Below are 108,653 nucleotides of genomic sequence, written 5' to 3' on the forward strand. Positions count from 1 at the left end.
CCGCTCCAGGCTGGACCCCCAGCCGGAGATAAGGTCCCAGGAAGATCACCTGGTTGATAGACCGGAGGTGGACACCTGGTAACAGGTGCAGCTGACCGGCCCTAATGACCGAACGGCTTGTGCCTTCCTATCCATTTCATGGCGCTGCGTTCTTGGCCGAATGTCGCTGACTGGCTTGTAGCTGCTGTCTGCTCTCTCTCGGCAAAATTGAGGCAAGTGTCTCGCGATCAGTTGTCTCTCACCGCTTATTGAGTGGGCAGTCGGTAACTGCTTCTCCACGTGAGAAAAGGCGTAATCAGCGCCTTTTTTTCTTTCCTTAATTCTTGCCGTCCAGCATGGTCAGTGCCTGCAGGATCTCTTGACGAACCTCTGGATCTTCTTCCTGTTCAAGCCGCTCTCTGAGCGCCCGCCGAGCCTCCTCTCCCCCGATGCACCCTAGTGCCCAGGCTGCATGCCCGCGCACAAGGGCCTCTGCGTCACAGAGGGCTTGAATCAGCGCCGGTACGGCCCGCCTGTCGCCAAGATTTCCTAGCGCTACACAGACATTACGCAGCAGACCACGTCGCTTGGCCCGCCAGATAGGTGTATGACGAAAGCGGGCGCGGAACTCCTCTTCGCTGAGGGCCAGCAGCGGGATTAGCTCGGGTACGCCGCCAACCTGGGGCCGCGGGCGGAACTCATCGCGCCTCCTCAGCCACATCTGCGGTCGCTGTCTGGATCTCACCGCTGCTGCTTCCGTCTTCCCATCTCCGGCCTGCTCCGCTGTTCGTCCGGCCTGGCGCAGCCCGAGGCGCTTCTCCACAACCTGATTGACGGGACAGACCTCCTGACAGATGTCGCAGCCGAAGATCAGGTTCCCCATGAGGGGACGTAGCTCTAGCGGGATGCTACCGCGTAGCTCGATCGTGAGATAGGAGATGCAACGCCGGTTGTCCAGCACATAGGGAGCAGGTAGCGCTCCCGTAGGACAGGCGTATAGACAGCGTTCGCACTTACCACAGTTGGCTTGCAGTGGCTCGTCTGCAGGAAGTGGCAGATTTGTCACAATCTCGGCAAGAAAGACCCAGGAACCCCAGCCGCGTGTGAGAATGGTCGTGTTTTTGCCATACCAGCCGATGCCTGCACGCTGGGCGACGGCGCGGTCAACCATGCGCCCGGTGTCGACGAACAGTCGTGCTTCTAGCTCTTGCCCGGCCTCACGACGCGCATATTCCCGCAGCCAGTCGGCAAACTGCTTCAGCTTGGGCTTGATGATCTCATGGTAGTCCTCACCCCAGGCGTAGCGCGAGATACGGCCCCGTGGCTGGTCATCCTCTGGCTCCTCCGGCGGCTCGCTGAGGTAAGACATGGCCAGGGCAATGATCGAACGGGCCTCCGGCAGGAGGGCGTCGGGATGGCAAGAGACTTCCGCTCGCTCGCTGGTGAACCAGGGGAGGCCGTCCATGAGTCCCGCCGCAATACGCTCCTTGATGACGCGCTCTGTCTCGGGGAATGCTTCTGCCCCTGTGATCCGCACGAGGTCAAAGCCCAATTCATAGCCATATGCTTTGATCGGGGCGGCATCGAGCATCTTCATGGCTGGGCCTCGCTCGATTCTGTTTCAGTCAAGGTCAGTTGGTGATGTCTCGCCTATGGTTCAGCCAGCCAGCAATGCTCAGGAGGAGCACGATGTAGGCGAGCAGCACTGTAAGAGCTTCCGCATCGGGCAGTGTAGAGATACTACTACTCCCAAAGATATAATACCCCTGATGAGCCATCAAGGTAGCGAGATTGTTACCGATCAGGTAGTCGGGAACAGCGCGCAGGAAGGCGCTGACTGGGCCTTGTACCAGCTCGCTGCTCAGCTGGCAGATTTGCCCTATGATCGGCTCTAGCAGATACCAGACGATGCCTCCTCCAATACCCGCAGCACTGGAGCGACCCAGGATGCCGAAGAAAAGGGCAATGACAGCGAAGATGAACCAATTGAACATAGCCAGAAGCAGAAAAAGGCCAGTATGAAGTAACCAGCTCGTCGTGAGAAAAGGGGCTGGACTCGGCGCCTGTCTGAGAAGACTGAGCAGGTAGCCAATCACCAGGCCGCTGATGCTCAGACCGCTGATGCCCACGATAGAGCAGATGAGCATGGCCCCAACCTTGGCAAGCAGAAACTGCGTGCGTGTGGGCCCTCGGGTGAAGAGCAGGCGAATCGTTCCCTGAGTGTACTCGCCTCCAGCTGTGCTTCCCGCGATAATAATAATTAAAATGGTGAAAGGTGTCAGGGCTGTTTGCACGGCAATATTGAGAGAGGTGGGAGGCAGGAGCAACCTGACTACCTGGCCACTCCCGTCTCCTGTTGAGAAGAGGAAGAGGGCAAAAAAAACGAGCAGGGTGGTTAGCAAGGTGATCAGGACCGAGATTCGCGTAAGCGGACGGCGGCGAAGCTTGTAGAGTTCCATCGCGGTCAGACGCAGCAGAACGCTCAGGTAGTCGCGCCGACCCAGGAGAACCGGCGCGCTGGCAAACTGCTCGGCTAGCGGCTGGCCCTCTCTAGCTGACGTAGAAAGACCGGTGTCTATGGGATGCATAGGCTCTGTTTCTCCTCGCTCCTTTCGCTTACTGACGTTTCCCTTCTCCCGGCACGATTCTGCCATATGGCGCAGGGGCTGGAAGGCCACCGAAGGCAGAGGCCGCTGCCCCGTGGGATTGCGCAGCCGCCGTGAGTTCAAGGAAGGCTTCTTCCAGGCTACCCTCCTGGGGATGGATTTCTGCCGCGAAAAGGTTCCGCTGAGCCAGTAAGGCATTAATCTCTGCAGAGCGCTCCGCGGGCGCCTCGACACGCAGTGTTGTTGCGACCTCCCCTCTGGCCTCGCTCGCCTTTCCAGGCTGCTCGCTGGGGCCGACTCCCGCCGCTACAATGGCTTTGATCCAGCTGGCTCCGCGCTCACGTGCCTCCTGCAAGACCTGCAGGGCCGCCCGGGCCTCGGCAGCGCTGTTCATACGAATCAGAATGTGCTCGCTCTGGCGCAGGAGAGCGCTGACGTCACCTTGCTTGATCAGGTTGCCCCGGTGCAGAATGGCTACGCGATTACAGACCTGCTGAACTTCGTGTAAAATGTGGCTGGAGAGAAAGATGGTCTTTCCTTGCTGGGCCAGACGCACGATTAGCTGGCGAATCTCAACCATGCCGACCGGGTCCAGGCCGTTGGTTGGTTCATCCAGGAGGATCAGCTCAGGATCGGTCAGGAGAGCCGCGGCGATGCCGAGCCGCTGCTTCATACCGAGCGAGTATTTGTGATAGGCTAACCCGGCCTGGGAGCGCAATTCGACCAGTTCAAGGATCTCTTCGATGCGCTTGTCGGTGAGAGGATGCCGCGCCATGTCTGAGGCCGCGGCGATGATGCGCAGATTGTCTCGCCCGGAGAGGTAGGGATAGAAGACGGGCGTTTCAACGACAGCACCGATGCGCCGCAGGATGCGCGGAAGCTGATATTGGGTGTCCATGCCAAAGATAAAGGCGCGCCCCGCTGTGGGACGGATCAGCCCCAACAGCATCCGAATGGTGGTGGTTTTGCCCGAGCCGTTGGGGCCGAGAAAGCCGAAGACGTCGCCTCGCATCACGCGCAGATTCAGATCGTTGACTGCCACGAGGTTGCCAAAGGCCTTTGTGAGTCTGGTGGTGCTGATAATGATGTCATCTTCTTCGGTGAGCATGATGTCGTTCACGCTTTGCTCCTTGTGACGTGCTCGCCCCTGAAGGCCAGTTGTGTCAGCTTTGCTGCATACTTCAGCCTGCGGCGCGCGCCGGGAGTGAAAGGTCGGCGCCGATCTCGCGCCGGAGCCAGTCACTGGCTAGCTTTGGTTCCTCTGCTGCTGTGGCGCTCTTGCTGTCTCTTTAGTATGCCCTGTTTGCCCTATGCTGGCAAGTAGCTGGCCAGTAGCCTGTATGGCTCTATTGCCGTCCTGCCTGCCCTGTTGCTCAACGCAAGGGAAGGTTGCTCTGTTGGCTCTCGCCTTTGACATCCTGGTCGGTGGCTGGCTGAGAGGCAGGGTAAGAAGCGAGGAAAGGATGTTACTTTGCCTGATGGGGGGGACGGAAGGGTGGAGGGACGGAAGGAAGAGAGGCGCCGATGTGGTCTATTGATCCTGATAATGGGCGTTTGCCAGATCTGCATGCCGGTTCCAACGGTCATGCCAGTGGTCAGATAGCGTATGGCGGTCCTGAGCCGCCGTGGGCTGTGACGGCTGGCAAGTCGAGCTGGTCACCGCCAGCGCCACCAGCCAGCGGAGGGCGTCGGCGCGCGAGTCGACGGCTACTCCTGGTCGTTCTGGCTGCAACTCTGCTGCTGGCGCTGATTGCTGGGGCGGCCTTCTACTACAGGTCTGCACTCCGTTCAACTCCAGAACAGTCATTAGCCGCTTTTTGTTCTGCTCTGAGCCAGGGTGATCCTGACTCGGCCTATCACTATCTGGACTCAGCTTTGCAGCGTCAGGCTTCTTTTCTGGTCTTCGCTGGCGTGTTGGGCAAGACCGAGCGCTGTAGCTATGAGGCCTTGCATGTGCAGGGGACAACGGCGACAGCAGTGCTACGACTCACCAGTGCTGGTCAGCTGCAGACCCAGCAGGTCGGCCTGAACGAGCAGGGCGGAACCTGGCTGATTAGCGAGGACGAGACGCTCACAGCGCTGCCGCGCTCGCTCAGTGCCTTGTGTTCAGGATTGGAAAGAGGAAAAGCTGAAGCCGCTTACGCAAAGTTGACTCCGCTTTTTCAGCATCATGTCTCTCTGGGGCTTTTCCGCTTACTCGTGGATGGTATCACCTCCTGCTCCTCACAGCTTGAGACGGTAGCCCCCAGCCAGGCCAAGGCCCTGGTCGTGGTACGCTACCAGACGGAGGCCCAGCCGGAGCAGGGCACGGCCCTGCTGGTACCTGCGACGGACGACTGGTTGATCGATGCTCTGTCGTCTTTGTCGACGCCGGAGCGCTCCCTCTTGAGTTTCTGCAAGGCGTTGCAGCAGGGCACTTATGACATCGCCTATGAACTACTCAGCCTGGACTTCCAGGCCCACTTTGGCGGCCTGCGTCAGTTTGTCAACGTGGTTAATCCGGTAATCAAGAGCAATGGGGGGATCAAGAGCTGCTCCGTGGGAGCGGTGCAGAAAAAAGCTGATCGGTTCATTGTGAATGGAGTCATTACCTATGCCAATGGCAAAACGGAAACGGATGAGGATGAGCTGGTGCTGGAGGCTGACCTCTGGCGCCTTAATTCTCTCTCCTGAGTACCCTTGACAGGGGCATGGTCCAGCCCTGGGCATAGCTCTCCTTGAAAAAAGTACGCTTGCTGCGTTTTTTGGAAAGGGATAAGCAAGGGTGAACTGTGCCAGGCAAGACGGGAGTTTCCTCTGGAGTATGGCGAAGATTGGGCTGCCAGAACACCTCAAGCCGATTGTTTGTCACTCTAAATGTTCCAACCACTTCTTGTTTGAAGTGAGCGAGCGAGGCCAGCCAAGAAGAAAAAGGCTTCTAGCCGTGAGGCAATCGCAGACCGGCCAGGGGCAGGCTCAAGTCAGTGAATGACGTGTCGAAGCCACATCAGCTTTGCTTGCGTAGTAATCAGTGGTGCAGTCACAGGGCGGAGCAGTCTGGTCCACTGTGACCAAGGTGTTCTGGTCGGGTGAATGGCTCTAAGCAGACAAGCGGGAAGGACGTAGACCTCGATAAGGAAGAAGGAGTTCTCTAGTGGAAGCCAGCTTGAACGGCCCACAGGGGCGTATCACCCTGGGGCCGGGCGTGACGACTGTGGGGCGTGCGCCCGATAATCAGATTCGTTTGAATGATCAACAGGTTTCTTCACACCATGCGGAATTTCGGGCTGAAGATGGAGGGTACAGCCTGGTTGATCGGGGCAGTACCAATGGCACTTTTGTCAATGATCAGCGCCTGACCAGTCAGGTTCCCTGGCGACTGAACTCGGGCGATCGCATTCGTTTTGGCGAGACAGTCTTTACCTATGAGGTTGCTGGAGCTGGGAGCGAGGCCGAGGAGCGTACGGTGGTGGCTGGTTCACCCGATCAGTTCCAGCCCTCTCCGGCAGCGCCCTCCTATCCTCAGCCAGCATATCAGTCGCCTCCTGCTGCTGCCTCTCCCCTCCAGGGGCAAGGCTATGCACAGCAAGGAGGCTGGCAGGCTCAGCCTTATGGAGGGCCATCTCCCCAGGGCTATGGCCAGCAGCCGCCGGCAGGCCCGCCAGGCTATCCCGCGCAGTCGCCACCCTATGGGCCGCCTCCCCAGGGAACCCCAGCCTTCCCCAGCCAGGCAGCTGGTTATCCCCAATTTCCACCGCAGCCGCAACCACAACCACGACGCAGGGGATGCACAGGTTGTCTGATAGCCGGCCTCCTGGTATTGGTGCTTTTGGTGCTTGCTCTGGTGGTGGTACTCTTTAATCCACTCAATTTCCCTGGGCCTCTCGGCTTGCTTGCTTCTTCGCCTCAGAAGACAGTTGATACCTTCTGCAGCGCTCTGAAGAAGAGTGACTATCATACGGCCTATGGGCAATTCTCATCCACGCTGCAGGCTAGTGAGAGCGAGCAGCAGTTTACTCAAGCTTTTCTGACTATAACGACTCTTGTGGGACCAGTTACCAGTTGCTCGGCCACCAATTTCCAGCAGAATGGGGACCATGCCACTGCTCAGTTATCGTTGACCTTCCAGCGAAGTCCGCGCGTAGTGACGGGCACAATGAACTTTGTGCGTGAAAACGGAACCTGGAAGATCGATCGGGCCCCGCAGACGCAGAGTCAATTGCAGAGCACCTAGCTCAGTGGTGTGAAGCGTCAGCCTGGCGGACCTGCTAAGGGAGAGAAAGCTGGCCGGTCACGCAGTGTGCAAAATTGCCAGTCTGAGAACACTGCGTTGCCGGCCAGTGCTTTTTTTGCGGCAGGAGCGTGGTCAGCTCGGAGAGAGGTTACTGTTGAGGGGGCGACCCTCTGGCTTACTCCCCTGGAGACATGGGCATCTTGAGACCCCACTGGCGAGCGCAGGCCAGAGCTTCGTCATAACCGGCATCGACGTGGCGAACAACCCCAATACCAGGATCGTTAGTGAGCACGCGCTCCAGACGGCGGGCCGCTTCGGGGTTGCCATCAGCGACGATAACCTGACCGGCGTGTAGCGAGTAGCCGATGCCGACACCGCCGCCGTGGTGGAAGGAGACCCAGGTAGCGCCCGAGGCCGTATTGAGGAGGGCGTTGAGAATGGGCCAGTCGGCGATGGCGTCGCTGCCGTCCTTCATGCCCTCGGTCTCGCGATAGGGAGAGGCGACGGAGCCGCTGTCCAGGTGGTCGCGTCCGATGACGATGGGGGCCTTGACGATACCGCGCGCAACTAGCTCATTGAAGGCCAGGCCGGCTTTAGCGCGTTCGCCATAGCCGAGCCAGCAGATACGGGCTGGCAGCCCCTGGAAGTGGATCTTCTCGTGGGCGAGGGTGATCCAGCGGCGCAGGGCCTGATCATCGGGAAAGAGTTCAAGGATGGCCTCATCGGTGCGATAGATGTCCTCGGGATCACCTGAGAGGGCAACCCAGCGAAAAGGTCCCTTGCCCCGGCAGAAGAGAGGGCGAATGAAGGCAGAGACGAAGCCGGGAAAGTCCATAGCGTGCGGCTCGCCTGCTGCCAGGGCCTGGCCACGCAGGTTGTTGCCGTAGTCGAAGACGACAGCGCCACGTCGCTGCATTTCAAGCATGGCGCGTACCTGGCTGACGAGCGATTGGCGAGCGCGCTCGATATAGCTCTGGGGATCGCGCCGGCGCAGGTCGTTGGCCTCGTCCAGGGAGAGGCCAGCGGGAATATAGCCGTTCAGGAGGTCATGGGCGGCGGTCTGGTCGGTGACCAGATCGGGAATGATGTTGCGACGGACCAGCTCGCTGTAGACCTCGGCTGCGTTGCCAATGAGGCCGATCGAGAGCGGTTGGCCGTTATCCTTGGCCTCGCGGATCTGAGCCAGAGCCTCGTCGAGGGTGCTAGCCATCTCGTCGCAGTAGCCGGTCTGCAGCCGGCGCTGGATGCGTTGCGGGTCAACCTCGACGGCCAGGCAGATTCCTTCGTTCATGGTGATGGCCAGCGGCTGGGCGCCGCCCATGCCGCCAAGACCGGCGGTGAGGACGAATCGCCCCCGGAGTGTGCCGCCGAAGTGCTGACGCGCGGCCTCGGCGAAGGTCTCGTAGGTGCCCTGGACGATGCCTTGAGAGCCGATATAGATCCAGGAGCCGGCGGTCATCTGCCCGTACATGGTCAGTCCCAGGGCTTCGAGGCGGCGAAATTCGTCCCAGGTGGCCCAGTGGGGGACGAGGTTGGCATTGGCGATGAGGACACGCGGCGCGTCGCGCTGGGTGCGGAAGATGCCGACTGGCTTGCCCGACTGGACAAGCAAGGTTTCGTCATCTTCCAGCTCTTTGAGGGCGCGGACGATGGCGTCGAAGGCTTCCCAGGAGCGGGCGGCACGTCCTGAGCCGCCGTAGACGACCAGGTCGTCGGGCCGCTCGGCTACCTCGGGATCGAGGTTATTCATGAGCATGCGCATGGCTGCCTCTTGCTGCCAGCCTTTGCAGGAGAGCTGCGTGCCTCGCGGGGCGCGGACGGTGCGCGGTCCACTGGTGCCCGGCTGCCTTGCCGGGCCTGAATGCTCGTGCTGCGACATGCTGTACTTCTTCCTTTCCAGGTTGAGTTGATTAGTTTCTGTGGGTGTTGAGTTAGGGCAAGGTTGTCTACTGCTTGCGGGCGGATTGTTGCCTGCTTATGTTATACAATCTCCCCCTGGCCGGTGGAAGGTGGGGGAGTGCCGGGGATGTCCTGCTGCCTGTCAGGGGGATGGGCATGGGAAACTGCCGGACAGATCGAGGCAGCGAACGAGCATAACGAGCAGAGCTGCTGCGATGCGCCTGTGATAGAGAGAAAGACTTGTCGGCTTTCACTAAGCAACCCTCCAGTGGTCTTGATCAAGACACAGGATATGGGCGGTCTTCCTCATCCTGCAGGTAGTTGGTGTTGCAGGTAGCAGAACAGGGGCAGAGGGTGAGCAACCTTCCGAGAAGGGAAGTGCCTCCTCGACTGCCCCAAAGGTTCTTCTGACAAGGAGGGGGCAAGTTGATAAAGGAAATCCCGAAGAGTGCTGCTCGAGGGAGCAGCCGAGTCCTGTCCTGGCTCCCTGCGCCAGACTGTCCGCCCTCAGCGGGTGGCTGTCCCTGGCCCGAACCCTCTCTGCGTCAGGAGAAGGTAGCTGCAAAGGGTCTGATTTCCTTATTCCCAGACTGCCCGGCCTTAGAGAGACTCAAGGTATGCCCATGATAGAGCGATGTACCACAGATGAAAGACAAATGTCCTCCAAACCCTTGACAAGAGGTCACATCTCATCTATCCTCTCGTTCAATTACAAGAAACAAGCCCTGGCTCGTGGGGAGGCAGTCATGGATTTGCACACACTTGTCCTAAGCGTTGAAGACTATGTCCGCCAACGATTGGCGCGCTATATTGATGAGCTGAGCACCCTCTGCGCTTTTGAAACCTTCACCTTTCATAAAGCTGGCATTGATCAAGCAACGAACTGGCTTGCTGCCCGTCTGCAAGCCCTTGGCATGGAAGTCACCATTGTCGAGCGCCAGGAGTGGGGGAATGATCTGCTAGCCAGGTTACGCGGTCAGAGCGATCGCGACGATGTGGTGGTCCTCCTGGCTCACAGCGACACCGTCTATCCCGTGGGCACTGCTGCCGCACGTCCCCTGCGCCGAGAAGGCAACCGCCTCTACGCCCCCGGCGTCTGCGACATGAAAGGCTGCATCCTGGCGGCGCTCTACGCCCTCGAAGCCTTGCAAGCTCTCAACTGCCGGCCCTTTGGCGAGCTGCGCTTCCTCTGCGTCTCCGACGAAGAAATCAACGTCCGCCACTGCGACGATCTCATGGAGCAGGTTCTCCATGACGCCCACCGTGCTCTGGTCCTGGAGGCTGCCCGTGCCAATGGAGCCATCGTCAGTGCGCGCAAAGGCAACGCTGGCTACACCTTGCGCGCCTACGGCAGAGCCGCCCACGCCGGCGTCGAACCCGAAAAAGGCCGCAACGCCATCATCGAACTGGCTCATCAGCTGCTCCAATTTGCCAGCCTCTCAGGCTGGCGCGAGGGCCTCACCATCACGCCGGGCCTCATTAGCGGCGGCAGTGCCACCAACGTCGTCCCGGACTACGCCGAAGCTCGCTTTGACCTGCGCTTCCTGCACCTTGAGGATAAAGAGGCTACCGAAGAGCGCTGGCTGAGACTACTTCAGCAGCAACGCGTCCCCGGCGTGCGCCTGGAGCTAGAAGAAGATCCTCATCTCAAGCATCCCCTGGTCTGCACCCCTGCTGCGCGTTGCATGGCAGAGCAGGCCCAGGCTATTGCCGCACTCCTGGGCTTTCCCCTGGAGCATGTCCTGACTGGCGGCGCCTCTGATGCCAGCTACGCCGCCCTCTATGGAGTACCAGCCCTCGACGGTCTTGGTCCCATTGGGGGCAACGATCACAGCCCCGATGAATACCTGGTGCTGGACAGCGTTGCCCCGCGTGCTGCGCTCCTGGCCGGCCTCATTGCCGCGCCGCTGCCTGCCGAGGCCGGAGCCGAAGAGGCCGCTGCCATCCATCACACGCACTAAATGTGGCCCAACAGCAAATGGGAAGCCGACAGGCGACAGCGTCAGGCTCAGAGTCAGGGCGACCTGGCAGCAGCGTCAGCAGCGTAACCGCTCAATCCAGGCAATTTCAGGCAGCCTGATAGCCAGGCTCTGGCCTCTTTGCGCCTTGTTCCTCTCCATGCGCTATGCTATAATCTGACGGACGGAAGAAATACACCGCCCCGCAAAGCGGTCCAGTCTCGTCAATAGCCAACGCTAGCAAAGCGAGCAAACCAAAGCAAAGCAAGCTGAACCTGTGCATTGACCGGAAAACCGGAGAGGGAAGGGGAAGCCTGGCGGGGTCGCCGAGAGCCTCAGCCGCTCGGCAGGCAGAAGGAAAGGCCGCAAGCAAGCGAGTGAAGCGAAGCGAAGCAGTCCGGTAAGCGGATACCCAGAGAGAGGGCAAGAAGGATAGGATAAAGAGAGGCGAGTGCCCCGCGGCCCGCGTTGGCTTCCATTCGTTCAGGCAGAGCCGAAAGGTGACTCCGGGCAACTAGAGCAAGTAACCGGATGCTCAGGAAAGGATTCTCCCGCTATGATTGATCCTGATCGCGAACTGGAACCCCGATACCAGTCCTTCCTGGCCAGCCCTGACTGGTATCAAACCAATATACCGTGCCAGGTAGGCTGTCCAGCGCATACCGACGTCTCAACCTACATCGGCCTCATCTCGCAGGCGCGCTTTGACGAGGCCTACCTGCTCAACCGCAAAGCCAACGTCGTGCCGGGCGTCCTGGGGCGCACCTGTGCGCGCCCCTGTGAGCCGGTCTGCCGGCGTAACAAGATCGACGGCAAGCCCATTGCCATTTGCTGGCTCAAGCGTGCCGCCGCCGATCATCGCCAATTCCGCCATCGCGCCGAGCGGCCCCCGATCACCAAAGACAAGAAAGTCGCCGTCGTTGGGGCTGGGGCCGCCGGTATCGCCTGTGCTCGTGATCTGCGCGAGATGGGCTATCCAGTGACCATCTACGAAGCCGATCCCGTGGCTGGTGGCGTCATGGTCAATGGCATCCCGATCTGGCGCCTGCCGCGCAGCGTCACCTACGAGGAGTGCAACGAGTACATGGAGGACCTCGGAGTCGAGGTCGTCTATAACACACGCGTCGGGCGCGACATCCAGCTCACCGACCTCCTCAAGCAGTATGATGCCGTCTTTCTGGCCGCCGGCTGTTATATCTCCAACCCGATTACCGGACCAGACGGGAAGGTCGTCCCCGGCGCCGATCTTGTCGGCGTCATGAACGGCATTGAGTTTCTGGCCAAGACCAACTATGGTGAACCGGTCTTTGTCGGCAAGCGCGTCGTCGTCCTCGGCTCCGGTTTCACCGCGATGGACTGTTGCCGTACCGCCATCCGCTTCGGCGCTGAGAAAGTCTACGTCATGTACCGCCGCTCCAAAGAGGAGCAACCAGCCGACGAGTACGAAGTTGATGAAGCGATTCGCGAAAACGTTGAGTTCCAGTATCTGGTCACGCAGACCGAAATTCTGAGCAAGGATGGCGTCCACGTCAGCGGCATCAAGTTTGTGCGCAACAAGCTCGGCGATCCTGACTCCAGCGGACGCCGCCGTCCGATTCCCATCCCAGGCAGCGAGTTTGTCCTCGACGATATCGACATGGTGATCGCCGCCTTCGGTCAGTATAGTGATTCCTCCTGGATTCCGGCCAAGGAGCTGAATCTGGAGGTCAATCGCCGCACCGGCGTGCCGCTGATCGACCGCGAGACCTGGATGACCAGCTACCCCGGCCTCTTCGCTGGCGGTGACTTCACCGAAGGCTCGCGTAACCTGATCTCGGCCATCGCTGACGGACGCGATGCCGCCATTGCCATCAACCGCTATCTCGGCGGGCAGGATAAGCCGGCGGAGCCACCTGAAGAGATCGAGCTGCCCGACTACCGCCGCGGCATGGTCGATGACTACGAGTCGATCCCGCATGAAAATATTCCGTCGCTGCCTGTCAAGGAGCGCTATAGCTATACCCGCGAGACCGAGACCGGCTATACTCCCGAGCAAGCAGTCATTCAGGCCCGGCGCTGCCTGCAGTGCCAGCTCAACATCATGATCGATCCCTCGATCTGTATCCTCTGCTCGGGCTGTGTCGACATCTGTCCGTACGACTGCATCAGCATGGAAGGTCTCTCGCGCGTGGTCAAAGGTGATCCGCTCCATCAGCTGGCCGAGACCTGGCAGGGCGGCGCCGACATGATCATCGACGAGGAGAAGTGCATCCGCTGCGGCCTGTGCATCGTGCGCTGTCCGACCGACGCCATCTCGATGGTGCAGTTCGAGGTCGCCAGCCCCAACGACCGCTGGACCGTCTCCAAGATCCCGGTGCTCAACCGCGGCCAGGCCAACGCCAGACGCTGATGCAGCGCTCAGCTCAGCCCAACTGAGCCTGATAGCGCTGCCAGACGCAGAAGAGCAAGTAAGCAGGGGGAGCTGCCTGCTTTCTGGGCAGCTCCCCCCTCACTCAGTAGCGCACTGGGAGGGAGCGGGCCGCCCGCTTTTCGCCATCCAGCGGGCACCCGCTCCCTTCTCAGGCGGAACCGCTGCCGTGACGCTAACTACCCAGACGCTCGCGCATAAAGGTCAGCACCACGCGATCGATGCGCTTCCCTTCCAGCCAGCGCTCTTCCAGATTCTCGCGCCCACAGAAGTGCCAGAAAGCCTCACGTGTCTGCTCGTCAAAGACACCCGAGAGCGGGCCGTGGTAGTCACCGCTGCGCGTCAGTAGTTCCTGCAGCTCGCGTGCGATGGCCCCATCGATCGGCAGGATATCCTGGGGATCAGGGGGAAAGAGATAGAGTTTGTGCAATTGCAAGAGGCGAGCCAATTCCTCAATCGGACGAGCATGATCATCGACGCGCAGGTCAATGAAGCGATCGTTGAAACCCCCGTAGCCACCCTTCTCGCGGACCACCAGCAGAGCCGCGGACTGCTGGCCACGACTGTCGCCGCCAGCTTCCTGGCCTGCGGCTAAGGCTGCCAGCAGGCGATCGCAGAGCTGGCCCGACGTCTCTTCAAAAGTGCGCGCCATCGCGTTTACCGTTTCCTCGCTCACCAAAATATTGCCCTGGCAGGCATAATGCTCGCCGACGCGCCCACCGGCCCAGGGGAAGCATTCGCTACCAGTATAGGTGACCGGCGCGCCGCTGACGGGCACAATGCCAACCTGGCGCTTGGCGCGCTCGGCGTCGTCCGCCAGCAGCTGCTCCAGGGTCCCAGCTGCCGAAAGACCACGGGCCAGCAGCTCTAAACCGCGTGGGCCATAGGTGGTGTTGGCCCAGGATTGGGTGGCGATGGCACCGACGCCGGCTTTGGCCCAGGGAACGACGGCTCCCACGGCCAAAAACTTCGACTGGACGGCAACGCCTAGCTCACCCGTCTGCGGATCACGGGCAACGATGGAGAAGGTCATCTTCAGGCACCCCTTACGTGAAGCTGGTTGGGTTGGTTGAAGCTCTGGTGTTGAGGTATTATAACATGCCCAGCCGCTGGAAGTAAGCGAGCGCTGATACAGAATCGCGAAGAAAAGCGATGGGTGGGGGAGGGCGATGAACGAGGGAGGAGGAGAGTCGGGAGAGGAATCTTCACCACTGGCTTCCGGGGCACTGGCGGCCTTGACTTTCAGCAAGCTTTCCGTCACAATGGAAAAAACGCCATCACTGGCAACAGCAAGCAACAAGCGGTAGTACTCACGCGCGGGAGAGGGGAGTAAGTAGCCCACACGCCGGAGAAAATGCAAGGAAGCAGTATGGGTCTAAGAGAAAGAAGGAAGCAAGCGCCGGATTCGCCTACGAAACCTGATAGGTGAGCAGGCCAGAGAAGGTGAAGAGGAGGGGAGGACGGGCGAGGTCCGCAGCGGCTGAGTATGTGAGAAGCCCCGCAAGGCGGGGCGTAGTATGTTGTTGGATGATGGCGCAGCACCACCACTCGGTATATCCCCCGGCCAGGGGCGCTGCCGCGGTGCGCGGTGACGCCGCACGACTTGCTGAAGAGGTGGTCGGCAAGCAGGTCCTGTTTTTGGGAGGATATACCTGATATCCCAAGGAGCGAGCATGGTGCGACAGGACTGGTCGGATGAAGACCTCGTTCAGCAGTTGAAGGAGCGCAATCCCGATGCCCTGGAAACCCTCATTGCGCGTTACTCGCGCGAGATTTATTATTTTATTCGGCTGATTCTCAATGGCGTGGGGGTGGTCCAGGATGCGGAGGAATGCGTCAACGATCTCTTTGTGGCTGCCTGGCAGGAGATCGAGACCTTCGATGCCAGTCGTGGTACGCTCCGTACCTGGCTGACGATGCGCGCGAAGTACATTGCGCTGGACCGACGCCGTCAGCTCTGTCGACGACAGGTGCACGCTGTCCAGCCGGCGGAGGAAAATGGCCAGTGGGCTGCTGCCGATGGCAGCGGTGGGCGAAAAGGGAATCGATGGGGTGGCCAGGAACCAGAGAATCGCGTTCCTTTGCCTCCTCATCCTGATACCAGCATGGAGCTGCTGCTGGAACAGAATGAAAGGCGCGAAGAGTTGCGCCTGGCCTTGGCGACGTTGCCTGAGCTTGACCGCTACCTGATCTATCAACGCTATTTTCGGTTCGCCAGCACGGAAGAACTGGCGGCCAGAACAGGTCTCACTCGCCACGCGATCGATACCCGCCTGTGGCGAGCGCGGAAGAGCTTGCGCGAGGCGCTCAAGGAGTATGCACATGAGTATGAGCGAATTTGAGGAGCAGGCAGAGAACAGGGAATGTCGCGATGCTCTCTCTTTCTCATTCGGTGGCCGCAGGGTGACGCTTCCTCCCGATTTCAGTGAGGAGGAAGTGGCCTTCGCCCAAGAGCTAGATACGCTCTTCTCCCTCCCCGAGGAGGAGATTCCGCCATACTTTGTGCATACCTTACTTGAGTCTGAAGATCCACGTTTTGCACCGGTCGATTCTGGTTTTGAGCAAAGAATACGTGCCCGCGTCTTTCAGCGTCTGAAGCTGCAGCGTCGTCTTTTTGCTCTGGAGGAGAGACGTCTCTGGAAAGAGCTGGTGCGCGGGGTGGGCCTGAGCCGACGCTTCCTGCTGGCCAGTGCCTCGCTCCTGCTCTTCATGATTCTGACGATGGTCATTACTGCCCCATCGTTCGCCTCTGGGCTGGTGATTCTGCTGCAGGGGGTCCAGAGCGGCGTCTATCCGGTGCATGGTCCGTTGACGCGACCTGTGGTCAGCTCGCCTCTCAATGCGACCACAGGCCACAACGATCAGGTGAGCTTACTGGCCGTTCAACGCGAGCTGCATTTCCCTCTCTATTGGCCAGCAGAGGTCCCTGATCACTATGTGTTACGCAACATTTATCTCTACAGCGACCACGTGCGCGACTGGCCCGTGTGGACTGACGGGCCGATGGTGGAGTTCCGCTACTCCTTAATGGCGCCTGGTACCCCCTGGCATGATGCGAGCGAGTTGGCGATCCGCGAGTTTAAGCCCCAAGGCCAGGTTTATCAGGTGGTGGAGGCCGATGCCATTCACCCTCTCCAGGTCGATAGCCAGGGACGCGCGGCGGCCATCTATATTGAAGGTCAGTGGGTGACCATTAATACCTACGCACGTCGCTGGATCTACAACGGTCATTGCGAGCTGCTTACTCAGCGCAATGGCGTCGTTTTCTGGATTGCTGGCCAGTGCTCGCCGCAGACGGGCCTCAATGTGGAGACCTTGCTCTCTGTCGCAAATTCCTTGCAGGAGCTGCAGATACAGCATCTGCTGCATACCGGCGTCTCGCTGGTCTCGGCGACAGCCCTGAATCGCTATCTGCCTGGTCCCTTCGATGGCGTGATCCTCTCGCTCTCGCTCGATAGCAGCCTCGATAGCCCTTATCTCCGTCTGGTTGGCCCGGATCAGCCTGCCGATAGCTTGGGCCAGGCCAAGATCTCGTCATCTCATGGCTCACCGGTCCAGAGTCATCAGAGTGCCAGCGGCCATACGACGGCTGTTTCTTCCCAGACGGGCCAGCATCATTCCTAGCTAGAGGAGCGCCGGGCGGGCGGGCCAGCCTCTCCTGTTCTGTCCTGTCTATCTCGCGGCTCTGCGCGGGTCTTCTCTGAACTGGTTTTCTGGCGTGGTTCCTCTCTGGACAAGGACCGGGCTGATCTGGTATCCTCTAAGAAGAGAAGCACGATTGTGGCGCTGCTCATTTCGCGCGCTAGCTTGCTCGCGAGGGAAGAGCAGCAGCGCGATCTTGCTCAAGATGGTGCTTCGCTCTGCAACGACGCTGAGCGGCGCCAGGAGGAAGGAGCTTATCCTCAAAGGAGAGGGTCTATGAAGGCACAGGCTACGCAAAGGAAGGCCCAGTCTCGACGGCGCGGTCTCCCCAACCTCCGTCTCTGGCGACAGCGTCGTGGTCTCAGCATCGGTCAATTGGCTGATATGACTGGGCTGCGTCGGACGACGATCGCTCACCTGGAGGACGGGCGCGAGGAGCCTCAGCCTTATCACGTTCGTCTCTTAGCGCGTGTTCTGGAGATCTCTCAGCTGGAGCTGGTCTCTTAGCCAGTCTGGCTGGCAGGCCAGGGCGGACGGGTTGGCTGGCGCTGAGGAGCCTGCCGTTATTTCACGGTTCTGTACTCTTTTGAGAAGCGTCACATGGCTTTGTTCTTGCTTGCATGGCCCTGTGGGCAGCTGACAGCTCAGTGCAGGCCCTGACCAGAACGAGAATGTTATGTCGAACGAAGAGGAACACCTGCCGGTCACAAGTGGTCAGCCGGTACAGCCGACGCGTCGCCGCGGACGGCGGCGCCTGGTGATGGTTCTCTCGCTCCTGGTGGCCGTGCTGGTGATCCTGGCCGCTCTGCTCTATAGTCAGCGGGCGCTGGTGCGTAGCTTGTTGACTGGCTCGCATTTCGTGGGCGGCAATGCCTCCGTCGCCTCTCTGCACCTTCCCCCGGGCTTCAGCGCCACGGTCTTTGCCCAGGGTCTGTCTGCTCCTCGCTTTATTACCTTCAGCCCTGATGGCACACTCTTTGTGGCCGAGCGCGGCACCGGGAGCATTGTGGCCTTGCCCGATCCAACGCACAGCGGGAAGGCCGCCCGCCGCGTGGTCGTGGTCTCGGGCCTCAACGATCCAACCAGTCTGGTTTTCTATCGGGGCGCCCTCTACGTGGGTGAGGCTTCACGCGTGACGCGCTTTACACTAGATGCCTCTTTCCATGTGACGAGCCGCAAGGTGATTGTCCCCAACCTGCCCACTGGCGGCAACCATGTGACGCGCACGGTCTTGATCGGCCCCGATGGTCGCCTCTATGTCTCGATTGGCTCCTCTTGCAATGTGTGTATCGAGTCGGACCCCCGCCGTGCTACAGTCATGGTCTTTAACCTCGATGGCAGCGGCGGCAGGATCTACGCTCGCGGCCTACGCAATGCCGTCGGCATGGCTATCAATCCGTGGAATAACCAGATCTGGGTGACCAATAATGGCCGCGATCTGATGGGCGATAATACGCCGCCGGAGACAATCTATGCCCTGCAGGACGGCGGTAACTATGGCTGGCCGCGCTGCCAGGCCGGCGATATCATCGATCCCGACTATGGTCACCCCGGCGATTGTCGCGGCGTGGTGCAGCCGCTGGTGAAGATGCAGGCCCACTCGGCTCCGCTGGGCCTGGTCTTCTATACGGCTAATCAGTTTCCCGCTCACTACCACGGTCTCTTTGTGGCCTTCCACGGCTCGTGGAACCGCACAGTGCCAACGGGCTATAAGGTGGTCTTTATCCCGCTCGATGCCCACGGCGCGGTCGCTGGCCCAGTCGAGGATTTCGCTACCGGCTGGCTGCTGAATAATAACGATGCTACGGGGCGCCCCGTGGGCCTGGCCGTTGATCCTCAAGGCTCCCTCTATGTGAGCGACGATAAGGGCGGCTATATCTATCGCATCAGCTATACGGCTTCCCCGACCGTCGATCCCTGATCCTGCCAGCCTCTCCGCTCGCCCATGCTGGTAGACTTGACAATCCCTCTTCCCTGGTATATCATATTAATTAATCAGTCAGTTAAATCGTGGGATAGAGAGAGATGGCACGTCGGCCCAAGACGGAAGGAACAGAGGATCGCCGCGAGCAGATTATCGATGCCGCGCTGCGGGTCTTTGCGCGCAAGGGCTTCGCTCGGGCGACCAATAAGGACATCGCTCGCGAGGCGGGGATTACGCCAGGGCTGATCTACTACTATTTTGCCGATAAGGAGGCCCTCTTGCAGGCAGTGATTGAGAGCCGCTCGCCGCTGCGCCTCTTTGAGCAGCTGGAGCCGGCTCAGTGGGATGCACCCCCTCCCGAGTTTCTGCGCTCAATCCTGCTCCAGGCCCTGGACGTTATCGAGAGCGAGCAGGTCATTAGCCTGATCCGTACAGTCCTCTCGGAGCTGCTCCACGGCGAGGAGATCCCGCTCCTACCAGGGCTGTTCCTGCCACGCATCATCGATGTTCTGCAGCGCTACCTGCGGCTGCAGCAGGCGAAAGGCGCTTTACGCCCGGAGATGTCGATCGAAGAGACGGCCCAGGTGCTGCTGAGCGCGATGATGGGGCTGGTGATGCGCCGCCAGGTATTGCGCGACGCCAGTGTGCTGCGTTATTCGCACGAGGAGCTGGTGTCACTCGTCTTGAAAGCCCTCCTGCCGGGCCTGCTGCCGTCGGACGGCTAAGCTCTTTTTTTTGCCTCGTTTATTAATTAGTCGGTCAGTTAGTAGAAGGAGGAGAGCAACATGGCTGAGAGCAGCCAGACCGGGGCGCACTCGCTGGCAACGGGCGCTAGTGAGCCGCTGGTTGTCTGCGAGGAAGTAGTCAAGGTCTTTGGCAAGCTGTGCGTACTCGATGGCCTCAACCTGACCATTGGAACGGGCGAGACCTTCGGGCTGGTGGGACCCAATGGCTCCGGCAAGACAACGCTGATGCGCATTCTGGCAGGTCTGGTGCGTCCGACGGCGGGCAGCGTGCGCGTACTTGGGCGGCGTATGCCTGAGCCGGCGGTTGCTGCCTCGATCGGCTACATGACCCAGCTCAGCGCGCTCTACCTCGATCTGACGGCCCGCGAGAACCTGCGCTTCTTTTGCAGTATCTATGGCCTGCGCGGTCAGGAGCGCGAGCGGCGCATCAATGAGATCCTGGAACGGGTCGAGTTGAGCGCCAGTGCTGATCGGGTGGTGGCGACCTTCAGCGGCGGCATGCGCCAGCGCCTCTCACTGGCCTGCGCACTCGTGCATCGTCCGCGGCTGGCCCTGTTGGATGAGCCGACGGTCGGGGTTGATCCCGAACTGCGGCGCTCCTTCTGGGACTACTTCGCCCAGCTCAATGGCGAGGGCACGACCATTGTGGTCTCAACGCATCACCTCGATGAGGCGGCACGGTGCAGCCGGCTGGGATTGCTGCGCTTCGGCAAGCTGCTGGCCTGCGGTACACCACAAGCGCTGCTGGCAGAAGCTGGCACCAACGATATGGAGGCGGCCTTTCTCCACTATGCTGCTCGTGAACGGCGTAAGGAGGTCACAGCATGAGTGGGGCGCGTATTCTAGCCTTGACGACGCGCATTATGCGGCAGATCGTGCGCGATCGCCGAACGCTGGCCCTGGTCTTTCTCGTGCCCTTGCTTGTGATGAGCGTGTTGTATGTCGTGCTCACGGGGAGCAGCGGCAGTGTCCCCACGCTGGCCCTGGTGCGTCCCACGGGGGCGGGCAGCGAGACGCTGAATGCCCTGATCGATCGCCTGCTACCGCCGGCCTCGCGCCTGAAGACGATAACGATCGCAGCCGGTGAGGTGGAGAGTGTCCTCAACAAGGGCGAGGCCGACGCGGCGCTGATTTTCCCGGCGGATCTGGCGACCCAACTGGCGCGCGGCGAGCATCCCAGGCTGCAGCTTGTGCTTGAAGGGTCTGATCCTTCTGTGGCCTCGGCCATGCGAGAGAACGTCACGGCTCTGGTGCGTCAGCTCGATGTGGCCCTGGCGCAGGCCCAGAGTCAGAGAGGTCAGGGGCAGCAGGGAGCGGTGCCTCCCGTCAATGTGCTGGCGACCTCAGTGCTGACCTTGGCGACGCCACGCTACCTGCATGGTGGCCCGGACTATACCTTTAACGACGCTCTGGCTCCGGTTTTTATCGGTGTCTTCTCTTTCTTCTTCGTCTTTCTGCTCACCTCGGTAGCTTTCCTGCGCGAGCGTTCTCAGGGGACGATTGAGCGGGTGTTGGCCTCGCCCCTGAGCCGCGGCGAGCTGGTCATGGGCTACGTCTGTGGGTTCACCCTCTTCGCCCTGGTGCAGGCCGTCGTCGTCCTGCTCTTCGTGATCTTTGTGCTGCGAGTGCACTATCAGGGGAATCTCGGTCTGGTCTTTCTAGTGGCGATCCTGCTGACGGTGAGCGGCGTGAACCTGGGCATTTTTCTCTCGACGTTTGCCCAGAACGAGTTTCAGATCATCCAGTTTATCCCTTTGGTCTTTGGGCTGCAGGTCCTGCTCTCGGGGATCTTCTGGCCTGTAGCGCAACTTCCTGCCTGGCTGCAGCCCGTTTCCTATCTCCTCCCTTTGACCTATGCCAATGAGGCCCTGCGCGATGTGATGCTCAAAGGAAGCGACTTCGCTCAGATTGCTCCGCAGCTGGCAGCGTTGCTGGTCTTCATGTTGCTGATGATTGGGCTGAGCGCGGTGACCGTGAGGCGTCAGGTAGCCTGATGAGCAAAGAAAAGCTGTGTCAGGTCACAGATCAGAAAGGAGGGTCTGCCCATGTTAGAAGAGACTGGTGTCCCGCGACTGGCAGCTCCTGAAGGAGAGGAGAAGGCCGGATCGCCGGCGGGGCAGGAAGTGGCCTGCTGCATTATCGGGGGAGGCCCCGCCGGATTGATGCTTGGCTTGCTGCTGGCGCGTCAGGGTATCTCTGTGCGAGTGCTGGAAGCGCATGGGGATTTCGACCGCGATTTTCGGGGGGATACCGTGCATCCCACGGTCCTGGAGATCATTGATCAGCTGGGCCTGAGCGAGGGCCTGCTAGCGCTGCCCCATAGCCGCGTGCAGCAGTTTGGTCTGCAGACCGAGGATGAGTGGCTCGTGCTGAGCGATTTTGGCCTCCTCCCGACGCGCTATCCCTACATTATGCTGGTGCCCCAGGTCGACTTTCTGACGTTTCTGGCAGGCGAGGCCCAGCGCTGGCCAGCCTTCCAGTTGGAGATGGGGGCGCGTGTCGAAGAGCTGCTAGAGCGGGAGGGGCGTGTCGTTGGTGTGCGCTATCGGACGCGTGAGGGCTGGCGCGAGGTGCGAGCGCTGCTGACGGTCGCCGCCGATGGTCGCTTTTCACGGATACGACAGCTTGCCGGTTTTCAGCCAGTGAAGACTTCGCCACCGATGGACGTCCTCTGGTTCCGGCTCCCGCGCCAGCCGGAGGACCAGCTCAGCTCGGGCGATCGCTTCCTGCGCGGGAGGGCCGTCATCGTGCTTGAGCGCGGCACCTATTACCAGCTCGGCTACCTTATTCCCAAAGGAGGATATCAGCAGATCCGTCAGGCAGGATTGGCGGCCCTGCGCCGAGAGCTGGCGAGCTTTCTCCCTCCAGAACTGGCAGCTCGCCTGGAAACCCTCCAGGAATGGAGGCAGATCGCAGTCCTCACGGTTGAGTCCAGCTATCTCAGGCGCTGGTACCGCCCGGGGCTGCTGCTCATTGGCGATGCGGCGCATGTCATGTCGCCGGTGGCCGGCGTGGGCATTAACTATGCCATTCAGGATGCCGTAGTAGCGGCCAATATTCTCAGCAGTGCTCTGAAGCAGGGGACCGTGAACACGAAGGATTTGGCGCGTGTGCAGCGGGCGCGCCTCTGGCCGACACGGCTGATGCAGCGTGTCCAGGAGCAGATCCAGAGACGGATCATTGCCTCTAGCCTGGCGAAGGAGGGGGAGCGCTTTCGCCTGCCGGCTTGGTTCCGCTGGCTGGTGCGACGACGGCTTGCTCGGCTGCTGCTGGCGTACTTTATCGGGCTGGGGATACCTCGGGTCAGGGTGGCGGCCTGAACGTGGCTTGAGGTGATTGAACGTGATGCAGGGATATGCTCCCTGCGTAGCGCCTCAAGAAGGCTGACAGGCGCTGCGCAGGGAGCAAGTGGATGGGAGTTGTTTTTTCGGACGCGTGCGCACTCAGTCAGGCCGTGATGGCGCCGACCTGCTTCTCGAAGTTCTTGAAGAACTGGTCGAGGGCCAGCTTGAGCGTATTTTTCATCACGATCTCGGGAGTGGCGGCGATCTTGCCTTCGAGGGTAGCCTCGGCGGCGTAGCTCAGGTTGGTGGTGGCGGCGCCGTCCTCGGCGAGCGTGATAGTGCAGCTGGCCTTGATGCGGCCCAGGGCATTATATGGCTCGCTCAGCAGCACGACGCGCTCGGGAGCCACGACCTCGCCGGTGCGCACGTAAACGGTATAAGGCCCCTTCAGACCGGGGACGTTGGGAGAAATAACCAGCTTCAGCTCACGCCCCGTGCGCCCATCCGGGTTCTCAACGTACTCGGCGCTCTCGCAGCCGGGAATGCTCTCTTTGAGCACCTGTGGATCAAACAGGGCGTCAAAGACGCGCTGGCGCGGGGCCTTGATCTGCTGACTGCCCGTGATTTCCATCGCGGTCTCGAAACCTTCCTCGCAAGAAAGTCTGGCCCTGCTCAGCCCAGACGGCGTGATAGAGGCACTGGGGGCTGGCAGGGAGGTGTCAGGAATCTTCCTCAACACGATCAGTATATCCCCTGTATGAAGTCGCTTCAATCCAGAGGCTAGGAAGTACCACGAGAGGACCGGGACACGAGTGGATGATTCTGGTCGCTCAGGCTGACCAGCTGCAAGCTGGCCGCCTCGCGAGGCGTGGCAACGTAGCTTGCGGATGGTTAGAGATTGGAGCAAGCCGAGCGGGGAGATACAACTTCCCTCCAGCAGCGCTTACACCCTGGCCTTCCTCCTGCTACCTGGTGGGACTGATCATCAGCATCCCGGCGGTGCTCTTCCCCCTCTGGTGTCTTGCCTGCTCGCCCTCGCGACCTGCGCTGCGGACTTCCTTTTCCTGTGGCTCGATCTAGCCGTCTGACCTACATGAATTATGCTCTCTAATGAGCCATTATTATGGACATAACTGCGCAGTGTTTTGCTTCTCCTAGAGAGCTGGATCTTCCAACGGTGCCAGGCTCAAAGGCGCCTCTCCTGGAGAGCAGAACTGGATCTGTCGTCTCACTCAAGGCCGGGTGGGGCCTGGGGAAGGGCGACAAAACAAAGGCGGCCAAGCCAACCAGGCCCCAGAGCCTGACCAGAGCGATTCTGCGCTTACCTCGTTTCCCCAGCTGATGGACGAGACTGAGCAGCTGGCAGCTAGGAAGAGCCAGTGACGCGCCAGAGAATGATGGTGTGATCTGTTGAAGCGGAGGCCAGCCCCTGCTGGCTCCAGGCCACAGCGGTAACGCTGCCGTGATGGCCGCTATAGACCGTCGCGCGGGCCGGTGCGCCATTGCTGGCGAGTGTCCAGATGCGCACTCGCTCATCGCTACAAGCGGTGGCCAGGCGGCCTGGCGTTGTCGGGTCCCAGGCCAGCCCATTGACCGCCGCTGGATGGCTCAGACGCTCTTGCACGACGCCCGAGGCGCTGTCCCAGATCACCACCTGGTGATCTGCTCCGCCCGAGGCCAGCTGCATCCCGTCAGGGGACCAGGCCACGCTCAAGGCGGCGCCACGGTGACGATAGTAGCTTTGCAACAGGCGTCGGCTGCTCAGGCTCAGCGTTGTCACCAGGCCGCTATCGAGCGCCACAGCCAGCGTCTCGCCGCCGGGAGCCAGGGCCAAAGCCCGAATGCGGGCCTTCAGCAAGCTGCGCGTCGTCTGGCCGCTCAAAAGCAGCTCATGGCCGCCATTGCCGAGCGTGCCAGCCAGCAGCACATCTCGCCTCTCCGTCCAGGCCAGGGCGCTAACAGGGGCCCCCAGATCACTGAACGTCTGCTGCAAGGCCCCGCTGGTTGTCCAGACCTGCACTGAGTGATTCTCTCCCCCCGAAGCCAGGAGGGTTCCGTCGGTGCTCCAGGCCACTGCCAGAATAGGGGTGGCTTGCAGGTTGTAGGTCAGCAGGGCGCGGGCCTCGCTGGCCAGCCAGAGGCGCGCCGTCTGATCGCGTGAGCCTGAGACCAGGTGCGTCCCATCGGGAGACCAGGCCAGGCTGGTGACGCTATCTTGATGCCCTTGCAGCACGGCCAGGGCCTGGGCCGGGCGCCTATTCAGGAAGAAGTAGAGGCCGGTGCCCACAGCGCCCACTCCGACAACTCCCGCTGCTATCAAGGCCAGGGCGCTTCGCCGGCTCATCTTCCCTCCACGGCCTGGCTCTGGCCGGGCCGGTGGCTGTGGGGGGCGCAGAGGGGGCTGGACCCTCTGACCTGGAGCTGTCCCTGGCAACGGCTGGGGCTGTGCTGGAGGGGGCGGACTGAGCTGCCCGAAGTCTGGGGAAGTGGCTGGCAAAGCTGAAGGAGCGAAAACGGTTGGGGCAGAGGCCGCTTCCTGACGTTGCTGCAGGCTCAGAGATGGAGGTGCTGCTCCTGGCGAGCCAGCGAGAGCCAGCGGCTGGCCACCGCGCGGCAACTTCAACTGCTCAATCTTCTCCGCTGCGGGCCTGGTGGCGGGCAGCGCGGAATCTGGCGGCTCCCGCAGCAGCATGGTGCTCGCTGTCGCGGTGTCGCCTGCTGGCTCCCCCTTCGTCGGCAGTCCAAAGAGTGGCTGCAGTGGCGACGGGCGACTATGAGCAGCATGGGCGAAGGCCGCGGCAAAAGCTCCAACCGAAGGGTAGCGCTCCTGTGGACTTTTAGCCAGAGCGCGGGCAAAGACTGGCTCCAACTCTGCCGGCAGCGCCGGGTTGAAGGAGCGCAGCGGAGGCGGCTCCCGATGCAGATGCTGATGCATCAACTGTGCGGGATCGCCTTCGAAGGGGGTGCGCCCGGTCAGCAGCAAATAGAGCATGACCGCCAGCGCGTACTGATCGCTTTCGGGGCGCGCCTCACCGCCGAACTGCTCAGGTGCCATATAGAGAGGCGTCCCAAAAATGTGGCTGGTAGCTGAGCTAAAAGAAAAAAACTTGGCCAGGCCGAAATCTGAGAGCAGCAGATGCACGCGCGGCCCGGCCTCAATGCGCAGCAAGAAATTGGCTGGTTTGATATCGCGGTGGACAATGCCGCGATCGTGAGCGTACTGCAGGGCGGAAGCCGCTTGCTGAAGGTAATCTTCGGCCTCGCTCAGAGCGAGAGGCCAGGCCGAGGGCAGACCTGGGGGCAAAGGAGGAACCTGGCTGAGCGACTGCTGGGAGGCCATACCCGCGCGGCGGCGCAGCCAGTCCCAGAGCGAGCCTTCCGGACGATACTGCATGACCATATAGGCGCGCCGACCCAGCTCGGTCTCTTCCTCTCCATAGCGATAGAGCGGCAGAATATGCAAATGATCCAGGCTTGCCACGGCGCGCGCTTCCTGTTTAAAGCGCTCCAGTGCTTTCTCGGCCTCGGGGAAGTCGCCGGCCTCAGCGCGTACCACCTTAATGGCGACCTGCTGGCCAATCATGGGGTCCTCGGCCAGGTAAACGGTGCCCATACCGCCGCTGCCGATAAACTGCTTAATGGTGTATCCCCCGATCACTGAGCCGATCAGTGTATCCACTGCCTTTGTCTCTCCTGCTCGTCAAGCGTTCGCTTAGCGGGACTGCATCTCATCCAGAGAGCGGGCAGAGCGCGCGTAGCAGATCAGCCGGGAGACGGCTCACCCGTGAGGGAACCCATCTCTGCCTTGCTCACTTGCCTCTATGCTGGCTCTGCCCACAGCAGAACAGCCCATCCTGACATGATAGCATGAGCCGGTGCTGCCTGTCGACCGCTGCTGGCCCTATCAGGGACCTGGCCTACCGATCTTGAGCGATTCTAGAGAAACGATCTGGTTATGCTCGTCACTCTCCCCTCCTCTCCGGCTGGTCTTCCTGCCTGTCACTGAGTTAGTAGCTGGGGTTCAATGAGGCGGCAATTATGGCGGCCAGGATGGTGACGCCGCAGCAGGCCAGCAGCAAGAGACCGCCAGTAGGGATCAGCACCGCGGCGCTCGCCGGGCCTCCCTGCAGGCGCTGGCTGCCCATGGTGGCAAAGACGAGCAGAACAAGGGCATAAATGAGGGCGATGATCTCCACAATCAAGCCGAGGATGCTCACGAAGGGGATGATCCCAATGATGCTGCAGATAATGAGGAGGGTCAGCAACGGCCCGTAGATGAGCATGCTGCTGTAGCATTGCTGCAGGAAACTGCCCTGCCCCTTGAAGGCCCTGGCCAGCAGATAGATCAGCCCTTGAAGAATGAAGAAGCTGCCGACCAGCAAGACGAGGGAAATCAGCGAAAAAAGAAGAGAGCCAGCGACGCTGGCCGTACCCGCCAGTGCTCTGTAGGTACTGGGTAAGATGCTCACTAGCAAGGCACTGGAGGCCAGCCTGGTAAAGAAGGAAATGATGGCATACAGCACTGAGAGTCCCAGCAACTGTACCCAAATGATATCCCAGGAGGCCTTCCCCAGCTCTTGGGCGAAGGTCTCCGCCGACGGATGCGAGATCACGCGCATGTACTGACGTGGTAGCTCGCGCAGGGCCTGCTCCAACGATAGCGGCGTGGCCATGACCGGTGGATAGGGGCCGGGCTGCCCGCCATAGTAGGTCGGTGGCATATAGGGGTTCGCCGGCGGTTGCCCATAGCCATATGGATTCGTCGAGGGTTGTGGCCCGTAGGGATTGACTGGCGGCCCATAGGGATTAGCGGGTGGCGGTGTGGGTGAGGCAGATGTCTCATAGGGGTTAGGGGGCGGTGTAGGCTGCTGTGGCACTTGCCCACCCTGGTTGGGGTCCCAGCTCATCGATGTAAGCTCCTTTCCAGCTTCTCACAAGAGATCAATCAATCCATCAGATGAATGGATACAGGCTTCTCAATGATAACATAACGTTATAGGTTGCGTCTACTACAATTGCTCATCCCTCTGCTTGCCAGAGCAGTCGTATCATGCCTATAATCAAGGAGAAAAACTTGCTCAGCGGCGCGTCTGTCTCTTCGTCTCCTCTTCTCATGTGCGCCCCTGTCGTTTCGCTCAGCGCGGGGCTATTCCCGTGACTGGTGGCTGCCTGTGAGGCGGCCCTGCCTTGCCGGAGCGCGTTAGGGGTGGCTCTCATCCTTGTTTAGACAGAAAGGGGAACAGCTCTCTATGGCCTGGGCGATTCTGACTGCCGCCTTCCTGGCCTCGGCGGTCGAATTTGTCGAAGCCTTCACCATTGTGCTCGTTGTGGGATTGACTATCAACTGGCGCAGCTCGCTGGTCGGAACTGTCGCCGCCGCTGCCACGCTGGCCCTGCTGGTGGGTGCCCTGGGTTTGGCCCTCGTCTACTGGATTCCGCTGGCCCTGTTGCGTCTCGTGATCGGCATCCTGCTTATTCTCTTTGGCCTCAAATGGCTCAAGAAGGCTATTCTACGCTATAGTGGCCTCAAGCCGCTGCACGACGAGGAGGCCATCTTTGAGGAACAGATGGCGGCCCTGCGGGCGCGCGGCGAGCAGCCACGCCCGCGTCTAGAGCCGTTTGGCGTAGCTCTCTCCTACAAGACCGTCTTGCTAGAGGGACTGGAGGTGGCTTTTATCGTGATCTCCTTTGGCAGTAGCGCCATAACCCCCAGCTGCAGCGCCGGCTGCGCCCTCGGCACGGCGGCCCTCGGTGCCAGCGCTGCCGGGCTATTGGTGGTGCTCGTTGGGCTGCTGCTGCAGGCCCCGCTCAAGCGTGTCCCGGAAAATACGCTCAAGTTCCTGGTCGGCATCATGCTGACGACCTTCGGCACCTTCTGGAGCGGCGAGGGTTTGGGTATCAACTGGCCGCTAGAGGATGCTTTCCTACTGGTGCTGGCCGCCTTCTATTTGCTTTGCTCCGCCCTGCTGGTGCTCTGGCTCAAGGCCCAGGCCCGTCGGCGTGTCGCTCCGGGCTTCAGCTCCGCCAGTCTGCCTGAGAGAGGAGGCCGCTGATGCTGCCGCGACTGCTCAGGCCGCTGCGGGCCTTGTACCAATTTCTCGTGGGCGATCCACTCATTCTCAGTGGGGTGGTTCTGCTCTTTGCTCTGCTTTTGCTGCTGCCGGTGGGCCTGGCGCCACTCCATGCGGTGCTCCTGGTAGTGGCTCTACCCGTGATTCTGGCCGCCTCGCTCTGGCGTGAGCTGCACTAGTGCCCTGAGAGAGGCGTAGCAGAGTCTGGCGAGGCGGATCTGCGTGGAGTGGAGTACCTTGTCCCACCCAGGTCCGCCTCGTGGCAGAGAAAGGGAGTATTGCCAGGACAGTGACCGCCTTGGGCGAGCTAGATCCAGATGTCTGAGGTGCAGTCGCCACCGGGATAGCGCATCTCATGGGCGCGCGCTGGCCCCGCTGGCTCCTGACCGAAGTCGACGTAGAAGTTCTCGTTGATCTTCATGCCGCCATGCTCGGGATCACAGTCGATCTGCAGCAGATAGGAGCCGCGCCTGGCCAACTCGGGGTAGAACTGGTTATCCCAGCTGCTGTAGAGCGAGTTTGTCACGTAGAGCCGCCGTCCGTCCAGGCTCAGCTGCAGCATCTGCGGTCCGCCGACCAGCTCGTGGCCTTTGACCGGCTGGGCCTTGCCGAGCAGACCGCCGCACCAGACCTGGCCGGTCAGACGTGGATGGGCCGGATCGCTGATATCGTACTGGCGGATGTCGCCGTGCAGCCAGTTCGAGAAATACAGGTAGCGGTCGTCCATTGAGACCAGCAGGTCGGTGATGAGCGAAGGGACCGGGAAGGGCCAGCCCTCCAGTTCGACCGAGGGGACCTCGATCACCGGCTGCACGTGCCAGCTCCCATTGGCGCGCTCCCAGTGCCAGATGACGCTGCTGAGGGCGGCGCCGACGAAGCCATGCGTGCTGCCGGGATTGTGGTGAAAGCGCACTTCCAACGGGATCAGCCCTTTGTCGCCCAGGTCGACGCTCTGGACGATCTCATGGCGCTGCCAGTCCCAGAAATGGATCTGGCGCCCGTATTTCCCAGCCTGGACATCCTCTAAATTGAAGCCGTCGAAGTATGTCTTGGGGGCCCCCCACTCGCTGCTGACCATGACGTTGTGGCGCGGCTGATACCAGAAGTCGTAGTTGTAGCGCATACCGTCGGCCTTCTGCTCCCAGCGCCCGGCGATGCGAAACTCCTCGTCGAGCAGCAGGAAGCCACCTGGTCCATTGCCCTCGCCGTCGCCCAGCATCGAAATCATGACGTGCCCGTCGGGCAAACAGTGCACAGTATGAGGGGCGCTCAGGTTGGTCTTGGCCTTGATCTCCTCCGGCTCTATGACATTGTGCAGCCGGGGGGCCCGCTCGTCCTGGGTGTCAACGATGTAGATGCGGCTGGAGCGGTTGCCCGGGATGACCAGAAAGCGCCGCGATTTGTGAGCGTCGCCGTGGCAGGAGCTGCAGGCGTTCCAGCCAAAGTGGTGCAGCTCGTCGCCGACATAGGGCATCACTGTGCGGTGGATGACCTGCGAGTAGGTGGGCGAGCCGGGGTCAACATCGATGGTGGCCAGGTAGTCAGGAGCCTCGACGCCAGTGCCAACGTGCAGAGCAATGGTATAGAGCACCTTCTCGCGCGGCGCTCGGGTGGCCTCTTCAGGCGAGGCGTAGCCCGGGCCGCAGGCCGCGCCGTTGTGCTCGTGATGCTCATGCTCTGCTGGTTGATGGACGTGCTCGTGATGTTCTCCGGCGCTCATGATTCTCTCCTCTGGCTTGGCGTATAGCCTCTGGCAGGCCGGCGGGCTGGGCGCCCTGGCTGGCTGCTGGCTGATCAAGCTCAGGCCCGTCGGCGTTCGTTCCTACAACCCATTACATGATTTAGTTTATCCAGAAAATCAACAATATGCAAGAGGAGAAAAGCGCCGCCAGGACAGGCGGCGCGGCAGGACAGGACAGGACTACTTCATAGCGGTCTCAGCGATATAGCGCAGGTCCAGCTCCTCCAGTTCGCGCTTCTTCCCGAGCAGCAGCTTGGCCATCTCGAAGGCGCGATTGAGCTGCTCCTGTTCGAGGGTATAGCCCAGCTCGCGCATCTGGGCGGCGAGAGCGGCGCGGCCCGAGAGCTTCCCCATGCGGATGCGACGCTCGGTGGGGCTCAGGCCGATCGACTCAGGGGTCATGATCTCGTAGGTGCGGGCATCCTTGAGCACCCCATCCTGATGGATGCCGCCGCCGTGGCTGAAGGCGTTCTGACCCACGATGGCCTTGGTCCACTGGGGCTGCATGCCCGAGTATTTAGCGATCAGACGGCTGGTAGGAATGATCTTGGTGGTATCGACGCGCACATCCAGGCCCAGGTCTGCCGAGCGTGTGCGGATGGCCATCACCACCTCCTCGGTGGCGGCATTGCCGGCACGCTCTCCCAGGCCGTTGAAAGAGGTATCGACGCGCTCCGCGCCGTTGCGCAGGCCCTCCAGGGCGTTGGCCACGGCCAGACCGAGATCGTTGTGGCAGTGGGCTGAGATGCGGATCGTCGGAAACTCGCGCTTGAGATCGGCGATCAGCTGGCCGAACTCCCAGGGCAGGGCGTAGCCCACGGTGTCGCAGATAGTGACGAAGCGCACGCCCTCCTTGAGGATGGCTTCGCAGACTTCCAGAATGAAATCGTGCTCGGTGCGCGTCGTATCTTCGAGGGCGAAATCGACGGTGTCGGTCAAGGTGCGGGCGTAGGCCACGGCGGTGCGGGCCATCTCCAGCACTTCCTGGCGGCTCTTGCCCAGCTTGACCTGGCGATGGATGGGGGAGACGCTGATGAACGGCTCGATCACCGGATGGGAGGCCACTTTGACGGCCTCCCAGGCGGCCTCAATGTCGCCCCTGACGGCGCGGGCAATGGCGCAGATCTCAGCGTTCTCGACCTGCGAGGCGATCAGGCGCACGGCCTCGAATTCGCTCGGTGAGGAGACCGGAAAGCCGACATCCAGGGTATCGAAGCCCATGTCGGCCAAAGCCCGGGCGATCTCCAGCTTCTCTTCGGGGAAGTAATTGACGCCGGGGGTCTGTTCCCCATCGCGCAGGGTGGTTTCATAGAATTTGACGATGCGTGGTTGCGGTCGCTGTGGCTGGGTCGTCATTGTTCTCTCCTTACTGCAATGTAACACACTGCCTGCGCGCCCTTGCGCAGAGCAGCGAGTGAACGCATGAGAAGCAAGACAGGAAGCGCTCGCTCAATGCCGCCTGCGCCCATGTAGACCCACTCTCGCCCCCACTTCCTCGTTCTTCCTCAGCTTCTGCTATTTGCCGGTCTCCCTGTCATCTGTAGACATTATATGCCTCTCGCTGAAGGGGACGCAAGCGCCGCCCTGTCCAACGGGAACCGGGTTGGACAGGGCGGCGGCGTCCTGCCTCACCCCATACCCATAGATACCTGAGAAGCGGCTGCCGGTCTCTTTCTGCCTGTCTGCCTGCTCCGCTCAGCGGTGCTGCGAGAAGAGCCAGGGAAAGAAGTCGCTGACGCGCAGGGGGCTATTTTCCAGCGAGTAGACGTAGCCCCAGACGCCGTGTCCGGCTCCGGCGAACTCGGTATAGCGTGGATGGCCGCCAACGGCGCGCAGGGCGGCGATCATGTCGCGCGAGCCGCTGACGGGCACCACTGGATCGGCAGAGCCGTGGAAGGCCCAGATCGGCAGGTCCTTGATGCGCGCGGCCAGCGAGGGATCGCCAGCGCCGGCGATGGGGGCGGCGGCGGCAAAGAGGTCAGGCCAGCGCTCAATGGCGTCCCAGGTGCCGTAGCCGCCGTTCGAGAGGCCCGTGACATAGAGGCGCGTGCGATCGATGTTGTTAGCGTACGCCTCGAGTACTCGATCGAGCAGGGCCTTGGTGAGCTGGAGCGGGATACTTGGCTGAGCTGGCTGATGATAGGAGCCGCCGTTGATGGGGACGTTGACCCATTGCTGCCCCTGTTTCATTTGTGGGACCAGGACGAAGCAGGGCCAGCGCTGCTGGATGTGTGGGTTGGCCGGCCCCTGGTAGTCGCTGCTCCAGACGCGCACGTAGGACTGGTTGAGCAGAAGTTGCTCATTCTGAGCAGCGGTATAGTTGGGTAGACTGCGCTCACCTCCGCCGTGGAGGAGCAGGACCAGCGGGTACCGTTGCTTGAGATTGAGCGGCTGGGGGACATAGAGGTAGTAGACGAGGCTGTTGCCCCCTTGCGAGAAGATGTGCGCAGTGAAGCCCAGATAGTTGAGGCCAGGCAGAGCTGGCGAGAGCAGGGAGGCGCTCGCCGTAGGAGCCGGCGTCAGGCGCCGACTCGTCAGCGGCTCCTGCTGCTCATTGCGATGAGACTGGATTGCCAACGGTGAGGCGACGCTGCGGCGCAGGCCGAGGGGGCCGCGCAGGCTATAGAGCGTGGCGCCCATCAGACAGGCCAGGACCAGCACTATCAAGACTATGGTTTTTGTACGCTTGCTCATAGCGGGCCAGTGCTCCAGACCGGAGATCTTGAGGCGCGGAAACGCCAGCGGTATCTGTGGGGCCGGTCTGCGAGACTGCCGGCACGAGGGCGATGGTGACTTTTGCTGCTGGAGCCGGCTGCCTTCTGCCGGCGTCGGGCAGGGCCTCGGCTTTGCTCTCCTTTCTCTGACTCTGATGGCCGCCAGCGGCGCGAAGCCGCGGCCCCGCACGTCCTACCAGACGGCTGAGCCAGGGCGTGTACATCAGCGCACTGCTGACCGCCAGCGAGAGCGCGGCAACGGCACACCAGAGTAGGACCACACGCAGGGCAACAGGCCAGCTGCCTGGTAGCAATGGTAGTAAGCGGCCAAGCAGTTGGTTGAGGATCAAGACATGGATCAGGTAAACACCAAAGGAGGCGTCCGAGCAGAGGCTCCAGAGGCGCACGCTCAGGCGCTTGTTGATCTCCTGACTGGGCAGACCTGCCAGTCCTCTTGCCCAACGGGCGCAAAGCCAAAGGGCCAGGCCGATAACCGCTACACTATAGAATACCATACTCGGCTGCAAGACAGAAGTAGCGTAGCCCATTGACTCGTGATAGACGCTGATCTGCTGAGCAAAGTGGACCCAGAGGGCCAGCAAAGTCAGGGCGAAGAGGCCCATGATCAGGCGCGCGTGCCGCAGGACAAAGCTGCGTACCTGCTCGAAATGAAGGGCTGCCAGTCCACCCAGCACAAAGTAGAACTGATACATCAGGACGAAACGGTCTTGATAGACGGCCACCGTGTGCCAGAAAGCGTTGCCGCTGCGCTGCACGGTATGGTAGTCGACGTAGAAGAGCAGGACCTGCAGCACGAAGCTGCCGAGGAGCAGGAGCCAGGGATGGCGATCCCAGCGTTTGAGCAGGCCCATGAAGAGCGGGAAGATCAGGTAGAACTGGATGGTGAGCAGAATATAGTAGAGCTGATAGGAGGCGTTGCCCGTCGCCACATCGAAGAGGGCCGTCTTGAGAAAGGTACTCCAGGAGCTGGGGTGCGTGTTGACGACGACATAGACCAGACTCCAGAAGACATAAGGAAAGATGACCCCCAGGCTGCGCTTCTTCCAAAACTGTCCAACTGGAAAGCGGCGCCCGTTGTAGACGTAGACGAGGGCGAAGGCCGTGACGAACATGAAGATCTCGCGCGTGAAGTGGAACGAGACCAGCAGGGCGTTCTGGATGGCGTAACCCACGCCGCTCCCGTTAAGGAAGGCTGTGGCCGCCAGGACATGCACCGCGATGACGCTGAGGGCGGTGCAGGCGCGCAAGGGATCAAGCTCATAGACATGCGGTCGCTTGCCGCTACCGGCTGGCGAGCTGGAGCTGTGACCGTCGCTGGAACGACGAGCGCTGCTGCTACTGCTGAGGCTGATACTGGTCTGACTCAAAGCTAACTCCTGACCTCCTCCCTGGCAATCTGCTGTAGCTCGCGCCGCGCTTGCTCACGGGTGCGCAGCAGGCGGCGGTCGATCTTGCCGGTGGCGTTGCGCGGCAACTCGGGCAGGATCAGGTAGTCGACGGGGACGCGCGGCGGACTGAGGCGCTGGCGGGCATAGCTGCGCAGCTCCTCGACGCTGAGCTGGCGGCCCTCTTGCAGGCTCAGGTATGCTACGACGACCTCTCCGTAGAGCGGGTCAGGTCGTCCAACCACGGCGACCTCCCGCACCGCCGGGTGTTCCTGCAGGGTCTCCTCGATCTCGCGTGGCGCGATGTTCTCGCCGCCACGGTTGATGACCTCGCGCAGCCGCCCCTTGATGAAGAGATAGCCGTCCTCGTCGAAGTAGCCCAGATCACCGGTGCGGAACCAGCCGTTCTGGAAAGAGGAAGCACCGGCGCCATCTTGGTAGGCGCGGATAACGTTGGGGCCAGCGATGCAGATCTCGCCCACCTCGCCGGGCGGCAGATCCTGCAGCTCTTCGTCTCCCTGACTCTGGCTACGAGCGTCGCCGCGCGGCAGGCAGATGCGCATGGCCACGCCGGTCGGACGGCCCACCGAGCCGGCCTTGTGCGGCGCGGGCGGCAAGGGGTTGGCCGCGACCTGGCTGCCGGCCTCCGACAGTCCATAGGTCTCGATCAGAGGAATGCCAAAGCGCTCTTCGAAGGCGCGCAGGTTGGCCGGCGGTAGCGGAGCCGAGGCGCTGCGCGCGAAGCGCAGCCGGCCTGGCAGAAAGGCCGGGCACCCCTCGCTTTCGAGCAGCAGGGCCACAATGGTGGGCACAACGCTGATCCAGGTAGCCTCGTAGCGCTCCACCCAGGACCAGAAGCGTCGCCGGCTGAAGCGTGGGGCCACGATAAGCGAGGCGCCGGCCAGCAGCGAGGCACAGAGGCTGACAACGGGCGCGTTGATATGGAAGAATGGCAGCGTGGTCAGGCCGCGATCGGCGTCAGTCAGGGCGTGACTGCTGCGCACCTGCTCGGCGGTCCAGGCGATCTGGCGCTCGCTGAGGGCCAGCCACTTCGGCTCTCCTGTGCTGCCGGAGGTGCTCAGATAGACGCGCCCCTCGCGTATCGCCAGAGGCCGAGCTGGCTCTGGGGCGTGGCTGATGAGGGCCGTTAGTTGGGAAGCCGTGAAGAGACGTACGGTAGAGGGCAGGAGCTGGGCACTCCAGGCACTCTCTCCTTCATCGGCGGCACAGAGCAGGCTCGGACGCTGACGCGCCAGCAGACGCCGGGCCTCATCAGCGCTGGCCTCCGGTGGTACGGGGATCAGGTCATAGCCGCTGCTGAGAGCCGTCAGCCAGATCAAACCGCTGAGCAGGCTGCCCGGCAGGGCAAGCATGATGCGCTGAGGCGGCGGACCGAAGAGCTGACGCAGAAGGGCCAGTCCTGCCAGCGCCTGGCTGTAGCTCAGCTCTTTGCCGCTCTCGGCCTCGATGAGTAGGGCCTTGTTCGGCATCTGACGGGCGCCGTGCTGCAGGCTGGCCAGGAGACGACCAGGCGTGAGTACAATCCGCGACGGGTGCGTTAGCCCGACATTTCTCGTTGGTGGTAGGCTGATAGTAGTCATAGACGTATCCGTTCCTAAGAGAGATCATCTCTGCCTTTCTGCAATCAGACAGACAACCTGCAAGCGAATCGTGTTGCTTTGCTTTGCCTGAGATAGGGCAGCTGGATTGACACTGTAGTGAGTACAGCTTTTGAGTAGCCCAAGCATTCTCTTTTGAAACTGCCATTCATCTTGCCACCTGGGGCTGAAAAAAGGCCGCAGCGAGCCTGAAAATTCGCTGAAATGGCGTCGCTGGCGGCTCTACAAGCGCTCTCGTCGCTGAGGATGGCCGTAAGAAAAATGGGCTGCGCACCCGCTGCAGGGGGGATTCAGCGAATTTTCAGCCGGGCTTGCTATATACCATGCAGGTATTGTTCACTATCCCTGGGGGCTGGCAGGTTTGCCACTTCAGGTCCCCCTGAGCGTATACACAGAAGAGAAGAGAGCGTCTGCTTTGGCACTTGTATGAGATAGGGCACAGGTTTTGAACATGCTGGCGAGCAATAAGGAGCATAACGGTAGCAAAGGCAAGCAACCATCGGTCCTAATTGTTGATGACGAGCCGCAGATCATAGACTTTCTCCAGATGGGTTTTATCTACGAAGGCTTTCAGGTGCTGGTGGCCACCAGTGGGCCGGAGGCGGTGCGCATGGCCACGCAGCATCAGCCGGATATCATCATTCTGGATATCATGCTGCCCGGCTGCGATGGCCTGGAGGTCACGCGCCAGCTACGGCGCAGTCACGATATCCCGATTATCATGCTCACGGCCCGCGACGAGGTTGACGACCGCGTGGCCGGCCTGGACTGCGGCGCCGACGACTACCTGACCAAGCCCTTCGCCTTTCGCGAGCTGATGGCGCGCACGCGGGCCGTGCTGCGCCGTCACGGCAACAATGTCGCCGACATACTCTCGTTCCAGGACATTACTCTTGACCGGGGAACTCACACCGTCACCCTGCGCGGCGAGCCAATCGAGCTGACGCCGCGCGAGTTCAGCCTGCTGGAGCTGTTCCTGATGCATCCGCGTCAGGTCCTCTCGCGCGACACCATTCTCTCGCGCGTCTGGGGCTATGACTACGTCGGCGACGACAACATTGTCGAGGTCTACGTCCGCCATCTGCGCGAGAAGCTGCACGACAATCCGCCACGCTTGCTGCAAACGGTGCGGGGTATTGGCTATACCCTGCGAGGCTAAAGCATGAAGAAGCGCGCCAATCTTCTGCAGCGACTCTTACGCCACGTGCCGATCCGCTGGCGCCTGGTGCTGGTCTCCCTTGGCCTCTTGACTCTCCTGCTCGGCTCGCTCGGGGTGATCATCTCCCTGATTGCCGAGCAAGACCTGCTCTCCAATCAGGTCGACGTCCTCTGCAACGAGGCCCAGGTGGCCATCAAGGGCATCATGAAAGGCAATCAGGATCACCCTTTCCGCCTCTCGTACACTTTCCTACCGCCGGAGAAGCCTTCGGCGGACTTTCTCTATACCGCCTCGACCCTGGCTTTCCGCCTCGTGAGTCCCAGCACCAATGCCGCCATTCTGGCCAGCGACGGGAGCGTACTGGTGCCGGGCAGCAGCTCCCCCTTTGCCTTGCAACCTATCAATGTGCCGCCCGCTCAGGTGCAGCAGGCCCTGCAGCGCAACGACCAGCGCCCCCCCTATCTGGTGCTCAGGGGTACCAATGGGCAGCCGCAGCTGGTGGTCTTCCTGCCCCTGGTCGATACCTTCCGCGATCACACGCTGGGCATTCTGCAGATCAGCACCTCGACGACGCCGATCGATGACTTTTTGACGACGCTGCATCTGACGCTCTTCATGGGCGTGGTGGTGCTGCTGGGCCTGGCCACGGCCCTGATCTATCCGCTGGTCAGCGTGGCCCTGCATCCGCTGGTCGAGATCGAGCGCACCAGTCAGCGCATTGCTCAGGGCGAGCTGTCGATGCGCATCGAGCCACCGCCAACGGATGATGAGATCGGGCGTCTGGCTCACTCCTTTAATCGCATGGTGGCGCGACTGGAGGAGGCTTTCCAGCGCCAGAAGCGCTTTGTTTCGGATGTCTCCCATGAGCTGCGCACGCCGCTGACGGCGCTCGGCGGGAGTCTGGAGATGTTGCTGCTGGGGGCCGATCGTGGTGACCTGGAGGCGGCGCGGCGCCTGGCGCGTGGCATGTATACTGAGGTGCAGCGTCTACAGCGCATGGTGGAAGATTTGCTGGTGCTGACGCGCCTCGATGCGGGTCGCCTGGAGATGCGGCGTGAGTTGATCAGAGCCGATGACATTCTGGCAACGGTCTGTGAGCAGGCGGAGCACCTGGCGCATGGCCAGACGCTGCGCTGGGGTGTAGCCCCGGGAACACCGGCCCTGGTGGGCGATAAGGACCGTCTGCGTCAGGCTCTGCTCAATATTGTCGATAATGCCTTGAAATATACGCCTGCCGAGGGAACGGTCGAGCTGCAGGCCAGCCCGGCCAGCGGTGGTCTGGTCATGCTAAGCGTGCGCGATACGGGCGAGGGGATTCCGCCCGAGGCCCTGCCGCATGTCTTTGAACGTTTCTTCCGTGCCGACCCGGCCCGCAGCCGGATGGGGAGGCGGCCCGGTGGCAGCGGCTTGGGGCTGGCCATCACGCGTGAGCTGGTGGAGGCTCAGGGCGGCAAGATCCGCCTCGATAGCCGGCTGGGCGAAGGGACCACGGTCACGATTCTCTTCCCCGCCGCCGTCGATGGACGCGCCGCGGCGCGCGGTGAGGAGACGGTGCGCAGTCGCAGTCTGTCGCAGCCGGGCAGTCGGCCCTCGTGAGAGGAAGGCAGCGAGGCGAGCCAGCGAGCCCGCCCGCTGGAGCACGGCGGAACAGGCAACAGGAGACGGGTGAGGGAAGAGAAGAGGGAGAAGGAGGGGGACGCCAGCGGAAGGGCGTCCCCTTTCAGCAGAGCGAAGGTTGCAGGGAGATGGTAGTATGCTCGCTCTGACCGGCGGGCTGCACGAGCCAGCGTGGCTCACTCAGGTACTTCCAGCCGCCGTCGGCCAGGATGATGACGATCTTACCTTCTTCCATGTGCTCAGCCACGCGCAGAGCCACGTCCAGCACGGCCCCGCTCGACGGGCCGGCAAAGATCCCTTCTTGCTCCTTGAGCTGTCGCGTGCGCTCCCAGGCTTGTTGACTGGAGACCAGCAGGCGCTCATCGATGACGCCTAGATCCAGCACCGGGGGAACGAAGCCATCGGCCAGGTTGCGCAAACCCTGGATGCTGTCTCCCTGAACTGGTTCGGCCCCAATAATGCGGATGGCCGGGTTATGCTCTTTGAGGCGGCGCCCGATGCCGGTGAGCGTCCCGCCGGAGCCGAGGCCGGCCACCACCACGCTGACGTCGGGCAGATCGCGCAGCAGCTCCACCCCGGTGGTCTCATAATGGGCGGCGGGATTGGCCTCGTTCCCGTATTGGAAGAGCATCACGTAGCGCGGATCCTCTCGCGCGATCTCCTGAGCCAGGCGGATGGCGCCGTTGCTGCCCGCCGCGCCCGGCGAAGTAATCACGGTGGCCCCGTAGAGTTCCAGCATGCGCCGCTTATCCTGTGTCCCCTTCTCCGAGACCACCGCTGTGAAGCGATAGCCCTTCATCGTGGCGATCAGGGCCAGGGCCACGCCCGTGTTGCCGCTGGTTGGCTCCAGCAGAATGGAATCGGGCTTGAGCAGGCCCCGGGCCTCAGCCTCCTCGATCATCTTGAGGGCGATACGATCCTTGATGCTCCCCGAAGGATTGGCCCCTTCCATCTTGGCGAAGATGCGCACACGCGGGCGCGGGCTGAAACTCTTCAGCTCGATTAAGGGTGTATTGCCCACTGTCTCTAGAATATTGCTGTAATACATGATAAAAGATGTTCCCTCCTTTCAAGGGCGCTGGAACTAGAGATCGCAGAGCGCCCTGCCGACGGTCAGCACCTCATCGACCATTGCCTGGATGTCGTCGGCGGTCGTGGCGTAGTGCACCAGACAGGCGCGCAGCAGCTCCTGACCGCGCAGGCGGGTGCTGGTCAGAAAGACCCGTCCGCGGCGCTGGATCTCGCGCGCCAGTTGCCGATTGAGGCGGTTGAGCAGCGTCGGCTCGTCGCGCAGAGTGGGCGGCGCGTAGCGGAAGCGTACGATGCTCAGGGGACCGCCCGAGATCAGCTCAAGCTCGGGCTGGGCCGTGACCTCATGCGCGAGCAAGCGGGCCATACTGATATTGTTGCTGATGGCGCGGGCCAGCCCGGCGCGGCCTGCTGTGCGCACCGTGGCCCAGGCATCGAGGGCGCGGAAGCGGCGCGTGCGCTGTAAGGTATATTCAGACATCCAGTTAGCGTCGTCCTCGTCGTCGCTCTGGGTCAGGCGGAAGGCGTCGTGAAGGGCGGCCCCGTGACGGACGAGGGCGCAGCCGCAGTCGATGGGGACCGAGAGCCACTTATGCTGGTCGGTGGCCAGTGAGTCAACCTGGTCGATGCCGCGGTAAAGCGGAGCGACGCGCTCGTCGAGGATGCCGAAGGCGCCGTAGGCTCCGTCGACGTGCAACCAGAGGCCCTCGCCATGGCACAGCTCGGCCAGCTCCTGTAGAGGATCAATGGCCCCGGTCTCGACGGTGCCAGCGGTAGCCGCCACGCAGAACGGACGCAGCCCGGCGGCGCGGTCCTCGTGAATGCGGCGCTCCAGGGCTGCCAGGTCCATGCGGTAGTCAGGGGTCGAGGGCACGATGTGAATCGAGGAGCTGCCCAGGCCCATTGCTTCGACCGAGCGGCGAATGCTGAAGTGGCCCTGATCGGACTGGTAGAGCACAAACGGTGGATGGTGGCCTTGCAGGCCCTCGCGGCGCACATTCCAGCCGTCTTGTTCGGCGGCCCAGTAGCGCGCGGCCTGCAGACAGGTAAAGTTGGCCTCGGAGCCGCCGCTGACGAAGACGCCGGCGCTGCCTTCCGTCGGGAGGCCGGCCAGCTCCATCATCCAGTGGACGGCGCAGCGCTCCAGCTCCTGGCCGGCGTGGTCGCCGATGCCGCAGTTAGGGTTCATGGCCGCCGCCAACGGCTTCAGCAGAATACTGGCATGGGAGGGAGCCGAGTTGATCCAGCCGGCGAAGCGCGGATGGCCATTGCCCTGGGGATAGGGCAGAATCAGCTCGCGCAGCAGTGTCAGCGTCTCTTCAAAAGGCTGTCCCTCCTCGGGCAGGCTCTGCCCACTGATCTGCTGGCGTATTTCAACAGGCAAAGGCTGCCAGACGGGGCGCTCCTCAATGCCGCTGAGGTAGCGCTCTAACTCGTCGAGAACCAGATCACCGTAGCGACGCAGACGCTCTGGCTCAAAGGCAAGACCGGTATCGGTCCGAAAGCCTGTCACAGTCATAGTGATGAGATCTAACTCCTTTCCTTTCCCTCCAAGCATGCCACTGCTGTCTGAAATTTGGGCGCAGGCTTGCTAAAAATTCGCTGAATCTGAGCCGTCCAGGAGAGTAGTTCACAGAAACTTTACATTTTTTTGTCAGTTGCTTGATCTCTCCTCAGTAAGGTAGGGGCGAAAGCGATCCGCACGGAAGGCAGCTGGCTGGCGCGGTCAGGCGGAGAGCGGAGAGCAATGGTGCTTGTCGGCCAGCCAGGAAGATGTTTTCAAACCTGCAAGGGTGGAAGGAGACCATGACATCTGGTTCGTCTTCGAAGAAGCGGCCCGCTTATCTGGAGCCGACCCAGAAGCTGCCAGCCGCGGCTCAACCCGGAAGCGGCAAAAGCCGCGGGCGCTGGGGCTTTCCGCCTGTGGCGCTACTGCCCCTGCGCCTCTTTCTGGGGATTACCTTTCTCTATGCGGGCCTGCAAAAGTTCAGCGATCCACAGTTTTTTCATCCCGGTACCCCTGGCTACATCGGTAACCAGCTGATCAACTTTGCCCGCGGCTCGCCCCTCCATAATGTCCTGATTTATGTAGCGCTACCCCATGCCACGGCGGTCGGCTTGCTGGTGGCCCTGGGCGAGATCGCCATCGGCATTGGCACGCTGCTCGGCTTGCTGCTGCGCCCCGCGGCGTTCGGTGGCTTGTTGCTCAGCCTGATCTTCTTCTTGACGGCGAGCTGGCATGTCTATCCCTATTTTTATGGATCAGACATCGTGTTCGTCTTTTGCTGGATCACGCTGCTCCTGGTCGGGCCCCTGCACACCGGGCTGCCGAGCGTCGATGGCTATCTGCTGCAGCTCTTTGGGCCTGAAGATGGACACTGGCCCCGATCCATCTTCGCCCGTGTACTTCTGATCGTGCTGGGGGTCAACAGCGCACAAGAGCTAGAAGCCTGGCTCTCTCCGTCTTCTGCAGCTGCGGTAGCGGCTCGCCCACAGGGCCAGGTGCGGCGGTCTGTTCAGTGGCAGCATCAGCGCGAGGTTCGGCGCAGCTTTATCCTGGGCCTGCTCGCCGGCGGCCTGGCCACGGTTGTGCTGGGTCTGGGCAGCAGCCTGCTCCTGGTGCGTAGCTTCCTGGGAGAGCGGCAGGGAACGCTGCGCGCTCCTCTGGTGCGGAGTGGTGCGTCGGCGACCTCCTCGTCGAGCGGAGCCTCTACGGCCACGGCGAACGCGGGGGCTGGTACAGGCACGAGTGGTGGCACGATCATTGCTCGTAAGGCGTCTTTGGCCAGCAACAGTGCTCTTTCCTTTACGGTTCCCAGCACAGGCGATCCTGGCATTCTTGTCCATCTGCCCTCGGATCAGTTTGTTGCCTATGACGCTGTCTGCACGCATGCGGGCTGCCAGGTTGAATATGATCCTTCCAGTCAGTTACTGATTTGCCCCTGTCACGGTGCTACTTATGATCCCGCCCAGGGGGCGCGTGTAGTGAGTGGGCCGGCCCCTGCGCCACTGAGTAGCGTCTCGATCCGCATTGATAGCGCTGGTGATATCATCGCCCTCCCCTGAGTGGACTGGGCGTCGTGCTCCGGTGCTGGGCCACTTACGCTGGCCTGGCCGGCTCGCGCGAACCGCCTCGTCTCTCTCCCCCATTGGCGGCTCGGCGGCCTCGCCGCCCCGGGCGTCAATGGGGCTCGTGCTATTGTGAGTAACTCACCATATGAGGTAAAATAGAGGAACAGATAGAGGGCGGAAACACCATTGCCTGCTGCTTTCCCAACCTTTTTGTTTTATCCTGCTTTTTCCTGCATAGCGAGCAGAGGCTATGCGTTCAGGCAGGCCCGCCGCGCAGACAAGCCCGCGTTGGGGCAGGCTTGTTGAGCGAGCAGAGCGGCCCGCAGCCAGACTCAGACAGGAACTGGAGAGAGAAGTATGCCAAAGTCCATGTTTGAGAAGATCTGGGAGGCGCATGTTGTGCGCGACGTTCCCGGAGAGTCAACTATTCTCTATATCGACCGTCACCTGGTGCATGAGGCGACCTCGCCGCAAGCCTTCGCTGGCCTCAAGGCGGCGGGACGCAAGGTCAGGCGCCCCGATGCCACAATTGCGGTGCTTGACCACAATGTGCCGACCCTCCAGGTGCGCGGCAGGCGGGTGCTGGAGCTTGTGGACCAGGCGAGTGCGCTCTGCATCACGACGATGGAGCAGCACGCCCGCGAGTTCGGCATTACGCTCTTCGATATGAACGACGAGCGTCAGGGGATCGTGCACATTATCGGCCCTGAGCAGGGCCTGACGCTTCCCGGGATGACCATCGTCTGTGGCGATTCGCATACCTCGACGCATGGGGCAGTAGGCGCGCTGGCCTTTGGCATCGGCACCAGCGAGATCGAGCATGTGCTGGCGACGCAGTGCCTGTTGCAGAAGAAGCCACGCTCGATGAATATCCGCATCGAGGGGAGCCTTGGCCCGGGCATTACCGCCAAGGATATTGCGCTCTATATGATTGGGCGCCTGGGTACGGGCGTGGGCACGGGCCATGTGGTTGAGTTCAGCGGCTCGGCGGTGCGCAGTCTCTCAATGGAGGGCCGCATGACGCTCTGTAACATGGCCATCGAGGCGGGTGCGCGGGCTGGCATGGTGGCCCCCGATGAGACAACCTTTGCGTATCTGAAAGGCCGCCCCTTCGCTCCCAAAGGCGCCCTCTTCGAGAAGGCGGTTGAGGCCTGGAAGCAGCTGCCGAGCGATCCCGGTGCCCACTTCGATACAGTGCACGAGATCAATATCGACGGGCTGGCCCCGCAAGTGACCTGGGGCACCAATCCGGGGATGGTGGTCGATGTGACCGGGCGGGTGCCCGATCCTGCCGACGAACCTGATCCGCAGAAGCGTCGCGCCTATGAGCGCGCCCTGGAGTATATGGGCCTGGAGCCAGGCCAGAAGATTACCGATATCCGCGTCGATACGGTCTTTATTGGCTCCTGCACGAACTCGCGCCTGGAGGACCTGCGTCTGGCGGCGCAGATGGTCAAGGGCCGCCATGTGGCGCCAGGTGTGCGGGCCCTGGTGGTGCCTGGCTCGATGCAGGTGCGGCGCATGGCTGAGGAGGAGGGCCTGGCCGATATTTTCCGCGAGGCCGGCTTCGAGTGGCGCGCCTCCGGCTGCAGTATGTGCATCGCCATGAATGGCGACCGCCTGAGCGAGGGCGAGCGCTGTGCCTCCACCAGCAACCGCAATTTCGAGGGCCGTCAGGGCAAGGGCGGACGTACTCACCTGGTCAGTCCGCCGATGGCCGCCGCCGCCGCGATCGCGGGCCACTTTGTCGATATCCGCGATTTCTAGGATGTGGCAGCGCCTGATCTGGCTGGGGCGGGCCTCTTCCTCGTGTCGACTCGCCCGCCCGCCCGCTTGCCACTCACCCCGCTCAACCAGGCCTGGCCAGCGGGGTATCTCAAGATGGAGAGCGCCGGCAGAGCGGCAGATCTTTCTTCAGATCCCCCTACCGGTAGACAGTTAGCCAGTGGCTAGCTAGCTCAGCTCAGGACGGCAGTGAGAGCCTTGCAGAAGGAGGCAGAGCGAGACAATGGAACCCTTTACGCGCCTGAAGGGGCTGGTCGCCCCGCTGAATCGGACTAACGTCAATACGGATGAGATTACGCCGGCACGCTTCTTGAAGACGATTAGCCGCACCGGCTTCGCCCAGGCCCTGTTTGCTAACTGGCGCTACCTGGGCGACGATCAGACGCCCAACCCCGATTTCGTCCTCAATCAGCCCCGCTATCAGGGGGCGACGATCTTGCTGGCCGGCGATAATTTCGGCTGCGGCTCTTCGCGCGAGCATGCTCCCTGGGCGATCCGCGAGTACGGCTTTCGCTGTGTGATCGCTCCCAGCTTCGCCGATATCTTCTACAATAACTGCTTCAACAATGGTATTCTGCCGGTGACACTCCCCGAGCCAACGGTGCTGGAGCTGTTCAAGGAGGTCGAGGCGACCGAGGGCTATACTCTGGAGGTCGATCTGGAGGCCCAGACGGTGACGACGCCCGAGGGGCGCGTCTTCCAGTTCCCGATCGATGCTTTCCGCAAGCAGGCTATGCTGCAGGGCCTCGACAATATCGGCTGGACGCTCTCGCATCTCGATGAGATCCGCGCCTTTGAGGAGCGTCGGCAGCAAGAAGCTCCCTGGGTCTTCAGCCTCAAGTGACAAGGGTGTCACTTTTCCGTTGTGGTCTCGGCTGCGCCGCCCTTCGTCCCGCCTTCCGCTGCCGGGCTGTCTGTGGCCGTTCGATTGGCCAGGCAAGGCCAGTCAGGAGGGTGTGACGGAGCAGAGCGGCGCGGCTGCGAGCAAGGACGTCAGCAGACCGGTCACTCCGTCGCGGATGTGTGTGCGGCCAGCGAGCGCCAGGCTGCGGCCCGCCTCCGCGCGGAGCGAATACACAAGAAAAGGAGCGCAAAGTGGCGATTCACCAGATTGATCCCGGTCTGGTCCCTTTTCAGATTCTTGATCCCGAGGGGAATCTGGTGGGAGAGATGCCTGCTCTCTCGCCGGAGCGCCTGCTCTATTTCTACCGGATGATGCGCCTGGCGCGGGCTTTCTCGGACCGCATTATTGCCATGCAGCGCCAGGGACGGGCCACGACCTTCGGCTCCCTCACCGGTCAGGAAGCGGCCACCGTGGGGCTGGCCGCGCCCTTGCAGCCCCAGGACTGGCTGGCAACCTCTTATCGTGAGATTGCCTCGTTGATCGTCAAGGGTGTCCCCCTCAGTACCCTCGTCTATTCCTTCCGGGGCTATACTCCTCCCAATTGGCCCGCTGAGACGCGTTGTCTCCCCTATCAGATTGTGATTGGAACGCAGATCCCCCATGCGGTGGGCCTGGCGATGGCGGCCAGAATCGCCGGCGATCCGGTGGTGGCGGTTGGCGTCTGCGGCGACGGGGCGACCTCCGAGGGCGACTTTAACGAGGCGCTCAACTTTGCCGGGGTCTTCCGCGCCCCGGTGGTGATCATCGTACAAAACAATGGCTGGGCCATCAGCGTGCCGCGCCATCGTCAGTCGGCGGCGCCAACGCTGGCGGCCCGCGGCGTCGGCTTCGGCGTGCCCGCGGCTCTGGTCGATGGCAACGATATTTTGGCGGTCTATGAGACGGTGCGTCAGGCCGTGGAGCGGGCGCGCGCTGGCGATGGGCCGACTCTGATCGAGTTGCTCACCTATCGTCTTGGCTCGCATACGACTGCTGACGATGCCAGCCGCTACCGCGATCCTGCCGAGGTCGAGGCCTGGCGTGCCAAAGATCCCATTGCCCGCCTGCAGAAGTTTTTGCGGCGTCGCGATCTGCTCAGCGAGGAGCAGGATGAGGAGATTGGGGCCTCCGTGCTGGCGGAGATCGATGCGGCGGTGCGCGAGGCTGAGGCTATGCCGCCGATGGCTCCCGATAGCTTCTTTGACTATGTCAGCGCGACGCTGCCGCCGCGCCTGCAGGAGCAGCGCGCCGAGCTGCTGCGCTTTGTGGCGCCGTCTCCATCCCAGCGGCAGCCGGGCGAGCGGCGATGAGGAAGGAAGGGAGGTGAGCGCAATGGCGTTGCGTCCCATGACAATGATTGAGGCGCTCAATAATGCGCTGGCTTTGGAGCTGGAGCGCGATGAGCGGGTGGTCTTGCTCGGACAGGATATCGGCCTCAATGGCGGGGTTTTCCGTGTGACCGATCAGTTGCAGCGCCGCTTTGGCGAGCGGCGCGTTTTCGATACGCCGCTGGCAGAATCGGCCATTATCGGTACCTCGGTCGGCATGGCGGTCTATGGGCTGCGCCCGATCGCGGAGATTCAGTTTGCCGGCTTTCTCTTCCTCGGCATGAGCCAGTTGGTGACGCAGGCGGCCCGCATGCGCTTCCGCAGCGGCGGGGCCTTTAGCTGCCCGCTGGTGGTCCGTTCGCCCTATGGCGGCGGGGTGCGCACGCCCGAGCTGCATTCCGATAGCCTGGAAGGAGTCTTTTTGCAGACGCCGGGCCTCAAGGTGGTCATTCCTTCCAATCCCTACGATGCCAAGGGCCTGCTGGCGGCGGCGGTGGCCGATCCCGATCCTGTCCTCTTTCTGGAGAACATTAAGCTCTATCGTTCCTTCCGTCAGGAGACGCCGGAGGAGTATTATACGGTGCCGCTGGGGAAGGCGAAGACGGTGCAGGCAGGCGACGATGTCAGTGTCTTCGCCTATGGGGCGATGGTGCCGGTGGCGCTGGAGGCGGCCCGGCAGGCGCAGCAGGAGCTGGGGATCAGTGTGGAGGTGATCGATCTGCGCACGGTCTGGCCGCTGGATGAGGAGGCTATTGTCTCTTCGGTGGAGAAGACGGGGCGCGCCGTGGTGGTGCATGAGGCGCCGCGCGCCGGCGGCATCGGGGCCGAGGTGACGGCGCTGATCAATGAGCGCTGCCTCTATTCGCTGCTGAAGCCGGTGGCGCGCGTGACGGGCTACGATACGCCCTATCCGGTGCCCGGGGTGGAGGACTATTATCTACCGACGCCGGCGAAGGTGCTGGCGGCCCTGCGCCAGGTGATGGAACCCTGAACCCCTGAACGGCGCTGGCTGCCTCGGCGCTCTCTCCGGGAATCAGGGTGAGGCCGACGCCAGAGAGCGAGCGCGGGGTGGCTGGCAAGATAGTCTGCAAAAGATCGCGTGCGAGATCAAAGAGGAAGACGCGGGCTGAACGGCGACGAAGGGGCGGGTAACGATGGTGTCCGCCCGACGAGGACGGGGGCGTTGGCCTCTGCGTTCGGGCCTGGCCCGCGTTGGAAGAGGTTTGCTTGCTATGGTCGAGTTCAGATTGCCCGATCTGGGCGAGGGTATGGAGGAGGCGGAGATTCGCCGCTGGCTGGTGCGCGTTGGTGAGCGCGTGACGGCCTACCAGGCGATTGCGGAGGTGGAGACCGATAAGGCGGTGACAGAGATTACATCGCCGGTGACGGGCCGGGTGGCGGAGATTCGCGTCGGTGAGGGAACGCGAGCGCGCAAGGGCGAGGTCCTGGTGGTCTTTGAGGAGGAGGCCGCTGCGTCGGCGGGAGAGCGCGCGCAGTCGTCGCCGGTGACGGCTGCGACGGCTGTGACGACTGAGGCGACGGGAGCTTCGCGTGGATCGACGGCTCAGGCGGGGGCGGGCGTCGCTACGGCGGTGGCCCCCGCGGCGGGAGCGGGAGCGGCGAGCGGGGGACGGCGCCGCGTGCTGGCGGCTCCGGCGGTGCGCAAGCTGGCCTTTGAGCTGGGGGTCGATCTGGAGCAGGTCCCGCCGTCGACACCCGAGGGGCGCGTGACGCTGGCCGATGTGCGGGCTTTCGCCGAGCGCCAGCGAACGGCGGCCACCGAGAGCAGGCCAGAACCAGCCCAACCGGTCGCGGTCGCTGCCACGGCCAATGGTGCGCAGCCGCAGCCCGGGGCGGCTCCCGCGCCAGAGGAGGAGCGCCAGGCCCTGACAGGGTTGCGCCGCCGGATTGCCGAGCGCATGGAACGCTCCTGGCGCAGCATTCCCCATGCCACGGCCTTCGACGAGGCCGATGGCGGCGCCCTGGTGGCCCTACGCGAGGCCCTCTTACCCGTGGCTGAGCGGCGTGGGCTGCGCCTCACCTATTTACCTCTCCTGGTCAAGCTACTCATCCCCGTCCTCAAGGAATTCCCCATTTTCAATGCCAGTCTCGATGAGGAGCGGCGCGAGATTGTCTATAAGCGCGTCTACCACATTGGTATCGCTACCGCCTCGCCCGAGGGCTTGCTTGTGCCGGTGCTGCGCCATGCCGATCGGCTGAGCCTGGCGCAGATCGCCAGCGAGCTGGAGCGTCTGATCGAGGGCGGACGCCGGCGCTCGCTGGGCCTGCACGAGCTGACGGGCAGTACCTTCACGCTCAACAACGTGGGGAGCTTCGGCGGTAGCTCTGGCACCCCCATTATCAATTATCCCGAGGCGGCCATTCTGGCCGTGGGCCGGCTCCAGGAGAAGGCCGTGGTTCGCAACGGCTCCCTGGTGGCGCGTCCAGTCCTGCCGCTGGCGCTCTCCTTCGATCATCGGCTCATCGATGGGGCCCAGGCGGGTGCCTTTCTGGCGCGTTTCAAGGAGCTGGTCGAGAATCCGCAGCAATTGCTGCTTGATGTGGTGTAATCTCAACGATTGACTCAAGGTCTGGTCAGGAGGGCCGGCCCGCGCGGCACGGACGGGGAAGGGGACTGTGCGGCCCGACCCTCCTGGGGCAAGCGTGTCGGAAGGAGGCCGACCGTGGCAACTGCCGAGGAGATCATTAAGGCTGTCGCCGTTCTGGTAAAACAAGAGGGCAAGGAGATTTTTAGCCGCGAGGATATTCGTCGCCAGCTCGGGGTTGATCGCCCGACCTGGGAGCGCAGCTATACCGGGATCTTTCAGATGATGCGCTCAGATGGGGTCTCGAAGATCAAGTATGGAACAGCGCGCCCGCGCCGGGTGGAGAATGCCAGCCATCCCTTGAAGGTGGGCCCTCGCTTCAAGGATGTCTTCCGCCGCGTCGAGCATGGGCGGCATACCCTAACCGAGTATGGCTGGCGCCTGGTCGATGAGGTACTGGCCGAAGAGCGCTCCGGCTGAGTTGCTGCAAGCGCCTGATTGGTCTGGTCGGCGTTGACCAGTGGGCGTGCGCTGCCTGGGAAAAACGGGCCGAGACAGGGAGGTCGGCGGCCCGTTGTTTCTCCTTCTCCAGAGCGGGCGCGTCTGGGAGCCGGGAGCGGCGAGAGCGCAGAGAGGCAAGAGTGCTGTAGCGAGAGGAGAACGGACGCTATGGTTGTGGGCGATGTGACCACCGCGGTCGATGTCTTGGTCCTCGGCGGGGGACCGGCTGGCTATGTGGCCGCTATTCGGGCCGCGCAGTTGGGGCGTCAGGTGACGCTGGTTGATCCGGTGCCGCCCGGGGGGACGTGCTTGCATCGGGGCTGCATCCCTCTGAAGGCGCTGCTGACCGCCAGCGAGCGCTATGCCGGGCTGCGGCGCGAGACGCTGGAGCCGCTGGGTATAACGCTAACGGGGGTTACTTTCGATTGGAGCCGCCTGCAAGCCTGGAAGTCCAGTATTGTGGCACGCCTGGCCGAGGGCGTGCGGCGCTTGCTGGCTGGCAATCGCGTGCAGTATGTGGCGGGCCGGGCCTGGTTTCTTGGTCCCGAGGAGGTGCGCGTCGAGAGCGAGCAGGGCGAGCGCTTCAAGTTTGAGCACTGCCTGATCGCTGTCGGGGCCGAGACCGTGCCGCCGCCGGGCCTGGACTACGATGGGCGGACGCTGCTGACGCCGGAGCAGGCTCTGAGCCTGCAGGAGCTGCCAGAGAGACTGGCAGTGGCCGGGGCCGATTATCTGGCGCTGGAGCTGGCGACGCTCTTTGCGCGTCTGGGGGTGCGCGTGCGGCTCTGTCTGCCAGGCGAGGAGCTGCTACCGGGCGTGGAGGCAGCGGCCTTGCGCCTGGTGCAGGCCGGACTGCGTCAGCTCGGGGTCCAGGTGAGCAGCAATCTGCCGCCTGAGCACGTAGAGGAGCGTCCGCTGGTGGTCTGCGGCGAGCTGCGCCCGCGTACGGCGGGGCTGCAGTTGGAGGCGGCGGGCGTACAGACCGATGAGCGCGGGGCCGTTCGGGTCTCGCCGTCGATGCAGAGCAATATCGCGCGCATCTATGCCGCCGGCGACTGCGCAGCGACGGGGGCGCCGCCGCTGGCGAGTGTGGCCATCAAGCAGGGCAAGGTGGCGGCTGAGGCCCTCTGCGGGCGCCGGGTGCAGTTCGCGCCGCTGGCGTTGCCGCGCGTGGTCCTGTCGTCGCCGGAACTGGCGACTGTGGGCTACTCGGCTCAAGAGGCCGAGCGCGCCGGCTACCGCGTGAAGACGGGGCGCTTCCCGTTGGGGGCCAACGGTCGCGCGCTGATGCTGGGCGGCGAGACGGGAACGGCTCTGGTGGTGGCGAATGCCGAGGATGAGACTGTTCTTGGGGTGACCATCGTGGGGCCGCGTGCCGGCGAACTGATCACGGCTGGGGTGCTGGCGATCGAGATGGGGGCGACGCTGACCGATCTGGCCGAGCTGCTCTATGCTCATCCTTCGCTGAGCGAGGGACTGCTGGAGAGCGCCGAGGAGGCGCTTGCGCAGGCGATCCATGTGCTGGGACGGACGACGGGACGCTAAGGTGAGGTGGGCATGCTTGGTAGGCATGCTTGATCTGGACAGGGCTGGAGCTGGCTGAGATGGCCGCCGGGTCAGCCTGCTCTCAACCAGCCAGCCAGCTAATCAATCAGTCAGTCAGTCAGCTACCCTGCTCGTTTGCCTGCAGATGGCCGCCGGGCGCTAGTGCGGTGTGGCGGTGTTGGCATGCGCCGAGCCGAGATTGCCGCCGATGATGCCCCCGAGCAGGGCCAGCAGGAACGAGAGTAGATTGATGAAGATGAGGACGATGTAGAACTCCAGGAGTTGACTGCTGGGCATGGAGACGGAGACGCTGCTAGCGCTCTGGTCGATGAGAGGTGACCGGGTCGCGGGCAGCATGGAGACAATGGTGATGACCAGCCAGACGCCGGTGCCGACGGTGGTCAGCAGGGCGGCGATGCAGCCGGTCGTTCCCCCGACGGTGTAACCATCGTCGCGCACCCCGGTGCAGCGCGCGATGAGGCTCGCCAGCAGTAAGGCCAAGCTGCCGGGCAGCCCAAGCCAGAGGCCCAGCAGCATGAGCAGCCGTAGCTCCGGCGCCCACGCCAGCCCGAGCTGGTCGAAGAAGAGGGCAAAGAGTAGCAAAAACTGGCCCGCTGCGGTGATAGCCCCTCCCACCAGACCAATGGTTAACGGCAGGCGTTCACTCAGCGTCGGCTCACAGTGCAGCGATGTGTGTTGCATACATACTGCCCCCCGCCTGGGTTTGACTAAACCAGATTTATCTGTCTGCTTGTCTCTCCTGTGATATGGTACGTCTCGCAGGTAAGAGAGTTCTCGATGAGGATTCCCGAATGTACCGCTATTGTGGTCTGGACCTGGACCGTTCTTGTCTCTAAGGCGCGTCGCAGAAGTTGTATCCCTCTTCTATTTATGTATCCTTTTATGGAAATTTGCAAGACCTTAGACTAAAAGGGGGTGGAGAAGAAAGTATACCGCTTGCTTCTTTGCTGACCTTGATGTCACTTGAGTGTGACAGGGTGTTTCTTCTCTTGTGTACGTGATCAATGGTGATTCGCCTTTCCTTCTCAGCGTTCTGCTGCTCAGCGTGGCATTGCCGGGACGGGGCGGCGCTCTCGCCAATGGCTGGACCGACTGCCCACACTCTACTCCGATGGGGCGGGTCTCCCCGGTGGGTGACGCTTGCAACTCGCTCGCCAGCTTCCTCGCGAGGCAAGGTGAGACGAGGCGGGACGAGATAAAGAAAGCAAGGAGGTTTCAGCATGATAGCCGGTCTGGTCAATCTGATGCTGGCGTTGCTGCGCCTGCTCTGGTTCCTGATCTCAACACGCGTAGGCAATCTGCTGGCTGCCGCGGGCTTGCTGATCGGCGGCTTGCTCTGGGGCATGACCTCCCATCAGGTCCACTTTCAGAATGCTCCCACGATTGCCTGGTTTCAGGACTATTCTTCTGACGAGGGCTACGATTATGTGCAGATCAATCACAGCCAGCAGTTCTACGTGATCAAGGACGCCGATTTTTCGCCCTATCCCGGCGGAGTCTTTACGGATACGCAGCCCAGGCTGCTCTCGCTGGTCTATGAGAGCGATGCGCAGCAGCCAGTAGAGCTGAATCTGCAGAACGGCGAGCGGCTGACGGGCAGCGGCTACCGCGTGGTGGCCTTTTCGCTGGTGACCAGAGACGGCCAGCCGTACACCTTTACGACGGCGGACTACCGCGCCTATCCCCGGGGCTTCTACGATGATCATTGGCCGCTGGCGACCTGGCTCTTGCTGATCGGCTTTGCCTTTCTGGCCTGGGGTTTGCTGGGGCCGCTGGTGCTGGATCTGCTGCTGTTGCGTCGGGGGCGTATACCGGGCGAAGAACAGGTCTCGACGGAACGGGCCTATCGCTTGCTGGGCCGCCAGTTAAGCGATCCGTGGCCGTCGCGGATACGCAAGAGGGCGCGCGAGTTCGATCCGCGCGATCTGGCTAAGTAGCGCGCGCGTGCGGAACTGGGGGCCGCCTGGCTCTGGCGGCTACGACCCACACTGCAACAGGGAAGCCAGCGGAGGAGGGTGGGCGCGCTCGACGCCCGCTGTGGAACGGGCGCCAGCTCCTCCTACCGCTGGCCATAGCAGCTAGCTACACGCTGGTAGAAGAAGGGTGTTGACTGGAAGTGGAAGTAATCTGCTCGCTCACCTGGACGCTTAGTCGAAGTGGGACATAGCGGGCGCTCCTCCTTTCCAGGGACCGGGTCCGGGCTGGAGGAGACGCCACCACATGGGTCTGACCGCTCATCCGCTCCTCCGGTCTGGAAAGGGGATCTCTTTCCAGATCTGACGCTCGGGATCGTAGATGCTGCGCAGGGCGTGGAGCGGGATGTCGACCTCGTAGCCCGGCTCTTCCAGGGTGATGCGCAAACGAGCGGTCTTTTCGTCGACAGCCAGCACGCGGCCCGACCAGATGCCCGGGCGCAGGCCGGGCAGGTAGTAGCGGACGCGCTGACCGACCAGCGGGTGTGGCGGCATGCCGGGTAGCCTCCTCTCTCTCGTGATTTGGCGCTCAAGGGATGACGCTTCTGCTCTTACAGGGTGATGACGGCCTGACGGACATAGCCGGCCTGGCAGGCCCGGCGGCGAAAGCTGCGCTGCTCCTCCGGTGAACCGTAGAGCTTGATCTTGATGGCCTCCCACTCCCATTCGAGGGCGCGGTAGGCGTGGAAGGTCTGGTTTTCGATCGGCAGGAATTCCTGCGCGAGCCGGTCGGCCTCGCGCAGGTGCTGGCTGAGGATGAGGGTTTCGAGGCTCTTGACGATGAAGCCACCGCGAGCCCAGTGCCACGTCCCGTCGGTGAGCATCTGGCCGGGCTGCCGCCAGACGTCGAGCGAGAGGCGGACAAGGACGGGCGCGGCCTCTTCGCGCCCCTCCAGACAGGCAAGCTGGTAGCGAAGCTGCAAGATGTCGCCGTCGTGAAGGATCTGGCCGCTCAGGCGGCGAGCCTCGGCGGTGGCCTCGTTGAGGGCGCCGGGATCGCCTTTTTCACGAGCGTACTCTCCCAGGAGAACGGCGCGGTAGGCGTGACAGACTTCTTCGTAGGGGCGCCCGCGGACGAGTGCCAGGGCACTCTGGACGAGGCTGAGGGCTTCGAGATAGCGGCCCGCCCGCTCGGGGATGACGGCACTGCGCATCAGCAGGCGCGCCGAGAGGTCCGGCTCGCTGAGGGAGCGCAGGACGAGAGTGGGATCGTCTGCGCTGCTCCAGGCCGTGGCAAGGAAGGGCAGTGATTGACAGATGGTGCGCCGACTCAACAACATGGCTCTCTCCTCCTCATACATCAGCAGGTCAAGACAATAGCTCCTCCAGTCAAGATGCCGGCCTGGCCTCTCCTCTCGCCCGATGGCGCCGGAGACCCAGCGTGAGGGCGTGGCTGAGGACAGCATCAGTGCGCAAAGACGTAGTAGGAGATCGTCCCGGCTGGCCACTTCGGCCCGGCCCTCCGCCAACCAGCCTGTGCCGCCGCCGCCTGACGAAGCTGAGACGGGTTGTAGCAGGGGTAGTAGTAGGTGGCGACATGCAGCGGGGGCTTGCTGAGTCCGTTGGTCCAGGTGGAGTGCTCCAGGCGGATGGTAAAGGGTTCGTTCAGCCCCAGGAGCAAACCAAGCTGCTCGGGAGCCTTGTTGAGGAGCCGGCGAATGGCTTCGTTGAAGTCGACCGCGATGCGGTAGTGGCGGGTGAGCACTTCCAGGCGATAGCTATCAAGCGGCGTCGGAGGAGGGATCGGCCCAGGCAGACAGGCGGGCCGCCGCGCCTGGCGGGAGCCGCGACGCCAGAAACAGAGCTTGCGAAACATATGCAGTCATCTCCTACACTCTTCAACCATAGAACCGTACTGCCAATAGATGATAGGTTTCCAATCGCTGAGAAGCGTCCCGAGCGCCCGGCCCGGGGCTGGTTCGCTGGCGTCCCTGCCCCGCTCGCGCTGCCCCCTTGGGGGCAACGGCTATACTGACTATACATAGTATAGTCTTTTAAGAAGGGTATGTCAATAGAGGCTATCAATATACACCCTCTTTTAAAGAGGGTGTTTCCTGTGGAGACTCCACTGATGTAATAGGGATATGGTATGCTTGCGCCATGCCGATACGCATTAAGCTTCGTGAGGTTGCCCAGAGCAAAGGAATAGGGCAATCTCGCCTGTCGCGCTTGGCCGATATGGATGTCCATATGATCCAGCGCCTTTACAGAGATCCTTATGCAAATATTACCTTGGCGACGCTGGAGAAGCTGGCGCGGGCCTTGCGTGTTGAGCTGGCCGAGCTGATCGAGCTGGACCCGCCGCTAGAAAAGGAACCAGAGGCAGGCGGCTCCTGATAGCTGCTCGCGCTCGATCCGTTGCGCCTTCCTTGCTCCATTTCCTCTGTCGAGCATCACGCTTGAGCCCGGGCTACACAGCTGCAGGGCGTAGGTCGCCGCAACCTGAAATCAGGCAAAAGATGGGCCAGTGATAGCGTGGTGCTCTACTTTTTTCGTCTCAGATAGCCGAGGTACGTGAGGCGGAGCGCGCGGAACCTTATCACCTCCTATAGATGAATGGCAGAACTTGGTTGCCTGCAATCCCTGTCCGAAATATATTTCGGTATGAAGTATAAGATAGATATATCCTAAAGTCAATACCGTAAATATGTTGTCTAGCAAATGTTCCGAAAAAGCGTTATAGTAGGGGTACACTTAGCCAGGAGCTAGCGATGTATCGCTTGCGAGTAGCTGAGCTGCTCAAGGAGAGAGGGCGGACCCAGTCATGGCTAGCGAGAGAAGCCAAGGTACCTGAACTGTTGGTTCGGAAGATGGTCAGAGAGCCGACGACCTACCATCCGACCTATGTCACGCTAGACAAGATTGCCCGTACCCTGAAAGTGCGCGTAGAGGATCTTTACGAATGGGTGCCTGACCCTGAAGATCAGGCGTCTTGACCTGAACTCCTATTCGCAGGCTGGCAAGTAATGCGCTTGTCAGGTTCACCACACGAAAGGCTCCCGTTGGCCTTCCTGTCCTCTCCCCTTCGCTGTAGCCTGTATCTTAAGCTCGTTGTCTCCTTTTGCCAGAGACTTTGCGCAATCTCCACTCTGGGGTGTGTGCCGTCCTGTTCTCTACCTGGGAAAAAAGGGCGAGCCAGGCTGCTCCCGCTCGCCCGTGGTAGAGAAGGAAGAATGAGTTAGTGCTGGCGGCGGGCGTGGGCTGATTCCTGCGGAGGCCGACGAGACCAGGCCGTATGCTTCGCAAGGACCCCGCTCGTAGAGCGCGGCGTCGACGTCTGCCAGCTCCCTGGACGGCCTGCCCGGCGCCTTGCAGGAGCAAGCTGGCCGTGATGGTCGAAAGCATCAGGCAAGACTCGCGCTGAGCTGATTGACAACCACTCCTCGCCGTGGTAGCCTGAAGTGGCCGATGAAATAAGGCCCACAGGCACACTTGAAGCTATCAGCCCTTGCCTGGTAGCCTCCAAAGCTACCAGCCGGTGTGAAAGCGATGATGCGCATCGCAATCAAGAAGCAAGAGGCGACAGATGGAGGCGCTTCTCTCTGCAGATACGCCGCTGGAAACGGAAAGGGTCTGGCTGGGCATGCTGCGCGCCCTGCCGCCGGCCAGGCGCGTGGCGATGGCCTGGGACTGGACCGGTTCAGCGATCAACATCGGGCGTCTGAATGCCTCAACTCAGAACCTCGACAGCGATGCCCATGAGGTTGCCCTGAGCCGTGCGCGCTTCCGTTACGGGGCTGCCATTGTGCGCCTCGCCGAGGAGCGTCGTCGCCGCCTATCGGAGGCGGAAGCGAAGCGCTTCCCGTCGCTGCAGGAGGTCCTCTGGCCGCTCCTCTCCGCCCTGGAGGCGCTGCAGATCACAGCGGTCCCCCTCTCGCTGGCCATCCCCTTCTATGGCGTCCACCGGGCTCTGGGCGACATCTCGCTGGCCGTCGAGCGCCTGCCAGAGCGCCAGGCCCTGCAGCAGCGGCTGCCAGAGCGTTTCTGGCTCGATGAGACTGCTGAAGCCGGGCCGGGTCTACGCCTGGTCGAGCTGCAAAGCCTGCTGCCCGTCTGGCTCTGGCCCGCCGACAGCGGAGACAACGCCGCCCTCCTGCGGCTCCTGCTTGACAGCCGCCGCGTGACGCCCCTGCTGGAAGAGGCCCCACCGATCGCCGTGCCCTCCCCTGAAGCCCTGCTTCTCTATCTGCTTGCCTGGCAGGGTGAGCAAGAGGCGACTCATGATGAGCGCTGGTATGATTTCCTGGCTATCCTGAAAATGCAGCGGCCATCTGGGCTGAACCTGGAGCTGCTCAGGACCCTGGCCCGCGACCTCCAATGTCTACCCCAGCTAGAGGAGGCCCTCGCTCGAACTGGTTTGGAGTTCTGAACAAGAAAGGAGTCAGTGGGTGTCTTCTTCTCCTCCTCCTCTTGAAGAGACCTTATTGCCTCTGGCCGAAGCCCTGGAAGCGCTCGGTATCCGCTATGTGATAGGCGGCTCTGTCGCCAGCTCGCTGTATGGCGAACCACGCCAGACAGCCGACCTGGACGTAGTCATTGAGCTGCTCGACCCCCAGCAGCTCAAAGCCCTCGTCCAGAAAGTCGCTCCTTGCTACTATATTGACGAAGATGCTTTTCGGCAGGCGTTTCGCTATAAAAGAAGCTTCAGCATTATATCGCTCAAAACATACACCAAAGTTGACATCTTCTTTCCCAAGCCGCGCGCCCTTGACCGCGACGCCTTCGCCCTGGCTCGCTATCGGCCCCTGGAGCAGGGGGGAGAGCGTCTTTTCCCTATCGCCCCGCCCGAGGTCATCGTCCTGCAAAAGCTAGAGTGGTATGTCCTGGGAGGGCGTAGCTCCGCCAGGCAGTGGAATGACATTCTCGGAATCCTGCGGGTGCAGGGGTCTCAGCTAGACCTGGCTTACCTGCGAGCGCAGGCCGTCGCCCTCCAACTGAGAGACCTGCTAGAGCAGGCCCTGCAAGAGGCCGGTCTCCAGTAGCTTGGGCGAGCCTTCCGGCAACAAAACAAGAGCGAGCCGGGGGTGTTGACCCCGACTCGCCGCCTGCAATCTCTCCAGACAGGCTGAGACTGATCCCGCTCAGGAGGCCGAAGCACGCGGCTGAGGCGGGCGCGTAATGGCCCCCTCCGAAGCCGACGAGACCAGCGCCGCGTACTTAGCAAAAACCCCGCTCGTATAGCGCGGCGTCGGCGGCTGCCAGCTTGCCAGACGGGTCGCCAGCTCCTCATCCGACAGCTCCACACTCACCGTGCGCTTCTCGATATCGATCACAATCGTATCGCCATCGCGCAAGGCCGCCAGCGGGCCGCCAACCGCCGCCTCGGGAGCGATATGGCCGACCATCAGCCCGCGCGTCGCCCCACTGAAGCGGCCATCCGTCAACAGGGCCACCGTCTCCCCCAGGCCCTCGCCCACGATAGCGCTCGTCACCCCCAACATCTCGCGCATCCCCGGACCGCCGCGCGGTCCCTCATAGCGGATCACCACCACATCGCCCGGCTGAATCTGGCGCCCGATCACCGCCTGCATCGCATCCTCCTCGCGATCAAAGACGCGAGCCGGGCCGCGATGATAGAGGCGCTCATGGCCGGCGATCTTCACCACGCAGCCCTCCGGCGCCAGGTTCCCCTTGAGAATCACCAGGCCCCCATTCGGCTTAATCGGATTCTCCACTGTGCGCACCACATCCTGACCGGGGGCCTCCTGAGCCTGAGCCGCCTCCTCGCCGATCGTACGGCCTGTCGGCGTCAACTGATCGCCATGCATCAGGCCCGCCTCGATCAGGCGCTTCGCCAGCAGCGGCGTCCCGCCGGCGCGATCCAGATCCAGCGCCACATAGCGCCCGCCCGGCTTCAGACTGGCGATCAGCGGCGTGCGGCGGCTAATCTCATCGAAATCATCGATCGTCAGCGGAATACCGGCCTCGCGCGCCAGCGCCAGCAAATGCAGCACAGCATTGGTTGACCCGCCCGAGGCCGCCACGCCGGCGATGGCATTCTCGAACGACTGGCGCGTCAAAATATCGCGTGGCGTCAGACCGCGATGGAGCATCTCCACCACCAGGCGTCCGCAGCGCTCGGCCACCTCATCCTTGCGTGGATCGGTGGCCCCCACGCTGGCCGTCCCCAGCGGAGAAAGGCCCAAGAATTCCAGAGCCATCGCCATCGTATTGGCCGTATACTGGCCGCCGCAGGCTCCCGGGCCGGGACAGGCCACATTCTCCAGCTCACGCAGATCCGACTCGCTCATCCGTCCGGCGGCGGTCGCCCCAATTGCCTCGAAGACATCCAGGATCGTCACATCCTGGCCGCGGAACCTGCCGGGAGCGATCGAACCGCCGTAGAGCACCAGGCTCGGCACATTCAAGCGGATCAGCGCCATCGCCGTCCCGGGCAGCGTCTTATCGCAGGCCGCCAGCGCGATCACCGCATCAAACATCTGGCCCTGACTGACCAGCTCGATCGAATCGGCGATCACCTCGCGGCTAATCAGCGAGGCCTTCATGCCCTCGGTGCCCATAGAAATACCGTCGCTGACCGCGATCGTATTGAACTCCATCGGTGTTCCGCCGGCGGCGCGGATACCGGCCTTGACCCGCTCGGCCAGGCGGCGCAGATGGAAATTGCAGGGCATGGTCTCGATCCACGTATTGGCGACGCCGATCAAGGGCCGCTGCAGATCCTCATCGCGGAAACCGATAGCCTTCAGCATGGCGCGAGCCGCGGCCCGCTCGCGCCCATCGATCAGCACTCGACTGCGGTGCCGGGGATCAAAAGCCATAAGAACAGCCTCCCTTAGAGTACTGCCTGTATTATACTCCTGGTGTAGCCCCTGGCTCAACGCACGAGCACACAGCGGCCCGCGCACAGCACAGCATCAAGCGCAACCTGGCCATCGATCGCACTTCGAAAGACCCCCGAGCCTTCAGAGCCGAGCATAGCGCTCAGCCGCTCCATCCAAGCCCAGCCCCGTGATCCAGCCAGGAGCCAGGAGCCGGAAGGCAGACCACAGCATCGACAGCGACAAGCGTGCCTGGCGGGCCGACCAGGCGATCATATCCTTGACATGACAATAGAGCCTGGGCATGTTATCATATCTCTGCGCTTGAAGAAGCGCATGTCATCCTGCCCGCAGGAGGCGATACACATGGCAGCGACAGGCGACTCAGCTCTATCCATCTTTCTTTCCTGGTCAGGAACAGCAGAAGACCGCGTCTGGCGTAACAACATCACGGACTGTCTGAAGCGTCTCCGAAATCGCTATCAACTTACCTGGAGCGATGAGCACGCCGTTCCTGCGGGCCTGGAGCGAGAGAGCTATTGTCAAAGCCGCCTTCAGCGCGCGCCCCTGATCATACTCATCATCAGCCCTGATTACCTGGCAAACGAGGAGTGCATGCGCGTAGCCAGGGAAGCGCTCGCGAGGCAGCAGCAAGAGCCAGACCGAGTACGTGTTGTTCCCATCTATGCGCGCGAAGTCTACCTGCAAGGAACCATCTTTGAGCAGCGAAAACGGGTGCCGGACACCCCGCTCAAAAGCTGGAAAGATCGCGACGCCGGCCTAAAGCAAGTAGAGGAAGAACTGGCGAACGCACTCAACGAGCTGCGGGCGGTCCCTGTTGAGCAATCGGCCCTCGCCCCCCAAGATCGAGAGCGCCTGCTCCCTCTCATCGTCGACTGGCGCCCTGTGGCCCAGAGGCACCTGCGTGATTTCGTCGGGCGTGAGCAAGAGAGAAAGGCCGTGCGCCAGCACATCGAGGACCTCCAAGACCAGGGCGGCTACCTGGCTATCACCGCGCCAGCTGGCGAAGGGAAAAGCAGTCTCATCGCGCAGCTCATTGTCGAGGAGGAGCAAAGAGGCCAGCAGATCCCCGCCTACTTTATCCCCATGCAGCCCGGACCGAACGGCCAGAGCGACCTACTGCGCCACATCCTGGCCAGCCTGGTCTACAAGCACCAGCTCTCTGCCAGCTATGTGGACGTTGACCGCGATAGCCTCCCGCTCGCTCTACGTCGCCTCTTGACTGAACTCAGCCAGCGCGGCATCCGTGAGACCATCTACATCGACGGCCTCGACCAGCTCTTGCCCGAGCCAGGTGGAAGACGAGAGCTAAGCTGGCTTCCCGAGGAGCTACCAAAAGGCATCGTCTTCGTTCTCAGTCTGCGCCCTGACGAGACCCTCGCCACCCTCAAAACCGGCAGACGGCTTATCGAGTACCAGCTACCGCACCTCAGCCAGAGCGATTTCAGCGCCCTGCTGGCTCAGCGAGACGTACGGCTTTCCCTAGATCTGGTCGAACGCTGCTATCGTAGCCTCCGGGGAAACGCCCTCTATCTCAGCCTGCTGACCGGAGAGCTGGCTCAGCAACAGCAGCAGATGCCCATCACGCCTAGCCGTGCCGCAGATGTGCTTAGGCAGATCGAGAGCAATCCCGCTGACCTCTTCCGGCCCGCGCTGGAGCGCCTCAAGCGCGACCCGGCCCTCTGGGAGAAGCTCCTCTATCCCTTGCTAGCTGTACTAGTAGTGGCTCAGGAGCCGCTGAGCGAAGGACAACTACGCTCTATCCTGGGGCTGACGCATGAACGCTGTCAAGAGGGCCTGCGACAGCTCGGAGGCCTGCTCACGCATGACGGGCAGGGGCGCTACGAACTCTATCACCTCAAACTGCGCGAGTACCTCCAAGGAGAGACAGAGTATGGCCAGGAGCAGTCAGGCGCCCTCCTGGCGCCCGACGAAGTAGCGGCCTGGCATACCCGTCTAGCAAAGTGGTGCGCCGGCGACGACTTGTCCCTCATCTGGCAAGAGAGCTACGAAGCGCTAGAGCGACAGCGACGTCAATATGCGCGGCGCCACTTCATTCGTCACCTCTACCTGGGGGGCGTTACCCAGTGGCAGCAACTCTTTAGCGTCCTTGATGACGGGCACTATAGCCGGCAAAAACTACAGGCCGACGATGGGGGTGGCCAGGCCCTAGTGCTGGACCTCGACCTGGGACGGCGCGCCGCCGGCTGGAATGGCTGGTCACAAGAAGAAGCACTGTCGATGCTGCCCCGTCTAGGGGCCTATACCCTCCTGCGCTGCCTGCTGGCGAGCCAGGCAAACGGCTATCCGCCGGAAGCCTTTCGATTGCTCGTGGCCCTGCAGGGGGCAAAAAAAGCTCGTGGGCTAGCTGCCCTCATCACCGAAGCGCGCTGGCGTATTGAAGCGCTGCTAGCCGTTGTGCGCCAACTAGGTAAACAAGCAGCCCAGAGCGATGAGTGGCGCCAGACCTACGACGCAGCCGAGACAGAGATTGCTGCTTTTGACAGCCCAGACCGCAGAGATGACTTCTATGGGGAGCTAGCGCGACTGGCCCTTGCCGCCGGCGAGCGACAGCGAGCTAGCAGAACCGTGGAGCTTATCACCGACGACCTCAAGCGAGCCGAGCTGCGACTGAGGCTGGCTGAGAGCTGGCTGAAAGAAGGAGAGAGCGAGCCAGCGCGGGAGGCGCTTGCGGAGGCCAGCAAACTACTGACGAGCCAAGCACGCTCGGTCTCGACTGAGGTCCTTGCCAGTCACTGTGCCCTCTTGTACCGGCGGCTCAACCAGCCCGAGCATGTCCAGGCTGCCCTGAGCTACGTGCAAGACGCCCTCCAGCGTGCGCGCTACCACCTGGCTCTCGGTTGCCTCTACGAAGAACAAGGCCAGTACGACCTGGCAAAACGAGAGTGGGATCAGATGGGCCGGGAGCTGCAGGCAGTCAAAAACGACAAACGCCGAGCCGAAATCTGGCTAGAGTTGGCAGAGCACTGGCTAGAGTCAGATAGCGGTCAGGTAGAGCAGGTGCAGGCCATCCTTGACGAGCTGGAGCAGCACATGCAGCGTCAAGCCGACCCTCAGCTCTGGTCCAAGTTAGCACTGGTCTGGGCCCAAGCAGGGCGCTGGGAGAGGGCGGAGCAGATAGAAAGCCACCTAACAGATAGTCGAGGACGTCTGCACCTCGCTATCAAACTCGCGCTCATCGCCCAGGAAAGAGGCGAGCGCGGGCGCGCCATCCAGATTTGGGAGCGTATCCGTCCAGACATCGAACTGCTGGCGGAGAGCTGGCGCGGGCCGATTCTAGGCGAGCTGGCAAAAGCGCTGGCGGACCTTGACGCCTGGGAAGAACTCAAGGCAGTCATCGACAGAGGAAGCACGCCGGCTGAACAAGACCACCTGTGGAGAGAAGCCTGTAAAGTGCTCAGGAGGCGGTCCCCCCCGCTGCGCGAAGAAGAGAGAGCGCTGATCAAGATCCCGAGCTGGCGAAAGGCCGGGCAGGAGCTTCAACGGCTAGCGACTGGAGACAAAGGAAAAGGAGCGGCTCCCTTCGCCCGTGGGCGGCACATCGGCGGTTCCTCTGCCAGGGCCAGGGAGAAACGTTCTGGGCTAGCCTTAAAGGGTCTCTGGAACGGCAGCCAGTTCCTGTCTGAGGCAGACAAAAAAGCCCCATCCCCTGCGTCAGAGACTCCTGAGTCCCAGGTGCCAGAGAAACAGCCCGAAGACAGCTTACGTCAGTTCCAGCGGGCCTGGTGCCAAGCGCGCACCATTGCCGAAGCGCGCGAGTGCTTCGCACACATCAGCGGCCTGCTAGCACGCGCGCCCCACCTGGCCGAGGCGCTACTGAGAGCCTGCGACTGGGTAGAGCGCTTTGTCCAAGGTCAGGAGCCGCTGCCTCCCCTGGCCATCCCTGGCCTGCCCGAGCAGCCCAAAGAGGCCAGTTGAGCTAAAGCGCAAACTGCACCTCGGCCTCATCAACAATCATCTGAGCGATCACCAACGAGGAGGTAGCTGCTGGAGACGGAGCATTCTGCACATCCAGCATACGCTGCCCGCGGCGGATCACAAAGTCGTCGACCAGACTGCCATCGGGGGTCAAAGCCTGGACCCGCACTCCGCTCGGTCCTGGCTGCGCCGTTGCTGGAAGCCAGTCACTGGGTCCCTGACTGGTTTAGTCTTTGGCCTGGTCAGCACCCTCTTCTTTGGGATGATCCTCATCGGGCCCCATTCGACCGTCGAGGCCTATCAGGCCTATTTGGGGCCGGGGCTGCCTGGTGGTCTTGCTACCGGTCTGGCCATCTCCTATCTCGGGGGAGAGAACTCGCGGCAGGTGAGGTGGAAGCGCGCCCTGCTGACAGGAGGGGTCTTTGCCCTGCTCTATGGGATATTTTTGGAACCGATTGCTGGTTTGATCTGCGGGCAGCTGGCTGGCCTGTTGATGTGGTTGGGGATCGTTCGCTACTGGGGAGGCCAGATCCAGCTAATCGAGGCCCCCTCCTGGTCCTGGCGCCTCCTCGGGCGGCGACTCAAACGTTGGGCGCCCCTATTCCTCAGCTTACTGGTGCTGAAAAGCTTCGCTACGGCGGCCCTTATATTACCCTTATCGTGGCAAGAAGCTCACTGTCTGTGGCCCTGAGTGTCGCTCTCCTGCTCCTCTGCTTCCTGGTCCTCTGTGGCGGCCTGCTCGGGAGCTTTTTGGGCGGCCTCTCCTGGAGCATACTGAACGTGCCGAAGTTTAAGCGCCCCCGAAGGGATCTGGCGCGCGGGACGCTATGCCCTACTCACTGGGCTAAGCACCGGCCTGATCAGCACCCTCTTGCTGCTGCAGATCCTCATCGCGGAAACCGATAGCCTTCAGCATGGCGCGAGCCGCGGCCCGCTCGCGCCCATCGATCAGCACTCGACTGCGGTGCCACATATAGCCCCTGGCTCAACGCACGAGCGCGCAACGTTGCGCCGGCGCGCCCGGCCTGGCTTCGCTCCAGTGAGCGGGCTAGACCATCCAGTGCCCCGTCAAAAACTGCAGCAAGGCGAAACTCAAGAGGGCCGTTGCGCAGACCGGATAGCAGCCGAGCAGCGCACGCAAGCGTGGCCAGCCCTCGCCCTCCAGCAGCAGCCCCAGCACCACAAAAGCCGGTGTTGCCTCCAGCAGATAGCGCGGAAAGGCATTCAAGGCGTCCCCGTCGCGCGTCGGCCAGAGCAGCGCGAAGAGGCCAAAGAGCAGAGCGTAAAGCGCATAGCCGCGCAGCGCCGGTGGAAAGCGCCAGGGGCCAACCCAGGCCAGGGCCACCAGCACCAGCATGAAGAGCACACAAACCAGATCAAACGCCTCATGCAGGGTCGTAAAAGAGACCAGAGGACCCTTCAGCAGCAGGACAGCCGTGTGGAGAACGCTCAGCCCCGGTAGATCCAGATAACGATTCCAGAGGGCCTGCGCGTGTGAGAAGGCCAGAGGATCGTCGAAGCGCAGCAGGCAATAGAGGGCAAAAAGGGCCGTGCCCAGGGGGATCAGGCCGGCGGCCAGCGCGCTCGAACCCAGACGGCGCAGGCGCCAACCGCGGCGGCGGCCATACTCATAGACGAAGAGCACGATCAGTAACAGGCCAGAGGGGCGTGTCAGCGCGGCCAACAAGCCGCAGAGGCCGGCCAGCCACCAGCGCTGGTGGCGCAGGCAATAGAAGCAGAGCAAAGACAACAACAGAAAGAGCGACTCAGGATAAGCGGCGGCCAGGAAAAAGGCACTTGGAAAGAGCACCAGACAGAGCAGCGTCCTGCGAGCCAGGGCCGCCGAAAAATCCTCTGTCAGCAAACGATAGAGGACAGCCAGCAGCGCCAGGTCAGCCAGATTAGCGATCAGCAGGCCGGCCACATGGGTGCTTCCGAGCGTCGCCAGCGAGCCGAGCTGCTCTAACAAAGGGAAGAGCGGAAAAAAGGCCGTTTGCCACCACTGCACATAGCCTGAGCGAGCGATGGACGCATAATGAGCAGCATCCCAATGCTGCCAGCTATGCACCAGGCTACTGGGTGGCAGCGCCTGCGCGCTGAAGTCTGGCAGCGTGAAGAGCGGAGCCAGGTAGGTCAGTGCGACAAAAAGAGCGTGGCTCAGCAGATAGGCGGGCAGCGCCTCGCGCAAGGCCGTCAGCCAGGACTGCAACGCCGTTGCGCGGCCCAGTGTCATGGCCGACAGCGCTTGCACCGGTGAGGGCGAGGGCGCAGCTACCCTGGTCGCAGAAGATTGGTCTGAGGAAGAAGACTCGCCCATACCGTTCCTCCGGGAGCGAATGAACTGCTCACGAACGAATATTGACAACAGGTAGAAACGAATCAGAGCAAGCGGCATAACAGAGAGTAGATAGGGCTGCCTCTTCAGGCTTGGGCAGCCGGCGGGCATGCTGAAGGAAGAAAGCGCAGATTTTCCCCTCTTCGCTCATAGAGTTCCAGACAGCGTCGTAACAGAGCGCAAATAGAGCGAAAAAAGAGCGCCCTATGCTACTGTTAAGTAAGCCCATAGTGGCAAGCTGGACTGAGCACACAGGCCCACCCCGGGAAGAGGGGGAAGGCAGCAGCACGAGAGGGCGGAGAAGGCTGGGAGCACATGAGCCGCGACGAGCTGGCGGAGCGTCGGGAGAACAAGATGCACAGTGCCTGGAGCATGACGGCAGTCACCTTCATTCTCAAGGGTCTCCTGGAGAACGCCCTGATTGGCCAGGCCGGGCAGGCTGGCCTGGGCGAAGTGCTGATCACAGCCCTGCCGCCGGATCGCATTGCCCTGGGAGCGGAGGAGCGACCTCAGCTCAACCTCTATCTCTATCGCCTGACTCCTGACTCAAGCTGGCGACAAAACCCAGCGGGAGAAAGAGCTGGTGCTGGCTCTGAGAGCGTGCAAGCTGACAGGCAGCCCCTGGCCCTGAAGCTCCACTACCTGCTCAGCGCCTACGGTGAGCGTGACGGGCAGGCCGAGCTGCTCCTTGGCCTGGCCATCGACTGCCTGCAACAAGCCGCCCTCCTTGCCGACGAACGGCTTCAGAGTCTGTTGCAGGCTTTAAGCCTGGACGGTACAGGGACAGCGCAGACAGGCGTCCTGACGCGCCTGGCGAGTGCGGCGCCGCTCCGGGCCTTGCGCATTCGACCTGAATTTCTCAGTATGGAAGAGCAGACCCGCCTCTGGAGCGCCTGGCAGGCTCATGCCCGGCTGGCAATGGCCTATGAAGTCGCAGTTCTGCTGAATGAAGCGCAGCCAGAGCGGCGCGGTCGGGCCTGAATCTGGCATCACAAGGCAACCCATATGACGATGGCGAGCGAAGCATCTCTAGTCAGCCAGAACCAAGCGGAAGCAGCGCAGCGTGCTCTCCTGGTCGCCCTGGCTCGTGTGCGTCACGCCCTGGTGCGCCATTGCGCGCACCGCCGGGGAGAGCCAGAACCGACATCCCTACCGGAGGAGAGCGACCCCATGCTTGGGCTGCATCAGGAGCAGGCGGCCTCGGCTCTGCAGGAGCCGGCCCCGCTGCAGCGACTCTGCGCCGCCTTTGGCCTCTCGCCCTTTGAGCGTGATCTGCTACTCCTCTGTGCTGGCGTCGAGCTAGACAGCAGCTTCGCCGGTCTCTGCGCGCAAGCAATGGGGCTGCCCGCGGGCGAGCGCAGTCAGGCTGCCCTACCCACCTTCAGCCTGGCGCTGGCCGCCCTTCCAGAAGCCCACTGGGAGGCCATCACGCCCACGGCCCCCCTGCGTCGCTGGCTACTCCTCACTCTGGGCGTTGGCGCCACCATTACCATGACTCCCCTGCGCATCGACGAGCCGATCCTGCATTATCTGGTCGGCCTGCCCTACCACGACCCGCGCCTGAGCCTGCTCGTGCCCGTGCCCCCACCAGCGGGAGAGCTTCTTCCCTCGCAGCAGCGGGCCTGCGTCCGGCTACGTGCCGCCTGGAGCGAGCGGCTTGCCAGCGCGCGCCCCGTCGGCCTCAAGGGCCAGCCTGGTGCGGAGCGCTCGCCGCTCATCGTCCTTGCTGCCGCCCAGGCTCAGGACGGGCTGCGTCTGGCGGCGCGGGCCTGTGAGGAGCTGGGCCTGCGCCTCTTCGCCTTGTCGGCTGCCGACCTGCCCACAGCAGTGAGCGAGCGAGAGCGCTGGGCCCGCCTCTGGGAGCGCCAGGCCATTCTGACAGGCAGTGCCCTTTTCCTGGACTGCAGTCAACTCGCGCCCGAAGACCGTCCCACCCAGCAGGCCGTTGAGCACCTGGCCCGTCTGCTGCAGACGCCGCTGATCCTTGGCTGTCGCGAGGCCAGCGCCCTGCGGCTCTCGCTGGCGCCGGCCTCCCTGGTCAGCATCGAGCTGGAGCCGCCGCTGCTGACCGAGCAAGAGCAGCTCTGGCGACGCGCCCTCAGCGCCCTGCCTCTGGCTGTCGATCTCAACGGCCATGTCGAAGCGCTGGCCATGCAATTCCCCCTCGGCGGGGCCGCCATCGAACGCATCTGCGCCCAGCTTCTGCCCGAACCCGGGCGCCTGGAGTTGCCCGCCGATGAGGTAGCACAGCGCCTCTGGAACGCCTGCCGCCTGCAGGCGCGCCCCGTCCTCGACGACCTGGCCCAGCGCATCCCACCCGCCGGAGTGAGCTGGGAGCGGCTCGTGTTGCCCGAAGAACAGCTTCGCCTCCTGCGTGACATCGTGGCCCACGTGCGCCAGCGCGCCACCGTCTACGAGCGCTGGGGCTTCGGGCGCCAGGAAGAGGGAGCGCGTGGCCTGGGCATCAGCGCCCTCTTTGCCGGTAGCAGCGGCACCGGCAAAACCCTGGCCGCCGAAGTCATCGCCCACGAGCTACAGCTCGACCTCTATCGCATCGACCTCTCCGCCGTCGTCAGCAAATACATTGGCGAAACCGAAAAGAACCTGCGGCGCATCTTCGACGCCGCCGAAACGGGGGGCGCCGTCCTGCTCTTCGACGAAGCCGACGCCCTCTTTGGCAAGCGCAGCGAAGTCAAAGACAGCCACGATCGCTATGCCAACATCGAAGTCAGCTATCTGCTGCAGCGCATGGAGACCTACCGCGGCCTGGCCATTCTCACCACCAACCTCAAGCATGCCCTGGACCCGGCCTTTCTCCGTCGTCTGCGCTTCATTGTCCACTTTCCCTTTCCCGACCTGGCCATGCGCCTGGAGATCTGGCGGCGTGTCTTTCCAGCAAGCGTGCCGCGCGAAGGGCTGGACCTGGAGAAGCTGGCCCGCCTGCACGTGGCCGGCGGCAACATCCGCAATATCGCCCTCTACGGGGCCTTCCTGGCGGCGGAAGCCGGCGAGCCGCTGCGCATGAGCCACCTCTTGCGCGCCGCCGCCGCCGAGTATGCCAAGCTAGAGAAGCCCCTTACCGAGGCTGAGATCGGAGGCTGGCGATGAGGAAACTGTCCAGCGGCGATGCCGATCATCGACCGCCACAGGTGCAGGCCGAGCTGCGTCTCTGGTCGCCGGGCGTCGAGGAAGAGATTCAGACTGCCGCGAGCGCCGGCGAAAGTCTGGATGCGGCCACGCGCGCCTATATGGAGCCGCGTTTCGGCCACGACTTCAGTCAGGTGCGCATCCATGCCGATGAGCAGGCAGCCGAGGAAGCGCGCGCCCTCAACGCGCGGGCCTACACCGTCGGGCAGGAGATCTTTTTCGGCCAGGGGGAGTATGCACCGCAGAGCGCCGCAGGCCGCTGGCTGCTGGCGCACGAGCTGACGCATGTGGTGCAGCAGAGTGAGACGCTGCAGCAGGCCACGCCTGCCGGCAGCCCTCTCTTTGCGCAGGCTCAGGAGATGCAAGTCAGCGAGCCGGGGGAGCCGCAGGAGCGCGAGGCCACGGCCATCGCCGATCAGGTCCTCAGCGGGCAAGGAGCGCGCGTCACCGTGAGCCAGAGCGCGACGCGGGGCCGCCTCTGGCGCTATCAGGCCGGTGAGGCCGGTCATGGCGGCATCGAGGAGGAGGCCCTGACCGCCGTCGGCTTCAGCTATCAGGATGCGCGCAGCGTCTATTTCGGCAACTGGCTGCGCGACCTCTCGCAGATCCCTCCGAAGGGCCTGCGGCTAATCCAGATCCTGACCCTCGGCGAGTTTGGTCGCCCGGTACGACAGGAGGACCTGGGGACCTATGTGCCCTCTGAGCACCTGGATAATCCCGAGGGCGGCGGCACCGTCGAAGATCCCCGCCTGACGCCCGCCGAGCGCGCCGAGGCCGAAAAGAAGCTCTCCCCTGAACAGAAGGCGGCCTACGACGAGGAGCAGGCCCACCTGGCTGACATCAGGCATGCCGCCGCCGACAGCGGCCTGCCGGAATACATCGAGCGTGGGAAGTTTCATGCGAAGCGAAAGCTGGAGGAGGCGATTGTGGCCGGGCGCGCGCCCGAGGGGGAGGGGATGGCAGCCATGGGGAACGCGCTGCATGCCATCGAAGACTACTACTCCCATTCCAACTTTGTCGAGGTGGCCCTCTGGATTCTGAAGAGCGATGGGACGATCACGGCGACACAGTACAACGCGCTGGTCAAATCACAGCTGGGCAACGATGTGGCCCTCATCGGCGGCCATGATCCCCGCAATCCGGCCCTGCCAGGCATCATTACCGGCACCTACGCCCCCGGCGCCAACAACTGGGTGAGCCGTCTGGAGCTGATCTGCACGGAGACTGAGAACGGCGAACTGACGCGCTCCTTCATCAAGGGCTACTTCCGCATGATGGGGCTGACCGAGAGAGATGTCCTCGCGCGCCTGGCGGAGGTCGGCTGGCATGGTGGTCAGGCTGCTGGGAGCGCGCCTGGCAGCCTGGCCGGTGGCGTCATCGGTGGCGAGCTTGGCGGTGTCGGCGGCGCGGTCACAGGTGCAGCGGAGGGTGCGACGGAGGGCTGGCGCACTCACTCCGGCCTGAGCGCCGTCTGGCACGGCATCACCGGCTTCTTCAGCGGCGCGGCCTCTGGAGCCGTGTCTGGTACAGCCAGCGGCTATCATACTGGCGCGGGCATCGGAGGCACAGCGCTGGGCGCCGTCGGTGAGGCCATCGGCGGCGGCCTCAGCGCACTAGCGGGCCTCTCTCTGGATAGGCTCATTAGCTTGTTCGGCACAGCCTTCTTCCTCCGTGTGCTCTTCCCGGCCATCCTGGCAGCCAGGGCGGCCGCCCTGGCCGCTGCACGCAGCGGTATCCTGGAGCAGCAGGCGAAGAACCTGACCGCTCAGGCGGCAGCCCAGGCCCGCGCCAATGGCCTGGGACCGACTCACTCGGAAATTGCCAAAGACTCGCCCGATCACCCACTCTTTGGCATCTCGCGCATGCTGGCGGTGGAGGCGGACAAGGAGATCGGTACGGCCATGCAGACGGCCTGGACCGCCATGAGTGCCGCTGGTGGAACAGGGCCGGCCCCTGCCACCATCACCGACCCCGTGACCGGGCTGGTGGATAAATTTGTCAGCCATCCCGCGCGCGATCCCTGGTGGCGCGCCACGCTGATCGCCGCTCTCAAAAGTGTGAAAATCTAGGCTGCCTGCTACGACTCGGCTGAGCAGGAAGGAAAGGAGCCGCTGGTGACCCAGTATCTCTGGAAGATGAGACGAGAGCAGGAGCCGTCGATCACGACCTGCGAACCGCTGCGATCGACGGAGCAGCTGGCAGGGGAGCCGCTGCCGGAGGAGGTGCGGGCCTTCATGGAGCCACGTTTCGGCCACGACTTCGGGCAGGTGCGCATCCACGTCGACGCTGAGGCAGCCCAGGCGGCGCAGGCTCTCAATGCGCGGGCCTACACCGTTGGCCAGGACATCTTTTTCGGTCCAGGGGCCTACGCGCCGCAGACGAACGAAGGGCGGCGGCTGCTGGCACACGAATTGAGCCACGTTGTACAGCAGCCGGGCGAGATCGCGCCTGGAACTCCCCTGGTTGTCGGACCCGTTGACGATCACTATGAGCGCGAGGCCGAGCAGGTGGCGGCCCAGGTCACGGCGGCCCCCTTCACGGAGCCTGTGGCGGCCCGCCTCTCTGTGGCAGCCCCAGCGCAGGTCATTCGGCGCTCCTGGCTGGGGAGTGTGCTCGGAGGAATCGGGGGGGCTGTCGTAGGGGCGGTCGGCGGCTTCTTCGTGGGCGGCCCGGTGGGGGCAGTGATCGGCGGCGTGGCCGGCCTTGTAGGCGGGGCCGCCGCAGGTGACCGGCTCTCGCAGCAGCGTCGCTCGCTCACGCCCGATGAGATCGCCTACGCCCGCGAAATCTATGCCGATAGCCTCGATTACTCGGCCATCACGATCACGAAGCATAGTATCCTCTCCTCGGGCGCCTCCCGCACGGTCGGCAACACCATCAATCTTGAGGATGACTACTACGACGGCGATACGCTCAATTTGACTCCGGAAGGCAAACTGATCCTCATCCATGAGATGGGGCATGTCTGGCAATACCAGCACGGTGGCCTGGCCTACATCCCGGAGAGCCTGGTCGCCCAGATCCGGGCCTCCATAGGAGGCGGGAGCCGCGGCGGTGCCTACGACTGGCGGGCGGCGATTCAGGCCGGGACGCCCTGGGAGGAGTGGAATCCCGAGCAGCAGGCCGAGGCGATCGAAGACTATAACCGGGCCTTGCGGCGGACCCGGGACGGCACGGCCACCCTCCAGGATTACAAGGACCTCTCCACGCTGCAGCCCTATATTGACAAGGTGCGCCGCGATGAGGGCGCACCACACGGAATGCTCGGGGCCTGGCTGGGAGGAATCGGGGGAGCAGTCGGTGGCTTTCTGGCCGGCGGCCCAGTGGGTGCCTTCTTTGGAGGACTTGGAGGCCTCGTCGGCGGCTCCCTCCTGGGCGCAGCCTTGAAGTGAGTGAGGATGAAAAGCCATGTTACTGACCGTGCAGCACATCCTGCGACGCCTGCTCTACGAGCGTGGCCAGATCAACGAGCAAGAGGTGGCGATCATCTTCGAGGCCCCAACCCCAGAGCGCATCGAGCGCCTCTGGCAGCCGACGATCAGCCTCTTCCTCTACGCCATTCAGGAAAACGTCGAGCTCCGCCAGAGCAGCTATCAGACCGTCGCCACCAACGGGCGCGCCGAGCGCCGACCCCTGCCGCGGCGCTTCGACCTGCGCTACATGGTCAGTGCCATCAGCAGCGAGATCGAAGACGAGCAGCAACTGCTCTGGCGCGTACTCACCACGCTCGTGCGCTACCCGCAGATCCCCGAGGAACTGCTGCCCGAGGAACTGCGGGCTGGGGCCGTGCCGCTGGTCACCAGGCTGGCCCAGGAAGACGATGCCGGACCACTCATTGCCCTCTGGAATGGCCTGGGCAGTCCCCCGCGGCCAGCCCTGGCCTATACCGTCACCGTGCCCGTGGAGCTGGCAGCCGTCGGAGAGGCCCCGCTCGTCCTGCAGCGCACCGCCCGCTATCGTCGCCTCTCGCCGGGAGAGGGGCAGGCCCTTGAGAGCGCCATCCAGCTCGGCGGCCTGGTACGCAACCAGCAAGGCGAGGCCCTGGCCGGCGTACGTGTTGCTCTGGAGGGACGGGTCCAAGAGAGCATCACTGACGAAAGCGGGCGCTTCATCCTGAGCCAGCTGCCGCCGCGACGAGCCGTTCTACGCCTCACGCCGCCAGAAGGGCCGGCCCGGCGCCTGACCCTCGACTACGGCGGCAACGACGTGGCTCCCGCTGCCGACCAGTCGGGTGCGCCCGGCGTGCTCTCCTACGAGATCGTCCTGGAGGCCCTGCCTGTGCTAGAAACCTGACCCAAGACACTGCGCTGTTCTGTGTACAAATCGATCTGATCATCTATTCCTGATAAATCATGCCAAGGAGGACCTGGGACCATGCCCGAATATCTCTCACCCGGCGTCTACATTCAGGAAGTCGACAGCGGGCCACGGCCCATCGAAGGCGTTGGGACCGCCACAGCGGCCTTTGTCGGCTTTGCCCCTGCCGGGCCGGCTAACCGACCGGTGCTCATCACCAACTGGTCGCAGTATGTCGCCACCTTCGGCAGCCTCGAAGAGGGAGGTCTACGCAATCCCCACCTGCCCGGCTCCTACCTCTCGCACGCCGTCTACGGCTACTTCCTCAATGGCGGCGGGCGCTGCTACGTCACGCGCCTGGTCAACAACAGCACCAAGACAGAGAAAGCCGCGCCAGTGCTGCTGCCCAGTCGCGCCTCCAAAGCCGTGCCCTCGCTGATCGTCCATCCCAAAAACGTGCCGCAGCAGGACATCCAGATCGAAGTGCTGCCGCCCACCAAAACCCTGCCGCCCCCGCCGGCTCCCGCCTCAGCCGAAGGCGAGCAGCAGAAAGAGGGAGAAGCCGCGTCTCCTGCAGCTTCTGCAGCGCCGGGCAATCGCGGTCTCTTCACCCTCAAAGTGCGCATGGGCGAAGAAGAAGAGATCTACGAGAACCTGAGCGTTGGCAGCGGGGGAGGAGCCGGGAGCAAGACCGCCGTTGAGACGGTCAATCAGCTCAGTCAGCTCATCCGTCTGGTCGAACCGAAGACCAGCGGCAGCGCCATAGAGCGGGCCCCCGAGCCGGGCACCTACGTCCTCCGGGCGCCGGCCCAGCTCGCCCTGCCCCAGGTCCAGCCCGACCACTTCGCCGGCAGCGCCGCCGAGCGCAGCGGCTTCGAAGGGCTGGAAGTCGCCGAAGACGTCACGATGGTCTGCTGCCCCGACCTGATGGCCGCCTACCAGGCCGGCCTGATCACTCGTGAGGGCGTCAAAGCCGTGCAACTGGCCATGATTGCCCACTGCGAGCGCATGAGCGACCGCATCGCTGTGCTGGACCCCCTGCCGGACCTCACACCGCAGCAGGTCAAGGTCTGGCGTGAGGCTGAAGCCGCCTACGATTCCAAATTCGCCGCCCTCTACTATCCCTGGATCAAGATCTCTGGCCCCGATGGCCGCCCCCTGGCCGTGCCGCCCTCCGGCCACATCGCCGGCATCTACGCCCGCAGCGACAACGAGCGCGGCGTCCACAAAGCCCCCGCCAACGAGGTCGTCCGCGGCGCCCTGGAGGGCGTTATCCAGGTGACCAAAGGCGAGCAAGATACCCTCAATCCCAGCGGCGTCAACTGTATCCGCTCCTTTACCGGGCGTGGCCTGCGCGTCTGGGGCGCGCGCACCCTCAGCAGTGACCCCGCCTGGCGCTACATCAACGTGCGGCGCCTCTTCAACTATATCGAAAAGTCGATCGAGCGCGGCACCCAATGGGTGGTCTTCGAACCCAACGATGTTGACCTCTGGGCGCGCGTCAAACGCGACATCACGGCCTTCCTCACAGGCGTCTGGCGCGATGGCATGCTCTTTGGCCGTTCGCCTGAAGAAGCCTTCTTTGTCAAGTGTGACGAAGAGCTGAATCCACCCGATGTGCGCGACCGCGGCATGCTCTTCATCGATATCGGCCTGGCCCCCGTCAAACCCGCCGAATTCGTGGTCTTCCGTCTGCGCCAGTGGGCGGGTGGCGGCGCCTGAGCAAGCAATCTGCTCAGCAATCGAGCGCATCGGTGTCTCATATTGAAGACCAAAGGAGGAGGAACACATGGCAGAGAAAGATCCGCTAGTCTCATCATGGTTTGGCGTCGAATTTCAAGGTCAGGTCGTCGGCGCCTTCCGCGAGTGCACCGGCCTGGGCAGCGAGAACGAGGTTGTCGAATACAAAGCCAGCGGGCCACGCGGCGAATTCGTCATCAAAAAGGTGCCGGGCCGCCTCAAATGGAGCAACATCACCCTCAAGCGCGGCATTACTGACTCGATGGACATGTGGCAGTGGCGCAAGCTCGTCGAGCAGGGCAAGGTCGATGAGGCGCGCAAGAACGGGACCATTACTATGTACAACCAGCAGGGTGAGCCGGTGGCGCGCTGGAACTTCATCAACGCCTGGCCGAGCAAACTGACCGGCCCCAGCGCCAACGCCAGCAACAACGAGGTGGCCATCGAAGAACTGGAGATCACCCACGAGGGCTACGAGCGCGTGAGCTAAGGCCCCGTGGCACGCTCGGAGAGCCGAGACAACAATGTTACAGACCGAGTTTTCCTTTACCTTGCCCTGCGGCTACGTCGACGCGCGCGGGAACCTCCATCGTCAGGGCACGATGCGCCTGGCGACCGCCCTCGATGAGATCGAGCCGCTGCAAGATGCGCGGGTCCGTGCCAACGAGGCCTACCTGACGATCCTGGTGCTCAGTCGCGTCGTGACACGCCTGGGCGACCTCTATCCCGTCGATGTGAGCGTGATCGAAGGACTCTTTTCCGCCGATCTCGCCTATCTGCAGCGGCTCTATGTCCAGATCAACGAAGTGGGCACGACGCTGTTCGAGACGCAGTGTCCCCGCTGTGGCCTGCGTTTCGCGCTCAATCTGGCGGAAGGTGGTGAAACTGATGACGGATCTCCCAGCCTCTGATCGAGAGGCGACCGGCGCCAGCGCTGCGGGCCTGCCGGCGCGCGAGGACGCCGGCGCCGCGATCGACATCGAGCGACTGGCAGAGAAAGTCTATCACTTGCTGCTTCAGGAGGTACGCCTCTCCCTGGCTCGTGGACAACGGGAGGTGGGGCATCCTCTGAGGCGCGGGAGGTGAAGAGCTGATGGCCACCGAAGCCTATCCGGGTTGCCGCTTCTATGTCCTCTTCGAGGGCCAGGCCCAGGGCGTCTTTACCGAGGTCAGCGGCCTGCAGGTCGAGATGGACATCATGGAGTACCAGGAGGGCGGCAATAACGGCTTTGTCTATCGCCTGCCCGGCTTTACCAAAGTGAGCAATCTGACGCTCAAGCGCGGCCTGACCACTTCCAACGAGTTCTATCGCTGGCTGGCCGATGTGGCCAGCGGGCGTCTCAAGCGTCGCCATATCTCGGTTGTTATGTATGACGTGGCGGGCAACGAACTGATGCGCTGGAATTTTCTGAACGCCTACCCGGTGAAGTGGGTCGGCCCCCAGTTGCGCGCGCCGGACAATACAGCGGCTATCGAGACCCTGGAGCTGGCCCATGAGGGCGTGACCCTCGGCTGAACCAGCGCCCGACTGGCTGAGACGGAGGAGGACTATTGTGCGTCGACACCTGCTGCTGACCGCTCTGCGCCGCCGCCAGCGGCTGCTCGCTCTCAGGCCGGCCTCGCCGCTGCGGCGCTCCCTGGAGCGGCACCGCGCTCTGGCTGCCGCCCTCGGCCTGACAGCCCTGGCCGCCGATGACCGACCTCAGCAGCCTCTGGCAACAGGACAGCCGCTCTGGTCTCCACGCCTGCTGGCCGCCCGGCAACCCATCGGCGAGGCGCCACCGCTAGTGTCCCCCCTGCCAGAGGAAGGGGAGCAAGCGCCTGCCGCTCCCTGGCCTTGGCCTCCAGAGCAGCTGACTCCGACAGAGACAATACCGGCGCCGGCTGCGGGGGAGGACCAGCCCCGAGCGGCTGCCACTGCCGACGAGGAGGAGCTGGCAGCCCCGCCCAGGCCAGACGAGAACCAGCGACAGGAGGCCGGGCCTCTGACCTCGCCGCCGCTGCCGGCGACGCCTCCGGTAGGCCACGCGCGGGTGATCGAGCTGGGTGCAGCCAGTACACCCTATGATACTATTGCCCTGGATGCACCCGAAAGTGACCTCGCCAGGATCGGCCAGAGTCTGCCGGCCTCCCCTGGTTCAACCTCTGACTCTGAGGTGGCGGCAGCGCCGGAACTGCCCAATGAGGCGGCTCAGCTCTTCCGGCCCCGTCTGGACGAGGCTGAACGCTCGCCACAGAGCTGGCTCAGGCGCCTGGTGGAACAGGCCCAACGCGAACAGAGGCAACCAGCACAGAGGCAACCGGCTAAGGGCGCGGAGCCGGACCAGGAACCTGATCGCATGACAGGACCGGCCCGGCCAGCGGGCGCTGCCAGCGCCTTCCAGGCAAACACCCAGGCGCCTGCTCAGCCATCGCTCCCTCCGCTCACTGCCGGTCTCCAGAGGGAGCGGCCTGCAGCAGCTGCTGCGACACAACGCTCCTCGTCGAGTCCAGCAGGAGGTCCCAGGAACGCAGAGCCGCCGGCCCTCATCGCCCGCCGCTTCCTCAAGCCGCTCGTGGGCATTGACCTGGCGGAGGTTGCGCTCTATCGCGATGCCCGGGCCGCTCGCGCCACAGCAGCCCACGCTGCGGAGGCGCTCAGCGATGCTGACACGATCGAGCTGGCTCCCCAGGAGGAGCAAACCACGCCAGAGGGCCTCGGCCTGCTGGCTCATGAGCTGACGCACATCATGCGCCGGCGCAGGCCGCGCTTCCTGCCGCCGATCATCCGCCCGGCGCCCATGTCCGAAGCGGGAGAGCCCGCCGAACCAGCCCCAGCCATCCCACTCGCTGATGAAGAGCAGGTGGCCCTTGCTGTCGAGCGCCGCGTCCGCCAGCAGGCACGGACGGCTTTCGCGGTGACCGCTTCACCGGTGCCGCCAGCGCCCATGACCGCGACGGAGCCGTCCACCCTCAACGCGGGTCGAACACCCGAGGGCGAGGACGCCAACCAGGGCGAGCGTGGCATCTGGGGCAATCTTCCTGCTCCCTGGGAGCCACTACCGGCCTGGCTGACCGCGCCGGCTTCTTCCGGCAGCCCGCCCGCGAGCGAGACGACGTCAGGTGCAAGCCTTTCTTCGGCACCGCTCGCACCGCCGCCCCCGGCGTTCACCCCCAACCAGCCGCTCCCTGTCTCAGCCAACGGGAGCGCTCTCCCGGAGGAGCAAAGTGGCAGCAGCCGCGCCGGCGTCGAGCGCAGCCTGGCCACACCTGTCGGGGACCAGGGTGAAGGGCAGTCAGCCATGCCAGCCGCTCGCCCACCGGAGCCGGATCTCGACGCCCTGGCGCGCCAGGTCTATACCCTGCTCAAGCGCCGCCTGAGCGCCGAGCAGCGCCGCCTGCTCTCATAAAAAAGGAAGCAAGGCGATCAAGGAAGGAGTGCAGCCATGCAAAGTAGCCCGCTGGCCCTGGCCACCATCGTCGACCATGATCACGGCAGCAGCGTCGAATGCATGTTTAATCCCAAGGAATACACCTTTAGCAAGCAGAACTCGTGGACTGCCAAAGAGAGCAAGGGCACCAACATCGCCCGCCTGGAATTTGGCAGCGGCCAGCCCACCACGCTGCAGATGCAGCTCTTCTTTGACACCTATACCAACATCAAAAGCAACGGCGAAGGAGGCGGCTCCAAAGACGTACGCAAAGCCTACACCGAAAAAATCTGGAACATGATGAAAGTTGATCCGGCGCTTGGGCCGCTGGGAGGTCGAGGAGGAGGCGCCAAACATAAGAAAGGGCGGCCTCCGGTCGTCAGCTTCCAATGGGGGGCCGTCTGGAGCTTCAAAGCTGTCATCACCAACATCCGCGAGCGTTTCACCCTCTTCCTGCCCGATGGCACGCCGGTGCGCTCCACCCTGGACGTCACCTTTCAGCAAGTGCAGGACAAAGACGACTACCCGGCGACCAACCCCACGTCGGGCGGTGTCGGGGGAGAGCGCGTCTGGCGCGTCTGCGAAGGCGACACCCTGGCCTGGATCGCCTACAAAGAGTACGGCGACCCCAACCGCTGGCGCCTGATCGCCGAAGCCAACCGCCTGACCCGTGTGCGGCAGCTCACGCCAGGTCTGCTGCTGGAGATCCCCAATGCCACAGAATGAAAACCTGCTCAGCCTGCTCTCCATCAAAATTGGAGGCGCCGATGTGTCGCCGGACTTCATGAGCGACCTGCTGGAGGTCACCATCGAAAATAGCCTCCATCTGCCGGACGTCGCCACCATCGTCCTGCACGACACACGGCTGCACTGGATCGATGACAATAGCCTCCTGCCCGGCCAGAGCGTACAGATCGAAGCGCACAGCGGACGGCAATCGAAGCTACTCTTCGATGGTGAAATTGTCGAGATTGAGCCATCCTTTGACGCCAGCAACCAGCAACTGATCATTCGCGCCTTCGATCGCCTGCACCGTCTGGGGCGCGGAAGCCGGGTGCGCTCCTTTGTCAACGTCAGCGATGAGGACCTGATCAGGAAACTGGCGGCGGAGGCCGGGCTGCAGGCGCAAGTCCGGGTCGGTGGCCAGGTCCATGACTACATCTTGCAGAGTAATGAGAGCAACCTGGAGTTTCTCCAGCGAAGAGCGGCGGCCCTGGGCTGCCTGCTCTACGTCCAGGGGAAGACCCTCCACGTGGAGCCGCTCAAGAACGGCGGGGGCCAGCTTGAACTGGAATGGGGGGTCAACCTGCACGAATTTGCGCCGCGCCTGACCACCCTTGGCCAGTTCAGCAAAGTCACCGTGCGCGGCTGGGACCCTGCGCAGCGGCGAGCCGTCGTCAGCCAGGCGCAGAACGGACGGGGAGCGCCCCAGATTGGGCAAGAGCAAAGCGGGGGCGAGCTGGTTCAGCAGGCATTCCAGCTGACAGCGGAAGCGCTCGTCGCCGCGGGGTCGGTGCGCACCCAGGCCGAGGCGGATCGCCTGGCGCAGGCGGTGGCCGACCGCGCCGCCGGGCGCTTTATCGAAGCCGAAGGAGCCTGCGCTGGCCTGCCCGCCCTGGTGGCAGGGGTCAGCGTGCGCATCAAAGCCGTGGGCACCCGCTTCAGCGGCACCTACTTCGTCACCAGCACCCTGCACAGCTACAGCGCGCGTCATGGCTACCTCACCCGCTTCAGCGTCAGCGGCTACCAGCCCGCAACCGTACTGAACCTGCTGGGCGGCGCTGATCCGCGCCAGGCCCTGCCAACGGCCACGCTCGCTGGACCGCTCTCCACGGGCATGGGCCTGGTCATCGGCATCGTCACCGACAATGACGATCCCGCTGGCTGGGGACGAGTGAAAGTCAAATATCCCTCCCTCTCGGAGGAACATGCCAGCGGGTGGGCCCGTGTCGTTGTCCCCGGGGGCGGCGCTCAGCGTGGCATCCAGTTCCTGCCCGAGGTCAACGATGAGGTCCTGGTCGGCTTCCTGGAGGGAGACATCCAGCACCCCTACATCCTGGGCGGCCTCTGGAACGGTCAAGACAGGCCGCCGGAGCCGCAGGCCGCCAGCGGGGGCCGCGTCCAGAAGCGCCTCCTCCGCTCGCGTACTGGCCACCTCATCACCCTGGACGATAGCGAAGGGGGTGGTGGCATCACCATCAGCGATAGCGCGGGGAACAGTATCAAGATCGACACCGCCTCCAACAGCCTGCAGATCAGCGTCCAGGGCAACATCAGCCTGAAAGCTCGAGGCTCCCTATCCCTGGAAGCCCAGGGGCAGGTCCAGCTCAAAGGGCAGGGCGTCAACATCGATGGAGGCGCCGGCGTCGTCACCGTCAAAGGTACAACGATTAATCTGAACTGAGCGAGCAGAAGCGAGCGGAAAGGTACTCGTCTGCAGTGCTGCCTGTCCCCGGCAAAAGCATGCCGAAATTGTGAAGCACTGGCGCGTTTTCCTGAAGACAGCGCAAGCGAGGAACAGAGAAGAGAGCAAATAAAAAAGAGGAGGAACGACCAGCATGGGGCAGCCGGCGGCCAAGCAGGGCGACCAGATCACCGCTGTTGACACCCACATTGTCCTCATTCCCTCGCCGGGGGGCGCGGTGCCAACGCCGCTGCCGCATCCTTTCGCTGGGATCATCAACGGCAATCTCAGCCCGAATGTCATGATTATGGGACTGCCAGCGGCTACCCAGGGCAGCACCGCCGACAACATGCCGCCACACATTCCCCAGGGCGGCCCCTTCCAGCGTCCTCCAAGCAACCGTGGGGTCATCATCAACGGCAGCGCCACCGTCCTGATCAATGGCAAGCCAGCGGCACGCAGCGGAGACACCGCCATGACCTGCAACGATCCTGCTGATATGCCAGTGGGGACCGTCGTGGCCACGGGCACCGTGCTCATCGGCTAGGGGGACAGCAGAGGCAGCGCTGGCCGTGACGAGCCGCCGGTACCGGCGGGTGGGGCAGGGCAGAGCAGAGCTGCACCAGGCAGATAGAAGGTCAAAGAAAAGAGAGGAACGAGCACTATGCGCGATTTTCTTGGAACCGGCTGGGCGTTCCCGATTCACATCGATGCCCACGGGCGCATCGCGCTGGCGCGGCAGGAGCGCGATATCGAGGAAGCCATCCGCATTATCCTGCTGACGCCCAAGGGGCAGCGCGTGATGCGGCCTGAATTCGGCTGCCAGATTCACGAGCTGCTGTTTGCGCCCAACAACGCCACCACCTGCGGCCTGGCCGCCTACTATGTAGAAGATGCTCTGGGCATGTGGGAGCCGCGCATCAGCGTCCTCAACGTGGAGGCGCGTCCCGATCCTGCCGAACCGGGGCGCCTGCTTATTGACATCCGCTATGAAATCAAGGCCACCCATGACCGCCGCTCGCTTGTCTTCCCCTTCTACCGCATTCCGGGCGAGGGCGAGAGCGAGCCGGCGGGGACCACTGGCCAGAGGGAGGGCTAACCATCATGCCGCTGCCTGCGCCAAAGCTAGACGATCGCCACTTTCAAGACATCGTTGATCAGGCCAAGCTGCTCATTCCCCACTATTGCCGCGAGTGGACCGACCACAACGTCAGCGACCCGGGCGTGACCCTGATCGAACTCTTCGCCTGGATGACCGACATGCTGCTCTATCGCGTCAACCAGGTACCAGACAAGAACTATATCAAATTTCTGGAACTGATCGGCATTCGGCTGGAGCCGCCGCGAGCGGCGACCGTGCCCATTACCTTTTATCTGTCCGCGGCGCAGCCGACGGAGATCACCATTCCCGCCGATACCGAAGTCGCCACCGTGCGTACCGAGAGCAGCCCGGCCATCATCTTCACCACGGAGCAGCCGCTGACCGTGCGTCCACCGCGGCTCATCGACACCTTCACGCGCAACGCCAGCCAGGGCAGCAACTGGCTACGCCACAACCTGCCGCCCGAGGGAGTGCGCGGGCGCGAGAAGCGTGTTGCCCTTTTTCCGCAGAAGCCGGCCCCGGGCGATGCCTTTCTGCTGGCTTTTGAGAACGACCTGAGCAATCACCTGCTGGCCCTGGTCGTGGACTGCGAGCGCGCCGGTGGGGCGGGCGTCGACCCGACGAAGCCGCCGCTGACCTGGCAGGTCTGGCAAGGGCGGGCCGCGCGCTGGGTGAATTGCGAGCTCGAATACGACGGCACCGGCGGCTTCAACGAAGCCGGTGAGATCATCCTCCATCTGCCGGAGATGGTACGCTCTGAGTTCGCAGGCGTCACCGGCTACTGGCTGCGCTGCCGACTGACCGAGGCGCAAGGAGGACCGGGGTCCTATCAGGTTTCGCCGGTACTACGCCGGCTGCGCGTCGAGGCTCGCGGGGGGACCGTCAATGCGCGCCATGCCATCACTGCCAAAGAGGAAGTGCTAGGTGTCAGCGATGGCACCCCGGGCCAGGTCTTTCAGCTCCAGCATACCCCCATTCTGGCCCTCGATCCACAACAAGAATATCTGGTCAGCGAGCCGCCGGGCGACAAGCCCCAGATCTGGCACGAGATCGAAGACTTTGCCGAATCCGGTCCTGACGATCGCCATTTCACCCTCGATAAGCTCGACGGCACGCTCACGCTCGGGCCGGCCCTCCTGCAGCCCGACGGCACTGTCTACCGCTTTGGCCGTGTCCCTGAGAAAGGGAGCCTGCTGGTCTTCAAGCGCTATCGCTACGGGGGAGGCGTGGTCGGCAATGTCGCGCGTGGCACCCTGACGGTCCTCAAGACCTCGATCCCCTATGTAGCCCACGTCACCAACCGGACCGCCGCCGTTGGTGGGCGCGATGCCCAGAGCCTGGAGGAGGCCCGGCTGCGAGCGCCCCAGAAGCTGCGCGCACGCACTCGGGCCGTGACCGCCGACGATTACGAGTATCTGGCCTGCCAGGTGCCTGGGGTAGCGCGCGCACGCTGTCTGGCCCCCGGCCCCCAGCCGGGCGGACGTGGTGATCCGCGTCCAGGGCAGGTCTTTGTCATCGTCCTGCCCCAGGTTGATCAACCCGAAGGACCCCTGGTGCCGGAGCAGCTGGCGCTCTCCGCCGAGCTGCGCAGCGCCGTTCTCTCCTATCTCCAGCCCCGGCGTCTGCTCGGCACCGCCCTGGAGGTCCATTCACCCCACTATGTGAGCGTCTCAGTTCAGGCCGAGCTGCGCGTCGCGGAACACAGCGATCCCGCCCTGATCGAGGCGGTCCAGCAAGAGGCCCTGGAGGCCCTGCGGCGCTACCTCAATCCCTATCTCGGGGGACCACGCGGCAACGGCTGGCCCTTCGGGCGCGCGCTCAACCGTTCCGAGCTATACGGACTTTTGCAGCGTATTGAGCATGTTGAGTATGTGGAGAATCTGGTCATCAGCGTTAGCGAAGCGGGAGCGGCGGAGAAGCCCCTGCCGGCGAATCAGCAGACGGTCCAGATTCCCCGTCACGGTCTCATCTGTTCCGGGCAACATCAGATAAAGGTGCGCTGAGAGAGATGGCCACGCCACAGCTTGTTGTCCGCCTGCAGGGCGACATCATCAAGACGGTGCCCCTGACGACGCCGGTGTTGCGCATTGGGCGGGGACCGGAGAGCGATCTGATGCTTGATCATCAGATCATCTCGCGCCACCACGCTGAGCTGCGCCTGACACCCCAGGGCTGCCTTCTGACAGACCTGGGCAGCTCGAACGGGACCCTGGTGGGTCAGCAGCGCCTGCTGCCGCATCAGCCCTACTTGCTGCGCGATGGGGCGAGCTTTCAGATTGGTCCCTATCTGCTCACCTATGAGGCGGAGGCGGGGACGGCCCCACGCCTGCCGACACCGGCGCAGGAGCAGCCTCCGAAGACCACGGCGGAGCCGCTGGCAGCCGGGTCGGCTGAAGCAGAAAAGAGAGCAGCAGAGGCGCGGCCTCCAACGCCAGTCGTGCCGCCGCGTGCGACAGTGCGTCCCGCCGCTGCGCAGGCAGCGCGGCCTGTCACGCCCCTGAGCACGCCGCCCGGGCCAAGTATCGGTGGCCTCTATCTGCGCTATCTCCCCGACATCTACCAGGAGAGCGATTTTCTGCAGCGTTTCCTCCACATCTTTGAAGACATCTGGGAGCCATTGGAGCAGCGCCAGGATCATATTGAGATGTACTTTGATGCGCGCACCTGCCCGACGCGCTTCCTGCCCTGGCTGGCGAGCTGGCTGGACATTCCGCTCAATCCCCACTGGCCGGAGGCGCGTCAGCGGCGTCTGCTGGCTGAAGCCTGGGAACTGTATAGTTGGCGCGGTACCCTCTATGGACTCAAACGCATGATTGAAGTCTGCACTGGACTACAGCCTGAGATCTTTGAGAAGCCGGAAGAGCCATTTATCTTTCATGTACGTGTCAGGCTGGCCCCGGGGGTGGGCGGTGAGCTAGTTGATCGTGCCTTCCTGGAAGAGCTGATTCAGTTACACAAGCCAGCGCATGCCGGGTACATACTGGAGGTCATCCCATGATGAACGAGGAGTACATAGGCCGGACTGTCGGGCAGTATCGAATCGAGGCGGTGCTGGGGGCGGGAGGAATGGGCCAGGTTTTTCGCGGCGTGCATCAGCTGCTTGATCGCCCGGCGGCCATCAAGGTCATGCTGCCCAGCTTTGCGGCGCGCTCAGACTTTCGCGCTCGCTTTCTGCAGGAGGCCAAAGCGGCGGCGGCCCTGCACCATCCCAACATTGTCGAGATCTACGACTACGGCGATGATCATGGCCTGCTCTATATGGTCATGGAATACATGGGCGACGGGGCGCTCAGTGGCCTGCTCAAGCGGCAGGGCGGGAAGCGTTTACCGCTGACGCAAGTGCTCATGCTGGGCATCCAGATTGCGCAGGGGTTAGCGGCGGCCCATGCCCTTCAGATGGTGCACCGCGACATCAAGCCGGCCAATCTCTTGCTGCGGTATCTCGCTGGCTCTGGGTCGGGGCGTGAGCACTATCTGGTCAAGATCAGCGATTTCGGGCTGGCACGTCTGGTAGAAGGAGGGGTTGAGACAGTCACCGGCACACCGATGGGGACGCTGGCCTACATGTCGCCCGAGCAGTGTCTCGGCGCCAAGACTATTGATGGGCGCAGCGATCTCTACGCCCTCGGGGTTGTCCTGTACGAGATGCTCACTGGCTCCCTGCCTTTTCAGATCAGCGGCGTAGCCGACGCCATCTACAAGCACGTCAACGCCACGCCGCCGCGTCTGCGCGAGCTGCGGCCTGAACTACCCTCCATCCTCGAAGAGATTGTCATGTGCTGTCTGGCCAAGAAGCCCGAGGAGCGCTTTGCCACGGGGCAAGCGCTGGCGAATGCCCTGCAGAACGTGCTGGGGGGGAGCGGAGAGGGGGCTTCGGCCTTAGCGGCAACCTCGGGGCCTGGGCCGCAGCAAGCGAGTCTGCAGACGCGCACCACCCTGGATGCGCCGGCCTCGCCGTCAGCGCTCCCGGCGCCGCCCACCGTGTCCACCATGCCGGGCTACAGCGACGTGCCTCGGGTGCGCGTCATCGATGAGAGCGGGCGGACGCTGCAGGTCGTTGAAGTCAGGCCGGCGGGCATCGTCGTAGGCCGGCAAGAGGGTAGCGACATCGTCCTGCTCTCGCAGCAGGTCTCGCGTCAGCACCTGCGCATCACCTGGGACGGCAAAGAAGTGCGGGTTCAGGATCTGGGATCGAGCAACGGCACCCTACTAGAGGGGGTGCGTCTCATGCCGCAGGTCAGCCAGGTCTGGCAGGAGCGGCAGATGGTCCGCCTTGGCCCCTTCTGGCTGCGCCTGGAAGGCGCCAGTCCCCCAGCGACCTTCATCCGTTCAGGAGCAGGGCCGGCTCCTCTCCCTGGTGCCAGCCGGCCTGCGGGCATGGGGAGTAGCACCTATGCCAACTATGCCACGCCCACCATTGCGAACACGGCGAGCAGCCAGGGGCCGGCCTCGCTGGTATCGGAGCGTATTGGCCTGGTGGCCTCGCCCAAGACCCTGACGCTGGTGCCGGGCCAGACGGCCACCGTGCAGCTCACCCTGACCAACATGGGAAGCACCGTTGACTGGTTCACGCCGACGGTCGACGGCGTTCCAGCCGAGTGGCTGCATGGTGCCGGGCAAGAGGTGCAGCTCAATCCCGGCATGCAAGAGACAGTCACCCTGACCGTCAATGTAGCGCGTCGTCCCTCGCATCGCGCCGGGCAATACCATGTCTTGATTCGGGCCCGTTCGCGTGAGGTGCCCCAGGAATACAGTCAGACAGGCTGCGTTTGGACCGTGCAGCCCTTCAGCGAGGAGATGCTACGGCTGGAGCCACGGCGCGCCAGTGGCCGGGGCCGGGCCTCCTACACCCTGGCGGTGACCAATGCTGGCAATGCGCCGGCCCGCTATCAACTGGAGGGGGAGGACGACGAGCAGCGGCTGCGCTACCTTTTTCGGGTGAACCCGCTGGAGCTAGATACCGGGCGGGAAGCGCGAGTCGGGCTGAGCGTGCAGGAGCGGCGGCGCCTGATAGGACGGGAGGAGCGCATTCCCTTCCAGGTGCATCTGAAAGCCCTTGGGGAGCAGCGTAGCCAGAGTGCCGCCGGCGAGTTTGTCAACAAAGCGCTGCTGCCACCCTGGATCATCCCGGCCCTGCTGGCTGTGGTCCTGATCGCTGGGGGGGCGCTGGCCCTGGCTCGGGGACTGGTGCCGCTGCCAGGCAAGCCGGGGACGGCGGTCTCTACTCCCGCCCCCAATGTGGCAGCCACCCTGACGGCCCTGGTACAGACGGGAGCCAGCACGGCCACAGTGGCGGCGGTCAGTAGCCAGGCGACGGCGACAGCGCAGGCCAATGCCACCACGGCGGCGCAGAATAGCAGCCAGGCGACGGCGATGGCGCAGGCCAATGCCACGGCCACTGCTCTGGCCAATCCCCCGCCACCGCAGGCGCAGACGGTCACAACAGTGGTCACGGGCCTCGCCGCTCCCATCGGCGCCCAATACGTCAGCTCCGGTGATCGACTCTTCTTCGTCGAGTATGGAGGCAAGGTTTCGCTGCTGACCAACGTCTCGGGGAGCAGTCCAGCCTACTCAGTGCTGGGCGCTGGCTACGGCCTGCTTGAAGATGTGGCTGTGGCGTCTGATGGCCAGACACTCTACCTGACCGAGCGCGGGGGCAATCTCTACCGTGTCAATCTCGAGGTCGGGGCCAATCGCAGCCAGGCCACTGTGGTGGCCTCCGGGCTGGCGGCGCCGCAGCAAATCGCTCTCGATGGCAATGTAGCCTATGTGGCGCTCTATAATGACGGCGGGTCGCTGGGCAGTGTAGTCAAAGTTGATCTGAACAACGGAGCAGTGACAACGGTGCTCTCCAATTTGCAGCATCCCATCGGGGTCCTGCTAGCTTCCGATCACCAGACGCTCTATGTAACCGAGCAGCAGCCGGACGGCAGCGGTACCCTGAGCCGGTTCGATCTGGCAACAGGCACGCGCACGCAGCTGGCCCATAGTCAGGGGGCCCCTTTCTTTTTCATGCACTGGGCCAATAGCCTGCAAACGGCCATCCTGGTGCCCGAGCGCTCTCCTACCGATGAGGTCTGGTACGTCAGTCTGGTGGATCATCCCGAGGTGCTTCATCCGGTGGCGCATGTGGGAGCGGAGCCTTCCGATGTCGTAACGGCGGGGCAGCAGCCAGGCAACTTTTTCCCGATGTTCGTCTGTGCTGCTGCCAGCAATGCCATCCAGCGCTTGAGCTAGACGGAGGGGTCAGGGACGAGCCGACAGGTGGGGGCTGGCCTGTCTGGTGGTTGCTATGATGACGCCTGCTGGCTGTTAGGGCAGGGGGGAGGGGGTTGCGGCTCCCAGCAACTGCTCGAAGAGGCGCCGTGTCTCGGGGAGTGGCTCGAGGCCCAGCTCTTCCCGCAGGGTCTGGCAGCATTGCCGGTAGCAGCGGAGCACCTCGTTGCGTCTGCCGCTGAGGCTATGAGCGCGCATCACCTTGCGGTAGGCCTCTTCATCGTAATGGTCCAGTTTCAGAAGGAGACTGGCCCAGGCCAGGGCGGCCTCGGCGTCGCCGCGTTGCAGGGCATACTCGGCCAGCCAGGTGCACATTTGGTGGTGAACCCGGGCCAGCTCCTCGCGTGTGAGAAACGACCATTCGGCATAGAGGTCTTCAGTCAGGAAAGGGCCGCTGTACAGTTTGCAGGCCTGTTCATAGCAGCGAGCGGTGACATCGCTATCGTTGGCCTGTCGGCCAGTGGCAAAAAGGCGCCGAAACTCTGCGACATCGGTAATGAAGCTGACGGCAGGATTCAGCAAGTAGGTTTGCTCTTTATACACGATATAGCCGCCACCTGACTGGACCTGCTCGCTGTTGAGGGAGGCGCGTAGGGCACTGACAGCGATTTGCAGCTTATGACGACTGGTCTCGCGTTCTTCATCTGGCCACAGATCGGCCATTAGCATATCGATGCTGGCTTGTTGCTGAGGTTGGGCCAGGAGATAGCGCAGGATGGCCTGCCCCTTACTGTTGCGGCAGAGCTGGATCAGTGGCCCTTGGGCGTGCAAGCGTCGGACGGTGAGGCGCCCGAAGCAGGTGATGTAGAGCGGCGGGAGGGTAGAGGTCGAGCCAGCCTCAGTGGACGGAAGATAGCGGGGATGGGTTTGCAGGGGAATAATGGCCAGCCCCGGCGGTGCAGCTCCCCTGGTGCTGGCACCGGACTGGGGATCAGCGATGCGTGGTGAAGAGCCGACTGTATGGAGGCGCTCGACTCCTCTTCCTTCGCTGAAAGGATGGAGCTTGTTTTCCAGATCTGCCAGCTCTTCCTGCCAGGCGGCCTGCGCCTCTGCAAGCTGCCCCTTGACTGCGCGCAGGAGCTGTTCGGCATGGAGAAGCTGGCTTTCTATCTCCTGGAGTGCTGCTAGCATGCCCTTACAGGCTGCTGCTTGCTGGTCGACAAGCGCTTGATCTGTAGCGCTCTGGATCTGTTCGCTGAAAGTCGAGGCCGACTCTGAGGGATTGAGGGTGACCATCGCGATCCTCCTGCGTCTGTTCGGTGCTCGATATCTCTACAGGAGAACGTGAACCAGGGGATCTTTTCAAGCATCAATGCCAGCTCAATTGACCACCCTTGCTGTTGAGGTAGACTGTGGATGACGCGGGAGAGCGCTAGCTAGAGAGCAAACTGCGCCTGGGCCTCGTCGACGATCATCTGGGCGATCACCAGCGAAGAGGTGGCCGCCGGCGATGGCGCATTCTGCACATGCAGCACGCGCTGCCCGCGGCGGATCACGAAGTCATCGACCAGGCTGCCATCGGGAGCCAAAGCCTGGGCCCGCACGCCGCTCGGACCCGGCAGCAGGTCCCGCTCTTCGAGGGCCGGTACATAGCGCTGGACCTGGCGCACATAGGCGCGCTTCACGTAGTCGCGATAGAGTTCGGCCAGGCCCATGCGCCAGTAGCGCCGCGCCAGACGCCAGAAGCCGCCGTAGCTGAGAGTCTCCCACAGCTCGCGCGGGTGAAGCTGCCAGCGACCGTAGCCCTCGCGTGCCAGGGCCAGTACGGCATTGGGTCCGACCCAGACCTCGCCGTTGGGTCGCAGCGTCAGATGGACCCCCAGGAAAGGAAAGCGCGGGTCGGGAACAGGATAGATCAGGCCGCGCACCAGCTGGCGCTTTTCGGGGCGCAGCACATAGTAGTCGCCGCGGAAGGGCACGATGCGCAGACCGCCGTCGTCGCCGGTCAGGTGCGCCAGGCGATCGGAGTAGAGGCCGGCGCAGGTAATCACGGCCCGTGCCCTCAGCTCTTCTTCCTGGCTGCGGCGTTGGCCCGAGGCTGCCGGCGCCTGGGTGCGAATCTGGACCACCACTTCATCGGCGCGAGGCAAGAGACCCACCACCTGGCAGCTCAGGCGCAGCTCCGCGCCGTGCGCGCTGATCTCCGCGGCCAGGGCGGCGGCCACGCGCGTAAAATCGACGATCCCTGTATTAGGAGAATAGATAGCCTTTAGTCCCGCTGCTGCTGGCTCGATCTCGTGCAGGCGCTCGGGGCCGATCAGCTCCAGACCCTGGACCCCATTGCGCTGGCCGCGCTCGTAGAGGGCCTGCAGGCGTGGCAGCTCTTCCTCCGTCAGCGCCACGATTACCTTGCCGCAGAGCTGGAACGGAATGCCATGCTCGCGGCAGAAGGCCAGCATGGCCCGATGGCCGGCCACGCAGGCGCGGGCCTTCAGCGAGCCGGGGGTATAGTAGATACCGGTGTGCAGCACGCCGCTGTTGTGTCCCGATTGATGGGCGGCGATGCGTGGCTCTTTCTCCAGCAGGAGCAGGCGCAGGCCAGGACGGCGCCGCAGATACTCGCGCGCCGTTGCCAGTCCCACCAGGCCGGCGCCAACAATGATCAGATCATAGGGCTGCATTTGTTTAAAGATAACCAGCGACGCCTGCCGCTTTATTCCCAGCCGCGGGAGCGAGTCGGGGGAGAGGCTGGTCCTGTTGAGCTAGTCGTGTGCTATACTTAAGTGGCAATCTCCACTGAGAACCCACTGGTTCGTTAGCCAGAGAACGCAAGTCACCACTAGAGACGCAACAGAGGTACAAAGATCCATGTCACAGAATACGCCCATTACCGTTGCGTATGGGGATGGCATTGGCCCGGAGATTATGGCGGCCACCCTGGAAGTGATCAAGGCCGCTGGGGCGCGGATCGACATTGAAGAGATCGAAGTAGGAGAGAAGGTCTACTTGCGCGGTGTGCCCTCGGGTATTGAGCCGAGCGCCTGGGAGTCCCTGCGCCGCACCAAGGTCTTTCTCAAAGCGCCCATTACCACGCCACAAGGAGGGGGCTACAAGAGTCTGAACGTCACCATTCGCACGATGTTCGGCCTCTACGCCAATGTTCGTCCCTGTGTTGCCTACTATCCTTTCGTGGATACCAAGTATCCGGGGATGGACGTCGTCATCATCCGTGAGAACGAAGAGGACCTCTACACCGGCATCGAGTACCGGCAGACGCACGACATGGTGCAGAGCCTCAAGCTCATTAGCCGTCCGGGCAGCGAGAAGATCATTCGCTACGCCTTCGAGTATGCGCGGGCTTATAACCGCAAGAAAGTCACCTGCTTCGTCAAAGACAACATCATGAAGCAGACGGACGGCCTCTTCCACAAGATTTTTGAGAAGGTAGCCGCCGAGTATCCTGACATCCAGAACGAGACCTGGATTGTCGACATTGGCTCGGCCAAGCTGGCGGACACGCCGGAGGCTTTTGATGTCGTGGTGCTGCCCAACCTTTACGGTGATATTCTCTCGGATGTGGCGGCCCAGATTGCTGGTTCAGTCGGCATGGCCGGCTCGGCCAACATCGGTGACCAATGTGCGATGTTTGAGGCCATTCATGGCTCGGCGCCACGGCGTGCTGGTCAGAACGTGGCCAATCCCTCGGGTCTGCTGCTGGGGGCGGTGCTGATGCTTGTCCACATTGGGCAGCCGGAGGTCGCGACGCGCGTGCACAACGCCTGGCTGCGTACCCTGGAGGACGGCATCCATACCTATGACATCTACAGCGAGAAGGTCAGCAAGCAGAAGGTTGGAACGAAGGAGTTTGCGCAGGCCATCATTGAGCGCCTGGGTCAGATGCCGCAGACGCTCAAGGCGGTGAACTACACGGCGGCGCCGAAGCTGGCCAACATTCAGCACCTCAGTCAGGAGCCGCTGGAGAAGAAGGATCTGGTGGGGGTGGATGTCTTTCTGGAATGGCGCGGCGGTGGCCCTGATCAGTTGGGCGACGCCATCAAGCGGCTGGAGGGCGATGGGCTGCAGTTGACGATGATTACGAATCGGGGAGCGAAGGTCTGGCCCAATGGGCTGCCCGAGACCTTCTGTACCGATCATTGGCGCTGTCGTTTCCTGGCCGACGATGGGCAGGCCCTACGTCCGCAGCAGGTCATTGCTCTGCTGCATCGTCTGGCCGAGGCTGGTTTCGACTTCATTCAGACCGAGCACCTCTATACCTTTGATGGGCGCCCGGCCTTCTCGACCGCTTCAGGCGAATAGCGGCTGGCCGGTGGCCGCTGGGCTGAGCCAGTGAGCGAGCGAGCGAGCGGACTGGCAGCTGGTCAGGACTGTGCACATGGGGAGCAGGGGCAGAGGAGTCCTGGAATGAGACTCAGGTCACTTCTGGGGTCCTGCTTCCCGTGTGCTATTATCTTGAGAGAGGCTCTCTTGCCTGTTTACGGCTGAGTCTCAGGAGATGAGAAACGATCTCGATATCTGCGTAAGGAGGATCTTGCTATGCCAGTTCGCACCGCTGAGGCGGAATGGAAAGGTGACCTGCAAAGTGGCCAGGGTCAGCTGAAGCTGGGCACAGGGGCCTTTGAGGGCCAGTATTCGTTTAAGACGCGCATGGGTGACGATACGTCGGGGACCAATCCCGAGGAGCTGATCGCGGCGGCGCATGCGGCCTGCTTCTCGATGGCTCTCTCGGCGGGTCTGGCGCGCGCTGGCTTTACGCCGACGAGCGTCAAGACGAATGCGCGGGTGCACTTCAATCCCACAGCTCAGGGCTATGTTATTGGTCCGATCGAGCTGGAGACCACGGCGGTGGTGCCTGGGATCGATGAGGCGAAGTTTCAGGAGCTGGCCAATGAGGCCAAGCAGAATTGTCCGGTCTCAAGGGCGCTGGCCGCCACGGAGATCCGCCTGCAGGCCAGGCTGGTCCAGCAGTAAGGCTTGGTGGAGTCCGGCTTTTTGCCTACTTCCTACTGTTCTTGTCTGTTCCCTCGCTGAGTGAGGGCAGCGGTCTGTCGGGGGCAGCGTGGTCAAACCGCCTGCTTGTCGGCAGCCGCTGCAAACGCTCGCTGTGTGCTTCTTTCTCTTGTGGGTATCTCTCTCCTGGTTCTGTTCCCCCTGCTGGCTGGCTCTATTCTGGTGCTTGCCTGTCGATCTGCTGGAGCTAGGGGTGAAGAAGTCTCCTCTGTGGTTGGAGTCGTGGGCTGAGGTTGCTGCGTTATAGAAGTGGTAGGGAGGTAGTGGGAGTTCGTTGGACGGTGAGAAGGTTGCCTGTAGGGTTCCTGCTGATTAGCGGGATGATGCGGTAAGATTACAATGAATCACAAAGAGTGTGGTGGAGGGAGGAGTGGTCGGACGGGGACGGAAGGCGCAGCGCAGTGGCTGGCGTCTGCTCTGCTCCGGCGGGCGGCAGCCAGGCAAGGACAGGGGGTGAAGCATGTATCTCGGTCTTGAGGTGAGTGAACAGGCTCTACGTGGAGCCTACTTTCAACAGAAGGAGGTCGTGCTGACGCCGCCGGTAGCGGTGCCGGCCAGCTATGAAGAGCTGCTAGAGGTGCTGGTGCAGCAGGTACAGGAGGCTTCGCGCGTTGGCGAGGCCATTCGGCGCGTGGGGGTGAGTATTCCTGGCAACTGTACTGAGCGGCGAGTGGTCTGGGTGCCCTCGCTGCCTTATCTGAACGGGCGCGATCTGGCTGATGATCTGCGGGCGCGGTTGGGGATCACGGTGATGCTGGCCAGCGATGCGCAGCTGGCCTTGCTGGGCGAGATTTGGCGTGGGACGGCGCGCGATCGGCAAAGTGCTGCCCTGGTGAGTGTGGGAACGGGGATCAATGGGGCGCTGATGCTTGGAGGGCGCATTGTGCACGGGGCCCACGGGAGCGCCGGGGCGTTGGGCTGGCTGGCCCTGGATCGGCAGCAGGCGCCTGATGCTGAGCATGGCTATCTGGATCGCTATGCCTCGGCTTCGATGCTGGCCTCGCAGGGGCGTTTGCTTGATCCGCCGCTGTCGCTGGAGGAGATCATTACGCGGGCGCGCGAGGGGCAGGCGACGTGTGTGAAGCTGGTCAATGAGTGTGCGGCAGTGCTGGGTATAGCGGTGGCGGGCCTGGCGAGCGTCTTTGATCCCGAGGTCCTGATCTTTGGGGGGACGCTGACGGGGGCCTTCGATCTTTTTGCCCCGGTTTTGCGCGAAGGGCTGCAGCGCTATGGGTCCCCGAGTGTGCGGCAGACGCCGCTGGTGGCCTCACAGCTTGGGGCCGATGCGCCTCTCTATGGGGCCTTGCGGGCGGCGATGCTCTTGCAGTCGGTGTGGGCCTGATGAACCAGAGCAAGGCACTGCAGCGGGTGCTTTGCTTTGCCGGCCAGGGGCGGCTAGGACCTCTTGCCTTTCGGCGGCGCTCGTGCTATAGAGAGAAGTGCGATCGGTGCTCGGTGGCTGACTGGTCGCCTGTGCGCTGTCTGAGGATCTGGGCCTGCTGGCACTGTGGGCGGACGGCCCGGCTGTGAGCTGCGCAAGTCAGCGACGGGACGAAAGGAAGCATCTCGGAAAGGGGTGTCTGATATGGTCTATCGCAGCGTGGGACTCTATCGCACGTTGGGGGTTCTCGGTCTGGTGGTGACGCTGTTGGTGGTCTGGCTGGGCTGGCAGTTCGAGGTGGCTATTCGTAATGCGCTGCTGATTACGAGTCTCTTTTTCCTGGCGATTGCTTGTATCTACTTTCATTTGGGCCATGAGGAGGCACGTGGCGCTTTCTTATAGTTTGGTGGAGGAGGGAGATGGAAAGGCGGGAAGGAAGCGAGAGAGAGGCGGACCGGTGTTGCAGTGTGAGCACTGCGGCGCCGGCCCGCTTGCTTTTGGGGAGGGAGAGCTGTTAAGTGAGTGCGAGGAGCGAGGGATGGTCAGCCGGTCTGCCTCAGACGGGCGCTGGCGTCGTCGCTGCTCGTGGTGATCGCGGGTGGTTTGAGTGGTCGGAAGGATCGAGCGGCAGGAAAGGGGCTATCACTGTTCAGCGTGGGCCTGCTGGAAGTGGCGGTAGGTCTCGCGTAGCTGGCGGGTGAGCGGATGATCAGGGCCGGCTGAGCGCTCGTAGATGGCCAGAGCGCGCGCAAGCAGGGGCAGCGCTTCCTCAGAGCGACCCACATCTTTATAGAGAAGTGCCAGATTGTACAGGATAGTGGCGGCGCGCCGATCAGTTGGACCGAAGGTCTGCTCGCAGATTGCACGAGCACGCTCCAGCAGAGCAAGGGCCTCGGCCAGGCGGCCCAGATTGCGATAGAGGAGCGCCAGATTCTGCAGAATAGCGCCGGTAAGGCTCGGGACCGGCTGAGGAGCCTGCTCGCTGAGCGAGAGTGCACGCTCGAAGAGGGCGCACGCCTCTGGAACGCGGCCCTGACGCTCGTAGCAGAGCGCCAGCGTGTTCAGGGCAGCAATCGTCTTAGGATGGGATGGACCGAAAACCTGCTCGGCGAGCGGGGCCAGGCGTTCGAAGAGAGGGAACGCTTCAGTCAAACGTCCTGCACTCAAATAGAGAGAAGCCAGAGACTCAAGCGTAGCGATGGTCAGAGGGTGAGCGGAACCGAGCGTCTGCTCGCGGATAGCCAGTGCGCGCTCAAGCAGAGGCGGGGCCTCCGAGGAGCGACCCACGAAGCGATAGACGAAGGCCAGATCGTGGAGCGAGGTCGCCGTCTCAGCAGACTCAGGGCCAGGCTGCCGCTCGCGGATAGAGAGCGCCTGCTCAAATAAAGGGACTGTCTCCTGATAGCGTCCGTGCTGGCGCAGATAGGTGCCGGCCTGCTGAAGCAAGCTGGCTGCGGCGGCGGTCTGCAGCGCTGGCTCCTTCGCGATCCAGGCGGCGCAGTGCAGCGCGTGCGGCAGCAGACCCTCATAGAGGGGCCAGTGCTCTGGCTCCTGACCCGGGTAAGCGGTTACCAGGGCCTCGATGGCCAATCGCTGCCGGGCTGTCAGCTCCTCTGCAGGCAACTGCTCAGGCAGGGCCTCCTGCACCAGCTCATGGACCTGTAGATTGCCGCTCTGAGGGGCGCGGGCGAGCAGACCATCGGCTTCCAGCGCCGCAAGCGCGGCCATCAGGGCAGAGTGATCAGCAGCCATTGCGGCCAGCGGGTGTGACACTCGGGCCAGCCCTTCTGTCAGCAGGCTCTCTGGAACAGGGGCAGGCGCCAGGCAGGAGCAGAAGAGCAGCAGCTCAGCGGCGACGGCGTCACGCTGGCGAATACGCTCAAAGAGCAGGCGGCCCAGAGCGCAACGGAGACCGCGCTCAACCTGGCGCAGTCCCTCCTCGGGATCGTCGCGACTGACGAGTGCCAGCCCATCGGCGGGCAGCGGCGTCAGATCACCGACCACGCTCTCTCTCCACGCGCAAGCGCGCAGCATAATCGGGAGGAGCAGCGTCTCACCGGCATCATGACGCTGCCGGACCTGCTGCAGTTCAGCAAGGCACGCCGGCGAGACCAGATAATCGGGGCTGAGCAGAACCAGGAAGAGAGCAGCACCGGAAGGACCACCTGCGCTGTCGATAGAGGGCGGGCCATCGTCCCCGAGCGCGATCCAACCCTGAGCTGCCAGCGGCCTCAGCAGCCTCAGCAGGCGCTCGTGCCAGGTGCCATCGGTAACAGTCCCGGACCAGGAAACCAAAACTGCGATCGCGCAGGGCCTTTCCATTGCCCTCCCTCGCGTCCTGCCTTGCTCAGGGTGCAGCAACGCAGCTAGAGATAGATAAGCGTTAACCGACTGTAACCAGTATATGTAACAGCGGGGAAGAAAGCAAGAGGCACAGTGGAGGCGTAAGAGCGTGGTCGCCGCTCAAGTGGCATAGCAGGCGACAGCCAGGCCCAGCCCAGAAGAGCACCCAAGGCGGTTCTAAGCCTGGGCGCTCTTCTGGCGAAACATGGTCAGCAGCCGCTGCTTCGTATCCTAATTAATTAATACGCTTCTCGCGTGCAGCCCATTCGCGTTCACGCAGCACAAACTTCTGAATCTTGCCCGTCGATGTCTTCGGCAGGGCGCCGAAGGAGACCGCCACGGGGCACTTAAAATGCGCCAGATGCTGGCGGCAAAACTCGATGATCTCCTGCGCTGTCGCGCCGTGGCCGGGCTTCAGCGTCACAAAGGCCTTCGGGCGCTCACCCCAGGTTGGGTCGGGGATACCGATCACCGCGCATTCCAGCACGGCGGGATGGCGTGCCACCACCTGCTCGACTTCGATCGTTGAGATATTCTCGCCGCCCGAGATAATAATGTCTTTGGCGCGATCGCGCAGCTCGATATAGCCATCGGGGTGCCAGACCGCGATGTCACCAGAGTGAAACCAGCCGCCGGCAAAGGCCTGCTCCGTCGCCTCGGGATTCTCATAATAGCCCTTGGCCACATTATTGCCGCGCATCAGCACCTCACCCATCGTCTGCCCGTCCCAGGGCACATCATGCATCTCGCTGTCGACCACGCGCGCCCGCTCGGCGACCACGTAGCCCTGGCCCTGGCGCGCCAGCAAGCGGGCCTGCTCCTCATCGGGCAGCGCGCTCCATTCCTCATGCCACTCGCAGACCGTGTACGGCCCATAGGTCTCCGTCAGCCCGTAGACGTGGATCGGGCGCATATTCAGGCGGCGCATCTGCGCCAGCAGCGTCGGCGACGGCGGCGCGCCGGCGACGGTCACCGTTACCCCGCGCTCGATGGGGTGGGCCTTCGGATGGTTCACAATAAAGATATGCACCGTCGGCGCTCCGTTGTAGTGCGTCACCCCCTCCTGCTCCAGCAGGTCCCACACCAGACCAGGATCGGCCTTGCGCAGGCAGACATGGCGTGCTCCCACAGCGGTTACTGCCCAGGGAAAACACCAGCCATTGCAGTGGAACATCGGCAGCGTCCACAGATAGACGCTGCTGCTGCTCATGCCTGTCTCAATGACCTCGCCCAGGGCGTTCAGATAAGCGCCGCGGTAGGTATACATCACGCCCTTCGGGTTGCCCGTTGTGCCTGACGTGTAATTGATCGAAATCGTCTCCTCCTCGTCCTCCAGCCAGCTCTCCGGTGGTTCTGGCGAACCGGCGGCCAGAAACTGCTCATAGGGATCGTCTGGCTGCCCGGTGTCATCGATGCGCACCAGCTCGACGCCGGGCAGCTCTAAGGATTCCACCAGTGGCAGCAGCTCGGCGTCGACAAAGAGGAAGCGTGAGCCGGAATGCTTCAAAATATAGTCGATCTCCCTACTGGTCAGGCGCGTATTGATTGCCACCAGGATGCCGCCGGCGGCGGGCACGCCGAAATGAGCTTCGAGCAGGGCGGGGGCATTGGGACTGAGGAAGGCGACGCGGTCGTGTTTGCGCAAGCCGGCGGCGCGCAGTTGGTTGGCCAGGCGATAGACGCGCTCGGCGAACTGGCGGTAAGTATAGCGGCGCTCGCCGTGGACTACGGCCACCTTATTGGGGAAGACGAGAGCGCTACGCTCCAAAAAGCTGACCGGCGTCAGCTCGCTGCGGTAGACCTTGGTCGTGGCGGCCATACAGATTCTCCCTCCTTATCGTTCCCGTCGACAAGGGGACGGCGCAGGCTCACAGAGAAGCCTGCTGCACCTTCTTCCCTGGTCTGGCCTGTTGATGCTGCCGTGCTGATGTAGAGGTGGGGTATCTTGCTGCCTGCATCTTTCCCCCGACAACAGGCCGGCCAGGCTGACCATAGTTGTTATTGCTTAGTATACATCATGGCAGGTCGCCTTGAACTCCGCTGCCACCCCTATGTCCAGGTAAAGCTCTGTATCTTAGCGTAGGCTTCTCAAGCCAGAGAAGCTTCGTTGGTTAGAAGGAGGATAGTGCCTCCCTTTCCTAACTGTGGAACTCTGTTCGTAAAGTTGCTCTACTTGAGCAGCCAGATATTGACAATCATTATTTATTAGAGTATATCATATACAGGATATTATATATAGGAGAGGCACTCTAAGGATCAAACTCTGATCCTTCTCGATTCCCTCCTCTTTCTATATATATACGTACTGTCTACCTGCAGCCTACTCTTGCAGTGATCCACATGATCAGGGGGGTATTTTTATGTCTTCGAATGCTCCTCATAATGATTCAGGCCGTTTTTGTCCCCATACAGTTAGAAATACTATTACTCGTGAAGGCGGAAAAAAACGGTTTTTATTTTTGGCTTTCATGTGCCTGCTCATATGGCATCTGCTAGGGCAGGAGTGGACACTCATCGCGCCGGTAGCGCATGCCCAATCATGGCCACCGGCCTTGGCTCCGGCGCAGCTGACCTTTGCCCAGTTTCTGCAGCAGCGTCAGCCAGCAAATAACCCAGACTCGTTCAGCTTCCCAGCCAGGGTGCCGGCTCTGCCTGTCGATAGCGAGCCGACCCAGCTGGCCACGCTCCCCAGCGCTCAGCCAGCGACCATGAAGCCTCTTGCCCAGAGCCTGAGTCCGGCCTTGTTGAGCGGCTCAGCGGGCAACGGCAGCGGTGTTCTGGATCTCCAGGGTAGTGATGGGCGTCTAGAGATCCAGATTCCTGCTGGATCACTTGACTTTTCGCAGGCGCAGATTGTCAACACTAGTGCTTCCAGCGCAAGCGTTAGCTCTCCCTCCCCGCGGCTTACTCCCATTCCCGTAGCCTCTCCGACGCCTACTCCCTCACCCACGGCGTCGCCGGTACCCACTCCCTCGCCTACTCCCTCACCCACTCCTCCACCGACGGGCACGCCGACACCCCCCTTCTCACTGAACGCGACCCAGCTCCACGGTCTTTTCCCTGCGGCGGTCAGTGTGCTGGGTATGTATCAGATCCAGGTTACCGACAGCCAGGGTCGTCTGGTGAGCGGCGTTCGTCTGCAACAGCCTATTACCCTCCTCTACCACTATCAACCAGATGACCTGGCCCGCCTCGATCTCGACCCGGGCACGCTCTGGCTGACTTGGCCCGATGCCATTGCGGCAGCGCGTGCTGCTGGACAACCCTTCTCCCAGTATCAGGTTCCTCTCCAGAACGACCCGCAAACGCACACGCTGTCGGCTCAGGTCACAGCGCTGGCCAGTGGCACGCTGGCCATCAGCGGTGCTGCAGCGAATGGTGCACCACCGACCCCGCTGCTGGACGCTGTGCAAGGCAACTCAGGGCAGTTCTCCTACAGCTATCCACTCTCGGTCGTCGCTGGTCCGCCGGGCACGACGCCGGCCCTGGCCCTGGTCTATTCCAGCGAGAGCACCAACGAGCGTCACAACACCTCGGCTCCCAGTGGCATGCTGGGGGAAGGTTGGTCCCTATCTGGCCTGGGAGCGATCACTGCTGACGACTATCCCAGCGGCAGTGCCAAAGCGGGAACCTGGTATTTCCTGAGCGGAGCTGGTGCCAGCGATCGCCTTGTGCCCAATCCGGGAAGCACCACCAGCTTCACCCCACAGCACATTAACGGCTATCGCATTCAGATGATGAATGCGAATACCAGCACGCCCTGCTTCCAGGTCTGGGACGATGTTGGAAATTACTACACCTTCGGCTGTACCAGCGACTCACTGCAATATGTCATTGAGAGCGATGGGACACGCCAGAACTACGAGTGGGACCTGAATCGAATCACCCTGGCCAATGAAGGGCCAGGGACCGCGGGGCGTTACATCAACATCACCTACTTTCAAGACAAGACCTCGCATGGGGTGCGCAGCGCGGCGCCGCGTCAGATTGTCTACGGAGATGCCTCCGGTGTGGCCGGCACGATTGACTTCTACTACCGTGCTCCCTTCAGTAGCGAGCCCTATGTCACCAGCTACGGAACAAACTACAACTGCAGCAAGGCGCCTCCCGCCGATACCACGCTGCGCTGCGATGATCCCCTGGATCATCCCAATGGTCTATCGGCTCCGTCCGTGATGAGCACCTTCAGCCTGCAGCAGATTGTCAGCTACATTGGTGATGACAGCAGCGCCTCGCACAGAGCCTATAGCTATCAATTCGCCTACCACGACGATCCCTTTGCACAGGCCTGGGATGACTATACTCAGATCCAGACCTATGACGCTGGCAATCACCTGCTCACCCAGGTTACTCCAACCGTCTATCAGAACGGCACTGCGCATAACCTGAGGCCGCTGGTACTGACCTATACTTCGGACGGGCTGGCCGATGGCTATATCGATTTAAGCCATTCCATACAGAATGGCCAGCAACACTATACTCAGATCACCTACTGGCGTTATCTGACCCGGGTAGTTGATGAGCAGACTGGTCAGGGAGCCAGCATCAGTTATGCCACGGCCACCGCGAACGCTCACGGCACCCCCTATGACAGCGCCAGCGGTGACGATCGCCACGATCCTCTCTATTGCAGTACGCACAGCGACTGTACGGGGACCTTTGCTCATCCCGACGATAAGCAGTGGGGCGTCCAGGTTGTCACCCGTATCACCGCTCTGGGCACAGACAGCAGCGCCTCGGCCATTCCCAAAGCCACCTATGTCTTCCACTATCGGCTCAAGGTTGTAGGCACCGGTTGTCCCACAGACTCCCAGGGCGACAGCGACTGTCTGGCCGATAGCTGGGCTCCCCCCAGCGAAGGCGACTGGATGGATTTCTACCATCAGGAGTTTCGCGGCTTCCAGTGGGTCTACATTACGACCCCTGCCGGCAACCTGATTGCACGAGCCTACGCCACGACCAACGGCTGGGGTTCGCAGGCTGGCGACAGTGGCAACTACACGGCGGGCAATCTCTATGAGGAGGACATCTATCAAGGCAACAGCACCAGCAGCCCGCTGCTCAAGCAGACCAGGAATGTCTACGCCGGCAACGGCATGCACAATGCTTGCGATGGGCGCTACGATCTCACCTACGTCCCTTGTGCTGTGCTCTTGCTGACCAGTAAGACCACCTTCTACGAGGGGACGAACAACAGTAATGCCCCCTGGGTCCAGGTCAGCAATACCTACGCGGGCTACAGCTCCACCGACGGCATCGATCAGAGCCAGTATCAGAACCTGCTTTCGCAGCAGATCACGGCCTCAAACGCTCCCACGATCGCGCGCAGCTGGACCTATCAGCCCACCGACACCACCATCAACGGCTGGGTCTATCACAATCTTCGCTCGGTTGTGCATAGCCAGCTCACTGACAGTAGCGGCCATGTCTGGCTTTGCCAGGACACGAGCTACGATGAGGGGGCGGCCTCGGGGGTGCCGCGTCCGGCTGCCGGCTGGCCCACAACTGTCACGACCTCCAGCGACTGCACCAACCCCAGCCAGACGGCCCTGACCACCTATTACGGTTACGACGCCGATGGCAATCTGCTGGCGAGCGTTGACGCCGTTGGCGTGGCCAACCCCAGCCTCTACGCGAATGCGGGCTGTAGCCTGAGCAGCGCCCCCTCCTTCATGTCCTCTGCCTGGACCACCGGTCACTACACCGGCTGCACCACCTACGACAGCTATCAGGCTCGTCCCGTTAGTGAGACGAACGCCCTGGGGCAGACGGTGACCCTGGCCTATGACTATACTCAAGGCGGCCTCCTGCGCAGTACGACCGATGTCAATGGCCAGACCACCAGTCAGAACGTGAGCTACAATGGCGCCAATACGACCACCAGCGTCACGCTGCCGCTGGAGACGGCCAGCTACACGGATCAAGAGACCGTCAATCCCTCCTCTTGTACCGCCAGCAGCAGTCTGCCCTGCTACGAAGTTGACACGGTCAGCAGCCTCTACCCCAACGCTGTCAGCCGCACCTTCTACGATGCGCTGGGGCGGGCTGTCGAGACGCGCACGCCGGGTCCCATGCCGGGTCAGGACACGATCGTCTTCACGGTCTACGACGACAGCACCAACAGCGTCTTCCGGAGCGTGCCATTCCAGGTTGCGAGCGGCAGCGGCTGGGTTGATCCCAACGGCGCCATTGACATCAATGGCCAGGCGCCTGGCGGCACTGTCACCTTCTACGACGCGCTCGGGCGAGTTATCGCTGAGCGTGATCCAAACTACGGCTCCAGCCAGGAGCCAGGGATTGCCTGCTCGGCGGTCCTGCGCGGGACCTACACCGCTTGTGTCAACTACGGTCTGGGGAGCCCGGTCGGAGACAGCACGCTCTACAGCTACGTTCAGAGCATCGATGCTGACAATCACATGACAGTCAGCTTCAGCGATGCCCTGGGCCGCACTCGTTACAGCCAGACCTACAACAGCGTGGCCAGCCCATCGGCCTCGGCGATCAGTAGCAACGTAGCCGCTCAGCGGGCAGTGCAGTACAACGCCCTTGACGAACCGACCGTTGTGACCGTGACCGATCTGGCGCCGCAGGCCGGCCAGACCATCACCAGTGTCAGCACGAGCATGAGCTACGATGATCTGGGCCGGCTCGTGCACCTCTTTGATCCCGATCGTGGTCCCCACGACTATAGCTATGATCCCGATGGGCATCTGGTGACCGATGTCTCCGGTTCGCGCACGCTGGGCTACATCTATGACCTGTTGGGGCGGCTGGTCTGTATGCAAGACGCAGCCCCGGCCCAGAGCGTGGCGGTGGCCTGTAGCAGCGGGGCCCATCCCTTTGTCCAGAACACCTACGACACAAGCACCCTGGGTAGCCAGGGGGACAGCGACTTCCCCGTTGGTCGCCTCACGCAGAGCGTTGCCACGACCTGGTATCCCGACGGCAGCTCGGCGACGGTCACTGAACGCTTCCAGTATGACCAGCGTGGGCGCCTGACGACCAGTACGCTGGCGCTGGGGTTGCCGGCCTCCTGGAACGTAACGACCCCGCTGCCGACCTATCAGCAGCAGATCAGTTACAACGACGCCGATCAGGTCACGACCACCACGACCAGCACCAGTGTAGCGGGTGACCCGGGCTACAGCTTCACGCAGGTCTATGATCCCGACGCTGGCACCCTGGTCGCTCTCAGTCCCACGACGGGGAGCAGTCCCTTGCTGGCGAGCGTGACCTACAACGCGCGCGCTCTGCCTGACACGGTGACGATCCAGACAGCCAGTGGAAGTGCTCCAGCCGCCACGGAGCAATTCAGCTACGATGCCGATTTGCGTCCGGTGGCGGTGCAGGCGCTCTGGGGCAGCGGTAGCGGTCAGAGTGGCAGCATCTTCAGCCAGACGCGCAGCTACGATGTCGCTGGCAATGTCCTCAGCCTGACCACGCAGCAGAGCGCTGTCCCGGGTGTAGCGAACTCCGGCGGGAGCGAGACGCAGGTCTTCTGCTATGACGCGCAGGAGCGCCTTGTCTGGGCGGGCAACCTGGGGACGCCGCCGGCGGCGGGCAATGGTCTCTGTGGTAGTGCCACGCCCTCCAATACCATCAGCGGGGCGGGTTATAGCAGCAGTTTCAGCTACACCAATCTCGGTCAACTGTGGCAGGGGCCGCTCAATGGCAATGGGCCAACCTTGCAGTACCTCTACTGCGACAGCACGCACCCGCACCAGTTGACGGGGCTTTACCCTGCCGGAACGACCTGTTCAGGCACTGGCGGCGTGGTGGCGCCCTACGCGGCGAGCTACGACCTCTGGGGGAACATGACCACGCGCAGTCTCAACGGGACGTCGCAGACACTGGACTATGATCCCCTGGATGAGCTGGTGCACTGGCAGAATCCGACTGCCTCGGCGGAGGAGTGGTATGTCTACGATGCCACTGGTGAGCGGGTGCTCCGTCGCTCGGTGACGCCGGGGTCGACGACGCTGACGGTCTACGCTTTCGGGCTGGAGGAGCATGTCTATACCGGTGATGGTCGCCTGCTGAGCACGACGCACTACTATGACCTGGGGGGCCAGTTGCTGGGCGAGCTGAGCGGTGTGGGGAGCCAGCCGGGCAAGACGCAGCTTTTCTTGACGGACCAGGTGGGTAGTGTGGTTGCGACCTTCAGCAATGCGGATGGGGCGGCGGCCCTGGTTGGGAACCAGGGGTATGGGCCGTATGGGAACCAGCGCTACCGGGCGGGCGATATGGGAACGGCGCGTGGGTTCACGGGCCAGTATGGGGACGATGTCAGCGGGCTGGACTACTATGGGGCGCGCTACTATGACCCGCAGGTTGGGCTGTTTTTGTCGGCGGACCCGGTCCAGGGGAATGCGCAGGGGGCGGATCCGTACGCCTACGTTGCAGGGAACCCGGAGACGTTCAACGATCCCTCGGGACTGATGTATGTTTGCCCTGGGGTAGGGGGGTGTGGTGGGGGGGGATCGAGTGCGGTGAAGGAAGGGGGGGCGGTAGGGCATGCGGCTGGTGGGGTGGTTGGGGTCGCCGCTGGTGGTGGCGGTTGTCTCTGGTGTGTCTCAGTCAGGGTTCCGCGGACGGGGGATGGCGGTGGTGGCCAGGGGGAAACTCCAGCCCCGTGTATGGAGACCTACTACAACGATGTGGTAGGCTGCAGTAAGCTGGTCAGTCAGGTCTCGCTGAAGGGAGCAGTGGGGGGCCAGCTCCCGCTGAGTTGCTCGCTGGCTATAGGGGATGTGCTGACTGGCGTCTCTATACAGGTGGGGATGAGCTGCGGGTCCATAGGGATCACGGGCACGGTGGATGTCGTTGACCAGCACTGTATGACGACGTCGATGATGGCCTGTGTGGATGGAGAAAGTGGTGAGAGTGGCAAGGAAGGAGAGGGTGCGGAGGAGCGAGATAATAGGGGAGTTGTTCTCCGCTTGGATGGAGGGGGAGGAGACCCGGGGTTGCCTCCTGATCAGCCCGTTCGGGCAGGGCCGGTTGGTGGGGAAGAGCAGCCGGGGGCCGACTGGCCTGTTAACAAGAAGGGACAGCCCTATCCGCGTGTCCCAGACCCGCGTACCGGTCAGCCGATTCCATTTCCTGAAGGGGTGTCTGGAAAGGTTCCTGAAGGGCAGAGAGTGAGCTGGAAACCGCAAGACGCTAGAGCTGCGCGTGGCGTGTTTATTAGGGAGTGGTATGATCGAGGTTTCCCTACGCCTGAGGGGGGGTGGGATCAGTATGAGTTGCATCATATTTTGCCCAGAGCATATGGAGGTGATAATGATTTCTGGAACCTGGTCCCTTTGACTAAGGAAGATCATGGGAAGTTTACGGGGTGGTGGGCTGCGTGGCAACCACCCGAAGGTGAGTAAGAAGGAGGGAAGCGATGGAACCAAGTAAGCGGATCGAAGAACATCGCCGACGGTATGATCCGAGGCAGGTGATACGTGCGCTGCGGGAGAGCCTGGACGAGCGAGGGCGCCTGCGCGTGCTAGTGGAGGGCTGGCGCTGGGAAGTGAGTTTTCGTTTTGGGGAGCCGGCCAGGGAGGAGGAGCTGGAGGAGCTGGAGGCGAGGCTGCGGCTGGCGTTGCCGGATGTGAAGGTGCCGCTGCCGTGGAGCTATCGGGAGTGGCTCAAGGAGAGCAATGGGGCGGTGCTGTATCGAGATGAGGACGAGTATGGGCTGGGGGGGTACCGGCTCTTCAGCACGGGGGAGCTGGTGAGCAAGCAGGTGGAGTGGCAGGCGACGCTCTATGATGAGCACTGGCTGCCGAGTGGGCTGGTGGTGGGGGAGCTGATCGGGGGCCAGGATACGATTGTGCTGGAGACGGGGGAGGTGAGTGAGCAGAGTGGGGAGGGGATCGTGCTGGACGGGGATTGCGAAGAGAAGCCTGAGGAGTGGCGAGCGATTGCGCACAGCTTTGGGCAGTGGCTCAGCTGGCTGGTGACGGCGCAAGGAGCTGGCTACTGGGGGTGGTACGCGCCGCAGCGGAGGGGTGGGCAGAGGGAAGGAGAAGAGGGGGGGAGGAAGCGGGCGAGATGGAAGCGATGGCCGGTAGTGGTGGACCCGCGTACGGGGGAGCGGGTAGAGGCGCCGGAGCTTGGGGAGAGGAGGCGGCTGGCGGCGTGGGAGCGAGAGGTGTGGGGGTATGCGGAGAGGAGGAGGTATGTGAGGAGGTGGAGGGAGCAGGGGAGGGAGGAGTTGCCAGGGGGCTGGAAGCGCTATGATGTGGTGCAGGTGGTGCCGAGGGAGTATGGAGGGGGGAATGAGGAGGAGAACCTGGTGCCGGTGGATCGGGAGGTGCATGGGTGGTTGATGGTGCCGTGGTGGAGGGAGTGGGAGTGGGAGCGAGGGATGGGGAGAGGAGGAGGGAGCAGGAAGGAGAGGGAGGAGAGGAGTGAGCGAGGGAGGGAGGCAGAGGAGAGGGCGAGGGAGGGACTCAGGAGGCTGAAGGAGCTGAAGGAGCGGGTTGGGCCGAGGGGGAAGGTGCAGGTGAGGGATGAGGAGGGGCAGGAGTGGGAGGCGTGGATGCAGTTTGGGGAGCCAGCAGGAGAGGAAGAGGTGAGGTCGTTGGAGGTGAGTTTGCGGCGGGGGGGAAAGGAGCTGAGGGGAGGGCTGGCGAGGGGATATCGAGAGCTGCTGCAGGTGAGCAATGGGATGGAGCTGTATGTGGATGGGGAAGCGGGCCAGTGGGGCTATCGGCTCTATCGGGCAGAGGAGGTGTACGGCAAGACAGTCTCTAGGGAGCTGGCATATGGGAGTGCGAGGTGGCCGGAGCGGTACCTGGTGATCGGGGAGACGTTGGGAGATGGGGATCTGATCGTGCTGGAGATGGAGG

At 62.7% G+C, this 108,653-nt stretch carries 83 protein-coding genes and 1 rRNA gene; 56 read left to right on the forward strand and 28 right to left on the reverse strand.

Annotated elements, in window-relative coordinates; genetic code table 11:
• Window positions 1–125 (forward strand): 23S ribosomal RNA (locus KTAU_RS21810); the annotation flags it as partial.
• 191 nt (window positions 126–316) lie between these two features.
• Here KTAU_RS21810 and queG read toward each other — a convergent pair.
• From queG to KTAU_RS12665, 3 genes are read right to left on the reverse strand one after another with little or no spacing between them, the layout of a single operon-like run.
• On the reverse strand, window positions 317–1,576 hold the full coding sequence (gene queG / locus KTAU_RS12655; protein WP_151728748.1) for a tRNA epoxyqueuosine(34) reductase QueG: 1,260 nt from the start codon (window positions 1,574–1,576) through the stop codon (window positions 317–319).
• Between the two features lie 34 nt (window positions 1,577–1,610).
• Window positions 1,611–2,567 carry a DUF2705 family protein gene (locus KTAU_RS12660; RefSeq protein WP_170293268.1) on the reverse strand — a complete coding sequence of 319 codons (957 nt, stop codon included), beginning with the start codon at window positions 2,565–2,567 and terminating at the stop codon, window positions 1,611–1,613.
• Between the two features lie 28 nt (window positions 2,568–2,595).
• Window positions 2,596–3,705 carry an ABC transporter ATP-binding protein gene (locus tag KTAU_RS12665; RefSeq protein WP_228026446.1) on the reverse strand — a complete coding sequence of 370 codons (1,110 nt, stop codon included), beginning with the start codon at window positions 3,703–3,705 and terminating at the stop codon, window positions 2,596–2,598.
• Between the two features lie 404 nt (window positions 3,706–4,109).
• On the opposite strand from KTAU_RS12665, the gene KTAU_RS12670 reads away from it, so the two are divergent.
• On the forward strand, window positions 4,110–5,258 hold the full coding sequence (locus KTAU_RS12670; protein ID WP_151728750.1) for a nuclear transport factor 2 family protein: 1,149 nt from the start codon (window positions 4,110–4,112) through the stop codon (window positions 5,256–5,258).
• A gap of 460 nt (window positions 5,259–5,718) precedes the next feature.
• Window positions 5,719–6,798, forward strand: a complete 1,080-nt coding sequence (locus KTAU_RS12675; RefSeq protein WP_151728751.1) for an Rv0361 family membrane protein — start codon at window positions 5,719–5,721, stop codon at window positions 6,796–6,798.
• A gap of 175 nt (window positions 6,799–6,973) precedes the next feature.
• On the opposite strand, the gene hutU is transcribed toward KTAU_RS12675, so the two are convergent.
• Window positions 6,974–8,677, reverse strand: coding sequence for a urocanate hydratase (gene hutU / locus KTAU_RS12680; protein WP_151728752.1), 1,704 nt, complete (start codon window positions 8,675–8,677; stop codon window positions 6,974–6,976).
• 766 nt (window positions 8,678–9,443) lie between these two features.
• Here hutU and KTAU_RS12685 point away from each other — a divergent pair.
• On the forward strand, window positions 9,444–10,658 hold the full coding sequence (locus tag KTAU_RS12685; protein ID WP_170293269.1) for a M20 family metallopeptidase: 1,215 nt from the start codon (window positions 9,444–9,446) through the stop codon (window positions 10,656–10,658).
• A 553-nt stretch (window positions 10,659–11,211) separates the two neighbouring features.
• Complete coding sequence (locus KTAU_RS12690; protein ID WP_151728754.1) at window positions 11,212–13,044, forward strand: FAD-dependent oxidoreductase; 1,833 nt, start codon at window positions 11,212–11,214, stop codon at window positions 13,042–13,044.
• A 193-nt stretch (window positions 13,045–13,237) separates the two neighbouring features.
• Here the strand turns inward: KTAU_RS12690 and KTAU_RS12695 are convergent, their stop codons facing one another.
• On the reverse strand, window positions 13,238–14,095 hold the full coding sequence (locus KTAU_RS12695; protein ID WP_151729143.1) for a DUF1028 domain-containing protein: 858 nt from the start codon (window positions 14,093–14,095) through the stop codon (window positions 13,238–13,240).
• A gap of 640 nt (window positions 14,096–14,735) precedes the next feature.
• Here KTAU_RS12695 and KTAU_RS12700 point away from each other — a divergent pair.
• The 8 genes from KTAU_RS12700 (at window position 14,736) to KTAU_RS12735 (ending at window position 22,694) form a co-directional block, all read left to right on the forward strand.
• Window positions 14,736–15,404, forward strand: coding sequence for a sigma-70 family RNA polymerase sigma factor (locus KTAU_RS12700; RefSeq protein WP_151728755.1), 669 nt, complete (start codon window positions 14,736–14,738; stop codon window positions 15,402–15,404).
• On the forward strand, window positions 15,385–16,686 hold the full coding sequence (locus KTAU_RS12705) for a hypothetical protein (RefSeq protein WP_151728756.1): 1,302 nt from the start codon (window positions 15,385–15,387) through the stop codon (window positions 16,684–16,686). Before KTAU_RS12700 ends, KTAU_RS12705 begins: the two co-directional genes overlap by 20 nt.
• A 294-nt stretch (window positions 16,687–16,980) precedes the next feature.
• Entirely contained in the window at window positions 16,981–17,211 is a 231-nt protein-coding gene (locus KTAU_RS12710) for a helix-turn-helix transcriptional regulator (RefSeq protein ID WP_069802127.1), read from the forward strand.
• 169 nt (window positions 17,212–17,380) lie between these two features.
• Window positions 17,381–18,625 (forward strand): PQQ-dependent sugar dehydrogenase, encoded by a 1,245-nt coding sequence (locus tag KTAU_RS12715; RefSeq protein WP_151728757.1) that lies wholly within the window; start codon window positions 17,381–17,383, stop codon window positions 18,623–18,625.
• Window positions 18,626–18,729: 104 nt separating this feature from the next.
• Window positions 18,730–19,353, forward strand: coding sequence for a TetR/AcrR family transcriptional regulator (locus KTAU_RS12720; protein ID WP_151728758.1), 624 nt, complete (start codon window positions 18,730–18,732; stop codon window positions 19,351–19,353).
• 60 nt (window positions 19,354–19,413) lie between these two features.
• Window positions 19,414–20,202: a heme ABC exporter ATP-binding protein CcmA gene (gene ccmA / locus KTAU_RS12725; RefSeq protein ID WP_151728759.1), complete on the forward strand. Its 789-nt coding sequence runs from the start codon at window positions 19,414–19,416 to the stop codon at window positions 20,200–20,202.
• Window positions 20,199–21,368 carry an ABC transporter permease gene (locus tag KTAU_RS12730; protein WP_151728760.1) on the forward strand — a complete coding sequence of 390 codons (1,170 nt, stop codon included), beginning with the start codon at window positions 20,199–20,201 and terminating at the stop codon, window positions 21,366–21,368. The genes ccmA and KTAU_RS12730 overlap by 4 nt, the downstream gene beginning before the upstream one ends.
• 51 nt (window positions 21,369–21,419) lie before the next feature.
• Window positions 21,420–22,694, forward strand: coding sequence for an FAD-dependent oxidoreductase (locus KTAU_RS12735; RefSeq protein ID WP_151728761.1), 1,275 nt, complete (start codon window positions 21,420–21,422; stop codon window positions 22,692–22,694).
• Between the two features lie 127 nt (window positions 22,695–22,821).
• Here KTAU_RS12735 and KTAU_RS12740 read toward each other — a convergent pair whose 3' ends face one another.
• From KTAU_RS12740 to KTAU_RS12750, 3 genes are all read right to left on the reverse strand, one after another.
• The gene (locus KTAU_RS12740) at window positions 22,822–23,289 is read right to left on the reverse strand and encodes an SRPBCC family protein (RefSeq protein WP_151728762.1); all 468 of its coding nucleotides are present in this window, start codon (window positions 23,287–23,289) and stop codon (window positions 22,822–22,824) included.
• A 735-nt stretch (window positions 23,290–24,024) separates the two neighbouring features.
• A complete protein-coding gene (locus tag KTAU_RS12745; RefSeq protein ID WP_151728763.1) occupies window positions 24,025–26,337 on the reverse strand; it encodes a WD40 repeat domain-containing serine/threonine protein kinase in 2,313 nt (770 codons plus the stop codon).
• Window positions 26,338–26,665: 328 nt separating this feature from the next.
• Entirely contained in the window at window positions 26,666–27,565 is a 900-nt protein-coding gene (locus KTAU_RS12750) for a Yip1 family protein (RefSeq protein WP_151728764.1), read from the reverse strand.
• A gap of 342 nt (window positions 27,566–27,907) precedes the next feature.
• Here KTAU_RS12750 and KTAU_RS12755 point away from each other — a divergent pair, with 342 nt between their 5' ends.
• Both KTAU_RS12755 and KTAU_RS12760 read left to right on the forward strand, forming a co-directional pair.
• The gene (locus KTAU_RS12755; RefSeq protein WP_151728765.1) at window positions 27,908–28,711 is read left to right on the forward strand and encodes a COG4280 domain-containing protein; all 804 of its coding nucleotides are present in this window, start codon (window positions 27,908–27,910) and stop codon (window positions 28,709–28,711) included.
• Window positions 28,711–28,908: a hypothetical protein gene (locus KTAU_RS12760; RefSeq protein WP_151728766.1), complete on the forward strand. Its 198-nt coding sequence runs from the start codon at window positions 28,711–28,713 to the stop codon at window positions 28,906–28,908. The genes KTAU_RS12755 and KTAU_RS12760 overlap by 1 nt, the downstream gene beginning before the upstream one ends.
• A 128-nt stretch (window positions 28,909–29,036) precedes the next feature.
• On the opposite strand, the gene KTAU_RS12765 is transcribed toward KTAU_RS12760, so the two are convergent.
• The 5 genes from KTAU_RS12765 to KTAU_RS12785 form a co-directional block, all read right to left on the reverse strand.
• A complete protein-coding gene (locus KTAU_RS12765) occupies window positions 29,037–30,449 on the reverse strand; it encodes a selenium-binding family protein (protein WP_151728767.1) in 1,413 nt (470 codons plus the stop codon).
• Between the two features lie 201 nt (window positions 30,450–30,650).
• Entirely contained in the window at window positions 30,651–31,826 is a 1,176-nt protein-coding gene (locus KTAU_RS12770; RefSeq protein WP_151728768.1) for a 2-isopropylmalate synthase, read from the reverse strand.
• A gap of 339 nt (window positions 31,827–32,165) precedes the next feature.
• The gene (locus KTAU_RS12775) at window positions 32,166–33,164 is read right to left on the reverse strand and encodes a carboxylesterase family protein (protein WP_151728769.1); all 999 of its coding nucleotides are present in this window, start codon (window positions 33,162–33,164) and stop codon (window positions 32,166–32,168) included.
• Entirely contained in the window at window positions 33,091–34,572 is a 1,482-nt protein-coding gene (locus tag KTAU_RS12780; RefSeq protein WP_151728770.1) for an acyltransferase, read from the reverse strand. Before KTAU_RS12780 ends, KTAU_RS12775 begins: the two co-directional genes overlap by 74 nt.
• 2 nt (window positions 34,573–34,574) lie before the next feature.
• Window positions 34,575–36,191, reverse strand: coding sequence for an AMP-binding protein (locus tag KTAU_RS12785; protein ID WP_151728771.1), 1,617 nt, complete (start codon window positions 36,189–36,191; stop codon window positions 34,575–34,577).
• A gap of 469 nt (window positions 36,192–36,660) precedes the next feature.
• Between KTAU_RS12785 and KTAU_RS12790 the strand changes: the two genes are divergently transcribed.
• Window positions 36,661–37,368, forward strand: a complete 708-nt coding sequence (locus KTAU_RS12790) for a response regulator transcription factor (RefSeq protein WP_151728772.1) — start codon at window positions 36,661–36,663, stop codon at window positions 37,366–37,368.
• 3 nt (window positions 37,369–37,371) lie between these two features.
• A complete protein-coding gene (locus KTAU_RS12795) occupies window positions 37,372–38,964 on the forward strand; it encodes a sensor histidine kinase (RefSeq protein WP_151728773.1) in 1,593 nt (530 codons plus the stop codon).
• Between the two features lie 124 nt (window positions 38,965–39,088).
• Here the strand turns inward: KTAU_RS12795 and KTAU_RS12800 are convergent, their stop codons facing one another.
• Both KTAU_RS12800 and KTAU_RS12805 read right to left on the reverse strand, forming a co-directional pair.
• Window positions 39,089–40,033 carry a PLP-dependent cysteine synthase family protein gene (locus KTAU_RS12800; protein WP_151728774.1) on the reverse strand — a complete coding sequence of 315 codons (945 nt, stop codon included), beginning with the start codon at window positions 40,031–40,033 and terminating at the stop codon, window positions 39,089–39,091.
• Window positions 40,034–40,069: 36 nt separating this feature from the next.
• Entirely contained in the window at window positions 40,070–41,572 is a 1,503-nt protein-coding gene (locus KTAU_RS12805) for a pyridoxal phosphate-dependent decarboxylase family protein (protein WP_151728775.1), read from the reverse strand.
• Between the two features lie 248 nt (window positions 41,573–41,820).
• Here KTAU_RS12805 and KTAU_RS12810 point away from each other — a divergent pair, with 248 nt between their 5' ends.
• From KTAU_RS12810 to KTAU_RS12845, 8 genes are all read left to right on the forward strand, one after another.
• Entirely contained in the window at window positions 41,821–43,080 is a 1,260-nt protein-coding gene (locus KTAU_RS12810) for a TQO small subunit DoxD (RefSeq protein WP_170293270.1), read from the forward strand.
• Window positions 43,081–43,443: 363 nt separating this feature from the next.
• Complete coding sequence (gene leuC, locus KTAU_RS12815; RefSeq protein ID WP_151728777.1) at window positions 43,444–44,853, forward strand: 3-isopropylmalate dehydratase large subunit; 1,410 nt, start codon at window positions 43,444–43,446, stop codon at window positions 44,851–44,853.
• A gap of 241 nt (window positions 44,854–45,094) precedes the next feature.
• Window positions 45,095–45,715, forward strand: a complete 621-nt coding sequence (gene leuD, locus KTAU_RS12820; RefSeq protein WP_151728778.1) for a 3-isopropylmalate dehydratase small subunit — start codon at window positions 45,095–45,097, stop codon at window positions 45,713–45,715.
• Between the two features lie 251 nt (window positions 45,716–45,966).
• Window positions 45,967–47,064, forward strand: a complete 1,098-nt coding sequence (gene pdhA / locus KTAU_RS12825) for a pyruvate dehydrogenase (acetyl-transferring) E1 component subunit alpha (protein WP_151728779.1) — start codon at window positions 45,967–45,969, stop codon at window positions 47,062–47,064.
• A 22-nt stretch (window positions 47,065–47,086) separates the two neighbouring features.
• Window positions 47,087–48,073, forward strand: coding sequence for an alpha-ketoacid dehydrogenase subunit beta (locus KTAU_RS12830; RefSeq protein ID WP_228026448.1), 987 nt, complete (start codon window positions 47,087–47,089; stop codon window positions 48,071–48,073).
• Window positions 48,074–48,314: 241 nt separating this feature from the next.
• Window positions 48,315–49,652, forward strand: a complete 1,338-nt coding sequence (locus KTAU_RS12835) for a dihydrolipoamide acetyltransferase family protein (RefSeq protein ID WP_151728780.1) — start codon at window positions 48,315–48,317, stop codon at window positions 49,650–49,652.
• 114 nt (window positions 49,653–49,766) lie between these two features.
• On the forward strand, window positions 49,767–50,108 hold the full coding sequence (locus tag KTAU_RS12840) for a hypothetical protein (protein WP_069802171.1): 342 nt from the start codon (window positions 49,767–49,769) through the stop codon (window positions 50,106–50,108).
• 189 nt (window positions 50,109–50,297) lie between these two features.
• On the forward strand, window positions 50,298–51,674 hold the full coding sequence (locus KTAU_RS12845) for a dihydrolipoyl dehydrogenase family protein (protein WP_151728781.1): 1,377 nt from the start codon (window positions 50,298–50,300) through the stop codon (window positions 51,672–51,674).
• A gap of 159 nt (window positions 51,675–51,833) precedes the next feature.
• Here KTAU_RS12845 and KTAU_RS12850 read toward each other — a convergent pair whose 3' ends face one another.
• Window positions 51,834–52,376, reverse strand: coding sequence for a hypothetical protein (locus KTAU_RS12850; protein WP_069802174.1), 543 nt, complete (start codon window positions 52,374–52,376; stop codon window positions 51,834–51,836).
• A 539-nt stretch (window positions 52,377–52,915) separates the two neighbouring features.
• Between KTAU_RS12850 and KTAU_RS12855 the strand changes: the two genes are divergently transcribed.
• Window positions 52,916–53,632 carry a hypothetical protein gene (locus KTAU_RS12855; RefSeq protein ID WP_151728782.1) on the forward strand — a complete coding sequence of 239 codons (717 nt, stop codon included), beginning with the start codon at window positions 52,916–52,918 and terminating at the stop codon, window positions 53,630–53,632.
• A 297-nt stretch (window positions 53,633–53,929) separates the two neighbouring features.
• Here KTAU_RS12855 and KTAU_RS12860 read toward each other — a convergent pair whose 3' ends face one another.
• The 3 genes from KTAU_RS12860 to KTAU_RS12870 all read right to left on the reverse strand — a co-directional run bounded on the left by KTAU_RS12860 (window position 53,930) and on the right by KTAU_RS12870 (window position 55,484).
• Window positions 53,930–54,163 carry a hypothetical protein gene (locus KTAU_RS12860; protein WP_151728783.1) on the reverse strand — a complete coding sequence of 78 codons (234 nt, stop codon included), beginning with the start codon at window positions 54,161–54,163 and terminating at the stop codon, window positions 53,930–53,932.
• 56 nt (window positions 54,164–54,219) lie between these two features.
• Complete coding sequence (locus tag KTAU_RS12865; RefSeq protein ID WP_141727617.1) at window positions 54,220–54,948, reverse strand: hypothetical protein; 729 nt, start codon at window positions 54,946–54,948, stop codon at window positions 54,220–54,222.
• A gap of 125 nt (window positions 54,949–55,073) precedes the next feature.
• Window positions 55,074–55,484: a hypothetical protein gene (locus tag KTAU_RS12870; RefSeq protein ID WP_069802180.1), complete on the reverse strand. Its 411-nt coding sequence runs from the start codon at window positions 55,482–55,484 to the stop codon at window positions 55,074–55,076.
• A 284-nt stretch (window positions 55,485–55,768) separates the two neighbouring features.
• On the opposite strand from KTAU_RS12870, the gene KTAU_RS12875 reads away from it, so the two are divergent.
• From KTAU_RS12875 to KTAU_RS12890, 4 genes are all read left to right on the forward strand, one after another.
• On the forward strand, window positions 55,769–56,005 hold the full coding sequence (locus tag KTAU_RS12875) for a helix-turn-helix domain-containing protein (protein WP_151728784.1): 237 nt from the start codon (window positions 55,769–55,771) through the stop codon (window positions 56,003–56,005).
• Window positions 56,006–56,379: 374 nt separating this feature from the next.
• Window positions 56,380–56,604: a helix-turn-helix domain-containing protein gene (locus tag KTAU_RS12880; protein ID WP_052890474.1), complete on the forward strand. Its 225-nt coding sequence runs from the start codon at window positions 56,380–56,382 to the stop codon at window positions 56,602–56,604.
• Between the two features lie 590 nt (window positions 56,605–57,194).
• Window positions 57,195–58,037 (forward strand): hypothetical protein, encoded by an 843-nt coding sequence (locus KTAU_RS12885; protein ID WP_151728785.1) that lies wholly within the window; start codon window positions 57,195–57,197, stop codon window positions 58,035–58,037.
• 19 nt (window positions 58,038–58,056) lie between these two features.
• Entirely contained in the window at window positions 58,057–58,650 is a 594-nt protein-coding gene (locus KTAU_RS12890; RefSeq protein ID WP_151728786.1) for a nucleotidyltransferase family protein, read from the forward strand.
• 99 nt (window positions 58,651–58,749) lie between these two features.
• On the opposite strand, the gene ilvD is transcribed toward KTAU_RS12890, so the two are convergent.
• Entirely contained in the window at window positions 58,750–60,450 is a 1,701-nt protein-coding gene (gene ilvD, locus KTAU_RS12895; RefSeq protein ID WP_151728787.1) for a dihydroxy-acid dehydratase, read from the reverse strand.
• 144 nt (window positions 60,451–60,594) lie between these two features.
• Window positions 60,595–60,756 (reverse strand): hypothetical protein, encoded by a 162-nt coding sequence (locus KTAU_RS21600; protein WP_170293271.1) that lies wholly within the window; start codon window positions 60,754–60,756, stop codon window positions 60,595–60,597.
• Between the two features lie 60 nt (window positions 60,757–60,816).
• Here KTAU_RS21600 and KTAU_RS12900 point away from each other — a divergent pair, with 60 nt between their 5' ends.
• Window positions 60,817–64,410, forward strand: a complete 3,594-nt coding sequence (locus KTAU_RS12900; RefSeq protein WP_170293272.1) for a TIR domain-containing protein — start codon at window positions 60,817–60,819, stop codon at window positions 64,408–64,410.
• A 1-nt stretch (window position 64,411) separates the two neighbouring features.
• Here KTAU_RS12900 and KTAU_RS12905 read toward each other — a convergent pair whose 3' ends face one another.
• Window positions 64,412–64,579 (reverse strand): hypothetical protein, encoded by a 168-nt coding sequence (locus KTAU_RS12905; protein WP_228026449.1) that lies wholly within the window; start codon window positions 64,577–64,579, stop codon window positions 64,412–64,414.
• A gap of 93 nt (window positions 64,580–64,672) precedes the next feature.
• On the opposite strand from KTAU_RS12905, the gene KTAU_RS12910 reads away from it, so the two are divergent.
• Entirely contained in the window at window positions 64,673–65,101 is a 429-nt protein-coding gene (locus KTAU_RS12910) for a hypothetical protein (RefSeq protein WP_151728789.1), read from the forward strand.
• A gap of 153 nt (window positions 65,102–65,254) precedes the next feature.
• Here the strand turns inward: KTAU_RS12910 and KTAU_RS22155 are convergent, their stop codons facing one another.
• Together KTAU_RS22155 and KTAU_RS12915 are read right to left on the reverse strand one after the other, a co-directional pair.
• Window positions 65,255–65,383, reverse strand: coding sequence for a hypothetical protein (locus KTAU_RS22155; RefSeq protein ID WP_265576254.1), 129 nt, complete (start codon window positions 65,381–65,383; stop codon window positions 65,255–65,257).
• Between the two features lie 75 nt (window positions 65,384–65,458).
• A complete protein-coding gene (locus tag KTAU_RS12915) occupies window positions 65,459–66,727 on the reverse strand; it encodes a mannosyltransferase family protein (RefSeq protein WP_170293273.1) in 1,269 nt (422 codons plus the stop codon).
• 333 nt (window positions 66,728–67,060) lie between these two features.
• Here KTAU_RS12915 and KTAU_RS12920 point away from each other — a divergent pair, with 333 nt between their 5' ends.
• The 18 genes from KTAU_RS12920 to KTAU_RS13005 all read left to right on the forward strand — a co-directional run bounded on the left by KTAU_RS12920 (window position 67,061) and on the right by KTAU_RS13005 (window position 89,081).
• The gene (locus tag KTAU_RS12920) at window positions 67,061–67,726 is read left to right on the forward strand and encodes a Pvc16 family protein (RefSeq protein ID WP_151728791.1); all 666 of its coding nucleotides are present in this window, start codon (window positions 67,061–67,063) and stop codon (window positions 67,724–67,726) included.
• A 24-nt stretch (window positions 67,727–67,750) separates the two neighbouring features.
• Window positions 67,751–69,853 carry an ATP-binding protein gene (locus KTAU_RS12925; RefSeq protein ID WP_228026450.1) on the forward strand — a complete coding sequence of 701 codons (2,103 nt, stop codon included), beginning with the start codon at window positions 67,751–67,753 and terminating at the stop codon, window positions 69,851–69,853.
• The gene (locus KTAU_RS12930; protein WP_151728792.1) at window positions 69,850–71,961 is read left to right on the forward strand and encodes an eCIS core domain-containing protein; all 2,112 of its coding nucleotides are present in this window, start codon (window positions 69,850–69,852) and stop codon (window positions 71,959–71,961) included. Before KTAU_RS12925 ends, KTAU_RS12930 begins: the two co-directional genes overlap by 4 nt.
• Window positions 71,962–72,006: 45 nt before the next feature.
• Window positions 72,007–73,284, forward strand: a complete 1,278-nt coding sequence (locus tag KTAU_RS21950; protein WP_228026451.1) for an eCIS core domain-containing protein — start codon at window positions 72,007–72,009, stop codon at window positions 73,282–73,284.
• A 16-nt stretch (window positions 73,285–73,300) separates the two neighbouring features.
• Entirely contained in the window at window positions 73,301–74,185 is an 885-nt protein-coding gene (locus tag KTAU_RS12940) for a Pvc16 family protein (protein WP_151728793.1), read from the forward strand.
• Window positions 74,186–74,266: 81 nt separating this feature from the next.
• Window positions 74,267–75,910, forward strand: a complete 1,644-nt coding sequence (locus KTAU_RS12945) for a phage tail sheath family protein (protein ID WP_151728794.1) — start codon at window positions 74,267–74,269, stop codon at window positions 75,908–75,910.
• Window positions 75,911–75,977: 67 nt separating this feature from the next.
• Entirely contained in the window at window positions 75,978–76,418 is a 441-nt protein-coding gene (locus KTAU_RS12950) for a phage tail protein (RefSeq protein ID WP_151728795.1), read from the forward strand.
• A gap of 34 nt (window positions 76,419–76,452) precedes the next feature.
• Window positions 76,453–76,839 (forward strand): phage tail assembly protein, encoded by a 387-nt coding sequence (locus KTAU_RS12955; RefSeq protein WP_151728796.1) that lies wholly within the window; start codon window positions 76,453–76,455, stop codon window positions 76,837–76,839.
• Complete coding sequence (locus KTAU_RS12960) at window positions 76,817–77,014, forward strand: hypothetical protein (protein ID WP_151728797.1); 198 nt, start codon at window positions 76,817–76,819, stop codon at window positions 77,012–77,014. The genes KTAU_RS12955 and KTAU_RS12960 overlap by 23 nt, the downstream gene beginning before the upstream one ends.
• Window positions 77,015–77,021: 7 nt before the next feature.
• Window positions 77,022–77,444 carry a phage tail protein gene (locus KTAU_RS12965; RefSeq protein WP_069802213.1) on the forward strand — a complete coding sequence of 141 codons (423 nt, stop codon included), beginning with the start codon at window positions 77,022–77,024 and terminating at the stop codon, window positions 77,442–77,444.
• Window positions 77,445–77,481: 37 nt separating this feature from the next.
• Window positions 77,482–79,317: an eCIS core domain-containing protein gene (locus KTAU_RS12970; protein ID WP_151728798.1), complete on the forward strand. Its 1,836-nt coding sequence runs from the start codon at window positions 77,482–77,484 to the stop codon at window positions 79,315–79,317.
• 36 nt (window positions 79,318–79,353) lie between these two features.
• Window positions 79,354–80,064: a CIS tube protein gene (locus KTAU_RS12975; protein WP_069802217.1), complete on the forward strand. Its 711-nt coding sequence runs from the start codon at window positions 79,354–79,356 to the stop codon at window positions 80,062–80,064.
• Window positions 80,051–81,742 (forward strand): VgrG-related protein, encoded by a 1,692-nt coding sequence (locus KTAU_RS12980; RefSeq protein ID WP_069802220.1) that lies wholly within the window; start codon window positions 80,051–80,053, stop codon window positions 81,740–81,742. The genes KTAU_RS12975 and KTAU_RS12980 overlap by 14 nt, the downstream gene beginning before the upstream one ends.
• Window positions 81,743–81,896: 154 nt before the next feature.
• Window positions 81,897–82,289 (forward strand): PAAR domain-containing protein, encoded by a 393-nt coding sequence (locus KTAU_RS12985; protein WP_069802222.1) that lies wholly within the window; start codon window positions 81,897–81,899, stop codon window positions 82,287–82,289.
• A 117-nt stretch (window positions 82,290–82,406) separates the two neighbouring features.
• Window positions 82,407–82,841: a GPW/gp25 family protein gene (locus KTAU_RS12990; RefSeq protein ID WP_069802224.1), complete on the forward strand. Its 435-nt coding sequence runs from the start codon at window positions 82,407–82,409 to the stop codon at window positions 82,839–82,841.
• Window positions 82,842–82,846: 5 nt separating this feature from the next.
• Window positions 82,847–84,847 carry a putative baseplate assembly protein gene (locus tag KTAU_RS12995; RefSeq protein ID WP_151728799.1) on the forward strand — a complete coding sequence of 667 codons (2,001 nt, stop codon included), beginning with the start codon at window positions 82,847–82,849 and terminating at the stop codon, window positions 84,845–84,847.
• A 5-nt stretch (window positions 84,848–84,852) separates the two neighbouring features.
• Window positions 84,853–85,842, forward strand: a complete 990-nt coding sequence (locus KTAU_RS13000; protein ID WP_151728800.1) for an FHA domain-containing protein — start codon at window positions 84,853–84,855, stop codon at window positions 85,840–85,842.
• On the forward strand, window positions 85,839–89,081 hold the full coding sequence (locus KTAU_RS13005; RefSeq protein ID WP_151728801.1) for an FHA domain-containing serine/threonine-protein kinase: 3,243 nt from the start codon (window positions 85,839–85,841) through the stop codon (window positions 89,079–89,081). The genes KTAU_RS13000 and KTAU_RS13005 overlap by 4 nt, the downstream gene beginning before the upstream one ends.
• Window positions 89,082–89,156: 75 nt before the next feature.
• Here the strand turns inward: KTAU_RS13005 and KTAU_RS13010 are convergent, their stop codons facing one another.
• Together KTAU_RS13010 and lhgD are read right to left on the reverse strand one after the other, a co-directional pair.
• The gene (locus KTAU_RS13010) at window positions 89,157–90,356 is read right to left on the reverse strand and encodes an AfsR/SARP family transcriptional regulator (protein ID WP_151728802.1); all 1,200 of its coding nucleotides are present in this window, start codon (window positions 90,354–90,356) and stop codon (window positions 89,157–89,159) included.
• A 140-nt stretch (window positions 90,357–90,496) separates the two neighbouring features.
• Window positions 90,497–91,741 carry an L-2-hydroxyglutarate dehydrogenase gene (gene lhgD, locus KTAU_RS13015; protein ID WP_151728803.1) on the reverse strand — a complete coding sequence of 415 codons (1,245 nt, stop codon included), beginning with the start codon at window positions 91,739–91,741 and terminating at the stop codon, window positions 90,497–90,499.
• A gap of 187 nt (window positions 91,742–91,928) precedes the next feature.
• Between lhgD and KTAU_RS13020 the strand changes: the two genes are divergently transcribed.
• From KTAU_RS13020 to KTAU_RS13035, 4 genes are all read left to right on the forward strand, one after another.
• Window positions 91,929–93,377, forward strand: coding sequence for an NADP-dependent isocitrate dehydrogenase (locus tag KTAU_RS13020; protein ID WP_151728804.1), 1,449 nt, complete (start codon window positions 91,929–91,931; stop codon window positions 93,375–93,377).
• 237 nt (window positions 93,378–93,614) lie between these two features.
• Window positions 93,615–94,049, forward strand: a complete 435-nt coding sequence (locus KTAU_RS13025) for an OsmC family protein (RefSeq protein ID WP_069802237.1) — start codon at window positions 93,615–93,617, stop codon at window positions 94,047–94,049.
• Between the two features lie 499 nt (window positions 94,050–94,548).
• On the forward strand, window positions 94,549–95,430 hold the full coding sequence (locus KTAU_RS13030; RefSeq protein ID WP_069802239.1) for an ROK family protein: 882 nt from the start codon (window positions 94,549–94,551) through the stop codon (window positions 95,428–95,430).
• 243 nt (window positions 95,431–95,673) lie between these two features.
• A complete protein-coding gene (locus tag KTAU_RS13035) occupies window positions 95,674–95,871 on the forward strand; it encodes a hypothetical protein (RefSeq protein WP_151728805.1) in 198 nt (65 codons plus the stop codon).
• 240 nt (window positions 95,872–96,111) lie between these two features.
• Here KTAU_RS13035 and KTAU_RS13040 read toward each other — a convergent pair whose 3' ends face one another.
• Both KTAU_RS13040 and KTAU_RS13045 read right to left on the reverse strand, forming a co-directional pair.
• Window positions 96,112–97,791 carry a tetratricopeptide repeat protein gene (locus KTAU_RS13040; RefSeq protein ID WP_151728806.1) on the reverse strand — a complete coding sequence of 560 codons (1,680 nt, stop codon included), beginning with the start codon at window positions 97,789–97,791 and terminating at the stop codon, window positions 96,112–96,114.
• Between the two features lie 256 nt (window positions 97,792–98,047).
• Window positions 98,048–99,631 (reverse strand): acyl--CoA ligase family protein, encoded by a 1,584-nt coding sequence (locus tag KTAU_RS13045; RefSeq protein ID WP_151728807.1) that lies wholly within the window; start codon window positions 99,629–99,631, stop codon window positions 98,048–98,050.
• Window positions 99,632–100,280: 649 nt separating this feature from the next.
• Here KTAU_RS13045 and KTAU_RS22160 point away from each other — a divergent pair.
• Complete coding sequence (locus KTAU_RS22160) at window positions 100,281–107,186, forward strand: RHS repeat-associated core domain-containing protein (RefSeq protein WP_265576288.1); 6,906 nt, start codon at window positions 100,281–100,283, stop codon at window positions 107,184–107,186.
• 14 nt (window positions 107,187–107,200) lie between these two features.
• Window positions 107,201–108,653 (forward strand): SMI1/KNR4 family protein (locus KTAU_RS22165; protein WP_170293274.1); only part of this gene is annotated, 1,453 nt, incomplete at its 3' end.

The sequence above is a fragment of the Thermogemmatispora aurantia genome (assembly GCF_008974285.1).
Classification (GTDB): Bacteria; Chloroflexota; Ktedonobacteria; order Ktedonobacterales; family Ktedonobacteraceae; genus Thermogemmatispora; species Thermogemmatispora aurantia.

What these genes read in the sequence shown, in the direction of transcription:
- KTAU_RS12670 (WP_151728750.1), top strand. Translation starts at nt 4,110, where the DNA reads ATGTGGTCTATTGATCCTGATAATGGGCGTTTGCCAGATCTGCATGCC.
- KTAU_RS12660 (WP_170293268.1), bottom strand. Translation starts at nt 2,567, where the DNA reads ATGCATCCCATAGACACCGGTCTTTCTACGTCAGCTAGAGAGGGCCAG.
- KTAU_RS12990 (WP_069802224.1), top strand. Translation starts at nt 82,407, where the DNA reads ATGCGCGATTTTCTTGGAACCGGCTGGGCGTTCCCGATTCACATCGAT.
- KTAU_RS13035 (WP_151728805.1), top strand. Translation starts at nt 95,674, where the DNA reads ATGGTCTATCGCAGCGTGGGACTCTATCGCACGTTGGGGGTTCTCGGT.
- KTAU_RS12750 (WP_151728764.1), bottom strand. Translation starts at nt 27,565, where the DNA reads ATGAGCTGGGACCCCAACCAGGGTGGGCAAGTGCCACAGCAGCCTACA.
- KTAU_RS12865 (WP_141727617.1), bottom strand. Translation starts at nt 54,948, where the DNA reads ATGTTGTTGAGTCGGCGCACCATCTGTCAATCACTGCCCTTCCTTGCC.
- lhgD (WP_151728803.1), bottom strand. Translation starts at nt 91,741, where the DNA reads ATGCAGCCCTATGATCTGATCATTGTTGGCGCCGGCCTGGTGGGACTG.
- KTAU_RS12995 (WP_151728799.1), top strand. Translation starts at nt 82,847, where the DNA reads ATGCCGCTGCCTGCGCCAAAGCTAGACGATCGCCACTTTCAAGACATC.
- KTAU_RS12800 (WP_151728774.1), bottom strand. Translation starts at nt 40,033, where the DNA reads ATGTATTACAGCAATATTCTAGAGACAGTGGGCAATACACCCTTAATC.
- KTAU_RS12740 (WP_151728762.1), bottom strand. Translation starts at nt 23,289, where the DNA reads ATGGAAATCACGGGCAGTCAGCAGATCAAGGCCCCGCGCCAGCGCGTC.
- KTAU_RS12965 (WP_069802213.1), top strand. Translation starts at nt 77,022, where the DNA reads ATGGCCACCGAAGCCTATCCGGGTTGCCGCTTCTATGTCCTCTTCGAG.
- KTAU_RS12845 (WP_151728781.1), top strand. Translation starts at nt 50,298, where the DNA reads ATGGTTGTGGGCGATGTGACCACCGCGGTCGATGTCTTGGTCCTCGGC.
- KTAU_RS12690 (WP_151728754.1), top strand. Translation starts at nt 11,212, where the DNA reads ATGATTGATCCTGATCGCGAACTGGAACCCCGATACCAGTCCTTCCTG.
- ilvD (WP_151728787.1), bottom strand. Translation starts at nt 60,450, where the DNA reads ATGGCTTTTGATCCCCGGCACCGCAGTCGAGTGCTGATCGATGGGCGC.
- ccmA (WP_151728759.1), top strand. Translation starts at nt 19,414, where the DNA reads ATGGCTGAGAGCAGCCAGACCGGGGCGCACTCGCTGGCAACGGGCGCT.
- KTAU_RS13000 (WP_151728800.1), top strand. Translation starts at nt 84,853, where the DNA reads ATGGCCACGCCACAGCTTGTTGTCCGCCTGCAGGGCGACATCATCAAG.
- KTAU_RS12830 (WP_228026448.1), top strand. Translation starts at nt 47,087, where the DNA reads ATGGCGTTGCGTCCCATGACAATGATTGAGGCGCTCAATAATGCGCTG.
- KTAU_RS12755 (WP_151728765.1), top strand. Translation starts at nt 27,908, where the DNA reads ATGGCCTGGGCGATTCTGACTGCCGCCTTCCTGGCCTCGGCGGTCGAA.
- KTAU_RS12975 (WP_069802217.1), top strand. Translation starts at nt 79,354, where the DNA reads ATGCAAAGTAGCCCGCTGGCCCTGGCCACCATCGTCGACCATGATCAC.
- KTAU_RS12705 (WP_151728756.1), top strand. Translation starts at nt 15,385, where the DNA reads ATGAGTATGAGCGAATTTGAGGAGCAGGCAGAGAACAGGGAATGTCGC.
- KTAU_RS12945 (WP_151728794.1), top strand. Translation starts at nt 74,267, where the DNA reads ATGCCCGAATATCTCTCACCCGGCGTCTACATTCAGGAAGTCGACAGC.
- KTAU_RS12720 (WP_151728758.1), top strand. Translation starts at nt 18,730, where the DNA reads ATGGCACGTCGGCCCAAGACGGAAGGAACAGAGGATCGCCGCGAGCAG.
- KTAU_RS13010 (WP_151728802.1), bottom strand. Translation starts at nt 90,356, where the DNA reads ATGGTCACCCTCAATCCCTCAGAGTCGGCCTCGACTTTCAGCGAACAG.
- KTAU_RS12760 (WP_151728766.1), top strand. Translation starts at nt 28,711, where the DNA reads ATGCTGCCGCGACTGCTCAGGCCGCTGCGGGCCTTGTACCAATTTCTC.
- leuC (WP_151728777.1), top strand. Translation starts at nt 43,444, where the DNA reads ATGCCAAAGTCCATGTTTGAGAAGATCTGGGAGGCGCATGTTGTGCGC.
- KTAU_RS12770 (WP_151728768.1), bottom strand. Translation starts at nt 31,826, where the DNA reads ATGACGACCCAGCCACAGCGACCGCAACCACGCATCGTCAAATTCTAT.
- KTAU_RS12790 (WP_151728772.1), top strand. Translation starts at nt 36,661, where the DNA reads ATGCTGGCGAGCAATAAGGAGCATAACGGTAGCAAAGGCAAGCAACCA.
- KTAU_RS12730 (WP_151728760.1), top strand. Translation starts at nt 20,199, where the DNA reads ATGAGTGGGGCGCGTATTCTAGCCTTGACGACGCGCATTATGCGGCAG.
- KTAU_RS12860 (WP_151728783.1), bottom strand. Translation starts at nt 54,163, where the DNA reads ATGCCGCCACACCCGCTGGTCGGTCAGCGCGTCCGCTACTACCTGCCC.
- KTAU_RS13025 (WP_069802237.1), top strand. Translation starts at nt 93,615, where the DNA reads ATGCCAGTTCGCACCGCTGAGGCGGAATGGAAAGGTGACCTGCAAAGT.
- KTAU_RS12955 (WP_151728796.1), top strand. Translation starts at nt 76,453, where the DNA reads ATGTTACAGACCGAGTTTTCCTTTACCTTGCCCTGCGGCTACGTCGAC.
- KTAU_RS12785 (WP_151728771.1), bottom strand. Translation starts at nt 36,191, where the DNA reads ATGACTACTATCAGCCTACCACCAACGAGAAATGTCGGGCTAACGCAC.
- queG (WP_151728748.1), bottom strand. Translation starts at nt 1,576, where the DNA reads ATGAAGATGCTCGATGCCGCCCCGATCAAAGCATATGGCTATGAATTG.
- KTAU_RS12855 (WP_151728782.1), top strand. Translation starts at nt 52,916, where the DNA reads ATGATAGCCGGTCTGGTCAATCTGATGCTGGCGTTGCTGCGCCTGCTC.
- hutU (WP_151728752.1), bottom strand. Translation starts at nt 8,677, where the DNA reads ATGTCGCAGCACGAGCATTCAGGCCCGGCAAGGCAGCCGGGCACCAGT.
- KTAU_RS22160 (WP_265576288.1), top strand. Translation starts at nt 100,281, where the DNA reads ATGTGCCTGCTCATATGGCATCTGCTAGGGCAGGAGTGGACACTCATC.
- KTAU_RS12910 (WP_151728789.1), top strand. Translation starts at nt 64,673, where the DNA reads ATGATCCTCATCGGGCCCCATTCGACCGTCGAGGCCTATCAGGCCTAT.
- KTAU_RS12980 (WP_069802220.1), top strand. Translation starts at nt 80,051, where the DNA reads ATGCCACAGAATGAAAACCTGCTCAGCCTGCTCTCCATCAAAATTGGA.
- KTAU_RS13005 (WP_151728801.1), top strand. Translation starts at nt 85,839, where the DNA reads ATGATGAACGAGGAGTACATAGGCCGGACTGTCGGGCAGTATCGAATC.
- KTAU_RS12870 (WP_069802180.1), bottom strand. Translation starts at nt 55,484, where the DNA reads ATGTTTCGCAAGCTCTGTTTCTGGCGTCGCGGCTCCCGCCAGGCGCGG.
- KTAU_RS12900 (WP_170293272.1), top strand. Translation starts at nt 60,817, where the DNA reads ATGGCAGCGACAGGCGACTCAGCTCTATCCATCTTTCTTTCCTGGTCA.
- KTAU_RS12850 (WP_069802174.1), bottom strand. Translation starts at nt 52,376, where the DNA reads ATGCAACACACATCGCTGCACTGTGAGCCGACGCTGAGTGAACGCCTG.
- KTAU_RS12835 (WP_151728780.1), top strand. Translation starts at nt 48,315, where the DNA reads ATGGTCGAGTTCAGATTGCCCGATCTGGGCGAGGGTATGGAGGAGGCG.
- KTAU_RS12700 (WP_151728755.1), top strand. Translation starts at nt 14,736, where the DNA reads ATGGTGCGACAGGACTGGTCGGATGAAGACCTCGTTCAGCAGTTGAAG.
- KTAU_RS12950 (WP_151728795.1), top strand. Translation starts at nt 75,978, where the DNA reads ATGGCAGAGAAAGATCCGCTAGTCTCATCATGGTTTGGCGTCGAATTT.
- KTAU_RS12915 (WP_170293273.1), bottom strand. Translation starts at nt 66,727, where the DNA reads ATGGGCGAGTCTTCTTCCTCAGACCAATCTTCTGCGACCAGGGTAGCT.
- KTAU_RS13020 (WP_151728804.1), top strand. Translation starts at nt 91,929, where the DNA reads ATGTCACAGAATACGCCCATTACCGTTGCGTATGGGGATGGCATTGGC.
- KTAU_RS12710 (WP_069802127.1), top strand. Translation starts at nt 16,981, where the DNA reads ATGAAGGCACAGGCTACGCAAAGGAAGGCCCAGTCTCGACGGCGCGGT.
- KTAU_RS12775 (WP_151728769.1), bottom strand. Translation starts at nt 33,164, where the DNA reads ATGAGCAAGCGTACAAAAACCATAGTCTTGATAGTGCTGGTCCTGGCC.
- KTAU_RS12695 (WP_151729143.1), bottom strand. Translation starts at nt 14,095, where the DNA reads ATGACCTTCTCCATCGTTGCCCGTGATCCGCAGACGGGTGAGCTAGGC.
- KTAU_RS12765 (WP_151728767.1), bottom strand. Translation starts at nt 30,449, where the DNA reads ATGAGCGCCGGAGAACATCACGAGCACGTCCATCAACCAGCAGAGCAT.
- KTAU_RS12930 (WP_151728792.1), top strand. Translation starts at nt 69,850, where the DNA reads ATGAGGAAACTGTCCAGCGGCGATGCCGATCATCGACCGCCACAGGTG.
- KTAU_RS12985 (WP_069802222.1), top strand. Translation starts at nt 81,897, where the DNA reads ATGGGGCAGCCGGCGGCCAAGCAGGGCGACCAGATCACCGCTGTTGAC.
- KTAU_RS22155 (WP_265576254.1), bottom strand. Translation starts at nt 65,383, where the DNA reads ATGTGGCACCGCAGTCGAGTGCTGATCGATGGGCGCGAGCGGGCCGCG.
- KTAU_RS12810 (WP_170293270.1), top strand. Translation starts at nt 41,821, where the DNA reads ATGACATCTGGTTCGTCTTCGAAGAAGCGGCCCGCTTATCTGGAGCCG.
- KTAU_RS12925 (WP_228026450.1), top strand. Translation starts at nt 67,751, where the DNA reads ATGACGATGGCGAGCGAAGCATCTCTAGTCAGCCAGAACCAAGCGGAA.
- KTAU_RS21600 (WP_170293271.1), bottom strand. Translation starts at nt 60,756, where the DNA reads ATGCCCAGGCTCTATTGTCATGTCAAGGATATGATCGCCTGGTCGGCC.
- KTAU_RS12795 (WP_151728773.1), top strand. Translation starts at nt 37,372, where the DNA reads ATGAAGAAGCGCGCCAATCTTCTGCAGCGACTCTTACGCCACGTGCCG.
- KTAU_RS12880 (WP_052890474.1), top strand. Translation starts at nt 56,380, where the DNA reads ATGTATCGCTTGCGAGTAGCTGAGCTGCTCAAGGAGAGAGGGCGGACC.
- KTAU_RS12685 (WP_170293269.1), top strand. Translation starts at nt 9,444, where the DNA reads ATGGATTTGCACACACTTGTCCTAAGCGTTGAAGACTATGTCCGCCAA.
- KTAU_RS12920 (WP_151728791.1), top strand. Translation starts at nt 67,061, where the DNA reads ATGAGCCGCGACGAGCTGGCGGAGCGTCGGGAGAACAAGATGCACAGT.
- KTAU_RS12875 (WP_151728784.1), top strand. Translation starts at nt 55,769, where the DNA reads ATGCCGATACGCATTAAGCTTCGTGAGGTTGCCCAGAGCAAAGGAATA.
- KTAU_RS13045 (WP_151728807.1), bottom strand. Translation starts at nt 99,631, where the DNA reads ATGGCCGCCACGACCAAGGTCTACCGCAGCGAGCTGACGCCGGTCAGC.
- KTAU_RS13030 (WP_069802239.1), top strand. Translation starts at nt 94,549, where the DNA reads ATGTATCTCGGTCTTGAGGTGAGTGAACAGGCTCTACGTGGAGCCTAC.
- KTAU_RS13040 (WP_151728806.1), bottom strand. Translation starts at nt 97,791, where the DNA reads ATGGAAAGGCCCTGCGCGATCGCAGTTTTGGTTTCCTGGTCCGGGACT.
- leuD (WP_151728778.1), top strand. Translation starts at nt 45,095, where the DNA reads ATGGAACCCTTTACGCGCCTGAAGGGGCTGGTCGCCCCGCTGAATCGG.
- KTAU_RS12960 (WP_151728797.1), top strand. Translation starts at nt 76,817, where the DNA reads ATGACGGATCTCCCAGCCTCTGATCGAGAGGCGACCGGCGCCAGCGCT.
- KTAU_RS12735 (WP_151728761.1), top strand. Translation starts at nt 21,420, where the DNA reads ATGTTAGAAGAGACTGGTGTCCCGCGACTGGCAGCTCCTGAAGGAGAG.
- KTAU_RS12805 (WP_151728775.1), bottom strand. Translation starts at nt 41,572, where the DNA reads ATGCTTGGAGGGAAAGGAAAGGAGTTAGATCTCATCACTATGACTGTG.
- KTAU_RS12885 (WP_151728785.1), top strand. Translation starts at nt 57,195, where the DNA reads ATGGAGGCGCTTCTCTCTGCAGATACGCCGCTGGAAACGGAAAGGGTC.
- KTAU_RS12715 (WP_151728757.1), top strand. Translation starts at nt 17,381, where the DNA reads ATGTCGAACGAAGAGGAACACCTGCCGGTCACAAGTGGTCAGCCGGTA.
- KTAU_RS12940 (WP_151728793.1), top strand. Translation starts at nt 73,301, where the DNA reads ATGTTACTGACCGTGCAGCACATCCTGCGACGCCTGCTCTACGAGCGT.